This is a genomic window from Eubacterium callanderi, assembly GCF_900142645.1.
Classification (GTDB): Bacteria; Bacillota; Clostridia; order Eubacteriales; family Eubacteriaceae; genus Eubacterium; species Eubacterium callanderi.
Genome location: NZ_FRBP01000011.1, coordinates 57,672 through 172,540, shown reverse-complemented (window position 1 = coordinate 172,540; position 114,869 = coordinate 57,672). Strand labels below are relative to the sequence as shown.

113 protein-coding genes, 1 tRNA gene and 2 pseudogenes (2 of these 116 cut by a window edge) are annotated in these 114,869 nt (G+C 48.0%); 18 read left to right on the top strand and 98 right to left on the bottom strand.

What is annotated here, in order from left to right; translation table 11 throughout:
* The 6 genes from BUC22_RS15835 to BUC22_RS15810 form a co-directional block, all read right to left on the bottom strand.
* A protein-coding gene (locus BUC22_RS15835) for an ABC transporter ATP-binding protein (RefSeq protein WP_073383224.1) crosses the window boundary here: on the bottom strand, positions 1–41 show its beginning. The gene continues 1,693 nt to the left of window position 1, outside the view; the window shows 41 of its 1,734 coding nt (coding positions 1–41); its start codon is at positions 39–41; its stop codon lies off the left edge, out of view.
* A gap of 3 nt (positions 42–44) precedes the next feature.
* Entirely contained in the window at positions 45–1,859 is a 1,815-nt protein-coding gene (locus tag BUC22_RS15830) for an ABC transporter ATP-binding protein (protein WP_025491683.1), read from the bottom strand.
* A 2-nt stretch (positions 1,860–1,861) separates the two neighbouring features.
* Positions 1,862–3,340 (bottom strand): ABC transporter ATP-binding protein, encoded by a 1,479-nt coding sequence (locus tag BUC22_RS15825; protein ID WP_025491684.1) that lies wholly within the window; start codon positions 3,338–3,340, stop codon positions 1,862–1,864.
* A gap of 10 nt (positions 3,341–3,350) precedes the next feature.
* On the bottom strand, positions 3,351–4,046 hold the full coding sequence (locus BUC22_RS15820) for an energy-coupling factor transporter transmembrane component T family protein (RefSeq protein WP_341465653.1): 696 nt from the start codon (positions 4,044–4,046) through the stop codon (positions 3,351–3,353).
* Positions 4,046–4,657 carry an MptD family putative ECF transporter S component gene (locus tag BUC22_RS15815; protein WP_003505039.1) on the bottom strand — a complete coding sequence of 204 codons (612 nt, stop codon included), beginning with the start codon at positions 4,655–4,657 and terminating at the stop codon, positions 4,046–4,048. The genes BUC22_RS15820 and BUC22_RS15815 overlap by 1 nt, the downstream gene beginning before the upstream one ends.
* 132 nt (positions 4,658–4,789) lie before the next feature.
* Positions 4,790–5,740: a helix-turn-helix domain-containing protein gene (locus BUC22_RS15810; RefSeq protein WP_073383221.1), complete on the bottom strand. Its 951-nt coding sequence runs from the start codon at positions 5,738–5,740 to the stop codon at positions 4,790–4,792.
* Between the two features lie 634 nt (positions 5,741–6,374).
* Here BUC22_RS15810 and BUC22_RS15805 point away from each other — a divergent pair.
* The 5 genes from BUC22_RS15805 to BUC22_RS15785 all read left to right on the top strand — a co-directional run bounded on the left by BUC22_RS15805 (position 6,375) and on the right by BUC22_RS15785 (position 9,671).
* Positions 6,375–6,704 carry a plasmid mobilization protein gene (locus tag BUC22_RS15805; protein ID WP_073383215.1) on the top strand — a complete coding sequence of 110 codons (330 nt, stop codon included), beginning with the start codon at positions 6,375–6,377 and terminating at the stop codon, positions 6,702–6,704.
* Complete coding sequence (locus tag BUC22_RS15800; protein ID WP_071699701.1) at positions 6,665–7,999, top strand: relaxase/mobilization nuclease domain-containing protein; 1,335 nt, start codon at positions 6,665–6,667, stop codon at positions 7,997–7,999. The genes BUC22_RS15805 and BUC22_RS15800 overlap by 40 nt, the downstream gene beginning before the upstream one ends.
* A complete protein-coding gene (locus tag BUC22_RS15795; RefSeq protein ID WP_073383212.1) occupies positions 7,996–8,349 on the top strand; it encodes a cysteine-rich VLP domain-containing protein in 354 nt (117 codons plus the stop codon). The genes BUC22_RS15800 and BUC22_RS15795 overlap by 4 nt, the downstream gene beginning before the upstream one ends.
* A 281-nt stretch (positions 8,350–8,630) precedes the next feature.
* Positions 8,631–9,269: a class I SAM-dependent methyltransferase gene (locus BUC22_RS15790; protein ID WP_003525492.1), complete on the top strand. Its 639-nt coding sequence runs from the start codon at positions 8,631–8,633 to the stop codon at positions 9,267–9,269.
* 69 nt (positions 9,270–9,338) lie between these two features.
* Positions 9,339–9,671 (top strand): DUF6050 family protein, encoded by a 333-nt coding sequence (locus tag BUC22_RS15785; protein WP_003525494.1) that lies wholly within the window; start codon positions 9,339–9,341, stop codon positions 9,669–9,671.
* A 372-nt stretch (positions 9,672–10,043) separates the two neighbouring features.
* On the opposite strand, the gene BUC22_RS15780 is transcribed toward BUC22_RS15785, so the two are convergent.
* From BUC22_RS15780 to BUC22_RS15750, 7 genes are all read right to left on the bottom strand, one after another.
* Positions 10,044–10,244 carry a transposon-transfer assisting family protein gene (locus BUC22_RS15780; RefSeq protein ID WP_073383210.1) on the bottom strand — a complete coding sequence of 67 codons (201 nt, stop codon included), beginning with the start codon at positions 10,242–10,244 and terminating at the stop codon, positions 10,044–10,046.
* A 3-nt stretch (positions 10,245–10,247) separates the two neighbouring features.
* Complete coding sequence (locus tag BUC22_RS15775; protein WP_242946567.1) at positions 10,248–14,810, bottom strand: LPD25 domain-containing protein; 4,563 nt, start codon at positions 14,808–14,810, stop codon at positions 10,248–10,250.
* Between the two features lie 332 nt (positions 14,811–15,142).
* Positions 15,143–15,709, bottom strand: a complete 567-nt coding sequence (locus BUC22_RS15770; protein ID WP_073383207.1) for a DUF3846 domain-containing protein — start codon at positions 15,707–15,709, stop codon at positions 15,143–15,145.
* A gap of 23 nt (positions 15,710–15,732) precedes the next feature.
* The gene (locus BUC22_RS15765; protein ID WP_073383204.1) at positions 15,733–16,311 is read right to left on the bottom strand and encodes a DUF3846 domain-containing protein; all 579 of its coding nucleotides are present in this window, start codon (positions 16,309–16,311) and stop codon (positions 15,733–15,735) included.
* A gap of 64 nt (positions 16,312–16,375) precedes the next feature.
* Positions 16,376–16,915 carry a DUF6664 family protein gene (locus BUC22_RS15760; RefSeq protein WP_073383202.1) on the bottom strand — a complete coding sequence of 180 codons (540 nt, stop codon included), beginning with the start codon at positions 16,913–16,915 and terminating at the stop codon, positions 16,376–16,378.
* Between the two features lie 257 nt (positions 16,916–17,172).
* Entirely contained in the window at positions 17,173–23,382 is a 6,210-nt protein-coding gene (locus BUC22_RS15755) for an Eco57I restriction-modification methylase domain-containing protein (RefSeq protein ID WP_073383199.1), read from the bottom strand.
* The gene (locus BUC22_RS15750) at positions 23,310–23,660 is read right to left on the bottom strand and encodes a TnpV protein (protein ID WP_083591160.1); all 351 of its coding nucleotides are present in this window, start codon (positions 23,658–23,660) and stop codon (positions 23,310–23,312) included. Before BUC22_RS15750 ends, BUC22_RS15755 begins: the two co-directional genes overlap by 73 nt.
* A gap of 88 nt (positions 23,661–23,748) precedes the next feature.
* Between BUC22_RS15750 and BUC22_RS15745 the strand changes: the two genes are divergently transcribed.
* Positions 23,749–24,429 carry a hypothetical protein gene (locus BUC22_RS15745; protein ID WP_073383197.1) on the top strand — a complete coding sequence of 227 codons (681 nt, stop codon included), beginning with the start codon at positions 23,749–23,751 and terminating at the stop codon, positions 24,427–24,429.
* 91 nt (positions 24,430–24,520) lie between these two features.
* Here the strand turns inward: BUC22_RS15745 and BUC22_RS15740 are convergent, their stop codons facing one another.
* The 60 genes and pseudogenes from BUC22_RS15740 to BUC22_RS15445 form a co-directional block, all read right to left on the bottom strand.
* The gene (locus tag BUC22_RS15740; RefSeq protein WP_073383194.1) at positions 24,521–25,093 is read right to left on the bottom strand and encodes a YodL domain-containing protein; all 573 of its coding nucleotides are present in this window, start codon (positions 25,091–25,093) and stop codon (positions 24,521–24,523) included.
* Entirely contained in the window at positions 25,050–25,352 is a 303-nt protein-coding gene (locus BUC22_RS15735) for a hypothetical protein (protein WP_073383190.1), read from the bottom strand. The genes BUC22_RS15740 and BUC22_RS15735 overlap by 44 nt, the downstream gene beginning before the upstream one ends.
* 4 nt (positions 25,353–25,356) lie before the next feature.
* Positions 25,357–25,893 (bottom strand): hypothetical protein, encoded by a 537-nt coding sequence (locus tag BUC22_RS15730; protein ID WP_073383184.1) that lies wholly within the window; start codon positions 25,891–25,893, stop codon positions 25,357–25,359.
* Positions 25,894–25,925: 32 nt separating this feature from the next.
* Entirely contained in the window at positions 25,926–26,219 is a 294-nt protein-coding gene (locus tag BUC22_RS15725) for a hypothetical protein (RefSeq protein ID WP_073383181.1), read from the bottom strand.
* On the bottom strand, positions 26,219–26,830 hold the full coding sequence (locus BUC22_RS15720) for a hypothetical protein (RefSeq protein WP_073383178.1): 612 nt from the start codon (positions 26,828–26,830) through the stop codon (positions 26,219–26,221). The genes BUC22_RS15725 and BUC22_RS15720 overlap by 1 nt, the downstream gene beginning before the upstream one ends.
* On the bottom strand, positions 26,830–27,426 hold the full coding sequence (locus BUC22_RS15715; protein WP_073383176.1) for a hypothetical protein: 597 nt from the start codon (positions 27,424–27,426) through the stop codon (positions 26,830–26,832). Before BUC22_RS15715 ends, BUC22_RS15720 begins: the two co-directional genes overlap by 1 nt.
* A gap of 54 nt (positions 27,427–27,480) precedes the next feature.
* Complete coding sequence (locus BUC22_RS15710; RefSeq protein ID WP_073383173.1) at positions 27,481–28,404, bottom strand: ParB/RepB/Spo0J family partition protein; 924 nt, start codon at positions 28,402–28,404, stop codon at positions 27,481–27,483.
* Positions 28,358–29,185: a ParA family protein gene (locus BUC22_RS15705; RefSeq protein ID WP_073383171.1), complete on the bottom strand. Its 828-nt coding sequence runs from the start codon at positions 29,183–29,185 to the stop codon at positions 28,358–28,360. Before BUC22_RS15705 ends, BUC22_RS15710 begins: the two co-directional genes overlap by 47 nt.
* 91 nt (positions 29,186–29,276) lie before the next feature.
* A complete protein-coding gene (locus BUC22_RS15700) occupies positions 29,277–29,585 on the bottom strand; it encodes a hypothetical protein (protein ID WP_073383168.1) in 309 nt (102 codons plus the stop codon).
* A pseudogene (locus BUC22_RS15695) lies at positions 29,572–30,453 on the bottom strand (BRO-N domain-containing protein). Before BUC22_RS15695 ends, BUC22_RS15700 begins: the two are co-directional and overlap by 14 nt.
* Before the next feature lie 120 nt (positions 30,454–30,573).
* Positions 30,574–30,759, bottom strand: coding sequence for a virulence RhuM family protein (locus tag BUC22_RS15690; protein ID WP_238054489.1), 186 nt, complete (start codon positions 30,757–30,759; stop codon positions 30,574–30,576).
* Positions 30,760–31,041: 282 nt separating this feature from the next.
* Positions 31,042–31,413, bottom strand: coding sequence for an MmcQ/YjbR family DNA-binding protein (locus tag BUC22_RS15685; RefSeq protein ID WP_073383163.1), 372 nt, complete (start codon positions 31,411–31,413; stop codon positions 31,042–31,044).
* 29 nt (positions 31,414–31,442) lie between these two features.
* Positions 31,443–32,171 (bottom strand): DUF3786 domain-containing protein, encoded by a 729-nt coding sequence (locus BUC22_RS15680; protein ID WP_073383161.1) that lies wholly within the window; start codon positions 32,169–32,171, stop codon positions 31,443–31,445.
* Positions 32,152–32,517, bottom strand: a complete 366-nt coding sequence (locus BUC22_RS21560; RefSeq protein ID WP_073383158.1) for a hypothetical protein — start codon at positions 32,515–32,517, stop codon at positions 32,152–32,154. Before BUC22_RS21560 ends, BUC22_RS15680 begins: the two co-directional genes overlap by 20 nt.
* 1 nt (position 32,518) lies before the next feature.
* On the bottom strand, positions 32,519–33,331 hold the full coding sequence (locus BUC22_RS15670; protein ID WP_073383156.1) for a class C sortase: 813 nt from the start codon (positions 33,329–33,331) through the stop codon (positions 32,519–32,521).
* Positions 33,332–33,350: 19 nt separating this feature from the next.
* Positions 33,351–34,859 (bottom strand): SpaH/EbpB family LPXTG-anchored major pilin, encoded by a 1,509-nt coding sequence (locus tag BUC22_RS15665; protein WP_073383153.1) that lies wholly within the window; start codon positions 34,857–34,859, stop codon positions 33,351–33,353.
* Complete coding sequence (locus BUC22_RS15660) at positions 34,843–36,879, bottom strand: LPXTG cell wall anchor domain-containing protein (protein ID WP_073383151.1); 2,037 nt, start codon at positions 36,877–36,879, stop codon at positions 34,843–34,845. The genes BUC22_RS15665 and BUC22_RS15660 overlap by 17 nt, the downstream gene beginning before the upstream one ends.
* A 223-nt stretch (positions 36,880–37,102) precedes the next feature.
* Positions 37,103–38,125, bottom strand: coding sequence for a DUF3991 and TOPRIM domain-containing protein (locus BUC22_RS15655; protein WP_073383148.1), 1,023 nt, complete (start codon positions 38,123–38,125; stop codon positions 37,103–37,105).
* A 300-nt stretch (positions 38,126–38,425) separates the two neighbouring features.
* Entirely contained in the window at positions 38,426–38,740 is a 315-nt protein-coding gene (locus BUC22_RS22340) for a hypothetical protein (protein WP_242946566.1), read from the bottom strand.
* Between the two features lie 182 nt (positions 38,741–38,922).
* Entirely contained in the window at positions 38,923–39,159 is a 237-nt protein-coding gene (locus tag BUC22_RS15645; RefSeq protein WP_013380853.1) for a DUF2922 domain-containing protein, read from the bottom strand.
* Between the two features lie 217 nt (positions 39,160–39,376).
* Positions 39,377–39,604, bottom strand: coding sequence for a DUF1659 domain-containing protein (locus tag BUC22_RS15640; protein ID WP_013380854.1), 228 nt, complete (start codon positions 39,602–39,604; stop codon positions 39,377–39,379).
* A gap of 108 nt (positions 39,605–39,712) precedes the next feature.
* Complete coding sequence (locus tag BUC22_RS15635; RefSeq protein WP_158308590.1) at positions 39,713–40,315, bottom strand: RNA polymerase sigma factor; 603 nt, start codon at positions 40,313–40,315, stop codon at positions 39,713–39,715.
* Positions 40,316–40,328: 13 nt separating this feature from the next.
* Positions 40,329–40,538, bottom strand: coding sequence for a hypothetical protein (locus BUC22_RS21550; RefSeq protein ID WP_013380856.1), 210 nt, complete (start codon positions 40,536–40,538; stop codon positions 40,329–40,331).
* Between the two features lie 9 nt (positions 40,539–40,547).
* Positions 40,548–41,111 (bottom strand): hypothetical protein, encoded by a 564-nt coding sequence (locus BUC22_RS15625; protein WP_013380857.1) that lies wholly within the window; start codon positions 41,109–41,111, stop codon positions 40,548–40,550.
* A complete protein-coding gene (locus BUC22_RS15620) occupies positions 41,112–42,035 on the bottom strand; it encodes a phage antirepressor KilAC domain-containing protein (protein WP_013380858.1) in 924 nt (307 codons plus the stop codon).
* A gap of 8 nt (positions 42,036–42,043) precedes the next feature.
* Positions 42,044–42,703, bottom strand: coding sequence for a hypothetical protein (locus tag BUC22_RS15615; RefSeq protein WP_013380859.1), 660 nt, complete (start codon positions 42,701–42,703; stop codon positions 42,044–42,046).
* A gap of 128 nt (positions 42,704–42,831) precedes the next feature.
* On the bottom strand, positions 42,832–43,674 hold the full coding sequence (locus tag BUC22_RS15610) for a hypothetical protein (protein ID WP_013380860.1): 843 nt from the start codon (positions 43,672–43,674) through the stop codon (positions 42,832–42,834).
* A gap of 114 nt (positions 43,675–43,788) precedes the next feature.
* The gene (locus BUC22_RS15605; RefSeq protein ID WP_013380861.1) at positions 43,789–44,913 is read right to left on the bottom strand and encodes a DegT/DnrJ/EryC1/StrS family aminotransferase; all 1,125 of its coding nucleotides are present in this window, start codon (positions 44,911–44,913) and stop codon (positions 43,789–43,791) included.
* Between the two features lie 3 nt (positions 44,914–44,916).
* Positions 44,917–45,486: an acyltransferase gene (locus BUC22_RS15600; RefSeq protein WP_013380862.1), complete on the bottom strand. Its 570-nt coding sequence runs from the start codon at positions 45,484–45,486 to the stop codon at positions 44,917–44,919.
* The gene (locus BUC22_RS15595) at positions 45,486–46,568 is read right to left on the bottom strand and encodes a Gfo/Idh/MocA family protein (protein WP_013380863.1); all 1,083 of its coding nucleotides are present in this window, start codon (positions 46,566–46,568) and stop codon (positions 45,486–45,488) included. Before BUC22_RS15595 ends, BUC22_RS15600 begins: the two co-directional genes overlap by 1 nt.
* On the bottom strand, positions 46,565–47,656 hold the full coding sequence (wecB, locus tag BUC22_RS15590; protein WP_013380864.1) for a non-hydrolyzing UDP-N-acetylglucosamine 2-epimerase: 1,092 nt from the start codon (positions 47,654–47,656) through the stop codon (positions 46,565–46,567). The genes BUC22_RS15595 and wecB overlap by 4 nt, the downstream gene beginning before the upstream one ends.
* A 30-nt stretch (positions 47,657–47,686) precedes the next feature.
* Positions 47,687–49,000, bottom strand: a complete 1,314-nt coding sequence (locus tag BUC22_RS15585; RefSeq protein WP_073383145.1) for a nucleotide sugar dehydrogenase — start codon at positions 48,998–49,000, stop codon at positions 47,687–47,689.
* Between the two features lie 8 nt (positions 49,001–49,008).
* A pseudogene (locus tag BUC22_RS22645) lies at positions 49,009–49,173 on the bottom strand (DapH/DapD/GlmU-related protein); the annotation flags it as partial.
* A gap of 325 nt (positions 49,174–49,498) precedes the next feature.
* Positions 49,499–50,929: a lipopolysaccharide biosynthesis protein gene (locus BUC22_RS15575; protein WP_013380868.1), complete on the bottom strand. Its 1,431-nt coding sequence runs from the start codon at positions 50,927–50,929 to the stop codon at positions 49,499–49,501.
* Between the two features lie 13 nt (positions 50,930–50,942).
* Complete coding sequence (locus BUC22_RS15570) at positions 50,943–52,157, bottom strand: O-antigen ligase family protein (RefSeq protein WP_081474225.1); 1,215 nt, start codon at positions 52,155–52,157, stop codon at positions 50,943–50,945.
* A complete protein-coding gene (locus tag BUC22_RS15565; protein ID WP_013380871.1) occupies positions 52,147–53,253 on the bottom strand; it encodes a glycosyltransferase in 1,107 nt (368 codons plus the stop codon). The genes BUC22_RS15570 and BUC22_RS15565 overlap by 11 nt, the downstream gene beginning before the upstream one ends.
* Positions 53,253–54,485: a glycosyltransferase family 4 protein gene (locus BUC22_RS15560; protein ID WP_013380872.1), complete on the bottom strand. Its 1,233-nt coding sequence runs from the start codon at positions 54,483–54,485 to the stop codon at positions 53,253–53,255. The genes BUC22_RS15565 and BUC22_RS15560 overlap by 1 nt, the downstream gene beginning before the upstream one ends.
* 6 nt (positions 54,486–54,491) lie before the next feature.
* Entirely contained in the window at positions 54,492–55,550 is a 1,059-nt protein-coding gene (locus BUC22_RS15555) for a lipid II:glycine glycyltransferase FemX (RefSeq protein ID WP_013380873.1), read from the bottom strand.
* Position 55,551: 1 nt separating this feature from the next.
* A complete protein-coding gene (locus BUC22_RS15550) occupies positions 55,552–56,622 on the bottom strand; it encodes an aspartate aminotransferase family protein (RefSeq protein WP_013380874.1) in 1,071 nt (356 codons plus the stop codon).
* Positions 56,623–56,626: 4 nt separating this feature from the next.
* Positions 56,627–57,625, bottom strand: a complete 999-nt coding sequence (locus tag BUC22_RS15545) for an NAD-dependent epimerase/dehydratase family protein (protein ID WP_013380875.1) — start codon at positions 57,623–57,625, stop codon at positions 56,627–56,629.
* Between the two features lie 20 nt (positions 57,626–57,645).
* Positions 57,646–58,338, bottom strand: a complete 693-nt coding sequence (locus BUC22_RS15540) for a sugar transferase (protein WP_013380876.1) — start codon at positions 58,336–58,338, stop codon at positions 57,646–57,648.
* Positions 58,339–58,446: 108 nt separating this feature from the next.
* Positions 58,447–59,583 carry a DegT/DnrJ/EryC1/StrS family aminotransferase gene (locus BUC22_RS15535; RefSeq protein WP_013380877.1) on the bottom strand — a complete coding sequence of 379 codons (1,137 nt, stop codon included), beginning with the start codon at positions 59,581–59,583 and terminating at the stop codon, positions 58,447–58,449.
* A gap of 271 nt (positions 59,584–59,854) precedes the next feature.
* Positions 59,855–60,979 (bottom strand): GTPase family protein, encoded by a 1,125-nt coding sequence (locus BUC22_RS15530; RefSeq protein ID WP_013380878.1) that lies wholly within the window; start codon positions 60,977–60,979, stop codon positions 59,855–59,857.
* Entirely contained in the window at positions 60,963–62,105 is a 1,143-nt protein-coding gene (locus tag BUC22_RS15525; RefSeq protein WP_013380879.1) for a YcjF family protein, read from the bottom strand. The genes BUC22_RS15530 and BUC22_RS15525 overlap by 17 nt, the downstream gene beginning before the upstream one ends.
* A gap of 150 nt (positions 62,106–62,255) precedes the next feature.
* Positions 62,256–63,224 (bottom strand): serine O-acetyltransferase, encoded by a 969-nt coding sequence (locus BUC22_RS15520; protein WP_013380880.1) that lies wholly within the window; start codon positions 63,222–63,224, stop codon positions 62,256–62,258.
* 92 nt (positions 63,225–63,316) lie between these two features.
* Positions 63,317–64,084 carry an ABC transporter ATP-binding protein gene (locus BUC22_RS15515; RefSeq protein WP_013380881.1) on the bottom strand — a complete coding sequence of 256 codons (768 nt, stop codon included), beginning with the start codon at positions 64,082–64,084 and terminating at the stop codon, positions 63,317–63,319.
* Complete coding sequence (locus BUC22_RS15510) at positions 64,062–64,910, bottom strand: ABC transporter ATP-binding protein (RefSeq protein ID WP_013380882.1); 849 nt, start codon at positions 64,908–64,910, stop codon at positions 64,062–64,064. The genes BUC22_RS15515 and BUC22_RS15510 overlap by 23 nt, the downstream gene beginning before the upstream one ends.
* Positions 64,907–65,791 carry a nickel/cobalt ABC transporter permease gene (opp1C, locus tag BUC22_RS15505; RefSeq protein ID WP_013380883.1) on the bottom strand — a complete coding sequence of 295 codons (885 nt, stop codon included), beginning with the start codon at positions 65,789–65,791 and terminating at the stop codon, positions 64,907–64,909. Before opp1C ends, BUC22_RS15510 begins: the two co-directional genes overlap by 4 nt.
* 1 nt (position 65,792) lies before the next feature.
* On the bottom strand, positions 65,793–66,722 hold the full coding sequence (gene opp1B, locus BUC22_RS15500; protein ID WP_013380884.1) for a nickel/cobalt ABC transporter permease: 930 nt from the start codon (positions 66,720–66,722) through the stop codon (positions 65,793–65,795).
* A gap of 172 nt (positions 66,723–66,894) precedes the next feature.
* A complete protein-coding gene (nikA, locus tag BUC22_RS15495) occupies positions 66,895–68,499 on the bottom strand; it encodes a nickel ABC transporter substrate-binding protein (protein WP_013380885.1) in 1,605 nt (534 codons plus the stop codon).
* Positions 68,500–68,609: 110 nt separating this feature from the next.
* On the bottom strand, positions 68,610–69,368 hold the full coding sequence (locus BUC22_RS15490) for a class I SAM-dependent methyltransferase (protein WP_013380886.1): 759 nt from the start codon (positions 69,366–69,368) through the stop codon (positions 68,610–68,612).
* Between the two features lie 198 nt (positions 69,369–69,566).
* Positions 69,567–70,067 (bottom strand): HD domain-containing protein, encoded by a 501-nt coding sequence (locus BUC22_RS15485; protein WP_013380887.1) that lies wholly within the window; start codon positions 70,065–70,067, stop codon positions 69,567–69,569.
* A gap of 100 nt (positions 70,068–70,167) precedes the next feature.
* Positions 70,168–70,467: a helix-turn-helix domain-containing protein gene (locus BUC22_RS15480; protein WP_013380888.1), complete on the bottom strand. Its 300-nt coding sequence runs from the start codon at positions 70,465–70,467 to the stop codon at positions 70,168–70,170.
* Between the two features lie 985 nt (positions 70,468–71,452).
* Positions 71,453–72,973 carry a sensor histidine kinase gene (locus BUC22_RS15475; protein WP_227162876.1) on the bottom strand — a complete coding sequence of 507 codons (1,521 nt, stop codon included), beginning with the start codon at positions 72,971–72,973 and terminating at the stop codon, positions 71,453–71,455.
* The gene (locus BUC22_RS15470) at positions 72,957–73,652 is read right to left on the bottom strand and encodes a response regulator transcription factor (protein ID WP_013380891.1); all 696 of its coding nucleotides are present in this window, start codon (positions 73,650–73,652) and stop codon (positions 72,957–72,959) included. Before BUC22_RS15470 ends, BUC22_RS15475 begins: the two co-directional genes overlap by 17 nt.
* A gap of 290 nt (positions 73,653–73,942) precedes the next feature.
* On the bottom strand, positions 73,943–75,331 hold the full coding sequence (locus BUC22_RS15465) for a sensor histidine kinase (RefSeq protein WP_013380892.1): 1,389 nt from the start codon (positions 75,329–75,331) through the stop codon (positions 73,943–73,945).
* Positions 75,322–75,981, bottom strand: a complete 660-nt coding sequence (locus BUC22_RS15460; protein WP_013380893.1) for a response regulator transcription factor — start codon at positions 75,979–75,981, stop codon at positions 75,322–75,324. The genes BUC22_RS15465 and BUC22_RS15460 overlap by 10 nt, the downstream gene beginning before the upstream one ends.
* 71 nt (positions 75,982–76,052) lie before the next feature.
* The gene (locus BUC22_RS15455; RefSeq protein WP_013380894.1) at positions 76,053–76,823 is read right to left on the bottom strand and encodes a lantibiotic immunity ABC transporter MutG family permease subunit; all 771 of its coding nucleotides are present in this window, start codon (positions 76,821–76,823) and stop codon (positions 76,053–76,055) included.
* Positions 76,824–77,582, bottom strand: a complete 759-nt coding sequence (locus BUC22_RS15450) for a lantibiotic immunity ABC transporter MutE/EpiE family permease subunit (protein WP_013380895.1) — start codon at positions 77,580–77,582, stop codon at positions 76,824–76,826.
* Complete coding sequence (locus tag BUC22_RS15445) at positions 77,576–78,298, bottom strand: lantibiotic protection ABC transporter ATP-binding protein (RefSeq protein WP_013380896.1); 723 nt, start codon at positions 78,296–78,298, stop codon at positions 77,576–77,578. The genes BUC22_RS15450 and BUC22_RS15445 overlap by 7 nt, the downstream gene beginning before the upstream one ends.
* A 127-nt stretch (positions 78,299–78,425) precedes the next feature.
* Here BUC22_RS15445 and BUC22_RS15440 point away from each other — a divergent pair, with 127 nt between their 5' ends.
* Positions 78,426–79,580 carry a M20 metallopeptidase family protein gene (locus BUC22_RS15440; RefSeq protein WP_013380897.1) on the top strand — a complete coding sequence of 385 codons (1,155 nt, stop codon included), beginning with the start codon at positions 78,426–78,428 and terminating at the stop codon, positions 79,578–79,580.
* 55 nt (positions 79,581–79,635) lie between these two features.
* The gene (locus BUC22_RS15435) at positions 79,636–81,252 is read left to right on the top strand and encodes a putative polysaccharide biosynthesis protein (RefSeq protein ID WP_013380898.1); all 1,617 of its coding nucleotides are present in this window, start codon (positions 79,636–79,638) and stop codon (positions 81,250–81,252) included.
* A gap of 44 nt (positions 81,253–81,296) precedes the next feature.
* Here BUC22_RS15435 and BUC22_RS15430 read toward each other — a convergent pair whose 3' ends face one another.
* Entirely contained in the window at positions 81,297–81,878 is a 582-nt protein-coding gene (locus BUC22_RS15430; RefSeq protein ID WP_013380899.1) for a sugar O-acetyltransferase, read from the bottom strand.
* A gap of 131 nt (positions 81,879–82,009) precedes the next feature.
* On the opposite strand from BUC22_RS15430, the gene BUC22_RS15425 reads away from it, so the two are divergent.
* Both BUC22_RS15425 and BUC22_RS15420 read left to right on the top strand, forming a co-directional pair.
* Positions 82,010–82,498 carry a GNAT family N-acetyltransferase gene (locus BUC22_RS15425; RefSeq protein WP_013380900.1) on the top strand — a complete coding sequence of 163 codons (489 nt, stop codon included), beginning with the start codon at positions 82,010–82,012 and terminating at the stop codon, positions 82,496–82,498.
* Between the two features lie 119 nt (positions 82,499–82,617).
* A complete protein-coding gene (locus BUC22_RS15420; protein WP_013380901.1) occupies positions 82,618–84,075 on the top strand; it encodes a helicase HerA-like domain-containing protein in 1,458 nt (485 codons plus the stop codon).
* Positions 84,076–84,119: 44 nt separating this feature from the next.
* Here BUC22_RS15420 and BUC22_RS15415 read toward each other — a convergent pair whose 3' ends face one another.
* Entirely contained in the window at positions 84,120–84,347 is a 228-nt protein-coding gene (locus BUC22_RS15415) for a hypothetical protein (protein ID WP_013380902.1), read from the bottom strand.
* Between the two features lie 194 nt (positions 84,348–84,541).
* Positions 84,542–86,377 (bottom strand): ATP-dependent zinc metalloprotease FtsH, encoded by a 1,836-nt coding sequence (gene ftsH / locus BUC22_RS15410; protein WP_013380903.1) that lies wholly within the window; start codon positions 86,375–86,377, stop codon positions 84,542–84,544.
* Positions 86,378–86,566: 189 nt separating this feature from the next.
* Here ftsH and BUC22_RS15405 point away from each other — a divergent pair, with 189 nt between their 5' ends.
* A complete protein-coding gene (locus BUC22_RS15405; RefSeq protein WP_013380904.1) occupies positions 86,567–87,160 on the top strand; it encodes a TetR/AcrR family transcriptional regulator in 594 nt (197 codons plus the stop codon).
* A 248-nt stretch (positions 87,161–87,408) separates the two neighbouring features.
* Here BUC22_RS15405 and BUC22_RS15400 read toward each other — a convergent pair whose 3' ends face one another.
* The 7 genes from BUC22_RS15400 to BUC22_RS15370 all read right to left on the bottom strand — a co-directional run bounded on the left by BUC22_RS15400 (position 87,409) and on the right by BUC22_RS15370 (position 93,937).
* Positions 87,409–87,828, bottom strand: coding sequence for a NifB/NifX family molybdenum-iron cluster-binding protein (locus tag BUC22_RS15400; RefSeq protein ID WP_013380905.1), 420 nt, complete (start codon positions 87,826–87,828; stop codon positions 87,409–87,411).
* A gap of 3 nt (positions 87,829–87,831) precedes the next feature.
* Positions 87,832–88,233: a DUF134 domain-containing protein gene (locus BUC22_RS15395; protein WP_013380906.1), complete on the bottom strand. Its 402-nt coding sequence runs from the start codon at positions 88,231–88,233 to the stop codon at positions 87,832–87,834.
* An 82-nt stretch (positions 88,234–88,315) separates the two neighbouring features.
* Positions 88,316–89,842, bottom strand: a complete 1,527-nt coding sequence (locus tag BUC22_RS15390) for a DUF4153 domain-containing protein (RefSeq protein ID WP_013380907.1) — start codon at positions 89,840–89,842, stop codon at positions 88,316–88,318.
* A gap of 187 nt (positions 89,843–90,029) precedes the next feature.
* Positions 90,030–90,257, bottom strand: a complete 228-nt coding sequence (locus BUC22_RS15385) for a helix-turn-helix domain-containing protein (protein ID WP_013380908.1) — start codon at positions 90,255–90,257, stop codon at positions 90,030–90,032.
* Positions 90,258–90,268: 11 nt separating this feature from the next.
* Complete coding sequence (locus tag BUC22_RS15380) at positions 90,269–90,721, bottom strand: DUF2975 domain-containing protein (RefSeq protein ID WP_013380909.1); 453 nt, start codon at positions 90,719–90,721, stop codon at positions 90,269–90,271.
* Positions 90,722–90,780: 59 nt separating this feature from the next.
* Positions 90,781–91,785 carry a DUF3089 domain-containing protein gene (locus BUC22_RS15375; protein ID WP_013380910.1) on the bottom strand — a complete coding sequence of 335 codons (1,005 nt, stop codon included), beginning with the start codon at positions 91,783–91,785 and terminating at the stop codon, positions 90,781–90,783.
* Between the two features lie 76 nt (positions 91,786–91,861).
* Positions 91,862–93,937 carry a PTS sugar transporter subunit IIC/EAL domain-containing protein gene (locus BUC22_RS15370; RefSeq protein ID WP_013380911.1) on the bottom strand — a complete coding sequence of 692 codons (2,076 nt, stop codon included), beginning with the start codon at positions 93,935–93,937 and terminating at the stop codon, positions 91,862–91,864.
* 176 nt (positions 93,938–94,113) lie between these two features.
* Between BUC22_RS15370 and BUC22_RS15365 the strand changes: the two genes are divergently transcribed.
* Positions 94,114–94,356, top strand: a complete 243-nt coding sequence (locus tag BUC22_RS15365; protein ID WP_013380912.1) for a helix-turn-helix domain-containing protein — start codon at positions 94,114–94,116, stop codon at positions 94,354–94,356.
* A 32-nt stretch (positions 94,357–94,388) separates the two neighbouring features.
* Here the strand turns inward: BUC22_RS15365 and BUC22_RS15360 are convergent, their stop codons facing one another.
* The 4 genes from BUC22_RS15360 to BUC22_RS15345 all read right to left on the bottom strand — a co-directional run bounded on the left by BUC22_RS15360 (position 94,389) and on the right by BUC22_RS15345 (position 99,749).
* Complete coding sequence (locus BUC22_RS15360; protein ID WP_073383140.1) at positions 94,389–97,418, bottom strand: bifunctional diguanylate cyclase/phosphodiesterase; 3,030 nt, start codon at positions 97,416–97,418, stop codon at positions 94,389–94,391.
* An 18-nt stretch (positions 97,419–97,436) separates the two neighbouring features.
* Positions 97,437–98,876: an extracellular solute-binding protein gene (locus tag BUC22_RS15355; RefSeq protein ID WP_013380916.1), complete on the bottom strand. Its 1,440-nt coding sequence runs from the start codon at positions 98,874–98,876 to the stop codon at positions 97,437–97,439.
* 163 nt (positions 98,877–99,039) lie between these two features.
* Positions 99,040–99,116, bottom strand: a tRNA-Arg gene (locus tag BUC22_RS15350).
* Between the two features lie 183 nt (positions 99,117–99,299).
* Positions 99,300–99,749, bottom strand: a complete 450-nt coding sequence (locus tag BUC22_RS15345) for an OsmC family protein (protein ID WP_013380918.1) — start codon at positions 99,747–99,749, stop codon at positions 99,300–99,302.
* A gap of 138 nt (positions 99,750–99,887) precedes the next feature.
* Here BUC22_RS15345 and BUC22_RS15340 point away from each other — a divergent pair, with 138 nt between their 5' ends.
* Positions 99,888–100,544 (top strand): Crp/Fnr family transcriptional regulator, encoded by a 657-nt coding sequence (locus tag BUC22_RS15340; protein WP_013380919.1) that lies wholly within the window; start codon positions 99,888–99,890, stop codon positions 100,542–100,544.
* 86 nt (positions 100,545–100,630) lie between these two features.
* Here the strand turns inward: BUC22_RS15340 and BUC22_RS15335 are convergent, their stop codons facing one another.
* From BUC22_RS15335 to BUC22_RS15315, 5 genes are all read right to left on the bottom strand, one after another.
* A complete protein-coding gene (locus BUC22_RS15335; RefSeq protein ID WP_013380920.1) occupies positions 100,631–101,584 on the bottom strand; it encodes an SPFH domain-containing protein in 954 nt (317 codons plus the stop codon).
* An 11-nt stretch (positions 101,585–101,595) separates the two neighbouring features.
* On the bottom strand, positions 101,596–102,045 hold the full coding sequence (locus BUC22_RS15330; RefSeq protein ID WP_013380921.1) for an NfeD family protein: 450 nt from the start codon (positions 102,043–102,045) through the stop codon (positions 101,596–101,598).
* 113 nt (positions 102,046–102,158) lie between these two features.
* Complete coding sequence (locus tag BUC22_RS15325) at positions 102,159–103,322, bottom strand: CdaR family transcriptional regulator (RefSeq protein ID WP_013380922.1); 1,164 nt, start codon at positions 103,320–103,322, stop codon at positions 102,159–102,161.
* Positions 103,323–103,327: 5 nt separating this feature from the next.
* Complete coding sequence (locus BUC22_RS15320; protein ID WP_041690260.1) at positions 103,328–104,467, bottom strand: glycerate kinase; 1,140 nt, start codon at positions 104,465–104,467, stop codon at positions 103,328–103,330.
* Between the two features lie 75 nt (positions 104,468–104,542).
* Entirely contained in the window at positions 104,543–105,352 is an 810-nt protein-coding gene (locus BUC22_RS15315; protein ID WP_013380924.1) for an alpha/beta fold hydrolase, read from the bottom strand.
* Positions 105,353–105,567: 215 nt separating this feature from the next.
* Here BUC22_RS15315 and BUC22_RS15310 point away from each other — a divergent pair, with 215 nt between their 5' ends.
* Positions 105,568–106,029, top strand: a complete 462-nt coding sequence (locus BUC22_RS15310; RefSeq protein WP_013380925.1) for a hypothetical protein — start codon at positions 105,568–105,570, stop codon at positions 106,027–106,029.
* A gap of 794 nt (positions 106,030–106,823) precedes the next feature.
* Here the strand turns inward: BUC22_RS15310 and thiI are convergent.
* From thiI to BUC22_RS15290, 4 genes are all read right to left on the bottom strand, one after another.
* Complete coding sequence (gene thiI / locus BUC22_RS15305) at positions 106,824–107,981, bottom strand: tRNA uracil 4-sulfurtransferase ThiI (RefSeq protein ID WP_013380927.1); 1,158 nt, start codon at positions 107,979–107,981, stop codon at positions 106,824–106,826.
* A gap of 17 nt (positions 107,982–107,998) precedes the next feature.
* Positions 107,999–109,165: a cysteine desulfurase family protein gene (locus BUC22_RS15300; RefSeq protein ID WP_013380928.1), complete on the bottom strand. Its 1,167-nt coding sequence runs from the start codon at positions 109,163–109,165 to the stop codon at positions 107,999–108,001.
* Between the two features lie 130 nt (positions 109,166–109,295).
* Positions 109,296–109,838 (bottom strand): dCTP deaminase, encoded by a 543-nt coding sequence (gene dcd, locus BUC22_RS15295; protein WP_013380930.1) that lies wholly within the window; start codon positions 109,836–109,838, stop codon positions 109,296–109,298.
* 29 nt (positions 109,839–109,867) lie between these two features.
* Entirely contained in the window at positions 109,868–110,257 is a 390-nt protein-coding gene (locus BUC22_RS15290) for an ASCH domain-containing protein (RefSeq protein ID WP_013380931.1), read from the bottom strand.
* Positions 110,258–110,552: 295 nt separating this feature from the next.
* On the opposite strand from BUC22_RS15290, the gene BUC22_RS15285 reads away from it, so the two are divergent.
* Both BUC22_RS15285 and BUC22_RS15280 read left to right on the top strand, forming a co-directional pair.
* On the top strand, positions 110,553–111,146 hold the full coding sequence (locus BUC22_RS15285; protein ID WP_013380933.1) for an XRE family transcriptional regulator: 594 nt from the start codon (positions 110,553–110,555) through the stop codon (positions 111,144–111,146).
* A 123-nt stretch (positions 111,147–111,269) separates the two neighbouring features.
* Complete coding sequence (locus tag BUC22_RS15280) at positions 111,270–112,058, top strand: 4Fe-4S binding protein (protein WP_013380934.1); 789 nt, start codon at positions 111,270–111,272, stop codon at positions 112,056–112,058.
* A 25-nt stretch (positions 112,059–112,083) separates the two neighbouring features.
* Here BUC22_RS15280 and BUC22_RS15275 read toward each other — a convergent pair whose 3' ends face one another.
* On the bottom strand, positions 112,084–112,623 hold the full coding sequence (locus BUC22_RS15275) for a hypothetical protein (RefSeq protein ID WP_013380935.1): 540 nt from the start codon (positions 112,621–112,623) through the stop codon (positions 112,084–112,086).
* 251 nt (positions 112,624–112,874) lie between these two features.
* On the opposite strand from BUC22_RS15275, the gene BUC22_RS15270 reads away from it, so the two are divergent.
* Both BUC22_RS15270 and BUC22_RS15265 read left to right on the top strand, forming a co-directional pair.
* Complete coding sequence (locus BUC22_RS15270; protein WP_013380937.1) at positions 112,875–113,552, top strand: LiaF transmembrane domain-containing protein; 678 nt, start codon at positions 112,875–112,877, stop codon at positions 113,550–113,552.
* Complete coding sequence (locus BUC22_RS15265; protein ID WP_013380938.1) at positions 113,549–114,394, top strand: DUF4097 family beta strand repeat-containing protein; 846 nt, start codon at positions 113,549–113,551, stop codon at positions 114,392–114,394. The genes BUC22_RS15270 and BUC22_RS15265 overlap by 4 nt, the downstream gene beginning before the upstream one ends.
* Before the next feature lie 52 nt (positions 114,395–114,446).
* On the opposite strand, the gene BUC22_RS15260 is transcribed toward BUC22_RS15265, so the two are convergent.
* Positions 114,447–114,869, bottom strand: partial view of an ABC-F family ATP-binding cassette domain-containing protein gene (locus BUC22_RS15260; protein ID WP_013380939.1) — the end only. 1,176 nt of this gene lie beyond the right edge of the window; the window shows 423 of its 1,599 coding nt (coding positions 1,177–1,599); its start codon lies beyond the right edge, outside the window; it ends in the stop codon at positions 114,447–114,449.

The following is a 114,869-nucleotide window of genomic DNA, read 5'->3' as shown; positions in this document are numbered from 1 at the left end:
CCTTTCTCCGACAGCATTAGCTTTTCTTTCAGCTTACTCATAGATCACACCGCCTTTCCTGTGCCAATTTTCCAGTTGATCGACTCCGTATAGCTGCTCCACATCTGCGCGTATTTTCCGTCCTTCTTCAGCAGCTCGTCATGGGTGCCGGATTCAATCAGGCATCCCTTTTCCATGACAAGTATCTGGTCAGCATTACGAATCGTGGACAGGCGATGGGCGATCATTACAACTGTTTTATTTTGGATCAGCTTTTCAAAGGCTTTTTGAATCAGGTACTCGTTCTCCGGGTCACTGAACGCAGTAGCCTCGTCCAGAACGATGATGGGCGCGTCTTTTACGATAGCCCTTGCAATGGCAATCCGCTGACGCTCACCACCGGAGAGATGGACGCCGGTACTGCCGATCACAGTCTGATAACCGTTTGGAAGCTGCTCAATAAAATCATGGCATCTTGCAGCCTTTGCCGCCGCAATCACCTGTTCTTCCGTTGCATCTGGATTTCCCATACGGATGTTATCCAGGATGCTCTGTTTGAACAGGAACGTATCCTGAAATACGAAGCTGACCTTATCCATCAGCGCATCCAGAGGAATATCCCGAATGTCAACGCCGCCGATCTGAATACTTCCGTCCGTCACATCATAAAACCGGGAGATTAGGCTGGCGATGGTACTTTTACCGCCACCGGAGGGGCCGACAATGGCTGTCACCTTGCCCTGATCCGCAAAGAAAGAAACATGAGACAGGGCCTTGACCTGGGAATCGGCTTCGTAGGAAAAGCTGACATCCCGGAAAGCAATCCCATAGTTTTCGATTGCTTGCGCCGTACTCTTTTCGGGCAGGGCCGGGATACGCAGGATTTCATCCATACGCTCCACGCTGCCGTCAATCTGCGTAAAGGACTCAGAGATATACATGATTTTATTCAGGACACCGGAAATCGCATGGACAATAATCAGGTAGAAAATAAATGTCAGCGAATACTCCCTGAAATCCGTAGTGTGCATCCCGATCAGAATGCCCACCGGAATCAAAAGCAGATAAATATTGTTGATGATCGTGGTAAAAGCAGGCATACAGTTCTGCCAGCCCAATGCGTACTCCAACACAAAAGAGGTATAGTCTGTAATGGATTTGCCCAACCGCTTAAAGGAATCGGCGGTCTGATTAAATGCTTTGATCTCCGACATACCACGTACATATTCCACAGAAGCGCTGTTCATGTTCTCCTGGGCGGTCTGAAAACGGTGCATTTTTTCCTTTGCTTCTCCGTTGAAGCCCGCAAACTGCACGATAAAGGCCAGAACAATACCGACCAGACAAACCACGCCATACCGCCAGTCAATTCCAAGAAGAATGATAACCAGAACAAGCGGCGCGACCAAAGAGGCCACAAAGTCCGGGAGCTGGTGAGCGATGAATTTCTCAACACTTTCAATGTTTTCATCCATGATCTTTCTCATTTTGCCGCTGCCCAGGGTCAGATGATACCCAAGGGGAATCTGCATGATGTGGTCGGCAAAGGCCACCTTCAATTCATAAAGCGTTCCAAACGCCGCAACGTGGGAACACAACAGGGCAAAAAAGTAAAATACGATGTTCCCCAAAATTCCAGCCAGGGCCAGCCATCCCCAGGTCGAGATTGCGGAAACATTCAAGAGCGACATATCCGGGTAAACAAACAGGATTTCCCGAATGATGTAGTAGATTGATAAGTACGGAACAAAAGAACAGATCGCAGCCAGCGCCGCCAAAAACCCTGCCAGGAACACCAGCCCTTTATGGCCGGAAGCCAGTTCCAGGCAGCGTGCCAGTCCGGTTTTCGCTTTCGGCTGCTTCTTGTTTTGCTGTGCCATTTCTAACCCTCCTTTTTGTCATATCCAATTTTGTCTAAGAGAAGCTCTGCGCCTCTGATTTGAAAATCATCGGTAATGCAGCCGTTCTCCAGGCGTATTGCCCGCTCACAGCAGGCAAGCGCACACTCCGCGTCATGGGTAATGACGATAATGGTGCGCCCCATTTTCGCCAGCTTGCGGATCATCCGGCTGACATTCCGCATATTCGTACCGTCCAGCCCGCTTGTCGGTTCATCCAGTACGATAATCGGCGCTTCGTGCATTAGAGCCACGCCAAGAGCCAGCCGCTGCTTTTGCCCTCCTGACAGCGTAGAGGGATGCTGTTTGATGAATGGCGTCAGTTCCAGGGCCTCCAGGATTTCTTCCGCCGCTTGTTTCCGCTCCGGGTTGACTTCTGCACCGGTAGTCAGTTCGTCAAGCAAATCCTCACCGAATAGCTGACTGTCTAAATCCTGGGGAATATACCAGACCTTTCCCAAGCGGCCTTTCGGTCTACAATGCTTTCCGAATAAAACGACTTCGCCGGATTTCTCTTTCAAAAGCCCTGCCAAGATTCGCCCTATGGTGCTTTTGCCCGTCCCGTTTGGGCCGATCAGGGCTATCGCTTCTCCCTTATGGCATTGAAAGTCAATATCCTTAGATACAATCGTTTCACCAAAAGAGTGGTTCAGTTTTTTCACTTCCAGAACAACCTCACTGGTTGCCGCAGACGGGATTTCCGTCTGCTCAATCTGATGCAGGTTAGGAGTGCGAAGCCCCAGCGCCTGGATTTCCTTATTAGTCAGAGCTTTCATCTGCTGTGCAGTAAATTCCCGCACAATTTTCCCTTTCTGGACACACAGGAAACGGTCTGTCAGATCCATCAGATAATAAAGCCGGTGTTCCGCTATAATGATGGTTTTTCCCTTCTTCTTCAAATCGTGAATAATATCTGCAAAGCGGTAGGTAGATGCAATATCCAGATTGGCAGACGGTTCATCCATGACATAGATTTCAGGATCAATCGCCTCTGCGGATGCAATCGCAACCTTCTGACGCATTCCATAGGACAGGCTGTGCAGGCTGTGATCCAAAATATCCTGAATCTTGATGTTCGCCGCTGCCCGGTGAACATGGTTCTGAATTTCCTCATGGGAATAACCGTAGTTCTCACAGCCAAAAGCAATCTCGCCTGCGACCTCATTGGCAAAAAACTGGCTCCTCGGGTCTTGAAATACATTTCCTGCGATTTTGCCGCGTTCCCAGGAAGGAATCTCTTTCAGCAGTTTTCCATCCACAAAAACCTCACCGCTTAATTCTCCCTCGTAAAAGTAGGGGATCAGGCCGTTAATTACTCTTGTCAAAGAGCTTTTCCCACTTCCCGATGGGCCGGTCATAACAATGACCTCCCCGGCGGCAATGTCTAATGATATATGTTCCAGTTGATTTCCGTTCCCGCCATAGGAAAAGGTCAGGTCACGGATCATAATTTCTTTTCCCATTCCATTCCTCCTATAAAAGACAGCAGCACACGGCAGCTCCCACGCTGACAACAATCAAAACGCAATCCAGCACAGCGATCCGGCTGACATAGTAGCTTTCTTTCTTGTAGGGGCTTTCAATTCCCCTGACTATGGCAGAAGCTGCTAACTCGTCCGCGATCTTTAAGGAGCGGAACACCATCGGAACAATGGCGTATTCCAACGTGTCCATTGGATGCCTCAAAACATTGCCGACCGATTTTAAGAAGCCACGAATTTTCATGGCTTCCCTGACTTCTCCAAATTCATGCAGCACAGTCGGCGCAAAGCGGAGCATGACGATCAATACAAGCATGATATGGGTAGAAATCGGCATTCTTCTCAAGCTGGCCGTTAATTTGCCAGAGGGGATTTTAGCCAGAAGATAGGCAGGCATAGCCGGAAGCAAAAGTTTGTAAACCATGCTGAGCAACAGTGGAGATGGGACACTGATTTTATATTTCATTTCAATCAGTAGCCATACAAGTGCAACCATATAAATTGAAAAGCACCCAATCGCCTGACGAAACAAACTAAACCAGCACAGGATCAAACAAATCCAAAGGGTAAAAATTCCATGTCCTAAAAAACTTGTTGTAAGGAAAGTAACAAGACAAGCGCACAGCGTCAGGAAAAGAACTGTGCGCCCGTCAATTCGATCAATCCGTCTGCTTTTTGATACGGCCATCATCCTACAATGCCTGCCTTTTGGAAATGCTTTCTGAGCAGACGCTGGCCAAACAACGTGCCGAGGATTGCAAGAACCGCAGTAATAACAACGCCCAAAAGCATCAGCGCAGGAGACGTTACCATAGAGAGCTGCATATTTAAAGTGTTGGCATCAAAACCACTGTTTGCAGCCATTTCCTGATAACTGTCCCAGGACCACCACAACGGTACGGCACAACCTACAAAATTACCGATTGAGTTGACCATCCAGCCAATTCGGTTACGAACCGCACTTTGGTATGTATTCTTGCCAACCATGCACAGTTCGGCAACGAGAGCTACAATCAAAAAATAGGGAATCAAGAACATATAACCCATAACTCCTTGAATCACCCCATAAACCGCAGCCCATGCAAACAACAGTCCGTGTTTGTTGACGCGGTTTGCTGCAACCAGATAAAAGATTGCGCCGATAAATGCATCAATTCCGGCAGAGCCGTACAAATATACTACCGGAAAAGGCAATGTAACCATACCAATTATCATTGCAATAGCAAAATTGATGACCATCATTGCGGCAATCGTCATAATATCGCGAATGCCAAACTTTTTCTTCACCGTTTGTTCCATCTTTGAAACCTCCTTAAAATAAAATGACAGCGTAGTTAGCAATAACTAACTACGCTGTCATTCTACACCGGTTTGCAGTCTCTAACTACTCCAAAGGGAAAAGTAAATCAAGAAAACAGCCCAAAAGTTAAATCACTTTTTTGCTTTACGGTAATCCTTTGGAAGCATTCCAAACACTTCTTGAAAGGCTCGCGCAAATTTACTAATATTTGAATATCCAAGTTCACCGGCTATTTGCGTGATTGATTGATCTGTTTCCTGCAAATAAACAGCCGCAAGATTCATTTTATACTTTTTGATATGTGCATAGGGCGTATCGCCATAAATCTGTTTGAAAATAGCTTGAAATGTGACCTTGCTCATTGGCTCCTTTCGCAAAAGTTCTTCTATGGATATTTTTTTGTCGAGGTTTTCTATGAGCTGTTGGCGGATGCGTTTGATGATTTCAATTTGTTCTTTGGCATAATACGTTGCCTCATACTGATCTTCAATCCGCAGCTGTTTGATATGGTAAAATAGTTCCAATAATTTGATCCGGAAGTAATTTCTCCCTTCAATACCTTTTGCCGCGTACAATTCATCGAAGATATGTAACAGACGCTGAGGCGTTCGACATAAAAACCACTTTTTTTCTAATTCCAGTTCTCGTCCCAGATTTAGAACATCAATGTTGTAGTACGAAAAAATCTGTTGCGTTTCCGCATCGACAGAATCCTTATCAATCACACAGCTTAGTCCTACGCTATATCCAAAGGGAAAAGAATAGGCCGCAGGAATATTAGCAAGAGCATTGATACATAATTCTCCTTCTTTCATATGAAAAACCTTATTATTCCTTAGTTCAAATTCAACGCGCCCCTTTTGGTAATGACGAATTTCAATGATATTTTTATTTGGAATGGGTTCACGGAAGGTGTCTGTACAATTAAAGTCCATAAAGATCAAATCAATACCAAGGAACAGCGCATAATCATATAGAACCCCTATTCCATTGCACTTGTATTCAACTTTCGTGTAATCATTGCACACCTCAGCGAATGTCGCACCTTCACCATACCATTCTAAGCCATGATGTTGGATCATCAGAATAGCCCTCCTTTTGGTTAGCTGCTTCTAACTATAATATGCCATTTGAAGGAAGCAGTCAAGATAAAGCCAAAGTAAGACTTGCAGATAACAGTATTGGTAGAGGAAGCGAAGACGCTTTGTCCGTTGCTGCACGGGCAAATTATGTTATTGTTTCTTGATGAGGGCAGGCAGCCTGGAGCCGTTCAAAAGCCTCTGTGCTAATAAACTCTGAAAACAACGCTATATGCAGACCATGAAGCCTGATCAGATATAAGAGTAATGTCAACACAATATAGAACAAACCGAAAGAGCCTAGGAACTGAAAATTTTTCTCTTAACCAACAGATAGAGGAAGGCACACAAAGTGAATATCATTTTTCACAGTTTATCAGCACAATTATTGACCAGTACACAAAATAATATTCTCTATTCTGTGTGTTGTGGAGGCCACAAAAAGGCCTCTTATTTTTTTGCAAATTTTTCTTTCCAAAGCGCTATTTTGCGGGTAGTTTGAAAGCTTTTCAGAGTATTAGGAGTGGAGGAAAAGAAAAACAGCAAGCATAGGGAGTGTGGCTACACTCCCGGCAAACGGCTTCCCGTTTGTATCTTGGGGAAGTCCCCAAACCCCTGAATGAAGGAAGGTAAGAAAATGGCAAACCGAAAACGGAAGTTTGTGCTGCGCGTCCCCGTGACGCCGGAGGAAAGGGCGCTCATTCAAGCGAAGATGGCCCAGCTTGGCACAAGGAACTTTTCTGCCTACGCCCGGAAAGTGCTGATCGACGGCTATATCGTCCACATGGACACCAGCGACATCCGGGCGCAGACCGCAGAGCTGCAAAAAATCGGCGTCAACGTCAACCAGATTGCAAGGCGTATCAACAGTACCGGGGCTGTGTACGAGCAGGACGTGGAGGACATCAAGGGGGCGCTGGCACAGATATGGCAGTTACAAAGATACATCCTATCAAGTCAACGCTGAGAAAAGCGCTGGACTACATCGAGAACCCGGACAAGACCGATGAAAAGCTGTTCGTTTCTTCCTATGGCTGTTCCTATGAAACGGCGGATATTGAGTTTCAAATGCTGTTAGATCAGGCGCTCAAGAAAGGCAACAATCTGGCTCACCACCTGATACAAGCTTTTGAGCCGGGCGAAACCACGCCGGAGCAGGCCCACGAGATCGGGCGGCAGCTTGCCGATGAAGTGCTTGGCGGGAAATATCCCTATGTGATAACCACCCACATAGACAAGGGCCATCTGCATAACCACATCATTTTCTGCGCGGTGGATATGGCAAACCAGCGCAAGTATATTTCCAACCGCCAGAGCTATGCCTATATCCGGCGCACCAATGACCGGCTGTGCAGGGAACACGGCCTGTCCGTGGTGATGCCGGGCAAGGACAAGGGAAAGAGCTATGCCGAATGGGACGCCCAGCGCAAGGGCAAGAGCTGGAAAGCAAAGCTGAAAACCGCCATTGACGCGGCCATCCCGCAGGCCAGAGATTTTGACAGTTTCCTGCGGCTCATGGAGGCGCAGGGCTACGAGATGAAACGCGGGAAATTCATTTCATTCCGCTCCCCCGGACAGGAACGCTTTACCCGCTGCAAAACCTTGGGGGTGGACTACACCGAAGAAGCCATTACCCGGCGTATCAAGGGGCTGGCTGTGGACAGAGGGCCGAAGCGTAAAGTGGAACAGGGAATTTCCTTGCGTATTGAGATTGAAAACAATATCAAGGCGCAGCAATCGGCGGGCTATGCGCGGTGGGCGAAGCTCTACAACTTGAAGCAGGCCGCCAAAGCCTTAAACTTCCTGACGGAACACCAGATTGAGAGCTACGAGGGCTTGGAAAGCAGGCTGGACGAGATCAGCACAGCCAACGACGAAGCCGCCGCTGCCCTGAAAGCAGTGGAGCGCCGCCTTGGAGAAATGGCTCTGCTGATAAAGCAGATTTCCACCTACAAGCAGACCAGGCCCGTGGCGCTGGAATACCACAGGGCCAAAGACAAGGCCGCGTTCCGGCGAGAGCATGAGAGCCAGCTTATTTTGTATGAAGCTGCGGCGAGGGCGCTCAAAGAGGCCGGGATGAAGAAGCTCCCCAATCTGTATGCGCTCAAAGCCGAGTATAAAAAGCTGGACGGAGAACGGGAACGGCTGTCAGAACAGTATAACGAGGTAAAGAAAGAGCTGAAAGAATACGGCATTATCAAGCAGAATGTGGACAGCATTTTGCGGGTGACGCCGGGAAAGGAGCAGATACAGGAGCTATGAACATACCGAGAATGAATTACCGCCAGTACCTCAAGGCCCGGCGGCTCACGCATGAGTGTTGTAATTACTGTGACGGAAACTGCCTCCTGCTGGACGATGGCGAGGAATGTGTCTGTGTGCAGAGCATTTCCTATTCCGTGCTGTGCCGATGGTTTCAGGCTGCCGTCCTCCCGCTGGACGCGACACTTTATGCCGAACTGATGGAGCGAAGCCAAGCGCGGCGTTGCCGGGAATGCGGGGCACTGTTTTCTCCCAGACGTCCAAACTGCCTCTACTGTCCAGACTGTGCCAAGAAACGCAAGCGCCAGAGCAAGAAGCTGTGGGCAAGGAAACACCGGGAGCATGCGTAGAAAAAGTAATGGGAAAAGGCCCTGAAATATCAGGGCTTTTTCCTTTGGTCAGAGGGGTGGGTACTATGTTACTACCTTTTCTCCTGGAAGCGGCATTTACTTTTTCTACAAGGTGATACCGATATCCCGCTCTCATTTCTGCGTTGCCATTCTGTTTCTTTTTCCTATGGCTTTCCCCACAATCATATATCCTTGAAAAATCAGTAGATTTTTCGATGGAGTTTCTATATAATAAAATCAGTTAGTTAATGCGAACTTAGTAAGAGCAAGGAGGTTATTCCATGGGGATTCTCAAACAGTTTTTTAACAACACCCGAAAGCCGAACGGTTGGATGGGGAAATTGATGGTCAACGGTATGAATCAAGGGCATGCCGCTGTTTCCGATTGGGGCCTTTCCTATTTTCCAGATGTACCGGGGGCAGCTCATTCTATGCTGGCGGATTTCGGATGTGGTGGAGGACGCAATACCGCAGAACTTTTAAAACGGTTTCCGGAGGCAAGAGTGACAGCCCTGGATTATTCCAAGGTCGCTTGCGACAAAACAAAGCAATTCAATCGGAATGAGGTGCAGGCTGGGAGATGTAACGTTGTGCAGGGGGATGTGTCCCGCCTTCCCTTTGAAGCGGCGACATTTGATGTGATCACTGCCTTTGAAACGGTCTATTTCTGGCCGGGGCCAGTGGAGAGCTTTCAAGAAGTCTGGCGGGTACTGAAACCGGGTGGCACATTTATGATTGTGAATGAATCGGATGGTAGGAACACAAAAGACGAAAAATGGGCTGGTATCATCGATGGAATGCGTATTTTTACGCAGGAGCGGTTGACACAATACTTAAAAGATGCAGGCTTTTCCCAGATAGCCGCACATGTAAATCGGAAACAACACTGGATTTGTCTCCTGGCGGAGAAAGCACGGTAAGAGGAATCGCCGATTCAAAATTCGGATTTATAGAGATTTCTTACTTACAACATAGGATGGAGGGATAGAATGACACGCGGAGAGATTTGGAAAGATTTTTTGAAACATACTGTTTTGACCTTGGTAATCGCACTGTTTCTGTTTTTGATCTTCAAGTCTGTTTTTACCAAAAACGGCGAAACGGAATATTTTTATGTCTGGCTCTGTTGCGGGATTCCCTTTGGGATTCGGAGGATGTTTGTCTGGCTGGTTCCCCATGGATATGACTTAGGCGGTTCGGTTGGTATTATTGCGGTGAACTTTATAATAGGCGGCCTGATCGGCGGGGTCATCCTGACCTGGCGTCTGGTGGTTGCTGTATGGTATATTCCTCTTACCATTTACCGATTGCTCACAAATTGAGTTGGATTTCTGGTTGAGTTCTAAAATGTCAGGGAATACGTAGAAAAAGCAACGGGGAAAAGCCCTGAAATATGGGGGATTTTTTCTTAGTCGGGAGTATATCTGCGTGTTATTATCATTCCCCCCGGAATCAGAGGTTACTTTTTCTACAAATGGCAGCGTAGCTTCTTTCTCCTTGTTTGCCTGATTCTGCCGCAGCCTGTATATCGGGAAGGTTGAAACGAAAGAGCAGCCAAAGCGAATAATCCCTGCACTGCTGCAAACGGTCACGTTTGATGTATCAAAACGGGATGGATTGGTATGACACGCGAAAAAAAGCGCCGGACGCAAGGGCTATATAGCCCCCGCGCCCGGCGCTTTTGCCTGCTTGGGTTATTCGCCTGTGAAATAGAACCGCTGCGCCTCAAAGGCGGCGTCGCTCATGGCGTCCAGCTTATCGGCGGTCTGGCAGGCCAGCGCCGCCATTTCCTTGTCCATGTCCGGCAAAGCTGCCCGGAGATTTGCCGCCGTCCTGCGGCGGTCGGCGTTGTGGTACAGACAGATCAGGTTTTCTTCTTCCACGGTGAAATACATTCCTCATACCTCCATTTCTTTTGATTTTTCCCGCGCCGGGGGCTTCTTTTTCTGTTCCTCCTTGGCGGCGGCAAGCTGCGCCCGGATGGACGGTTTCTTTTGTTTCTGCGTCGTCTTTCGGGTCTGCTTGGGCTTTTTGGCCTCCGCCTTGGCTGCCTCGGCCACATCCAAAAGGGAAATCTGTTCCCCGGCTTTCGCCCTTGCTTCCAGTTCCTCCATGGACGGGGCGTTGTTCATCATGCCGTCAATCATGTTGTAGTTCTGCTCGGTGGACATTTCCGCCGTCTTGATATGGCTTTCTGGCTGGGTGGGGATGGCAAAGGCCTTTGTGCCGTTTGCCATAATAAGATACCTGCCGTCCTCCGACTGGTGGTGGAATCCATACCCGGCGGCCTCCATCTGTTCCCGGCTCCTGTCGGTCAGATAGAAACGGCCCCTCGGCGTCTGGATTTGTTCGCCGGTCATGCACTCGTCCGGCGTGAGCTGCTTTTCCGGCTGGGCGAAGAACTCCGGCACCTGCCGGTAATCGGCCCCCTCGTCCACATAGTAGGCGGTCTGTTTCCCATCCTGCCGGAACACCACAATATCTCCCGTAGAGAGGGAATGTCCCTTGTAATCGGAGGGATGTTCTATGTTGAAGCGGCGGTAAATCTCGTCCAGTGTGGTGTCTTTGTCCAGCGGCGCGGTGTAGACAAGCTGGTAATTCTTCCTGTCCACCGAAAGCCCATCCGCCTGCAAGTCCTCATAGGAACGGTAGCGGAAGTCGCGCCCCTCTGGGCCGGGCGGCACTTGGTAGATGGAAAAGTTGGGCTGCGCCGGGGCCTCATAGTCGGAGGCAATATATTCCTCCATCGTCAGCCCGGCAGCGGCGGCCTCCTGTTCCAGCTCTGCCTCGATCTGTTTTTTGTAGTCCTGCAAGCTCTGGTCGAAGTCGGCAAGCTGCGGCGGCTCCGGCAAATGGTACTGGCCCTGATTGAGAAGCGGGCGGCACTCTTTTACATAGTCCAAAACCGCGTTGAAATAAGCGGTCTGTTCCGGCGTCAGGGTTTCCACGGATCGCAGCGGACGCCGGGCCTCCTGCTCCATAGCGGCCAGATTGCAATGCAGCTCCATATACGGGACGAACTCATGCAGAAGCATATCCCGCTGGGCCTTGTCCGCCTCCCATGCCTCCGGCCCCTCATGGTGCAGCACATGGTTTTTCCAGCTTTCATCCTGCGCGTAGTATTCATGGTAGCCCCGGATATGCTGGATCAGGGAACCGTCCCCGTCGCCAAAGTCCTGCCGCCCCTCGTAGTTGTCCGGCTGGCCCTGCATGGTAAAGTCAATGCGGAACTTGGTCTTGTCGTACCAATGGCCCGTATAGCCCGGTTGCTCCCGTTCATGGCGTCTGGCGCTGTCCAGCTCCTTGAAAACGGCCTCGGCTTCATGCAGCGGCATTTGCTGGCCGTCTTTCAGATGGGGGCTTTCACTCCAAAGGATCGTGACAACCGGCTCCGCTGCCGGATTCTGCGCGATCTGCCGCTGGGCGTTAGCAACGGCAATCTCACTTTCGATCTCGCTTTTCACAAAGGAATCCATCTGGCCCTTTTGTAGTTCATAGCCCTGTTCACACAGGCGGTTGATAAGCCCGATCACCTTGTCGTTATCGCCCACGGCCTCGGCATAGGCCACGATCAACTGCCGTTCCTCGCTGCCCAGACGCGGGGCGTTTTTCTCCGCCAGCTCAATCAGGGCGGCTGCCCGGTCAGCCGGGGACGCCTCCGGCATGAACGGCTTTCCATTCAAAAGGCCGTCGATCCCGTTCCACGCCTGCGGCTGGGGAATGGCGTTGGTCTGTTCAGCAGCTTCCAGAAAATCATCCAGCCTGTCGCCGGTCAGGGGTTCCATTGTCCCAGCCGGTAACTCATGGATGGCAAGGATTTCTTTTCCGGCTTCCGCAAGGGATAGGTCGAGATTGTCAAGCTGGCCTCCGTCCAGTTCTTTGTAGTCGGGGCCGTACAGTGTGTAATCGTATCCGGTTTCCGATGTCTGGATATACAGATATTCGCCGCTTTCCAGACGGTAGGCGGCCTCCTGCGGGGCTTCTGCCTGTTCCAGCGTTCCATCCCCGGCAATGGTAAAGCCCTGCGCCTGCGCCGCCTCCTTGGTTCCCTGCGACACTTCGCCGGTGGATTTCAAATCCGCGTCAATGAGGGTTTGCAGCATGGCCTTTACGCTGGCGGTCATTTCCTGCTGTTGCTTGGGGGACAGCTTGGAAAATACGCTGTCCGGGTCTGGTTGCTCGGCGGCCTGTTCCAGCGGTGCGGCCTGCGGCTGTTCCTGCTGGGCCTGCCGCTGTTGCTGAAGCTGGGCAAGGTGGCCGTCAATGGTGGTAATCAACTCATGGGCGGTGGCCCGGATGGTTTCAAGGGAGGCTTTCAGCTCTTTCAAGTCCTTGCCTGAACTCCAACCGGCCACATAGCCAAAGGAATAGTCGGAGGTGTCCAGCCCGTAGTGCTGGCAGACGGCATAGGCCACGCTTTCGGCCTGCACCTCGCGGGTGCGGCTGTCGGGGCGGTCGGCCTGCTCTATGGCCGTGGCTTCCGGGTCGATGGCGTGGAGCTTGGAATGGGCGATCTCATGGATGGCCGTCTTTAGGGTCTGTAATTCGCTCATGCCCTCCTGAATGGCGATCCGCTTTTCCGTCAGGTGGTAGTAGCCGTGGGAACCGCCCGGAATGTCCTCAAAACCAATGGGAACCGGGGAGGTCTGTTCCAGCGCCTTGAAAAATTCCCCGTAGCGTTCCACGCTGCCGGTCAGTTCTTCCACGCCGATAGAGGGCAGCGGTTCCCCCTCGGTCTGGCTCACATCAAAGACGGAAACGATTTTAAAGGCCGGAACCTGTATTTCCTGTACTTCGGTAACAGGCTTTCCGTCCTTACCCATCACCGGCCTGCCCTGTGCGTCCAGCTTTTGCACTTCCTTTTTCGCCTTGAACGGGGCCGGGGCCAGTATCTTGATGGCCTTTTCGCCTTTCTTTACATTGCGGTGAAAATCGTCCCTCCACTTGTTGTAGCCCGCCACAAGCTGTCCGCCCTGCATGGCGATCAGGAGGGTGTTGTTGAAGCTGTAACTGTGGAACTTGGACATGGTGGTGAGATAGGCTTTGTAGCGTTCACTCTCGAAAAGCTCCTGTATGCCGGTTTCCAGCCGGTCGGTGATCTCTTTCATGCGCTCGGCGCTGTTCTGGCCGTTTAAGAGAATGGGGGTGACAGGCTGCGGGGCCTTTGTAGGCGCTGCCGCCTCCGGCTGCACCTTGCTTTCCTCCCGCAGAATTTCCGGCGCGGGATAGGCCATCACCCGGTATTCCTCCGGCACTGGCTGGCCCTCATGGACGCGCTGCCATTCGTCGCTGGTTCGCAGGATATAGCCGTAATCGGTAAAGGTTCCCTGTTCCTCGCTGGCGATAAAACTTCCCAGCCGGTCGGTGTCAATGGCCGGTTTCCACGGGTCGGGAACGACAAACAGCCCGGAATCATTCAGGTAATATTCCCCCAGACTGCGGTTGTCCTTGGCGTTGATTAAGACAAAACAATCGGTGTTTTCGGCGTAGTCCAAAAGCTGCCCGATGGTCTGCATTTTTGCCGGGGACTGCATGGCGGCGTTCAGCTCCGTAAGCTCCACGGCGTCCAGCCTTTGAAGCTGGGTAGCAAGGAAGTTCAGTTCGTCCACGCTGGCGGCCTTGATTAAATCCTCCGGCAGTTCCAGCAGTTTTCCCTCCGGGGCAGAAAAGCCGCCAATGAACAAGTCCTGCTGGTTGTCGGCGGTAATGTGGATTTCCTTTAGGGCTTCCTGTACCTGTTCGGCGGTAGTCGGCAGGGAAAGCCAGTACCCATGCGGCCCGCCGGTCTGCGCTTCGGCGCGGTTATCAAGAAAAATGGAAAATACTTCGTTCACGGGTTCCCTCCTTTCCGGGGTGGCTGCGGTCTGCTGCGGCTGCGCGGTTTCTTCCTGCGCGGGAAGCTCTGCGGCTTTTGCCGGTTCCTCTCCCTCGATGGTGTAGCCGGGGAGCAGGCAGCCGTTGACCTTGAAATAGTCGGCGTATTCCTTGGGGATGACCGGGGAAATTTCGGTAAAGTAATGTTCATGGGCTTTGATCCGGCCATTCAGGTACTTGTCCAGTTCTTCCCGGCTGGCAAAGACTTTCCGATCCTGTCCGGCGATCTTGGCCTGCCGGTAGCTGCCCGGCGCGTTAGTGCGGAGGCTCCAGCGGAGTGTCCACGAGTAGGGGACGGATTTTTGGGCGGCGCTGTCATACCGGGTGTTCTCGGAAATGGAGTAATCCATCTGGTAGACCATGTTGCTGCGGATATGGCGGTATTCGTCCGGGGCCTCCCACTGGTTTGCGGTATGGGTAACGGGAAGCGTCCGGGCATATTCAAGGGCTTTGTCCAGAAACAGGGTTCTTCCGGCCTGTTCCTCCCATGCGGCGGCCTGTTCTTTCAGGCGGTCAAACACTTCCTGTTCTGCGGCGGCGCTTTCCGCCCGCAGGGAAAGAAGCTCCACAAGGGGTAGCTTTACCATTTAGGAAAGATCGGCCTTGCCGCTTTCAAAGTAAATCCGGCGCTCGATCCGCATAGTGCTGGCCGGTTCTAAATCGTCATGGTCGTAGGAGCTGTAAGACATTTGGGGTTCACATCCTTTCTATGGTGGTGATCTGATACAAGGGGTTTGGGGATTCCCCAAAGAGAAAATCCCCGGCCCGGCAAGTGCGCCGGGTCAGGTATTTTGCCGGGAGTGTGGCTACACTCCCTATGCTTGCTAAGACCGACTCACGGGGCCCCTGATTCCCTTGATAAACACGCTTTTTCAATGGTTCTTTTTTTAAAAAAAGATTGTATTTTTCATAAAACACTTCATCGCACATGTGCTTTTGGCTTGGTTTTAATGGTGATGACTGAAAATTCATCACCGTTTTTGACAAATTTTTCAGGATATTGGAAGCGCTCCTGGTATTTTTTGATCTGTTCCGGCGTCAAACTTTCATAGTACCCCTTATCCCAGGGTGCATGAAAAATCAGAAAATCGCCGGTGATAACCGTCTGTAAATCATGGTCTTCGCCATAGAGCGCGCGGTTTAAAGGTTGGTTGGTTCCCCGGCTCATCATTGCCACGTTTTCCTCAAGCGGACGTGCCCTCCGGTACTCTCTTAGCAGCCTTCGCATCGTTTCGGAATCCTTGATCACAGTTCGGACCTCGGGCGGTTTTCCTACCGGCACATAGAGATAGGTGATTTTCTCGCGCTGTTTTGGGCTTGGCTCGGCTTCGATGGTGACATGGTCAAAGTCCATTTCATCCAGATGCAAGTGCCCCCGTTGGCACCATCTTTCTTTGATCGCTTCACGGGCCAGCTCGGCGCTTTCCGCCTCCACTTCGATTTCCCGCTGACGTGTTTCACAGATCGTGACAACATATTTTTTCATGAATTCTCCTCCTTCATTTGGGATTAACGCACGTTATCCCGTTTCTTTTTCGGGCTTTTTTGATCCTTGGGTGACGTTCGCATTTCACTGGGCCTTTCAAATCTTTGGGTGTATTTCCTGACCTGTTCCGGGGTCAGGCTTTCAAAATACTGGCCGTTCTCTGATAGGTTACAAAGAAAAAAATCGCCATAGGCTGTCTGTCGGTAATGGCCTTTTTCATCATAGATCATCCGATTCATCTCTGTTTTATCAAACTGTTTTCTTCTGATCCAGATGATGACCGTGGGGATTTCCAAGGGATAAATTTCCACAAATCCACCCATCATTCGGTTGATAGCGCGCATGCTGTTTTCAACGGTTTGGGGCTTTGGCGGCTTCCCGTTCGGCACCATCAAAACGGTGATTTCTTTGGGTTCCTGAATTTCATAAAACGCGTCGGGGTTTAATTCGGCTTCAAAGTCTAAGTCTTTATAATCGGTAAAAGAACACTCCCCGCGGTTAAACATTGCTTCTGCCATCTCCTCAGCGGCTTCTTTGTCCTCTTCCTCAACCGTCACAACGGCGCAAGCGAGCTCGGTGACGGTGACATCATATTTTGGCATGTTTCTGCCTCCTTTTTTACTAAAAAAGCCAACAGGCAAAAGCGCTGCTGGCAGTATTTATCTTCTAAGAGGTTTTCTCCATGCGTGTCATGTACTTCAGGCAGTCGACATGGCCTCGGAAATAAAGTGCCTCCTGTACCATCTCATCTATCCGATCTTCCAAAAATAAATAGTGCTGAATCTGATGAAGTTCGTCACTCGTCAGGGTAACGGTGTCTTCATCTGAAAATAATTTTGCGAGTGCACGGTCGTCCATCATCGTGTCATGTTCTTCTTTTATGTTCTGGTATTCGCTGCTATTTTTTGCCAATTTGCGAATGGTATCGAGGTAAATGGCCGTTAACGGCGATTGTCCCGGAAAGAAATCTGCATCGAATGCGTCATCTTCTTCTAGATCATCTTCATTCGATGTCTCAAAATCCGAGGCCGTTTCGGCGCTGTAAAGACTCGATTCTTCGTAGGGATCCTGAAGCTTTTCAAGCTCGGCTTCGCTGGTTTTCAGTGTCTCCTCTGGATTTTCTGTGGGGTTTGGCATAATGGTAAAGTCCATCACAATATCACAATTGCTCAGTCCTTCTATGAGTTGTTTTAAAATATTTTCCATTTTGGGGTCTCCTTTTCTACTTTGATTGGGTAATAAAATTTTAATTTTACATGCGTTTTTCCGTCGTTATCCTGTTAATTCTGCGTGATAACCAGTCAATTTTGCGATTTCATTCATAAAAATCCAAGGGCATCACCTCCTTTCCGGGAAATAAAAAAGCAGCATTTCACCTTGAAACACCGCTTGCCATAACATCCTAATTTTTTATATTCGCTACAATTTTATAAAATCCAGCATTAACAAAATGATTTCTGGACTTAACGCGTTCTTTCCTTGGTTTTCACTGTCTGTATTTCACCTTCTTCAGGCTCGGAGTCAACGAGCGCAATATCCTTACTATCCGCGGACAGCAGCGCATTGAGTTCAAACAATCGGGCGGATTTTTCCTTGAGCTCCTGCTCCCGTGTAAAGGGCTTCGCCACCTCGATTTTCGCCTTTGCGAGCTGTGTCTTTGTGTTTTCCAGGGTTTCTTTTTTCATGAGAAGTGTTGTCTCAATCCCTTTAATGGCGTTGTTGATCCTTGCGATATTTCCCTCGGGGTTGGCGCCCAGGGTAGCGGAATGCTTTATTTTATCGCCTATTTTTACCTTAAATTCCTGAGAAAAGGCATTGTAGTGCAGGGTCATGGGCCATTCTAAATAGGTGCCAATGGGCACGGGGGCGGTGTCTTTGATCCCCCGGCAAATCTGGATCAGGGCTTCACCGGCCTTTACTTTATCCGTATAGATTGCCTGACCGACACGCATGGTGAAGGTCTCTTTGTCAAGGGGCCCCTGAGCATTTACATGGGCAGCATCCTTTTCCAGCTGCTCAATGGTTTCCTCAAGCTGCGCAATCTCTTTTGGATATTCCTTACTGATCCGATCCTCCAAGCGGTATTTCTGACCGAGGTAGCTCTGCTTCAGGGTCTGGAGCTTAGAGACTTCAATGTCCAGATCCATCTTCTCCTTGATCAGCGGGTTGCCCGTTGCCAGGGCTTTGATTTCAGCAAAGGACAGGGCAACGTCATCCACATCCTCCATGGTCCTGGCTGGGGATTTACCAGTCATTATCTGGGAGATGTAGCGCTGTTTATTCTCGAGGAGCTGAAACATGTAGGCGTCAAAGGTCCCCTTGGTAATGTAGCGGACAATCTGTACGGTGGGGTTTTGGTTCCCCTGTCTAATGGAACGCCCGCCGCGCTGCTCCAGGTCCCGGGGCCGCCAGGGAATATCCAGATCGTGGGAGGCAATAATCAAATCCTGCACATTGGTTCCGGCCCCCATTTTGGCCGTGCTGCCCAGCTCAATGCGGATGGCGCCAGTCCGCACCTTGGCAAACATGGCCTTCTTTTTGGCTTCGGTATCGGCTTCGTGGATGTAGGCCACTTCCACATCGGGCACGCCTTTTTTGATGAGTTTTGTCTTGATGTCGTCATAAACGTTGAATTCACTGTCCTTTTTCGGGGTCGAAAGGTCGCAAAAAATGAGCTGGGTTAACCGTTTTTCTTCATTTTCCTTCCACAGGTTGTAGGTTTCCTGAACCAGTGCGTTGACCTTGCTGCCGGGATCGTCGGGCAGCATGGGGTTTAAGAGCCGCTGGTCCAGGGCCAGCTTTCGGCCGTCGTTTGTGATGCACAGCATGTTATCCTCGCTGGGGTCTACCTGCCGGTTACGCACCTTTTGGGCCCGTTCCACCAGGCTTTCAAGCATTTCTTTCTGAAATTCGCTGGGCTCGGTTTCAATGACACGGTACTCGGCCTTAGGTACTGGAAGCGCCAGCATGTCCGCGGTCTGGATGTCGGCCACCTCTCTGAAAAGGGTCATGAGCTCCGGCAGGTTATGGAAGCGCGCGAAGCGGGTTTTCATGCGGTAAGTGCTGCCTTCGGGTGCCAGCTCCAGGGCGGTAATGGTCTCTCCGAAGGTGCTCGCCCAGGCGTCGAACATGGTCAGTTTCAGTCTTGTGAGGGTACTGTACTCCAGGTAACGCATGAGGGTAAACATCTCAACCATGCTGTTGGAAATGGGGGTGCCGGTGGCAAAGATGACGCCTTTTCCGCCGGTCAGCTCGTCCATGTAGCGGGTTTTTAAGAACATGTCCGTGGACTTCTGGGCTTCGGTCTGGCTGATGCCGCCGACGTTGCGCATTTTGCTGTAGGCAAAAAGGTTTTTAAATTCGTCGGCTTCATCCACAAAGAGCCGGTCTACGCCCAGCTCCTCAAAGGTAATGACATCGTCTTTGTCCTTTTGCCGCATCAGGGTCTGAATCTTTTTTTCAATGTTTTTCCGGCTGCTCTCAAGCTGTTTAACGGTCATGCGCTCTCCCTGCTGATACTTGAGTTCCTCAAGATAGCCGAGGATCTCATCGACCTGGGCCTGGTAATAGGCGATCTGCCGCGCATTGCTCAGAGGAATTTTCTCGAACTGGGAGTGGGCAATCAAAACCCCGTCCCAATCCCCGGTGGCGATTTTGGCGCAAAAATGCCGCCGGTTCTGGCGTTCAAAATCTCTTTTGGTTGTGACTAAGAGATTCGCAGACGGATAAAGCTGCAGCCATTCAGAGGCAAACTGCCCGACGATATGGTTGGGCACCACAAACATGCTTTTCCGGCAGAGGCCCAGGCGTTTTTGCTCCATGGCGGCCGCAATCATGGTGAAGGTTTTGCCGCTGCCCACCACGTGGGCCAGCAGGGTATTGCCGCCGTAAATGGTCCGGGCAACACCATTGACCTGATGGGGTCTCAGGGTGTACTCGGGATTCATGCCGTAGAATTTCAGGTGTGAGCCGTCATAGGTTCTCAGCCTTGTGGCGTTGAAGTTTTCGTTATAATATTTGGTTAAGCGGTCCCTCCGCCCGGCATCGGACCAGATCCAGTCCTGAAAGGCCTGCTTCATCTGCTCCTGCTTTTCAAGGGCCAGGGTGGTTTCCTTCTGATTGAGCACGGGTTTTTGGTTGCCGTTGTCATCCAGCACGTAGTCATAAACCTTGGCGTCCTTTAAGTTGAGGGTGGTTTCCAGAATCTCATAGGCGTTTTTCCGGGTTGTCCCAAAGGTTTCATGGACCAGCACACTCTCCCGGTCCAGCTTCTTTCCCTCAATGCGCCATTCCAGGTTGTGGGGAAACTGTCGGATTTTTATTTTACGCTGGTAGTAGTCGGAGGTCTCAAAGGTCTCAAAAGCAAAGTCCTGGATATCCTCCTGGGGAATCCAGGTGGTGCCTAAGCGCACCGCAATTTCGGACGCGTCCAGGTCCTGGGGCTGAACTTTTTCAAGGGCTTCAACATTGACACTGAACTCTGGATAGGTGGCAGCGGCAAGCTTTGCGACCGAGAGCTTTTGGCGGACATTACCGCTCAGGTATTCGTCGGCGGTCTGCCAGCCTTCCGTCCAATTCCCGGAAAAGTCAAAGGGCCCGCTCTCCGGGGTTTTGAAAATAACGTTTCTCAGGCTTTCAACCATCTCGCGAAAGGGTGTCTCATCGAGTGGGATCAAAGGGCCTTCCGTTTCGATTTGGGGGTCAAGCAGCCCAGGCTCCTGCTCCGGTGTGTAGAGCAATCCGGCCATGTAGAGCAAATCGACCTTCGCGCGCTCAGATAAGGACACGGCCAGGGCTTCCGCTGCGGTATCGACGTGAGTGATCTCAACGCGTGGCAGAATGGTGCGCTTGGTGAACATATCCGCCTTGCGGATGAACGCTCCCATAGGATCTAATATTTCCAGTGAACAGAGCAGCGGATAGCTGTGGTCATCCCGGAAGACAAGCCGGTTGGCCTGGGCATTGAGGCTGCCATAATGCTTCACATAGGCGTCATAAACCTGATTCAGGCGCATTTGCTCAAGTGTGATGTCCTGATCCGGGTAGTCCTCCATCTGCAGGTCAATGAGCTTTCGGGTGATTTCTCGCAGGTCGATCATGCCCCGGATACGGTTTTCCGCGGTCTTGTTGATGGTGATCCGGCGCATCTGGCTGTTTTCACGGTAGTAGATTTTGTTGTTTTTAAGGGTAAAAGAGAAGTTTCGGACGGAAAAGTCTGCCGGAATGGTCTCGGTTTCTTCCCCCTCCATGTCCTCCTCGGGGCCAAAATCGTATTCGAAAATATCGGGTGGCAGGCGGCGGATGGCTTCGCTGAGCTGGTCGGCCAGACGTTCACCTTCCAGGGCTTTACACCTTGTTTCAGGACCAAAGGGGCCGCTTTCAACCACCATTTTCCCTAAAATCATTTCAGGATAGTCTACGAAGTAGTCGTTCATCTCAATGCCCGCATCGTCCATATTCAAAACTGTCCAGGCTGGCAGTTCTTCTTTCTCCGGGGTTAAAAAATCGCGGCGTTTCAGAAAAAGAATATCCGCGGTCACACGGGTACCGGCATTGGCGGTAAAGGTGTTGTCCGGCAGGCGGATCGCGCCCACGAGCTCTGCGCGTCTTGCGAGGTATTCCCGCACGGACGAATTTTGCTTGTCCAGGGTGCCCTTGGAGGTGATAAAGGCCACGATGCCGCCGGGCCTTACCGTATCCAATGCCTTGGCAAAAAAGTAATCATGGATTAAAAAGTTTTCCCGATAGTATTGGGCGTCGTTCACTTTGAACTGTCCATAGGGGACGTTGCCGACGGCGACGTCAAAGAAGCCGTCAGGGGGCTTGAAATCCTCAAAACCGCTGTTCACAATGCTGCTGCCCGGATAAAGCTGCTTCGCAATGCCGGCGGTAAGGGGGTCCAGTTCAACACCATAGAGCTGAGTACCTGCCATGCTTTCAGGGAGAAGGCCGAAGAAATGGCCAGTCCCGCAGGCCGGGTCCAGGAGATTCCCCTGACGAAAGCCCATGCGCTCAAGGGCCTGGTACATGGCCTTGATGACCACCGGCGGTGTGTAAAAAGCCGTCAGGGTGGAGGCTCTGGCGGCTTTGTATTCTGCTTCGGTGAGAAGAGCTTTCAGTTGTTGGTATTCCGTGTGCCAGCTGTCTTTGGCAGAGTCGAACGCATCGGGAAGGCTACCCCAGCCAACATATCCTGCAAGAACAGACTGTTCTTCCGGGATGGCCAGACGCCCTTCAGCTTCGCACTGCTTCAGGGTCTTGATGGCAGCGATGTTGGCTTTGAATTTCTCTTTTGGGCCGCCGGTTCCAAGGGTATCCTCGGTGATACGGTATTGATGTTGTTCCAGAGAGCCGGTAAGGATGGCTTCATCCGGGGCTGGCTCGCTGGAGTCTTCATAATTGGCGCTTTCCTGTGCTGAACTTTTTTCATCAGTCCGATGCGCTTCAGGCCGTGTGGGCTGTTTATCAAGGTAGCGGTTAACAAAGGAAAGCGGTTCCCTGCGGAAAATCGGGAAACCAGTGCTCTGATTAAACGTAATATCCTGTAAAGATACTTCATTAAGTTCCTGATCAACGGCATCAACACGATACTTCCGGTCATCAATCTCGAGTTCCATCCCAACCGTAACGGCCTCGGCTGGCTTTTCAGCTTTGGTTCTCTCCAGATATGCCCGTTTTTCACTCGCCGCTTGGTTTTCGATGCGTTTAATCATTGCCTCCGGCAGATCATCCCGATAGAATGTAATCTGTCCTTCTGGAGAAATATGTGCGATGGTCTGGTAATCCCCGTGTTCTTCCACCAGGCTATTCCAGACGGTTACCCCATTTCCAAGCAGGCCATAACCAAGCTTGTAGCCGGGTGTGTCCTCGGGCATCTCGGGTAATAGTGGCTGGGGGCTTTTTTCTTTTGTATCCGACTCAGGCATATCTTCAGCCCTTTTTCCGGTCAGAGTGTCTTCCGTTTCTTTGTCCGGGGCCTGTTTTAACGGTGTGGGTTGCAGAATATGGGATGGTGTTTCCTTACGCCATTGCTCAAAAACCTCCCGGTCGAAAGTTTCTGTTAAAAGCGGATAGGCACTTTTTTGCAGTTCCACCTGTTGATCGTCCATGTGGAGGATGCGGTATGCGGTTGTCTCTAAGGTGATGGCATCGCCCGCCTTGAGCTCAGATTCCTGCGCCAACAAAAAAGCAGAGGGGGTTTTCTCCTCTGCTTTTCCATCTAAAAGACGCTGCTGCTCCAAGGCACTTGGGATGGGGCGGTAATCGTCTGTGAAACGGCCCTGGCGGATCATCCGGTCAAGGCTGTCGGCAACAGATTGCCAGCTCACACGGCTTTCGGCTGTTCGGGTTTCAGACGTACCGCTCCAAAAATGCAGGGCGTCTTCCGTGGCTTCATAAAAGACGGACGTGCCATTTTTTAAGGTCACCTTTGTCACTTCTTTGTTGAAAATGCGATGCAGGTAGCGGGCACGGCGCTCAGGTTCGGTCTGCTTTTCAAAAACCGCCTGAATCGTTTTTTTCGGGTCCCGCAGATGCGGGGTTGTGATCAGGATTTCTTCAAGGATCTCCTGGGACGGTATCGGTACAGGTGTTTCTTGATTTAATTGTAAATCAGTTCCCGGAGAATCTGTTCTTCCACGCTCCTCTGGATGTTGTTCACTAGTCCGGTCCATTTCATCGGATTGTTGGCTTTCAGGGTTTCGCTCACGCCCTCGGTTTCCATCATCTGGCGGGTGATCTGGGCCATCCGTCTGTCCGCGGTTTCCTGTATCTCGGTTAAGTGGGCGTTGAGTTTCCCCTGGGTGAGCAGGTTCAGGTACAGGCCGTAATGGTGTTTCATCAGATAGGTCTTTCTCAGGCTCGCGTACCTGCCCTGGGGCATTGGTATTTCCTTTGGCACGGTCAGGTCCGGCAGCAGGTAATCGCCCTGTTGGCTGTAAGTGATGTTCATTTTCAGCACTCCTTTCATTGAATGGTTGTTTCTCTTGTTTCTCATTGTAGGCTGATTTTTCAAGTTTTGCAAACATACCTGGATCATTTTGTTCCTCCCGTTGCAGTCTGCGGACGGTTTTGGCAATGGCTCCGAGGGCTGTGGCCGTGATTTCACAGGTGGCACTGCCGATGATGTTAATGGTCTGGGGTGTGTTAAAGGCGGTGATCTCCCTGAAGTCATCGGCTTCAAAGAGTGCCTTTGTCTCCAGTCCGCAGCGCAGCATGAGCATGTAGGTCATGCTGTTGACCATCAGATCCCGCAGGCGTTTGCTCAGGTTCTGATCGTCCAGACCATCGAGGTAGCTGCCTGCGGTACTCTGTTTGAGATCCTCCAGATAGTCGGTCAGATTGTCTTCACCGGCGTTGACACTGACGCTGTTGATGGCTTGCATCAGGTTTTCTCGGGCTTCGAGCTTTCCAAAGGTGTCCTCAAGGGTTTCAATGATGGCCGTGTGATGGATCTCCTGGACCTGCCAGAGAGGAACGGGCCGGACGCGGCTTTTATTCCAGCCCTCTTTGGTATCGGAAAGGTCAAAATAGTGTTTCAGGTGGAGGTGATCGCTTTGCTTGTCAAAGACGGCGATCCCTTTGCTGCCCGGCTTCACCCAGCGTCCAAAGCGCCGATTCCAGCGCTCCGTGGTGAGTACCGCGGTCACATCGGGGCGCTGGGCATGGACCAGGAGCTGCTCATCGAAGGGCAGGCGAAAGTTGGTGCTGGCGGTTTTTAAAAAAGCCATCCAGTTTTCTGGGCGGACAGTGACCTCCTGGAGCGTGGCGTTATAAAGCGTGACAACGCTTTGGTATTTTATGGCCATGGACTTACTTTACAGGCCGCTTAAGGAACTGCGGCACTTCTGGGAAACCTTCGGCATCCACGTAAAAAGCCTGAACTTTTTCTTCCCGATGGGTGACAAGAATATCGTCCATGCACAAAGGGTGCATCTTATCCTGGAATGGCCGGTCGTTCCGATTGTGAAATTTGTACAGGTCGAGCAGTTCGGTCACCGGCGCTAACATCCCTTGGTAGCACAAAACATAATCTTCCCGTTTAAACCGGGTAAGGAATTGATTAAGGGGTCCAAAGCCATAATCGGTGTTCTGCCGGTCTGGAATCTGGTAGACTTCGTAATAGTCCAGCACATCGGAAGGCCCAGGGTTTTCGGGCCGATAGCGGTTCCCCAAGCGGGCCATTTTTTTGGCAAACTCAATGGGGTGCCAGATGGTATCCTGTAGCTTAAAATGTCTGAGGTCAACGAAGTAACAGGGATAAGTCACCGGGCAGCCGGTCATTGGGACAATGATAATACGCTCACCGTCTGGGATTTCAAACAGATCCAAGGCGTGGATATCAACAAACGAGATCATTTGGGGGATTGGTTTGGGTTTCTTCATTGTTTTCATCTCCTTCTAACGCAGTATCCTGCGATGATACGTCCTTTCGTTCAGGATCTGGTCCGGATGCTAAAAAGGTCACCACGCGATTCGCCTTTACGCTTTTAATGAGTCCATTCAGCACAGCCATATCGTTTTTGTTCACAATTTCAAGCGCAATGATATCGTCGAGGGTCATCCCGGCAATGGCTTTTTCGGTGTCATATCCGGCGTCAATCAGGCGTGTTAAAATCCGGAGTCCTCTTGTGTTCTTTGCCATAGTTTCACCTCGAGAATTCTTTGTGTTTGTTCTTTTTAATTCGGCCGTTTTCATCGTAGTAATCTGGCCGGGCATTGGGTGCGTCCCAGCCACAGATTGATCCCGCATTCATTGCTGCAATCTGGGCCTTTGTGATACCAGCCGCTTCGTTCAATTGTTTTGCTAAGTTTTTATTCTTTTCTGGATCAGATGTCGAATTGCCGCATTCAGAGTACCCTGGCTCAAATCGTTTGATCATCACGAGCTCACCTGTTTCCAAAAGTGTACTGTAGCACTTTTCAGGCAACTCACTTTCATCCTCTGCCATTTTCGCAGACTCTTTCTTGTAGTCAAGCGCCTCCATCACCCGTGTGCACAAATCGCTGATGGCTTTGTCCTGATCATTAAAATAGTGTCCACAATAATAGTAATCATCCTGGCCGCATTTCCAGGTGACAAAGGGCTGCGGGGCCTTTGGATTGAAGCCCAAAACAAAGGCATTATCCGGATCGACCTGTATGCGGTCTGTGATCATATAGCCTTGATTGATTTCGTCTTTCACTGTTAAATTCTCCTTTTTTCTTTTGTAACACGTTATTTTTCCATATCTTCGATCAGAATAAAGTTGCCGCTCAGGTCATACCGGTTAGGGTCCGCGGCTGGCCGCTCCCAGCCTAAAAGCATTCCGCCGAGCATGGCTTCTTTCTGCGCCTTGGTGATGCCCATCACCGTATTACATCGCTCTGCGAGCAGTCGGTTCATCGCTCGGTCGGGGGTGGAGCGATCGGTTCTTTCATAGGTCAGCGCGCCTCTCTTGATCCGAACAATCTCACCCGTTGAAAACAGTGTGGTATAGCAAAAATCGGGCAGTTCTATTTTTTCTTTCATCAGCGGGCTTCTCCTTTTCGGTTTTTTTCTTTCTTTTGTCTTTGTTTGATGTGCTCGAGGTCTTGCTTTGCCCATTCTGGCAGGCATTCAGGTTTCACGATACCCTGGATGTCAGAACGTTCAAAGCGGGTATTCTCCTGGCTGTAGAGCTTTTTGACGAAGACGGCATTCCCCCGGGCATTGCCATGGGCTCCAAAACCGCCGGTCACATAGCCCAGCTGGTACACCGCGTACTGGCACTCTGGCCGCAATACTTCCGGCTTGATGGCGATGACCTTTCCGTTCAGATCCTGGGAAAAGTCATGCGGGTAGCACATCTCCGGGGTGATGACCTCCAAAGGGACTTTGATCTGTTTTAACGTTTCCCGGGCTTTTTCGATTTGTCCTTTTACCCGCGTGGTAAACACGTCCATCATGTCCAGATAGGAGCCGGTTTCAATTTCTGAATAGCTTGCGTAAAAGAGGATGATCTGACGAAAAGCGCACAGGTACCGATGCGGCCCATAATCGCCGGACTTTTCACCAAAAACGACGGTCTTATTTCCGATACACAGTTCTTGGGTGATCGCATAATCCCCACACTTCATGCTTTCATTGTTTTCCGCATTCATCAGCGCGCTGCTCCTTTCCTGATGCTTTCTTTTTTCCGGAATTTCTTAATCGCTTTCTGAGCCCATTCTGGCAGGTACTTCATGTTGACAAGCCCTTGGATCTCACTTCTTTCAAACTGGGCCTCTCTGCCGTCGTACACGTTCTTTACAATAATGGCCTTTTCTTTGGGATTGGCTTTTGCTCCAGAACCACCGGTGACATAGCAGATTTGTTCATTGGCGCGCTGGTATTCGGGCCTGAATACCTCCGCTTTAATGACCACAAACTTCCCGAGGATACTTTTTGTGTGATCATCCAGACGACAACACTCTGCCGGAATGGGCGCGTTGGGTTCACCAATCTTCTTCTCCGCTTCCCGGAGTGTCTTGATTTCTCTTTGAATCCGTTTGGTATAGTACTCCAGCATTTCCAGATAGTCACCGGTCTCGATATCTTCATAGCCTTTGTCCAGATGATCGAGATCATCCTGGGCACACAGATAGCGTTTATCCGGGCACTCGGCTTGCTTCTCTCCGAGAATCATCTCCTGGCTGCCGATGGTCATTGAATGGATGATGCGGTAACCGTGAACGGTTCGTTTATCTTCTCCTATCATAGCTAGCTCCTTTTCTTTTGTAACGGGAAAAGCGGCATTTCTGCCGCTTTAGAACTACCTTGCCGATTGCTTCTGCCGTTCGCGCTTTTGGTACAACTCCAAGGCTTTCACAATGGTTTCTTCGATTTTTTTCTCAGGCGTGCCTTTTGGAAAAAATTTGCTGATCCGCTCTTTGGGGATTTTGATTTTCTCCACTTGATTGGGCTTTTCTTCCTGTAAAATGGAGAGAATGACCGCTTCGCTCAGCTTATTCTCCTGGGAAAACTGCTTAATTTTCGTTGCCTGGGCCAATGATGGCGTGCAGTCCTCATACTGCATAGCGTCCAAAAGCTGTTCCTGTTCATCTTTGCCTAAATATGAGAGTTCAACAGCTGGACGGAACGCGATTTTATTTTCATCAACGAGGTCTAAAAGTGGCTCGATGAGTTCGGTTAGGCGAATGTAACGATGTATTTGTCTGGCACTATCAGGCATCTCTATACTTAATTCATTGACACTTATCGACTTCTCGCCCATTGGGCGAGAAGTTTTCTTACCTTGATGTTTCATTGCATCAAGTTTCATTTTATAAGCGAATGCTCTCTCTGATGGAAGTATCTTTTCCCGTTGTAGATTACTATCCACCATAATGATTGTGGCTTCATCATCTGTAAGATTGCGGACAATACACGGGATTTCTTTCATCCCGGCTAACCGGCTTGCGCATTTTCTCCGGTGCCCGGCCACCATCTCATAGCTGCCATTTGCTTTCTGCCGAACCAGCGCAGGCACCAATACGCCGTACTCCCTGATGCTCTCGGCCATTTCCATCATGGCTTCATCCTCCTTAATTTTGAATGGATGGTTTGGAAAATCCTCAATCTGATCAAGTGGGATCTCCTGTACCTTTTCCCGGTTCGCGTCCAGCCGTTCTTCTTCGGTGGTAAACAGCTCATCGACACTGGGCAGCTCGAGCTTGAGTTCTTTGTTTTTCGGCATTGACTAGCACCTCCTTTGTGAATGCTTCGTAGGCTTTTGCCACCTTGCTGCCTTTGGCGTGGGTATAAATACTCTTTCCCTCCGCGCTGGTTTCAGCGGCGGCGATGGCAAAGGGGATGACGTTTCGGTAAATTTTCAGGGCACTGCCGTACTGTTCCCGGATCGTTTCAGCCACGGTTTTGGTCATGTTGGTGCGGACATCGGCCATAGTTAAAATAACGCCTTCAATAGCCAAGGCTGGATTGATCTGGCGCTGGACTTTTCCGATGGTCTTGATGAGCTGGGTCATGCCCTTTGCCGGTAAGTAGTGGGCCTGAACGGGAATAATGACGCTGTCAGCAACAGCCAGGGCGTTGATGGTAATCATTCCCAGGCTGGGCATGGTGTCAATCAGAATATAATCATAATCTTTTTTATAATTCTGAACGATGCGTTTTAAAATGTACTCTCGGCTCATGGCGGTAACCAGTGTCATTTCCATGGCTGAAAGCTCTAAGTCGGCTGGAATGAGATCAATGCCTTCTGGATGGTGTAAAATGCCTTCCCGGGTATGGATGGGTTCATCCAGAATCGCTTCTTTCATCAGTGTCGCCATTGTAATATCGAGCTTCTCCGTATCGCGCCAACCAAGTGAGGTGGTTAAATCCCCTTGTGGGTCTGTATCCAGGGTAAGCACCTTTTTTCCCTGATTGGCAAGGCCAATGCCAAGGTTGACCGTCACGTTCGACTTACCGACGCCTCCTTTTTGATTGCAGATTGCAATCGTCTTTGCTTCTTTCATTTGTCTATCCTTTCTTAATACTAGAAAAACCGCTCAATCAATGATGAGCGGTTTGCCGTTGAAATAAAAAAGGAATACATTTGGTGTATTCCTAATCTGTTTCTTTCAATATTCTGTTTTGTTCATTTTCCATGCGCTTTTCAAATTTACTTTTCTGTTTCAGGTAATACTTCTGGACTTCTCCATAAGGTATCCAGATATCCGCAGCTTCAATTTTATCATAAGCCGCATTGACAATCTCCCGTTTGTCCGGTGGCCGATTCAGGGTTTGATACTGCACCCGGTAGGCTTCATAAAGCCAGGCATTGATCTTTTCAATCTGTTTTTGTTTTAAATGGCCGATGCGCTTATCGGTTCGGAGCAACTGACCATCAATCTTCTGATGGTTATTTCTTGACACCGGCTTCCTCCTGGTCGGTTTCTTCCACGTCTGGTAAAGCGTTCACTACTTCACTGAGTACTTGTGTAAAATCAACAGCATTTTTAGAAGTGATCACCGGTCTTCCACTGCTGGCTTCAATGGCCTTTCGGGCATCCCCGGCAATGGCGCCGCCTTCTTTGGCGACTTGACGGTTTTTTTCAAAATCTTCGGGTGCTTTAGCTTTGGATAACTCTGTGGTTGTGGCTTCGGCCAACATGTTTAAAACCAGTTCAAGGGTACTCATGTTGTCTCTGAGGTTTTCTTTTTTCAAGCCTTTGAAGTTTTTATACTGTCTGGTACGCATCCCGGACCAGGCTTTTGTAATCTCATCGGTCAAAATAGCGTACTCCATGCCTTTCTTTACACCGCGGTTATCCCACTCATCCGTTAACTCTTTTCGGACTTGTATGGCCTGCAACCGCTAATTGATCCATTCCCGGCTATAGCCTTTTTTAAGGTAGGTTTCAAGGGCTCGGTCAATGGTCAGCTCGGGATCGATGGTCTCTTCAATCCGCTCGCTTCCTACACGCGCCAGCCAGGCTTTAAAGGGTTCTGCTTTTGGGGATGGAATGGACTGAATGATGCGCAGTAGCTGCCCGGTATCCGCAACATCGGTCTGTCGCATTTTTCCATCGTTGGCTTTCATTTTCAACTGTACGATATTTTCGTACAGTTGAATCGCCCCTTCTGATTTCAGCTTTCTTTTTAAATCACTCCAATAACGTCTGGGATTTTCGACCTCTGTTAAAACAGCGATGACATCAATAATTGAGAAGTACCACTCTTCTTTTTCTTCATCCCATGCAGTGCGGATTGTACTGTGCTCAAATAGCTGTATGTTTTCCATGTTTCCCCCTTTAAATTTTATTTCCGGACGAAGATTTTACAAATAATATTTGCTCGTCATCGAATATCGTGTGCGCTTTATTTCTTCTTATCAATCGTGTACACCACGTTGTGACTTTATTCAGTATCCTACAGAAATAATGACATCAAAACTGTAAAAATCTATGGGTTTATCTGAATTTGCAATGTGCATATTTTGCACATTGCCCGCTTCTGGAAATTCACCTTCTAAAAAAACATTTTTGATATGCCTTGAAATGACACTTTGGTCGCATTGGAAAAGCTCTGCCATCTGTGCTTTTGACAACCACACCGTATCCTTATCGAAGGTATCATCAACTTTTATACTACCCTCTTTGGTTGTATAAATTTGTAATGGTGAATGCTGATTGATTAATAATTCTCCACGTAAAACAAACTGCTAAATAAAAACTAAAAACATTCAATCTCAAAGATTTTGCTATCTTATTCATTTTTTAACTTTTTGGTCATACGCGCTTCTCCCATGGAGATGAATTACTCTTGTAGCCATATCTGCAATGCGCTAAATCTGATAAAATGAGTATTCTCCCTTTGTGAGTCCATAATTCTATTTCTTTTTATTTTTTGATGCGGTTAATTCAAAGCTTTGATCGAGTAACCATTTTAATTGATCGTCCTTGATACTGCCATCCAAAGCCAATGTCACCCAGTTTTCCTTGTTCATATGATATGCGGGATAGACTCCCTTTTCATTTCTGAGCGTACTGATAAGTAGTGGATCGCACTTGACGTTTAGCACATCAATCATCTCATGACTGGGCAAACCGAGCTTGCTTTTGGGAATGTCCATAATAAGGGCAAACCATTTTTGATTGTTCTTATGTCTGAACACAGCATAATTGGGATACTTCTTCCATGGATTTTCTTCATGCGCGTTGTATTGTTCTGTTATGAACTGTATTAACCACTTCCTGTCCATTGCCATTCTCCTTTTCAAATGGTATTTACCTACTGTTTAGACATCTGTTTTTCCATCATTTCACGAATGCGGCGAATGAGAACATGATTCGCAAACCACACGGTTTCATAGTGCATAAAAGACAGGACATTTGCATCCCAGAAAAATTGAATTTCTGGAGCAAATTCATCATCTGAGTTCCAGAAACAAAATAAAAGCTTCAATCCACAAAACACGGGAATTTGTGCCGCCAAATCACCGCTGTCAACAATCACTCCTCCCAGTTTCTGCAGTGCATCACGCAGCAAAGTCTCCTGATGGTCAAACATTTTAATTTCCTGGTAGAAAAAGCCTGAATTAGCAACGGGGACTGTGCTGTGTATTTTCGAAATACTTTGCATATTCTCAAACTGTCCAGACGGCACGGCACCTGGCTTCGACCAGCACAGAAGATCATAGATCGTCATTGCTTCATTGTAATCTGCTTCTCTGAACCCATCAATATCCATATGGCTACATTCTACAAAGCCGGTTTTTCGGGCAATTCGACAAATTCCACCCATAAAGTCGATCATCAAATACCTTTCATTGGCATCTATTTTAAAGCGCTTTATCATTTCATCTTGGTCATATTTCAAAAATTCTCCCTGCATTTGCCGCTTCATTTTTTCATAATTCGACGTCATTTCATTCTCACCTATAACTTCTATTTTTGCTATACCTAAATTATACCGTTTTCCCTTGAGGACAACAACTGATTTATTCACGCTTAAGATCATATGCCCTCTCCCGCGCATGCTCTCTCCCAACCCAATGATAATAATGCTGGTAAACCAAAACACCCACACCATGCAAGGAAAAAAGCAACATCAGCACAAGACAAGATAAGATTAGAATCAACAGCAGGGGCAGATGGTTTTTGATGGCTAGCCCTACCGGCAGGGCGATAAATCCTGTAAAGAGCGTGATCAGCTGCATCGCTAAGGCTGGTGGGTAGCACCTTTTGGTCCTTTTCCATTGTAGATAGATACGAACAATCAAAAGACACGTTCCCATACAGATCATCAAAACCAATGCAGTAACTTCAATCAAATGTTGAAACAGCACTTGAAACCATGCTTCCATTTTACTTTCTCCTCCTCTTTATTTTTACATACCAGATCAACACAGCCACTGCTTCCAGGGTTATAAAAGAAAGGATCAATCCTCTTATCGGGAATGGTTTTGCATCTTCTGTCTGCGGCGTTGCTGGAGCGTCTATAATCCGTTTTCCTCTGACCAGCAGCCGGTGGCTGTTGATCTGGTACGGCGTGCAGGTCAGCAGGGTTACAAAATCTTGTCCTTCAACGGGTTTCAGTGCTTCGGTCTGATCGGGTGTGACCACTAAAATCTGATCCACCTCATAGGTTAAAGTCTTATCGAGGACGTGCAGATAAAAGCAATCCCCCATGACCAGCTGATCTAAATCGGTGAACAGTTTCGCTCCCGCGTAGCCCCGGTGTCCGGTCAGCACGGCGTGTGTCCCGGTGCCGCCAACAGGCAGAGACGTGTTTTTCAGATGCCCTGCGCCTTTTGAGAGTACGGATTCAGATGTGCCGTGATAGATGGGGAGATTCATTTTTATTTTTGGTATCTCGAGTGTCCCCATAACCCCATCAACATTTAGAATCTCTGCATAATCCATGGCGTTATCTTGTGCATCCTCAGAAAAAGGATCTCCGATGATCGGATTAATAAGCTTTTCATTGTAGTTAATGGCTTTTTGATATTCTTCATCCATCCGCTGTTGGTTCATCACCTCTGTACTCATTTGATAATCCTGAATCACCTGTCCCTGTTTTTGGGAAGCCAGAAGATAAACCATATCCGGATAAAGGATGCAGCCAGCCCCCGCACTGATCAGAACAACGATCAGCAGCAGCATTGCTTTGTTTCTCATTTCCAGCTTCCCCTTTCGCCTATTTATCCTTTGTGTTTCGCTTGCTCCGGATGAAAAGAATGCTCATCCCGGCTGCCATGAGAATCAATGCCGCGCCCATATAAAGAGGTGTTAAACTGCCTGTGCCGCCTGTGTAGGGGAGGTCATAATGCTTGATGTTTTCCACAACGATCTTGTTGGCTTCGGCATGGCTGTTTGAATTGACGGTCACCTTTTCAGGGTATTTCAGTAGATTGTAGGGCTTCCCTTCATTGTCAATTGGGGCCTGTGTCTCAACGATCCAGTAGTTGGTGCTGTCCCCGTAATAAGCATCCTGCCCTTTCTGCCCATAGGCAAGGCCCCAGAAATGGGCAATGCCGCTTGCGTCCGTGGTCACTTCCCAGTCAATCGCGTTATTGGCAGGGTCTTTGACGGCGTTGATGTTCTTTTTCGCATCGGCTTCGGTTCGGTAAATTTTAAATTTTGCGCCTTGAAGCTTAAGGGTATGATCCTCAGAATCGACCTTCAGCAGATTGACGCCGCCGGTGTGGACCTCGGGCTTTTCCTCGACAGACTGCGGTTCAAAAATGATGTCCAGGTTGTTGGTATAGTGGATGGTTGCGCCGTTTGGGATGGGCTTGCCCAGACTGCCCTCAGCATTTTTGTTGACCAGTGTATTGAACTCAATATTCAGTGTCGCGGATATATCTTCCTTGTTTGGCAAAGATTTAGCCGCTGTTTTTTTGCCGGTATCTGTCAAAGAAACGGTCAGTATCCGGCTGTTGGCGGTGCTTGGCTCGGTGACCGTGTAGCAATCCGGTGTCATGAGGACTCGATTTTTGCTGGTATCGACGCGATAAACTTTAACGCTTCCCAGCACATAGTCAAGCCGGGTATCAATGGTATCCGTAACCGTATAGTTCTTGCACGTTGCCACGTCGTCCGGAAGCGTTGTCTCAATAATCCATTTCACGCTCTCAGAGATATCCGCTGTATCATGTTTGTTTTCCAGTTCAGTGACAAACTTGTCGATGCCCGGGCCGGGTTTGATCTGATTTTTGGGGAATACGTGGACGTTGTAAATCCAGCCATCCCCCGTTGGGTTGGTGAGGGGGACGGACACCAGACACGGGTCGGCCTTTTCGGCCACTGCCGGGTTGGTCTGTTCTTCAATGCGGTACACGCCCATGGGGAGATTGTCGTTGCCTTGAATTGTGACTGATCCATCGGCTCCGGTGGTGATGGTCTGGATGTTCCAGGTGGTATCCACCTTTGTGTTGTCGGTATCCTGCATTTTCGTAACTTTGAATTGGATACCCGGCAAAGGGATCGCATCGGCAGGACCTTGATCGGTCTGCTGCCCGCTCCCCTCGATGGTGGCTTTCGTGATGTCCTCCATCCGGTATTTGTGAATGGTCAGGCTCCGTGCTGCACTGGTATCCGGTGATCCGGTAGCGGCAAAAGCGGGGCCGCAGCTTGTGCATAAAACGGCAATGCTTAAGGCAAGGCCGCTGATTTTCTTGAACAATGGGTTATTTTTCAGATTCATTTTCTTCTTTCCTTTCTATTTTTCCGCTGCTTTCTTTTGGATTTCTGTGGTTTCTCTTTTTCAGAACAAGGGCTAAAATACCCGCCGCAAGGAATAAAACAATCCCGGCCAGCATCAGTACAGCGCGGTGATCACCGTTTCCGCCTGTAAAGGGCAACTTGTCATTTTTCTGATTATCAACTTTCAGAACACCGCTGTCTTTAACAAATGCCGGGGCCGTTCCTTTGACGGCGATCTTCACGATTTCATCTCCTTCGGGATCAATGGTCACACGCCACTGCCCCATGGGCTTGGCGTATCCGGGAACGGTCTTGGTTTCCACCAGCTGGTATTCTCCAGCATAGAGATTGCCAAAGTCGATTTTCCCGTCTGTACCGCTGATCCGGGTGCCGATAACGGTCTGCCAGCAGGATTTGATCTTGTCATCCTGTAGGTTGTTATGCGTATGCTTTTCATCACAGCCATACAGCACAAAGGTCACGCCCTTAAGGGGATTTTTGGTTTCGGCATCCCGCTTAATAAACTGGAAGGGGACTTTCTTCGGCTCGTTTGCCATGGAGACGGTCACCACACCCCGGATGCCGTCAACCGTGAAGGGCAATTTTGACGGATTCAGCTCATAGCCCTTTGGCGCGGCAATTTCTTTAAAGTAGTAGTCTCCAAAGACTAAATCCGTCACGTTCCACTGACCGTTTTCATCGGTCACGCCCTGTTTCAGAAGGTTGTCCTTGGTGTCATACAGACCAAAGATGGCTCCGGCGAGCTTTTCTTTGGTACGGTTGTCGGTCTTTTGCAGCTGGGCATCCCCGGTGGCACCGGTGAAGTTTGCACGGAAGCTGCCGCTTAATGGGCTTTGACCGACAGCAAGGGAAACAAAAAGTCTCTGGGTATCGGGCACGTCCGGGGCGTAAATGACGCAGGCATCCGGATTTCCGGCATCACTGCTGTGGCGTTTAACGGTTGCTGGCGTAATGGTTGCGGAGACCTCGCCCTGATAGCTGCCGTCTGCATACAGCATAAAGTCATCATCGTCATAGATGGTCATGGAGCCGGTATAATCCCCATAGGTCTGACCGGATGTGTTGCGGGCTATGGCGTGTACACCACTAGGCAAAGTGACGGTATAGTTTCCATGATCAGCAATATCGCTGCAGTACGTCTGAAACCATCCGGTTTCCTGCCGCTTGGTACTCGCGTTCCAGACCGCTTCCTCCCGTTCTGGAACAATGCTCCAGCTGGCATCCCAGTTATTGGGATTTTGGTAACTGAGGGTATTCACAAGGTTGGCAACGGTGGGGTCGGTCATATAGTAATCGGTATATGCGCCGATGCCTGCAATGACACGGATGGCTGCCCAGGTCTGAACATAGTATTCCCCGCTGTTTCCATCGTGATAGCCGTGCCACATGACGTTCCGGATACGCCAGCTCTGCACGTTCCAGCTTTCCCGGTTGTAGGTGACCAGACCATTGGGGCCGACAACTTCTGAGGGAATGTTGAGTGACGGATCGGCACAGTAGGCGATCTGATCCACGCCGTTATCGGATATTCGGATAATGGGTGTCGTGGTGGTAATAATGTCCGTTCCATCGGGGCTGGCAAAGTCTGAACTGTAGATGACCCCATCATCCCAGCCCGCGGCACGCTGAAATTTTTTGTTGTAGGGTTCATCCCCAAAGCTTCGGCTTGCCAATGTCCTGAGACTGGTGGAACAGCTTACCGTTCCGCCTGTGCTTGTCTCGCCTAAAATGTAGTTGCCGGAAGCATCCCTCTTTCCGGTATCCTCGGTGGGCGGAATGCCATTCGCTTCAAGCACCTCCGCTTCCTCCGGCGTCAAGGGTATTGGTGTCCCCTCGGGCTCTTTTTGACCTTCTGCTTTTTCCACGACAGCTTCGTTATGTACCGGACGCTCACTTTGTTCTTCGGTTTTTACCGCATTTTCCGATGTGAAACCTGCGCAGTAGAACAGCAGCATCAGGGTCATCAAAACAACGGTCACTTTTTTAAGTTTTAGGCGCATTGAATTTCTTCCCCCTTCTTAAATTTGTGTTTCACTTTTTAACCTCCTGAATGTGTATTATCTATGTAAACCGCCTAAGGCGTTTGTTGTTGCACTATTGGGATCGGCTGGCCTCAACACTGAAAAGGCAAAAATGGAGCCGGGATGCCTGATTTTCACAGGCGAGTTTTTTGCCTCAGGATATAAAAAGCAGCCCTCAATGCTTTTGATTGAAAGCTGCTGGTCAACGGCACAAGGCCTTTCGATTCTTTTTTAGCTTGTCTTTTCCCTGCCTTTCGGCCATTTGTTTCAGGTCATCATTCCAGTCTTTGAGGTCTGGAAGGTGCTTGTAAAAATGATCGCCTTCCTGAAAACGCTCTGGGAAAGCTTCCCTGATTATGGCTTTTGCTCTTTCCATATACTTCTCAGATGGGATGATACCCATGGCGTTGCGCGCATCATTGTCCACGCAGAATACGATCTGATCGATCTCAGGATGTGCCCGCAGATAGGTCAGAAGTGGTTCGTACTTGTGGCCATTCGTCGCGATAAAATGATCCTGGATATTGTAGAGATACAAAGGATTTTGAAGATTTTTAATGGTCATGTAGGACATGAGGTCAATGCAGGCTTCAAAGATCAAAAGGCGGTGATTGCTGCCTTCTTTGGTAAAGCCATACCGCTCATCGCTTCCCGGCACAATGAACTTAAAGGGATCCTTTCCTTTGCGGTCATAAGTGCCGCGCAGAAAGGCAGAAACGGGTTTCCCTTGTTCATTGAGGCTTAAAAAGACGCAGTTATTGTGCCCATCCATATAGAGCTTCTTCTGCTCAATAAAATACTGAACGATAGGCTGGCTGATCTTTCGAGTTTTAATCAGGTAGGCAAAGAGGTTCCGATAGGGCTTCTTTTTTTCAGGAATCACAAACGAAACGGGTGCTTCTTTTTCTTTTGTAACCGGCATAGCCGCTATTGGGCCCGCTGGTTTCCTGAATTGTTCAGATGTGCCATAACGGCCATAATCCAGAAGCCGCTGCACGGCGTCCTTCCAGCTGATATCATGAAGCCAGGTGACAAACTGAACAATCCCGCCACCGACACTGCTGTAATGGTAGTACCATTCTCTGCCATTGAGACTCAGTTCAAGACTATCGATCCCTTTGACCAAAACATGCTTTGGCCGGTAATCCAGTTCAAGGCCTACCGCTTGGGCATAATCGAGGATACTGATTTGATTGGCGAATGTGATATGATCATTACGATACATTTTTTGCTCCTTTCCAATAAAAAAAGCAGATTAACTCTCTGAATAAAAAGCTAATCTGCCAACTTTATTTCATGATTTAATTTTTAATGTACAACATCTTTTTAAACGTCCATCTGTTTTTATTTGTGAAATATCTTATCATAAACTGGTTCATTATCCATCAAGTAGCATGGGACTTTTCTAACATTTTTCTAACAAATGGATAAAGAACACCTAATATACGTATTTCGCATGTTAGCAGTATTTTGTCTTCAAACCCTTCTCAAAGCCTTTATTTATACGGGTTTAGGTAACATTGTATCATCTTGTTTGATACTTGATGATTTCTATGTCGATGTCACAGCGGTACTCCTCCATGGCAAAATGGGCAGTGGCCATGAGTACTGGTGTTTCAGCCTCTGGCACTTCCTCCGCGGGCAGCGGCGCGTCCTCCGGCACCCCGGCTGGTGCTTCCGGCTCAGCGGGCAGCTCCTGCTCTGGCTCCCCCACTGCCTGCTCCGCCGTCGGCACAGGCTCCTCCGCCCTAAGGCTCAGACCTATGAGAAAGACGCAGGAAACGAGGAGGAGGACTGAGAGGATTAATCTTTGACTGATGGTTTTATAAATGTTTTTCATGGTTTCTCCCTTCTTAATCAGGTGGAAAGTGGAAGTTTCTGGTACAAATGTGCTTTTCACATTTGTCTAAAGCGGCCTGCGACCGAGTTCATCATCATTTTGGCGAACGCCAAAAAGTTCTTTAACCTTCCACCTTCCACTTTCAACCTTCCACATAAAAAAGGGGCCTTTCGCCCCCTTTTTTAAGCTGTTTCCTCAATGACCACCTCGGTTTTGGTGGTGTCGACCTTCACCGCGCTTACCACCTTGGCCAGCGCAAACCCGTCGGGTTCAAAGGCGCCCTGGTCCACAATGGCCTGGGCCCCTGTCTTGATCTCGGCATCGGTGATCCCCTCTCTGTAATCCGGGATGGTGATTTTGTGCGGGTTTCCGTCTGTCCGCTGGAACGTGATGGTTAAATCTTTGCTGGTTGTTGGCATTTTTGTAGTCTCCTTCTTATTTTTAATTTTGTGGTTCTGGTTTACCTGTATTCTTTTTAGTGGATAGTTGATAATTGATAGTGGATAGTTTATGAACAAATTGCCAAAGGCAATTTGATTTAGAATCAAACCGGCAAAGCTGGTTTGCACCACAACTATCCACTATTCACTATCCACTATCAACTCATGAAAAGGGGGCTTCCGCCCCTTTTTCCCATTACGCTACTTCAATTAACTCCTCGGCCGTCACCTTCACCTGTTTCTCCCGGATGGGCTCCTGCATGCCGGCGATGGCTTTGGCGGTGGCTACAAAGGCGTCGTCGGTCACGCTCTCCTTGATGTCGCCGTAGGTTTTTGAGGATTTGACGATCTTCCCCTCTCTTTCGCCGTGGTTGACGGTGATCTTCATCCCGATGGACTCGGTGTTTTTCTGAATGGTTGCCATTTTTCTTACCTCCTGTATTTGCGTTTTGGCATCGCTGCCTTACACTAATACAATCCGGTTTTGGCTCGAATTTTAACCCCCCTCTTTATAAAAATTTTTTAACACCGGTCATAAATGCCGTTTCAGAGCTGCCAGAGCCCGTTTATGGGTCTGGGTGATGGCGGCTGGGCTCACCCCCTTCTGGGCTGCCAGCTCTGAGAGGGTTCCTTTTTCAAGATACTGATAACGCAGCACCTCCCGCTGCCCGGGTGAAAGCTTCCTGTAGGCGCGCAGGAGTGCCTTTTGCTGCTCTGCCGCCACGCAGGCTCCCTCGACATCGGCCTTTTCATCCAGGATCAGCTCAGCCAGGGCCACGGCGCCATCGGCGCCCTCCACCGGCCTATCCAGGGACAGGGTCCCGGCAAGCGACGCGCTGAAGCGCCCCTCCCGCCTTTTTAAAAAATAGTGGACCAGCCGCCCTTGCATAAAGGTCTGGAAGTAGATCCTGGCGTCCAGGGCAAAATCCCGTACCCCCTCGATAAACACCGCGCAGGCCTCCTGGTACGCGTCCTCGAGCTCCTCCCGGTTGTAGACATAGTGGCTGACCACTGACCAGAGCATGGGTTTAAAAGCCATCAGCAGCGCTTCCACGGCTGTCTTGTCTCCCTGCTGGCCGCGTTTAACCAAAGCGTCCAAAGCGGTGTAATCCACTGTCTTTTTATTTTTCTGCAAATAAAGCCCCCTCTCAAAATAAAACATCCTCCTCCCGGAGCTCTCGCAGCTCCAGAACAATTTCCGGAAAGCGGTCCTCCACCTGGGCCGCAAATTCCTGAAACTGGGTCTCGGCATCCTCCGGGTCTCGGGCCCAGAGCGTCAGCCCTGCCCGGCAGTCTGCGCGGGCGTAATAGGGGCGGCGCGTTTTTACCACTGGCCTGCCCCTGCCATATCGGTTCATTCTTTCACCTCATTCCTCGTAAAGCTTAAAAATATCGGTTCCAAACACGCTGTTCACATTGCGCTTCATGGCTTCCATGGCTGCCTCCGGACTGGGGGCTACACCGCCGTCAGGAATACGATTGTATAGAGACGCATGCTTATTGTTTAAAGCATTGTTTATAAACAGTCCGCCTGTGTGTCCGTTCTGGGTACTGGTTTGTGTCCACACCTGTGTCGGCTGCTTTTGTTTCTCGAGCTGTGCCCACCCTGGCGCAAGGCTCTTGTCAAAGGGGATCATGCGGTACCAGCCTGCCCGGTTGCCGGTGTCCTTTTCATAGGTCACCCGTCCGGCCTCAATGAGCTTGCTTCTCTGTCGCATGACCTTGCGCCGGTCATCAAGGCCAAGACGGGCCATGACGACAGAGTTGGGCGCCTTGAAGGCTACAGGCCAGTGCCAGACGCCGGACACATCGGGCAGGGCGCTTTTGTTGTTAAAATACATGAGCAGATGCCAGTAGGCCTGAAGCAGCCCGGGCATGGGATGGGTCGAAAGCCAGTGGTAAAAGGCCAGAAGCTCGGTCAGGTAATTCAATCACACCTGCCCGGTCTGGGCCGGCGCCTGGTACCTGCAGGGATGGACAGCCACCTCTCCCAGACGGGCCTTTTCGTGGAAAAGCCTTAAAAGCTCGGCCTGGCCGCTGCCGGTCACCAGCACCATGGTCTCGAGCACTGAAACACCGCCCAGGATGCGGCGCTTCTCCTTTACCTTAAACCAGCCTCTGGCCATGCACCAGGCATAGGGCGTGTTAAAGCTGCTGGGCTGGGAGCAGAGGTAACCCCATCGGCGCAGCAGGCGGTACAGGTTGTTCCGGCCAAGGGGACAGTCATTATCCTCGTTTAAAAAGCCCGCATTGGCCAGCATTTTGGCCGTGTCGCCCATGGAGCAGGCATTCTCAGCGCCGCCGATGGTGTCGTAAAATTCGATTTTGGGCTGGGCCTCGGTCAGCTCGTCCAGCAGGGCGCAGCTGTGGGCTTTCTCCTTTCTCAGCGCCTCAAACAGCGCGTCTCTGGCCGCGTCGTCGGTCTCGGCCTGCGCCAGCACTTCGGGCTCCATATAGGCCCCGTAGCGCTGGATGGAGGGCAGCACCACCCGCTTCACAAAATCGCCCAGACGTCTGGCATCCTCCATTTTGCTGCCGAAGATGAGCCCGTAAAGGCCCGGCTCATTGATGACCCACATTTTCTGGCTGCGCCCAGCGCCATCGACGACCGTCCGTTTCGTACGGTCGCCGGGAGCCACGTGGCGCATGATGGCGTGGGAGGCGTTGCGGTACTCCAGAATATCCGCCGCGTCCTTGCCCACAAAGCCCACATCCCGCCGGGTGACGGGGTTTCCGAAGGCATCGTGGATGGCCTCGCCCAGCTTGTCATAAACCGGCCATTCAATCACCAGTGTGCGCAGATTGGTAACGCCGTCAAATTTAAAGACGCGCTTGAGTAAATAATCTTTTTTCATCACAGGGCCTACCATTCATAATCCAGTTTCACATCGACGCCGACCCGCAGGGCCTGATTTCCCTCGAGCAGCCTTTTGATATTGACGCCGACGAACATCAGCTCCTCACTGAGCTTCCAGCGCAGCCGCGGGTCCACGGCTGTCTCCAGCAGCAGGGCGCGCTCCAGCCCCAGATAGTCCAGAAAAAAAACATCGCGGCAGCCCTCGACGCAGGTGTCATCGGGTATCTGGAGCCGCACAGGCTTCAGCAGCTTAAAATAGCGTTTCAGGAAGCCGAAGAACTTAATCCCCATCAGCGCCGCCAGCCCTTCACAGCTGAAAAGCGCCTGGTTCTTACCTTTCAGGATACACTCAAGCTCACCGATCTCTTTGTGGCGCCAGATAAAAAGCCGTTCCTTCACGTTGTCTTCATCCACATCGCTGTAGTGCAGCGCCCAGGAAAAGCAGCCCGTATCGCCCCGGTAGTTCATGCACAGGCCCTCATGGTTCTCGAGGGTGGCGGTGAACAGACAGCCCCCGTCCTCACCCATGTCTCTGTAAAAGCATTTCGGGCACATGCACTGCTCCCGGCTTACCTTTTGCACCGTTTTCTGATTTTGGCCGCAGGAAACCAGAGCCTCCCATGTCGATTTTTTGGAAAAACCCTTTTGTACCGATTGTTCTTTCATCAAATCAGTACCTCCTCATTGATTATTAACGCCGCGGTTGTTAACACTGACGTTGGGATTATTATATTCCCGTTTTAACCCTGAAACCATCTACTTCGCGTTGGATTTGCTTTTGTTGGGATCATTTTTTACCAACAGGGGTCTCCGTTTTCATCCGAGCATAACCGGCGCAGCCGGCTGTACCAGTTTTTGACCGGCTCTGCCTCGTCTGGGTGCCGCACCAGCTCCCTTACCCAAACCACCATCCGCGCAAGCCTTGTTAACAAACGGTCCTTCCGGCTGGGCTTCTCACCTCTGCGCAGCCGAAGACGGATATCCAATGGGATCACCCGCTCCGATAGAGGCCCGGACAGCCTGGCCTCGGCTTGGCCGGCCATTTTCCTGAAATCCCGTTTGACGGCCACTGCCCGCTCCTCGCTGAAATAGACCTCCACCTCCCGATACCGCTGCTCAAAACCCTCGCAGATCAGGGCTTCATAGACCTCTGACGCATACTGACACCCCTTGACCATCTCCTCCGGCAGAATCCGGTGGCAGTACTGGGCGTTAAAGGCCTCGTCCAGGGCCCGCCGCTCCTGACAGTCCGGGCACAGCAGCACCGGCACCAGAAAGATACGGATGTGATCCATGAGGTCGATGAGCATCCGGATGGCAAACCCGTTTTTATTCAGCCGCTTCCCGCATTTTTCGGGCTCATCAGTCTCTCCAGACGTATGAGGACGTTTCCAATCCAGCCCAGACTTTTTTGCTCCCAGCACATCCGATGCCCAGTCAATGGTGTTCTCACAAAAAAATTCCTCCAAGAGCCTGGTCTTGCAGACCTCCGGCGAGTATCCAAACCGTTCCTTAATCTCTGCGAGCAGCGCCTTCAAAACCCTGCTCCTCGTTTTCTCAAAAGCTGTGCCAAAATCCTCATTCTCCTCAATCAAAACCTCCAGCTCAAACGTGCCAGGCTCTGCGCACTTCGACATAAAATCCTCCTTGCCGCTGATTTAAAGTAATAAAAAAACCGGCACGCGAAGCTTTTACGCTTCGCGTACCGGTTGATTGGGATGTGTCCCGGAAACCATGTTAAGTTGTGGGGATTACAATGATTTTTTTATTTGGGAAACAACTGTGCCTGCACTTTCTTCTGTCAGGTAAGGATGCATGGGCAGGGCCAGCACCCGCTTACAGAGCGATTCAGTCACTGGACAGCTGCCTTTTGTAAAGGGCACGTCCTCAAAAGCAGTCTGCTCATGCATGGGCTTGGGATAATAGACCATGGTCGGAATCCCCTGGGCTTTTAGCGCTGCCTGTAAGGCGTCCCGCTGGTCCACCTCTGGCAGTGTGATGGTGTACTGGGCCCAGCTGGATGAAAAACCTTCTGGAACAGCCGGAGTTTTGACCCTGCCGCCCAAGGCCTCGGTGTACTGTGCCGCCACAGCGTTCACCGCCTCCAGCTCCGTATCGGCAAAGGCTCTGAGCTTGACCTGAAGGATGGCGGCCTGGAGGGTGTCCAGCCGGGAGTTGACCCCGATGCGCACGTTGTCGTACTTAAAGCTGCCCTTGCCATGAATCTTGTAGGACTGGATGAGGGCCGCCAACTCTGCGTCGTCAGTAAAGACAGCGCCGCCGTCGCCGTAGCAGCCTAAAGGCTTGGCCGGGAAAAAGGAGGTGGTGGCCGCGTCGCCAAAGCTGCAGGTCCGTCTGCCGTTAATGGCCCCACCAAAGCCCTGGGCGCCGTCCTCCAGCACCTTGAGGCCATATTCATCCGCGATGGCCTGTATCCTGGGATAATCGGCCGGCAGGCCAAAAAGATCCACTGCGATGATCACTTTTGGCTTAAGCCTGCCTTCCTTGAGCACAGCCTTAATGGCCTCCTCCAGCCTTTCGGGGTCCAGGTTGAAGGTGTCCGCGTCCACGTCCACAAACACGGGCACCGCGCCCTGGTGGGCAACGACCTCGCCGGAGGCAAAAAAGGTGAAATCCGGCACGAACACCGCGTCACCCGGGCCGATGCCCCAGGCCATGAGCACCAAGGATAACGCGTCGGTGCCGTTGCCGCAGGTTTCGCAGTGTTTCACGCCCACGTAACTGGCCAGCTGCTCCTCCAGCTCGGTGACGGGGGCGCCGGAGATGAAATTCGTGTTGTCAAGCACCGTTTGGATGGCGGCGTCGATGTCTTTTTTCAGGTGGTGGTATTGGGTTTTCAGGTCTCTGAATTGCATGGGTTACCTCTGTTTCTCACTTAATCCGTTTTCGTTCTCTATATAGCTACGTCCGCATTTTGGACAGATAAAATTTTTGTCTAAAACCGCACCACATTCGCAGACCCAGCCGACCTGCCGGGCCGGAACGCCTGCCATCAGGGCGTGATCGGGCACATCACGGGTGACGACTGCCCCTGCGGCGATGAGGGCATAACGGCCAATGGTGTGGCCGCAGACAATGGTGGCGTTGGCGCCGATGGTGGCGCCTTTTCGGACAAGTGTTCTTTTATATCCGGCGCTTCCCTTGGGGTACTCGGCCCGGGGCGTCTGGTCGTTGGTAAACACCATGGAGGGGCCGCAGAATACGGCGTCTTCCAACTCCACACCCCCGTAGATGGAGACATTGTTCTGCACCTTGACGCCATTGCCAATTTTGACCCGGTTTGAAACATTGACGTTCTGGCCAAAGGAGCAGTTTTCCCCAATGATGGCGCCACTTTGGATGTGGCAGAAATGCCAGATTTTTGTCCTCTTGCCAATGGTGACCTCATCATCAATATAACTGCTCTCATGTACAAAGTAATCGGCCATCAGCGTTCAAACCTTCCTGTAAAATCGGTGCTGGCACAGGCATCCAGAGGCAGCTTCACAGGCTTGCCCTCTGCCGCGGACTGGTAGATGGCCAGCACCAGCTCCAGGGCGTTTTTGCCGGCCTGGGCATCCACATAGGGGGCCCGGTCCTGCTCGATGGCTTCCATCACATCCCGGTACAGGCTGGTGTGCCCGTTGCCGTAGACATTGCTGGTCGCTTCATGAAAGCCGTTGTTTTCAGTGCTTTCATGATCATCAGCGTCGGCCAGATCCCAGACGTCAATGGCGTTGGTGGACTTGCCGCCAAGCTTCACGGTGCCCTTTTCTCCAAAGAGGTACAGGGTCTCTTCCAGATTCTGGGGGTAAACGTTGGTGGTGCCTTCGACGGTTGCCACGGCACCATTTTTAAACTGGACCACGGCCATGCCCATGTCCTCTGCCTCCAGATAATCATGAAGCTGCTGCCTGGTCACGCCGTAAACCGTGTCGATGGCGTCCCCCATCATCCAGCGCAGCAGGTCGATGCCGTGAATGCACTGGTTCATCAGGCAGCCTCCGTCCTGGGCCCAGGTGCCGCGCCAGGGCGCCTGAGTGTAGTAGTCCTCATTTCGGTTCCAGCGCACATGGATGGACCCGTGGGAGATCCGGCCAAAGCGCCCTGCCTCTACCGCGCCCCGCATTTTCTGGACAGCGATGTTAAACCGGTTCTGATGGCAGGCGGATACTTTTACGTTGTTTTCTTCGGCCGCTTTAATGATAGCGTCAGCCCCGGCAATGCTCATGGCCATGGGCTTTTCGATGATCACGTGAATGCCGTGGCGGATGCAGTACAGGGCGATCTCCTCGTGCAGGCCGCTTTCAGTGGCAATGCCGATTAAGTCAAGGGCGTTCTCTTCGATCATTTTTTTATAATCCGTGTAACGCCGGATACTGGTGTCTTTTTCAAGGCTGTGCTTTGCCAGCAGGCTTTCCATGTGGTCCGGGATGACATCACAGACAGCCACAAGGGTCAGGTTGTTATTCATTACGGCTGTGATATGGTTGGTCGCGATGCGGCCACAGCCGATGAGTGCGTAGTTCATTTTTTTACATCCTCCAAAATTTTACAAATCTTATCCGCAGCATCGCCAATACCATAATGATTCGCTTTATTTTTAAAATCAATCTCTGTGTAATTTACTTTCTGAAAAATATCATCAGAATCTGGCTTTGCTAAAATATTGTGGTTTCCCTTTAAAGTCTCAACCCATTCGGTTTGGTCTCTCACCGTAATACAGGGGGTATCTAATATGTAAGCCTCTTTTTGCAACCCGCCGGAATCCGTCACCACTTTAATGGCATTTTTGGTAAAAAATAACATGTCCAGATAGCCCATTGGTTCGACAAATAAAATATTGGTGTACTTATTTTTACCAATTAATTCTTTGACGAGTCCCTTTGTTCTGGGATGAACAGGGAATAAAACTGGCGCATCCAAATTTTCAAAAGCATTTAAAATCGCTTCCACCTTTTGGGCAGTGTTTGTATTCTCTGCCCGGTGAATGGTTGCCAGATACCACTTTGACGCCGGATCGACACCGCCAAAGATTCCTATCTGCCGATTCCAAAAGTAATCATCACTGTAGTTTTCAAGATTTTTAGAATAGTATAAAACCGCATCACACATGACATCGCCCACATTACAGACGCCATTGACAATCCCTTCATCTTTCAAATGCCGTACTGCTGTATCGGTTGGGCAAAATAAAAGCTTGGAAACCCGGTCTGTAAGAATGCGATTTTGTTCCTCAGGCATCGCCATATTAAAAGAGCGCAGCCCCGCCTCGACATGGATAATTGGAATTAATATTTTAGACGCTGCAATGGCTCCTGCCAAGGTAGAATTCGTATCGCCATAGACCATTAAATAATCTGGTCTTTCTTTTAGCAGTATTTCTTCGACTCCGACCATCATTTCTGCGGTCTGTTTCGCATGAGAGCCTGAACCAACCCCTAAATTATAATCAGGCTGCGGAATCGAAAGCTCTTTAAAAAAGACTTCAGACATATTCGCATCATAATGCTGTCCTGTATGTACCAAAATTTCTTTATGATTCTCTCTAAGTTTGCGTGATACCGCCGCCGCTTTAATGAACTGAGGTCTTGCGCCAACTACTGTTACAATTTTCATATTTTATCCTTTTATATTAAAACTCATCTACTATAACAACTCAATATTATTGCGCACTACCACATTTTTCATCGCATTTTTTGTGTCAAAAATGGCTTTGGCATTCTGCTGAATCATATCATAATCAACCTTTGTGTGCGACGCTGTCACGACAATTAAGTCGTATCCTTTGATAATTTCAGGGTTGATCTTTTCAATTCCCTTGTGAATTCTCCCTTTATAATTATATTCTGGGATAAAAGGATCGTAAAAATCAATCTGCGCCCCCACTTTTTCAAAGTTTTCAATGACTTTTAACGCCGGGCTCTCCCGGTAGTCGTCAATGTCCTGTTTATAGGCCACACCGAGCGCGAGGACCTTCGCGCCGTTTAGGGCTTTTTTATCTCTGTTTAAAATGCGCGAAGCGCGGTCAATGCAGTATTCTGGCATCCGGTCATTGATCATCATGGAGCTTTCAATCATGGAGGTGTGGAAACCGTACTCCCGAGCCTTCCACGACAAATAATAGGGATTAAGCGGGATGCAATGGCCGCCTAAGCCGGGGCCAGGATAAAAGGCCTGGAAGCCATAAGGCTTTGTCTTGGCCGCGTCAACCACTTCCCAGATATTAATCTTCATGCGGTCACATAAAATGGCCAGTTCATTGATTAAACCAATATTGACATTCCGGTAAGTATTTTCCAATATTTTTTCCATCTCAGCAATGGCTGGTGAGGATACCTCATAGACATCGCCGTCCAGTACTGTCCGGTACATGGCCGCAATGACCTCGGTGGCGTCCTTGCCAATACCTCCAACCACCTTAGGCGTGTTTTTTGTTTTATAAATAGCATTGCCGGGGTCCACCCGTTCCGGTGAAAAGCCTAAATAAAAGTCCTCGCCGCATTTTAAGCCTGAACCCTGTTCGAGGATTGGTTTGATTAATTCTTCTGTGGTTCCCGGATAGGTTGTGGATTCAAGCACCACCATGGTTCCCTTTTTCATGTATTTAGCAACCTCTTCGGTTGATGATTTGACATAGCTGATATCGGGCTGCTGGTATGCATCCAACGGCGTTGGCACACAGATCGCGATAAAGTCCGCATCTTTGATGAAAGAAAAGTCTGTTGTTGCAGAGAGCATTCCAGTATTGACTAATTCTTTTAAGTCATCGTCGATGACATCACCGATGTAGTTGTGGCCTTCATTGACCATTTTAACTTTTTCTTCCTGAACGTCGAAACCGATGGTTTTAAAGCCGGCTTTGGCTTTCTCTACGGCTAAAGGGAGGCCTACGTAGCCTAGGCCAATGACTGCGACATTGACTTTTCTTTTTTTAATTTTATCTAATACATTACTTTCCATTTTCAAACTCTTTCTTTTATTTTTTTAGCTGGAACACCACCCCATACTTCGTAGGGTGGTATATCTTTCGTAACAACTGCTCCAGCAGCTACAACAGCTCCTCTGCCGATTGTCACACCTGACATTATTTGCGCTCCATATCCTATCCAGACATCATCACCAATGATAATATCTCTTTCCGTATGACCTTGGAATTTAATTAGTTTATTTTTATTTAAGTAGTTGTGCATATCTGTCCGTAAATGAACATTATAGGAAATCAAACAATTATCACCTATAACTATTTTTGAATTTTTTGAAGCAAAAACAAAGCCATTTCCGTTTATATAAGAATTATTCCCAATAAAAATATTTTCTGGATTTCCTATTCTATTTGAACCTGCTATATTAGTATTTTTTCCCTGTACTATTTTTTCTTGATAATAAGATGTCTTTAAGACTATTAAAGATACTTCAATTTTTGCGCAAATTTTACCTAAAAATGATTTTATATTCATATTACTTCTCCTTTTTAATCTTCAACAGAACATGTATTATATTCTGAATTTCACTTTTATATATTAGAATATGAATAATAATTAGCATAAACACACTAATATATCGTAGCCAAAATAAATCAATGAACACAAAATTACATATTGCTGCAAATGAAATAATTATAATAGCCGAAACTGTTTTTCTGTAATTTGTAATACATTTATAGTACTTTTCACCCAGAACTGATTTTAATACAAGCATAATAATTGCTGATGAAGCTGCACCCATCGCCGCACCGTTAATTCCAAGTTTAGGCATCAACAAAATACTAATCACAAAATTAGTGAGTGTGTTTACAAAGAAAGTAATCATATTTAGATAAGTCTTTTGCGCAATGTTAATGCCTAAACCCGTTGTCTCTGCAATTGTGTAACAAATTGGTGTTATTAATAAAAATGGAAAAAAAGCTTTTCCCGCTTTAAAATCATTTCCAACAAAGAAAAAAATAATATCATCAAATAAAATAACACATAAACCAAATAAGACAATTAATCCTGTTATAATATTATGCACTTTTTGTATCTTGCTTTTCTCTGTTTTATAATTTTCATATGCAAAAGCTGCCCAATAAGTATTAAAACCACTTTGAATTAACTGTACAATACTTGCCAAATTTGCAGTATTTGAGTATACCCCGATAGCTGAATAGCTTATAAAGTTTTTGAGTAAAAGTTGTGGCAGTGAATTATTTAGCCACGACAAAAGGGATACCGGTATCAATGGAAGACCAAACACCAGCATTTTTTTTGATATGGTTCGATTTATTTTAAATGGGGTATAAAAAACAGTCTTTCTTTGAAAGAAACAAAACACTACCATCAATACTAAAAATCCTGTTGACATTGTGATTATTGCGAATTGATAGTCTGCATTTATAAGACCCATGAATCCGTAAAGTAATTTACTCACAAAAACAACTAAAACAGATTGTACCGTGTATAGAACTGTGTTTTGCTCCATTCTATATACTAAACCGGAAAATCTCAAAAATACATTACTGATTAATGATATTGAAAAACATACTGAAATAACAAATGATGCTTCTCCTACAATTAAAGCACTCACATTTTTATAAAAAAATAGTATAAGGAAAGCCGCAAGCACCGCTAACCCCATACTAAAAGCCAAACACACTTGAAATAGCTGCTGTTTATTACAATGATCTGGCGGCTCATAGTAGTATCTGACAAAGGCTTGATCCATTCCCATATATACAATCATATAACATAAAGATAGCGAAACCGTAAATAAATTAATTTTACCTACAGCTTCTGTTGAATAAACCCGTGTAATTAAAGGTATTGCTATAAAACCAATGGCACAATTTATCCAAGTAGACATTGAAAATCCAGCTAACTTTTTAATAAAGCTTTCTGCCGTTATTGTTCCCATATTATTCCCTTATTTACGTAAAATTATTTTTAGCATATCTATTGGCTAATCGATTTTTTATACTATTTTTTTTCATCAGTCCTATCGATATAATCAACCATAAACATATAGCTAAATTAACTGCGTTTCCAATCAAAGTTAGTTCAAAAGAAGCTATTATCATACTACCTATAAGGTAGCAAGCTGATAAACGTACGATATTATTATTTAGGCATTCATAAAATTCCATCCAAACACTATGTAAATACAAAATAAATAATATCAATGCAATGATACCGCCCTGTAACAATATATATATATATATATTATGTGCAGATGCAGTCCATCTTCCTTCCAGCAAAATATTATTGTCCATTCCATGACCTATTATAGGCGATTTATAAAAACCGTTTATACCAATTTCCCATACAATATTTCTTCCAGAAAAGAAGTTTGCATGCGTATATTGATATGAAATCTGATTTATTTTAATTCCTAATTCAGAATATTGTATCACTACGTAAATAAACGGCATTATAATTAAAAAAAATGCAATACTATAAAATAAAAATGAGTATGTTCTCTTATTTATCTTCACTTTAAAAAGCAAAATTTCCAAAACCACAATCATTATCAAAGCCAGTGCTGATCCGCGCTCCCCAATAAAAAACAATATCATCGTAAACGCGATTCCAACAAAAATTTTAAAAGATTCTTTTTTACATAAAATCATAAAAAAATACGGCACACAAAAAAGAGCTTTGTAAAAAGTGAAGTTAAAAATATCTTTATAAGGATTGATTGCCACATCACCCTTAGTCACAATTATTGTCATTACTGGTATCAGCAATACACAAAAAAGTATTTTATTAAAGAACACAATCTTTTTTATATTTTCACTATTAATCTCAAATTGAGAATACAGACTGACCAACAATAACAAAATACTTTGAAGGCACCACATATAAATAGCTTTAGACGTTGGTGTTATAATAACTGTAAATAAAGTATAAGCCATAAAAAGAAAATAGTTAATCCAAATTTTTGTTATTTTGATCTTTGTTGATCGGATAATAACTTCATAAATAGCAAAAAGGAAACAAAATATCATCGCTCCCATGCCGATCATTTTTAGCAAAGTATTATTAAAAAGGTACAGCCAATTCAAAAGCATAATAAACGCCAATATGCTACCATTTATAAAAGTTGCTTTTTCGTTTTTTGTATACAAAAGTTCTCTATCCATCATTTACCCTGTTATAAATCTCTATCATATGTATGACGTTATTTTCCCAATTATATCTTTCTTCAACCCTTTTTCTACCAGCCAAACCATATCCTTTTCCCATATCTGGTAAAGTTATCACATGATAAAGACCATTACATATATCTGCCGGGCTTTCTCGTTTAACAATTAGCCCAGTTTGACTATGCACCATTACTTCCTTGAAACCATCCACATCCGTTGCGACAACAGGTAATTCCATCGCCATCGCCTCTACAACTGAAACACCAAAGCTCTCGCTGTCAAAAATACTAGTACAGCAAAAAATATCAAAACAACTTAAAGTCTCAGGCACTAAAACATGTGGTATTTTACCTTTCAGAAAAACTCTGTTTTTTAAATCTGACTTTCTAATAAGTTTTTCAATCTCACTTCTCTGTTCACCTTCACCATAAATATGCACCTCTATTTTATCGGCCAATTCGTTTCGTTTTTCTTTTTTCAGTTTATCTAGCAAGAGACGTGTTGCTTTTATTAAATCATCAATGCCATACTTTTGGGACAATGTTTTTATATTTCCTACAATAATTTTATTTTTTCTTTTTTTATTAAATCGTTTAGGGCTAAAAATTTCTAAATCAATGCCAAATGGTGTAATAAAGATTTCCTTTTGGGGATTATCTAAAATCCGACGAACTTGATTCGCCATACAATTACTTGTTGATGCTAACTTATCAGCATATTCTAAGTTTCTACATACCAACTGCATTTTTGTTTTGCTTTGGTATGGAAACTCATAAACATCACTGCCCCATACATTTAGTAAAAGAGGTTTCAACTTTGATACTCTTGCTAACGTTCCATATCCGCTAGCGTAGTGTGCATTTATTACATCAGGTACAATCTTTTTGTATATTTTTTTCAATGAAAAAGCATTTAGATAATAACCTTTATTCCCGCTAAATGGTAACGGATATAATTTCACACAATCGTCTATTTTTTCTTTGGGATCATGCCCTTTTAGATATACTAAGTGAATTTCGAGTCCTCTTTGTGCTAATGAATTAACCCAACGAATTGTATGCACACTTGAAGCTGCGGCAAGAAACATTATCTTCATTATTCCTCTCCTTCAATTACCCGAATTAACTTATTAGTCAAATTTTTAAAATCATATTCTTCTGCTGCTCGTTGTGCATTTCTACATAATTTTTGATACTCCTGACTGCTTAAATTCTTTATTTCAAGGATCGCTTCAGCATATTCATTTATAGTATTAAAGTCTTTAGCAATCCCACATTTATATTTTGTAATAACACAATATTTATGTGTTAAACTCGCACAAATCGGCTTTCCACTTGCCAAATATTCAAAAAATTTATTTTGACTTGTACCATATCGAAAAATATCTGTTTTAATATAATTTAGAATATTTAGATTACTTTGAGATAACACATAAGGTATATATTTTTTCTCAATTTTTCCCTTGAACTTTACATTATTGATATTATTTTTATAGCAGTACTCCTCTAGATAACGCTTATCAGGCCCATCGCCATATATTAAAAATAAAAGATGCTCTTCATCTTTAAGAATTTCTGCTACTTTGATCAATCTATCCAATCCATTTGCTTGTCGTATTGAACCTGCATAAATTACTTTGAATATTTTTTTATTGTCAAGATCTTCATCGTCTATTTTGCATTCTCGAATATTAGTTTTAAATTCTTCAAGATCCACTCCATTATTTATGTAATAAATTTTATCTAAATTAATACTGTTGCTCCATCCTTGATCAATAACATAGTCTTTTCCACCTTCCATAGTAAAGACAATATTTTGAGCTTTTTTATATAACCATTTTTCACCTGTATACATCAATTTAACAAGAAAGGAATCTTTACTCAGCATCCCCAATGAAACAAAAGTTTTAGGCCATAGATCTCTTATTTCTACAATGTTTTTACATTGATATTTTTTTGACAGTTTAATCGCCGCCAAACAGGCCAAAGGATGCACAGAGGATCCAATAATAACGTCTGGTTTTTCAAAGTTATCGGCAATTTTTGAAACCCCTTTATAGTAATCAACCATATTCTTGATTCGTTCTTTTCCATTGCCTTTATATTGCCTTGTTTTTATATACACAAACGGTATGTCTTCCTCTATGTATTTGATATATTTTTTATCATCCTTTATAAGATTAATGCTCGAATTATGCTGGGCGCTAGATGCAAAAATTGTCACTTTATATCCGGCTTGTTTTAAATATTTTGCGAAATTAAAATGCCTCAAACCTGTACAAATGGAGGGTGGCCCTGCGTAATGATTAAAAATCCAAATGTTTTTCATTTATATTTAACCCCTGTATTTAGGAAAATAGTCATCTTCTTTATCTTCTGATTTTTGTGACATCTCAACAAATTCCATATATGCTTCTTTATCAAAAACTTTCTTACCAATCGAAAATTCCGCCTCTGAATGTCGGTTAAAAGCACTTTTAAATTTATACAAATTATCCTCTTTACACCCAAGGCCACCGCCTAAATGCAACGTTTTAAACCCATTTTCTGCCCCCCAACAGGCTACTTCATAAAGCAACAAATTTGTCGGAGCATACTTTAAATAGGCTTGTTTTGAAGCAGACAAATGGTAATGCATTTGCTGATTACAAAACATAACAATCGACATGGCAATAATCTCGTCTTCAAGTTGTGCATAAAATATTAAGCTGTTGTCTTTTAAATCATTAAGAATACTTTCATAAAAATCGACTTTAAAATAATAGTAATCCTCCGCCTGATCTTTATCCATTGTCTGGTTGTATATCTGGATAAAATCTTTAAACAGTTCCCGATTACGACCCCAATATATTTTCACACCTGATTTTTGTGCTTTCCGAATGACATTTCGATTTTTACTAGTAATGTTTTTCCATATTAATTCCTGATCGCTTAAGTCCATTAGTATTGTTTTTCCGAGTTCAATAACTTCATACATTTCCGTCAGCAACTTGGCATTTTCTAAGACTGGATGAAAACGGACAAACTCACAAACAATACTATGTTTAAGACAATATTCATAATAGATACGATTTAGTGTTTCTATGTTTTCTTTTGTCTGTGTCCCTTCAACTTGAAAGCCACCATAACCATAAGGGGTTGTGAAATCATAATATGTGTCAACGGGAATTTGATTGACCAAGTTAGGCGAGCGGCCAATATCTCGTTTCATGGTCACATTCATTGCTTTAAAGTCATGATCATGATAAAAGATAAGAATAGGTTCCCCATCTCCATGGATTTGAAAGGCTTTTACATAATCAATGAGATAATAAACGTCATGATTTTTAAATGATTTGACAATTTTATTCCATTCTTCTGCTTGATCGCTTGTGATGATTTCTAATTGACTCATTTTATTTCCTTTCAAAAAATTGTATGATCGCATTGACAATTGATGTCATATCTTCTATCTCATATCGTTGGTCGCACACTAAGCTGAGTGTATTTTTATAAAGTGCTTCTGTTCCCACATTTAGCTTGTGCATTGGTGAGATTGGCCAGTGGATCGGGCAATAAATATTCTGCTGGATTAAAAATGCTCTCAGTGGATCTCTCTGATGTTTTTTTACAATAATCGGGACGAACACGGGGCAAGTATCCTGTTTTACTGCTTTGTAAAGCAATTCAATATCTTTACAAAATCTCAATTTTTCACAGAGAAAAGCTGCATTTTCTTGCCGATTCTTTTTAATTTTTGCAATATCTAAATGCTCGATTTGTTCTTGTATTTCCTGACCACAGCCGTAGCCGCGATAATCTTTGTCTAACATTTGCTCGGCTTCATCGAATAAAGTTAAAAAGGCTTTTTTTTCGATGGGTTCGCCTTCAATGTATCGACGTTTTAATCGATAGGCGGCTTCCCGCTTTTCAATATATGCTTTGTTGGAATCTGTCTTTGATGCTGGAGCATAAAGTGTCTCATTTGACCATACCAGCGCACCGCCGGGCAGCCCTGTCCATTTGCGCAGACTTGCAAAAACATAATCGGCTTCTGTATGAAATGCTTTAGCTGTGAATAAGGAGTGCGTGGCATCCTCAACGATTAGTTTTCCCTGTTGTTTTATTTTTCTTATAAAATCATCCAGCTGTTCATCAACGAATCCAAAGTATTGAATGGTATAAAAAAGATCACATTCTACGTTGGGATCCACTTTTATCATCAATTTGTTTTCTTTGATAAGAACCTCATAGAAGATTACTTCGATATCATTATCTAAAAAAGGCTGGATCATGCTGTGACAGCAATAGGACGGAAGGTATGCTTTTCTTATGGGCTTCTTTGCTTTTATATTTTTTATTAGAAAATCCAAAGCTGTTCGACCGGATAAAAAGAAGCGTTGGTTTCTTTTAAAAGCATTGAATAAATGCTGTTTCTCTGCTGTCTGTTCGACGGTCCAAAATTCACTGCCAATTTCCTTTTTCATATTTTTAATCTTGTTTTCTTAGTTCCATAAAGCGATTAAGTTTCATTTCTTTTTTGTAATCTTCAAACAGTTTTTTACAGTCATACTCGGGCGCGTAACCTAACTCCTCTTTTGCGTTCTCGATATCCATCAAAAAGCCACCGCCATTGGATACTTCTGGATGATAAATAATTTCAGATGGTTTATCTTTAGGAGAGAACACGTCAATAATCGTTTCACATTGCTCCTGTAATGTAACTGGAATGCCTGTCCCTACATTATAGAGTCCTTCATCCCGATCGATGTTTATCGCTTTACACATCATCTGCGCGCAATCATAAACATGGACCATATCTTTTGCATAATTTGGATCTCCCCATATTTCTATTGGTTTACTTTCCATTGCGTTATTTATGGTTTTATATAGGGGACGCATTGTTTTTACACCATTTGGGAAATAGTACTGATAAGGGCTGTATCCATAAATTGTCGGAAATCTAAAAATAAACTTTTTAATACCGTACTCCTGATGATAATGTTCAATTAACTCAATGGCTGTATTTTTCGAAATGACATAAACAGCATGATCTCCTTTGTAGCTAAAATTTTTGGGCATATCCGGTTTTAATATCATGCCTTCTTCAGCGTATAATGAAATATCAAAAACAGTCGTACTAAATAAAATTCTATCCACATTGTTTTTACGACAATATTCTAAAACATTGTACGTGCCCATAATATTTGTATCTAAATAAGCTTTAGCATTATAAGTATTCATATATGAAGGAATCACGGCTGCCAGCATAATAACTGCATAAATATCATCCTTTGGAAGTTTGTCAAAATCACTTGATTTTGTAACATCCACATCAAAATATTTCACGCCAAACTGCTCAAAAACATTTGTCTTTCTTCTCCCAGAAGCAATAATTTCAAAATCTGAATCCTTAAAAAATTCAGCTGCATATTTGGTAAAATAAGATCCTACATTGCCTGAAGCACCAAAAATAATTATTTTTTTCATAAAAATTCCTCTTTTCTCGATTACTGTAATTTATCATTAAGCTCTCTTTGTCTAACGATATGAAATGCTTCCGGTTTCTCTTCTCCTTGCCCGATATCACTGTGGGAAAAGACAACGCGAACTGTTTTTAAAAGTATTTTTAAATCTTTAATAAAGGTTACATTTTCCACATACTGTGTGTCATAATAAAATTTTTCTTTCCATGATAATCCATTTCTTCCGTTAACTTGCGCTAAACCTGTTAACCCAGGCCGTACGTTATGCCTTTTCTTTTCATTTTCATTATAATAAGGCAAATAAATTGTGACTAAAGGCCGCGGCCCAACAAAACTCATATCGCCTTTAAAGATATTAAACAGCTCTGGTAATTCATCTAAACTCATTGCTCGCATTTTCTTTCCGAATGGTGTTATACGGTTTTCATCTTTTGAGATATTCACCTGTTCTTTCTTTTGAGATGCAATTCTTTTTAAACGCTCCTCATCTGTCAAATTATTTCCTTTGCTATCTTTTGCATCCAGCATCGTTCTAAACTTATACATGGTAAAAATCTTTTCATCTTTGCCGGGCCTCTTTTGCTTAAAGATAACTGGGCTTCCCAGCTTCTTTTTAACCAAAATGGCGGTGACGCCCATCACAGGTGACAGCACGATAATCGCTGCGCCGGACAGGGTGATGTCAAGTATGCGTTTGACGTATTTCTGATAGATCATTTTGAACCTCTGTATTTCATCGGAACAATACCCACTTCGACTTGTCCATAAGTAGACAAGCCTCGGGGGCAGACCCCGAAGGCGTCGTTCCTTACATAGCCATTGTTGCTAAAAAAATGAATTGATAATATTGATAATGCGCTGTTGGTCTGCCTCGGTCATTTTGGTATCGCTCGGCAGGCAGACGCCTCTGTTAAAGATATCTTCCGCAATGCTCTGTTCATTCTCTGGGTCGCAATGGCTGAAGAAATCAAAGGCTTTGAAGTAAGGCTGCAGGTGCATGGGCTTCCAGACTGGCCGGGATTCGATGTTTTCTTTTTCCAAAGCCTGCATAATATTGAGTGGCTTGACTACACTGTTTTCTTTTAAGGTCATACAGCTTAACCAGCAATTGGGCTTGCCTTTGTCGGAAACGGGCATCATTTCAATATCCTTTATTTCTTTAAATGCTTCTTGATAGGCCTCAAAGATTTGCTTTTTCTTCGCGACTCTTTCTTCCAGCACTTTTAACTGTCCCCTTCCGATACCGGCAACGATGTTGCTCATGCGGTAGTTGTAGCCCAGTTCTTTGTGCTCGTAGTGGCGTTCATTTTCTCTGGACTGGGTGGACCAGAAACGGGTTTTCTGAATGAGCGCTTCGTCATTACCGAGGAGCATGCCGCCGCCGGAGGTGGTGATGATTTTGTTGCCGTTAAAGGACAAAACAGACAGATCGCCAAGAGTGCCGCATTTCTGGCCTTGGTAAGTCGCGCCTAAGGCTTCGGCGGCATCTTCCAGTATTGGGGTGTGGTGTGCTTTACAGAGGGCTGACAGCTTTTCATAATCGGCAGCCTGGCCGTATAAATCCACAATGATCACAGCTTTGGGATTAGGATATTGTTCATAAGCTTTTTCTAAAGCTGCTGGGCTCATATTCCAGGTTTCGGGTTCGCTGTCGATAAAAACAGGCTTTGCGCCCAGGTAGATAATGGGGTTGGCGCTGGCTGAAAAGGTCAGGCTGGAGCAGAAGACCACGTCGCCTTCTCCTACCCCCAGTGCTTTTAAGCCGAGATGCAGGGCGGCTGTCCCAGCAGACAGGGCGGCGCCTGTCTTAACACCTACATAGGCTGCCATTTCTTTTTCAAACTGGTTGACATTTTTACCCAGGGGGGCGATCCAGTTGGTGTCAAAGGCTTCCTGTATGTATTTCATTTCCTCGCCGCCCATGTGGGGGGAGGCAAGGTATATCTTTTCGGGCTTATCCATTTTTCTTTCCTTTTACGTTTTATATTAAAACTCATCTAAATCCAACATCTAAAAAAATCAGAGCCCTCTCGCTCTTCTTTTTCTTACAAAACATCGGCTTTTTCAATATCGAAACCTATTATAACATTTGCTCCTATGAATTGCACGTAAAATTTTGAAATAATTAAAAAAATTTATTTAAATTCGATTTATAATGGTTATTTTCTAATAATTTGGGTATGTCACCCATCTCTGACGACCGTACGAAACGTACGGTCGTCATTCAGACTCTCTATTCTGGGCTCTGCACAATTTGATGATACTCGCGCAGTTCGGTTTTCATTTTACTCGTATTTTCCTTTAGCATCTGGTACAGCTGTTCCCTGTATTTGGCCAGGCCTTTTCTGTAGAACTGGGCGAAGGCATCATGTTTTGCGGTTCTTTTTTCTTTTTTAAAGAGGCCTTCAAAAAACTGGCCGATATTTTCCCCTGCGGCCTGGAGGGCATCGGTGAGGTGCAGCCTCATTCTCAGGGCTTCCAGAGGTTTTCTGGGTCTTTTAACAAAGCCAACAGGATTTTGCTCGAGGTGGCCGCAAAACTTCCAGTAATAGCGGTAGGCTTCGGAGATCAGGGTATCGTAGGACTGTTCGATATCGCTCTGCGCTTCCTCGGCGTAGGCGGTAAAGAGGCGGTTTCGTTCCTTCTCCTTGCGGGCGCTGATACCGCCGGGCTTTCTGAGGTCGGTATCAATACGGTAGCAGCAGCGGGTATACCAGGTCTCGATGATCTCTCTGCCCTCTTCCTCAAAAATATGGGGGATCTTCTGGCTGATGGCGCTCAGCAGGCCGGCCTTGATCCGGCTGATGATGGCTTCCCGGCCATAGGCCTGGGTCTTTTTCCCAGTGAGCAGGGTTTTGGACTGGCTGTTGACTGGGAGGATATCCTCCTCGGGCACATGGCCGCTCTGGGCGATGGTCTGGAGCATGGTCATGAGGTTATCCGGATCTCCGGCCACATCGGCGTGGGTCAGGGCTACGATGACCTGGTTGCCGCCCTGGCGGAGGCTATCGATGATCTCGAGGTCGAAGTCCTCTACCCGGGCGGCTTTGGCCGAAATGCAGTAAATGATGGTATGAAACCACTCGGTGATCTCTGCCACATCATGGGCTTTAAGGGTATCGTTTATGAGCTGCTTCCAGTCTCTGGCCTTATCAGCCTCCAGACCCCAGGAATCGTACAGGTGCAGGGTAAAGTCCGGGGACAGGGTCACAGCCTCCTCGTAGATGCCCATGCCAGTAACGGGCCGCCCCGCTCCGGTAGCGTAGACGTTTCTGCCAAAAATATAGTTGAACAGGGAGGTCTTCCCGGACCCTGTTTTACCGAGGATGAGCACATTGGCGTCAAGTGTCTTTTCCATTTTTATGCTCCTTCAGCCAGCTTTCCACAAAGCCGGAAAGGATGGCGCTGTCAAAGAATTCCGAATAGGACTGAGGCTTGCTGCCCTCAAACACGGCTTTTGAGTAGTTGGCGCAGCTCTGGGACAAACCCGCGCCGATGGCGGCGGTAAAGGTGGAGGCAACAACGGTGTTCACGGCAATGCCAGCCGCGGTACCCACGCCGGGGATCATCTTGAGCACCCCAGCGGTCAGGCTCTGGGCCAGCATGCGCCCTGCCTGGGTCACCACCAGGCTGCCCACAAAGGAGATGAGATCCTCGGAGATTTTATCCAGCCCATAGGTTCTTAAAATATGCATGGCCATGGATACCTGTATGGGTTCTAAAAGCACCGCGTCTGAAAACGGAATGGGGGTCGCGGCCACACCTGCCGCCGCGGTGGTATAAATGGGGATGATCTTTTTTGTGACCAGTGCCTGCTTTTTCTGCACATAGCCGGCCAGTGAGCCGATGAAGCCTTCCTTTAAAGAGTCGTCCAGCACAGCCTCGGCCCAGTCGACCAGGGCGTCCCACTGCACATAGGGCGCCAGCGCCTCCTGTACGGCTCTGTCCGCGTGTGCGCTGGTGGCAAAGCAGGGGGCGCCGCAGCCTTCGGAGACAGCCCTCAGCAGCTCCTGGTATTCGTCATAATCAACGCAGTCCAGCTGGGTCAGCACTACGGCGGTAGGGATATTTTTTTCCTGCAGGGTCTGCACCACAGAGAGATCCATATCGGTCACCCGTTTATTGGCAGCGGAGATACAGTACCAGGCCTCGTGGATCTGCCCGGCCAGGGCGCCCTCCCGGCGTTCCCCAATCCATTTTTCCACATTGTCCCGATAGGCGGAGATTTTTTCCTCGCCGATCTCGTAGCCCTCGGTGTCAAAAAGATTGACGCTGATGTCCTTACTGCTGTATTCGGTAATACCTCTGGTCAGCGGTCTTCCTGTGCCGGTGGTGGCCACATTTTTGCCAAAAACCCAGTTGACCACCGAGCTTTTACCCGCTCCGGTGGCCCCGCAGATCAGGATATTGGGCTTGCGGATGCCGGCCGCCACCTTTTCCAGCTCTCTCTGAAAATCAAAATTTTTTACTTTAATGTCGCTCATGGTTCCGCCTCTTTTCTGATGGTTGATCCTATAGCTTCATTATACCCTTTTATTCTTTGTTCTTCTACCACAAAAAAACGATGGATCAGCGATCCACCGTTTCAGAGTGTAAACAAATGCTATCATTTTCAATTTTCCATTGAATTTCTCTTAATTTGCCCAGTCAAAGTTTTCCTCAACCTCCTGGGGCTCGCCGCCCTCCACCTGGAGCTCTGGGTTTTTCACGCTGACCTTTGAGCCTGCCGGGACAGACTGAGTGATAAAGCAGTTCCCGCCGATGATGGAATCATGCCCGATGACGGTCTCGCCGCCCAGGATAGACACATTGGAATAGATGGTCACATTGTCCTCAATGGTTGGGTGGCGCTTATGCCCGCGCAGATTCTGGCCGCCGCGGGTTGAGAGAGCCCCCAGGGTAACGCCCTGGTACAGCTTGACATAATCACCGATAATGGTGGTCTCGCCGATGACAATACCGGTGCCGTGGTCCATAAAAAAGTATTTTCCGATGGTGGCGCCCGGGTTGATGTCAATGCCGGTGCGGCTGTGGGCGTATTCGGTCATCATTCTCGGTATAATCGGCACGCCCAGCTGATAGAGCTCATGGGCGACACGGAAGACCATCATGGCAAACACGCCGGGATAGGAGAAGATAATCTGATCCTTATCCGCTGCCGCGGGGTCGCCGTCATAGGCGGCCTGCACGTCCTGGGCCATGTGGATTCTTATCTTTGGCAGGGTCTTCATAAAGGCGCAGCTGATCTGCGCGGCCTCGTCGGCCACGGCCTGCACCTGGTATTTTTCAGAATTTTCATACTTGCGCATGAGACAGAGGCGGATCTGCTTGTGCAGTTTTTCCTCAATCCGCATTAAGATATCCCCGATATAGTATTGGATGGTACAGTTAAAGAGCTCCCGGCTGCCGTAATGCCTTGGGTAAAACAGCTCTCTTATATCACATAAAATGCCAATGATTTCGTTTCTGTTTGGCAGCGCTGTGGAGGTATAGGTGGTGTAGGCGTCATCCTCATGATAGCTCTCCACCATTTCCTGTGTCAGCGGCGTAATACATTGATTAAATTCTCTGCTCACTGGTTCTTCCTGCTTTCCTGATTTCATACTTGTTCTATCAATTAAATATGTGATTAATATTGTACCGCTTTTGTATGAAAACGTCAATGGCTGGCCGGTTAAAATCCCCTTCTATTTCCCTATACTTCAAAGGGGATTACGGATTCCAGCAGTTTTCTGGCATAGGGGTTCTGTACCTGGGCCAGCTCGCCGCTCATGCGTTCCTCCACAATGCGCCCTTTATATAGGAAGACAATTTTATTACAAAGGTGGGCAACTGCCTGCAGATCATGGGCCACAAACAGATAGGTCATGTTCATCTCAACACGCAGCGCGTGCAGCAGGGTCATGATCTGGGCCTGAACCGACACGTCCAGTGAGCTGATGGCCTCGTCCAGAACGATGAAGCGCGGGTTCGTGGCAATGGCCCGGGCGATGCACACCCGCTGGAGCTGGCCGCCGGACAGCTCGTGAGGATAGCGGTCTTTAAAGGCCGCGGGCAGGCCTACTTTTTTAAGTAAAGTGTCAATCTGATGCCCCTCCGGCCGGATACCAAGGGCCAGCAGCGGCTCCGCAATGGCCTCTCGCACAGTAAACTGCGCATTGACCGAGGAGGTATAGTCCTGGAAGACAACGCTCATTTTGCCCCGGTTCTGCGCAAGCCATGTCTTAACGGGCTTACCCTCGATAAAAATGCCGCCGCTGCCTTTATCGGCCTTTTCGAGCCCCAGTATCAGGCGGGAGAGCGTGCTCTTGCCGCTGCCGCTCTCCCCGATCAGGCCCACGCACAGGCCCTCCTCGATGTTAAAGCTCACACCCTCCAGCACCTTGAGGCGGCCGCCGCTAAAGCCCTCGCCCACCTTCAGATAGCTCTTGTGCACCTCTTTAATTTCTACCAGGTTCTTCATAGCGCGCCTCCTTTTTCATGGCTTTTTTAAAGGAATCCGTGATCATGAGCCGGGTGTCGATCAGATACCGGGTGTAGGCGTTCCGAGGGTTCCTGAACACTTCCTCTGCCCTTCCAGCCTCCACGCCGCAGCCCTTTTCCATGACAAACAGATCGTCACACAGGCGCTGGACCACGCCCAAATCGTGGGAGATAAAGATGAGGGCTGTGCCGGTCTCCTGCCGCAGCAGCTCAAAGGCCTCCACCACCTGCCGCTGGTTCACAGCATCCAGGGCTGTGGTCGGCTCATCGGCAATAATGATGGCTGGCTTCATGGCCAGGGCGATGGCGATCATACAGCGCTGAAGCATACCGCCGGATAACTGGTGCGGGTACTTCCTGACCACCTGCTCCGGTTCCCGGATATTTAACGCGGCCAGCACCTCAGGCGCCATGGCCTTCGCGGCCTTTTTATCCATTTCCAGATTCTGCACAAAGGTCTCGGCCATCTGGCTGCCCACACGCGCCAGGGGATCAAAGGCAGTCATGGCGTCCTGGAGGATCATACAGACCGCCTGTCCCCGGATGTGTCTCAGCCGGCTCTCCTCCAGCCCGATGAGCTCTGTCTCACAGCCGTTTTGCGTAAACAGGGCGGATCCGGTGGTTTTAAGCCAGGGGTTTAAAAGGTTCAGCACTGCCTTCGCAGTCATGGATTTGCCACTGCCGCTCTCGCCCACAATGCCAAGGCAGCTGTTCTCTCTCAGCGCAAAGCTCAGCTTGTTCACAATGACCTCTCCGTTACGCACATCGGTGACACTCAGATCCTTTACCCGCAGCAGATCACTCATGACACCACCGCCTTTTTGCGCGCGAAAATGGATCTGCGCTTACGCTTAAAGCCTTTATCCAGCTTTGGATTCATGGCCTCCTCAATGCCGTCGCCTAAAAAGTTAAAGGCTGCCACCACCAGAAAAATGGCGATCCCTGGCGCCAGCATCTGGCCGGGATTGGTGGTCATGACATTTTTGGCCTCGTTCAGCATCATGCCCCATTCCGCGGTGGGCGGCTGAACCCCAAGGCCCAGAAAGGACAGGGCGGATATGTTTAAGATAATGGCCCCGGTATCCAGCGTTGCCAGCACGACGATCTCGCCGAAGGCACCCTTAATCAGATGCTTTCTGATAATATAACCCGTGCTGCACCCTGCCACCCGGGCAAACCGGATGTCATTTTTATCCATAAAGCGGATCACAATGCCCCGGATCATGCGCACATACCAGGCCCACTTGGCAATGATGGTGGCAATGACAATGTTAAAGATACCTGTGCCCAGAACCCCCACAATGGCCAGGATCATCACCTCGCTGGGAAAGGACAGCATCACGTCGCAGACACGCATGACCACCTCGTCCACAAGCCCTCTGAAATAGCCTGCGATCACACCCAGCACCAGCCCAATGCCAATGGTGCACAGCATGGTGACAATGGATAAAAGCACGGTAATCCGGCCGCCGTACAAGATACGCGAGAGGGTATCCCGGCCCAGCTGGTCGGTTCCGAACCAGTGTGCCAGGGACGGCCCCTGAAATTTCATGATGATATTCTGAGCTGTCGGGTCATAAGGCGCAATGACCGGGGCCAAGGCTGCGGCCAGAATAACCAGCAGCAGGAACAGGGCGCTGGCAACAGCCAGCCGGTCGGCCTTAAAGCGTTTGAAAAATCCGGTCATATTATACCTCCTGCCGCATTCGCGGGTCCATGAGCGTGGTAATCATATCCACAGCAAAATTGCTGAGGACAAAAAGCACTGCCATGATCAGCACATAGGCCTGAATCACCGGGAAGTCCCGGTTGAAAATGGCGGTCACGCAGAGCCTGCCCATGCCCGGCCAGGCAAAAATGTTCTCAATGACCACTGTGCCCGCGATCAGCTTGGGGATGGACATGCCCAGCGCCGTGAGCGCAGTGTGCAGGGAGTTCCTGAGCACATGGCGGGTGATGGTGCCCTGGCTGAGGCCCCGGGCCCGCAGGTAGAGCACATAATTCCCACCCTGGTTTTTAATCATATTATTGCGCAGCAGCCTCGCATAGGTGGCAATATACCCAAGCGACAGGGTCACTGCCGGCAGGATGACCGAGCCCGGCGCGGTCATACCGCTGGTAGGCAGCAGTCTGAGCTTAACGGCAAAGAGCCACATGAGCAGGATACCTGCCCAAAAGGCCGGCATGGCTGTACCGATAAAGATCACCCCCCGGATCATCCGGTCACCGATACTGTCTCTGTAAAGGGCGCAGAGCACCCCGGCCCCTACCGAGACCACCAGTATGATGACCAGGGAGACAAAGGCCAGGTACAGTGTTGGCGGCAGTGCCTTTGCGATCTCAGCGCCCACAGGCTTGTTATTCGCATAGCTGTTGCCAAAGTCACCCTGAAGGGCATTCCCCACCCAATGGAAATAGCGGGTCAAAAAAGGCTCATCCAGGCCAAGTTTTTCCCGCATATCCGCGATATTCTGTTCCGTTGGCACCACCTCATTGACCCGAAGCGCCACCTCGGCAGGGTCACTGGGGCTTAAGTTAATGAGGATAAATGCAAAGAAGGAGATCCCGATAAGAATCGGGATCATCCAGAGGATTCTTTTGATAATGTAGTTTTTCATTGGAAACCTTTTTTAGAATTGTAATCTTGATCCGAAGGGGAAATTTTTCAATTTTCCAAAGGAGCACAGATTCTTCAGAAATTTCTTATCCTTTCAGGATATTTCTTCATCATCTGCGTTTGCTTCGTTACCGCTCACCCGCTAACGCTCCCTGTTCGCTGCCAATTCCTCTTCAGGAATTGGACTCAGCTTCAAAGTACATCTTCTCAAAGGGAATCTCGTACTGAGAATCGTTGAACGTTACCCCCTGCAGGCCCTTAATCCCAACAGCCTTAGTCTTGGAGTAGGAGATGGGCACATAGACACACTGGTCATTGATGTAGGTCAGTATTTCTTTGTACATACCCGCCCGGGCATTGTCATCTGCCTCGATCATAATCTTAGTGATGGTATCGTCAAGCCACTGCTTCCTCTCAAGACCCGTCTGCGCCTGGTAATCGCCGTGTGCCGGAATTCTCCAGGAGGAGACATAGGACTGGGGATCGTATGGTGTTCCCCAGGACAGGGAGTACTGGAGATCAAAATCGCCGGACTTCTGGCGGTCTAAAAAGGCCTGCTTTTCCTCTGCCAGAATATTCATCTTAATCCCGACAGCTGCCAGATCAGCCTGGATGGATTCTGCGATGGTTCCCTCCTGGGCATTCTGAGAATTGTAGGAAAAGGTCACCTCGCATTTTTTGCCGTCCTTCTCACGCACCCCGTCTGAGTCCATGGCCCATCCCGCCTCGTCCAGAAGCTTTCCGGCTTTGTCCGGGTCGTAGGAATAGGTTTTTAGATCAATGTCACAGTAAGGGACGGTCTTCGCCATCAGTGTATCGGCCTGGTCCTCAGAGCCATTTAAGATGCCCTCGATGATGTTCTGCTTGTTAATGGCCATCTCAAAAGCCTCACGCACCTTCAGATCACTGGTGACCGGCGCCTTGCTGTTCATCAGAATCGCTCTCGAGGCTACCGGTTCACTGAGGTAGGTCACATATGCGCCCTCTGATTCCAGCTTTTTAAAGGAATCCAGATCAATCTGGTCGCCGTCGGCACCGAAAAGCAGGTCGACCTCGCCGTTTTGCAGGGCCAGCAGAATGGTCTGAGGATCGGGCATTACCTTCCAGTTAATCTTGGATACCTTGGCCTTGTCACCCCAGTAGTGATCGTTGCGGGTAAAGGTGGCGTACTGGTTATCCTCATGCTCTGCGAGAACCCACGGACCAGTTCCGGCATAACCGCTGACGCCGTCCTTGGTATTCCCATCCACAAAGCATTTGGGAGAGATGAAACGGAAGGGCCGTGTCAGGCCCAGCTCGACCAGTGTCGGGTAATAGGGATGAGCCAGCACCAGCTTGAAGGTGTTGTCGTCCACAACCACGGTATCTGCGATTTCGTTGACCATATCCAGCCAGGCATGGCGCTCCTTGTTGCTGATAATGGCATCAAAATTCTGTTTGACCGCCTGGGCGTTAAAGGGCTCGCCGTCCGTAAAGGTCACGCCCTTTCTTAAATGAAAGGTATACGTAAGCCCGTCATCCGAGATATCCCAGCTTTCTGCCAGGGCAGGCTTTACCTCGCCGCCTTCATTCTTTGTCAGCCCTTCAAACACCATGTTCTGGGCAGACATCTCCCCTGAGTACAGGTGTGGGTTGATGTCCCTTATATCCTTGGTGCAGGCGTAGTTGATCTCATCCTTCCCGGACACATCTGTGCCGCCTGTGCTGCCGCAGCCAGCCAGAAGGCCGGTGCACATGACTGCTGCCACGAACAGCGCCGCGATTTTTTTAAGCTTCATTTTCTTCTCCTTATGGGTTTCAGTGTTTTAAACAAACACGCCTCTGCCACTTCACAGACTCTGTAAAATGGTAAAGGCGTATCCATAACAATTTGATATTATGCGCGGCCTTACTTGGTCGCTGCGATCATGAACATGGGGGTAGAGGCATAGTTTACCTGTTCCTCATCATCCCAGACACGGTCTCCCATATCCTGTTCGATCATAACTTTTTTAAAGCCGATGTTCAACAGAACCGCAGCGTCCCACTGTGGGCGCATGGTACGGCTCAGCGGTAAATTTCTGGCAATCTCTTCCATGGCAGTGGTGTCTGTGCATACATAGTGGTCGTTGTAGCCCTGGGCCTGAGAGTTATTGCGGTCCTCAAAGTATTCCCGGCGCTTGTCCTCATCATAGAGATGCAGATACCAGTTCGCGTCAAAATTTAACATTCTGCCGCCTGGCGCCAGCACGCGGTGCCACTCTCCATAGGCTTCATCTGGTCTTTCCAGGTTCCAGGTCAGGTTTCGGGTTACGATCAGATCAAAGGTGTTATCTTCAAAATCCAGCGTGTGGGCGTCCATGCGTCTGAAATCAATGGCGCTCTTATAAATGCCGGCGTTCTTTTTAGCTTTATACAGCATGGCGTCGGTGTAATCCACAGCGGTAACATCATAGCCGCAGGAGGCCATGGTGATCGCAAAAAATCCCGGGCCGGTGCCGATGTCCAGCACCTTCAGTTTTCTGCCAATCACGTCTGGCTTATAGCTGTTGATCAGGTCTCTCCATACATCCATTTTATAGCTGTTCAGCTCAGCCTCGTTTACCTCAGAATAGCCGTCTGCCCGGCCTTCCCAATAATTCTCGACTCTCTCTAAAATATTCTCCATTTTTAACGTCCCCTTTTAATTATTATCACACTGCTTGTTCATTACAAAAAATAAAGCCACGAAGAACCAAAGCGGTCTGCAAACCGCAAAATAAGCCTTCATGACTTTGTATATACAGGTATTAACTTGTGAATATTTTCTCATATTTGACGGTCGTTGTCAATGGATTTTTAGATTTTTACTTTAAAAAAATGGACGCTATTTAAGCATTCTTTCCAGATGTCCCAGCGCTTCCAGAAAGTCAGCCTCAAAGCAAGTATCTTTAAAAAAAGGAACATACCAGCGCACACTCTCGTCGTAGTACTTTTTGCGAAAGGCCTGGCTCGAATCCGCGGTTGTTCTCAGGTTATGAATCCTGTCCGCACACTTTACATCCTTTGCCATGGCGTTGCGGTCAATCCCGCCAAGGTAGTCTGCCATGTCATAAGGCTTGGGCTTGGTCAGCAGGATCACAGCGTCCAGCACCTCCCTGTCACTGCGCTTTAAAATCTCTTCCTGGGTGGTGTCCGTATCCTCCAGCAGGTCATGAAAAAGAGCCGTGAGTAACGTATTATCATTGTAGCCCCGCTCCTGTAGATAAGCTGCCACCGCCACAGGGTGGGTGATAAACGGGATACCGCCCCAGCGCAGCTGGCCCGCGTGTTTATCTGAAGCAAAGTCCAAAGCATCCTTTAAACGTGAATCGGTAATCTGAAACATAGTGCGCCTCCTTTTTAACATTATATCCTTTTTTGCATAAAATTACTATTGCCCGTAAAGCCCTTTTCAATTTAAAAGAGGCAAAGCCATCGCCTTACCCCTAATTGTTTTTATTGTTTAAATGATTGAATTCTGCGATCAGGCTGTTAATGATATGAATCTGATCATCTGTTAAAAAGTCAAGATTAAAAACGCGCTCATCGGACAAGCCCAAAAGAAAATCGGTCGAAGTATTTAAAGTCACGGCTATTTTTCGCAGCACATCGACCGACGGATACTTTGCAGAGGTCTCATAGGCCGAAACACTCCCCTTGGTAATCCCCAGCTTATCTGCCAGCTGCTGCTGCGTATATCCTTTTTCCTGTCTGAGTTGTCTGAGCTTTGATCCGAAATATACCATTTGCTTTTCTCCATCGCGTTTTTAATAACAATACCATTTGCTTGTATTCTAATAATAAACTAATATACCCTGAGTTGACTTTTTACCCGATGAGTGTTATTATTAGTATCATCATTAAAGGTATTATGAAGAAAATTAGTTAATGTCAATTGATGAACAATAAAGTTCACTATCTATGAGGCAGTTCCTTTCTCTGCCCACAGTGAAATCAGGCGGAAGCACTTCTCTCTTGGTATCCAAAACTGCTCCACACCATTTACTCGCTTCCGCCTAATAATAAATATAAAAAGTGCCGGTTGGAAGCCTCCAGCCAGCACTTTTTTAGAATACATCAAAGCTTTTCTTAAGAATTTTCAGTTCATCCCTCACCGTTTCTGCTATTTGGGCCACGCCGCAGTCATTTCTCTTATTCTCTAAAGAAATTTATCCTGGCAGGCTAATCCTTTCCACCCCTCCCGACCTGTATTTCATTCACGAACGTACGAAACGGACGGCCGTGACGAAGTAGAGGCTGCGGCGCAGCGAAGAACCAGCAATGGATTTTCTGGATGCCCCAAATCGCGGTACTCTTACCTCACAGCTTCGATGGTCTGCGCAACTCTGTACCAAATTGTTTGGTCATGGGACCATAGGCTCAGTTCAGTAAAGTGCCGCGCTCTGCGGCGGGACAGGTAGAAAATCCATTACTTCCTCAAAGAATTGACAAGCTGATATACAGCTCTGTTAAACTTGATAAAATTTATATTGCTCTCCAGCTCTTAGGCGCTGCACCACAAAACCACCATTTGCAGAGGAGCCGAAGGATATTCTCCCCCGTGGCGCGAGCAGGGTACTTTACCGAACTGAGCCTGCGGTCTCATTGAGAAAGAAGGTTGTACATTTTTCGCAGACCGCCGAAACTGTGAGGTAAGAGTACCCTGATTGCGTCGCATCACTGGAATATCCTTCGACGGGTTTTAGCTGCACTTTTTCACGACCGTCCGTTTCATACGGTCGCAGTCTCTCTGCCGGGCAGCTCCAGGGTCACGGTTGTGCCCTGGCCTTCCTCGCTTGTGACCGTCAGGCCAATGCCGTGGCGCTCGGCAATCTCTTTGGCGATGGGCAGCCCCAGACCGGTTCCCTCGGCATTTTCCTCGGACAGGGTTTTATAAAAGCGCTCAAAAATATGCTTCTGCTCCTCCGCGCTGATGCCGCAGCCGTGGTCTGAGATGGTGAGGATATTCTCAGACAGGCGCATTTCAATCTGCCCGCCCCCTGGTGAAAATTTGATGGCGTTGCTCATGGCGATCATCAGCAGCTGTCTCAGCCGCAGGTAATCACCCTGCATAAAGTAAAGGCCTGTATCCATCTCTGTGGTGACAGTCAGTTCCTTTTCCTTTGCCATATTCTGGGCACTGCGCCGCACCTCACTGATGATATCACAGAGATTCACCCGCTCCAGGTTCAGCCGAAACTCGGCATTCTGAAGTCTGGACAGGTCCAGCAGGTCATTGACCAGCCGTTTAAGGGCCAGACTTTCCGCGTACATTTCCTGATGATAGGCGGCCACCTGATCCGGGTCTGTCACCACGCCGCCGGCCAGAGCCTCTAAGGAGCCGCAGAGCACGGTCACCGGGGTCTTAAGCTCATGGGAGATATTTGAGAAAAAGGTCTGCTGCATTTTCTGGAACCGCTCATGCTCCTCGCTGGAAAGCTTGAGCTGATGGCTCAGGGTATCCAGCGAACCGGCCAGCTGCCCGATCTCATCCTGGCGCTCAATATGGCTGGCGGCGGTATAGTCGCCCCCGGCCAGCCGCCCGGCCATTACCTGCATTTCTTTCATAGGCTTTGTAAAGCTGCGGGCCAGCAGCACCGCAAATCCAATCCCGATCACCAGCGCCACACACAGGCTGATGGCCAGGGTTCTAAAGCCCTCGTTGGCCGCGCTTTCAATGCCCTCCACCGGCGAGTGGAGCAGCACCACGGCCTGTATATTGCCCGAGCTGTCCCGGACCGGCGCACCCACTGTCAGCGTTGGGGTATTTAACAGGCCCGAGAAACCCTCGCTCGCAGTGACCTGCCCGCCAAAGGCCTGATCCACCACGGTTTCGGCGTCGGCCGGCAGATCGGCGTAGTTATAGGTAGATGCCGGGGCCTGATGGCCTTCGTGGGTGGTGGGGGTTACCAGGTTGTGGTCGGAGTCCACGACCCACACATCTGCCATGGCAATATCATCCAGAAAACGGATGTAGGCTGCGTAGCCCAGCCCATTACCGCCCCCGCTTCCTGTCCCGCTGCCGCGGTTTCCCTCGCCATGCTTCCCACCTCCGCTGCCCTCGGCGGATATAAAGGTGCCAAAGGTATTCGCTATGGCCGCGGCCCGGTCCTCCAGCTGCTTCTGGGTCAGAGTGATATTCTGCTTTTTAAACAGCAGAAAAAACACCGAGCCTGCCACCAGCGCAAAGGCCAGAAGGGCCAGTGAGAAATAGAGCCCCAGCTTAAAAGCAATGCTACACTTCCTCATCATTCACCTCGAAACGGTAACCCACACCCCAGATCGTCGCGATGCTCCACCCGGGGTGGTCCCGCTTGTCCAGCTTGGCCCGCAGTCGCCGGATATGGGAATCGACGGTGCGGTTATCACCGTAATAGTCATAACCCCAGACAGCGTCCAGCAGGTTATCCCGGGAAAAGACCTTCTGCCGGTTGGCGGCAAGGGTCCAGAGCAGCTCTGTCTCCTTTTTAGTCAGTGGTATCGCTTCACCGTCCACAGTCGTCGTATAGGTGTCCAGGTCAATGGTCAGGCCCCTGTAGCTGAAAAACTGGAGTCTGGCCCCGCCGTCCCGGGACAGTCGCCGTAAAATGGCCCGCACCCGCGCCATAACCTCTCCGCCGGAAAAGGGCTTGACAATATAGTCATCCGCCCCGATGTCCAGCCCCATGATCTTCTCAAAGTCCTCGCCCCGGGCTGTTATCATGATGATCGGAACGGCTGATTCCTCGCGTATTTGTCTGCAAACCTCAAAGCCGTCAAGCTTTGGCATCATCACATCCAGCAGAATAACCGCCGGAGCTTCCCGCCTGTAGGCGGCGAGGGCTTCCTCACCGTCATAGGCGACAACAGGCTCAAAGCCCTCCTTGCGCGCGTAGGCAGTGAGCACTGCTGTGATCTGCCTGTTATCATCCGCGATCAGCATTTTTTCCATATTTTTTACCTCGCATAAATTTCCTTACGCCTATTATACCCCAGAAGTATGACAAAAGGATGACGAAATTAAAAGAGGTTTGATGAATATTGACATAAAGCAATAAAGCGTTAAAGAGAGGCGTGTTAAATTGAAAATTGAGAATGGAAAATGGAAAATTCAGGAACCCTTTTTCTGCGAAAAAGCGATTAGGGCAGCGGCCTGTGGCCGCTGTTCAACTCAAAATGCGAAAGCATTTTGTTCCTGTAATTCTCCATTCTCCATTCTGCATTCTCCATTAAAACTGCCTCTCACTCGACTTCGCCTGTACCTTCCAATTCGATCACCACCCGGCCATGCCCTGTCCGGGGATCATTTTCCAGGCACAGGCTGCCGCCATGCTGCCTGATAATGCTGTCTGTAATGTAAAGCCCCATACCATAGTGTTTTTGGGCGCTCCTGCTTTTGTCGCCCATGTAAAATTTACGGGCTGCGTTTTTGAGCGCGTCTGCGCTGAACCCTGGCCCGCCGTCTGTGATGGTTATGGAGATCACACTGCCGTTTCCCTCGGCCTTGAGGCTGAGAGTGCCGCCCTCTGGTGTATAGTCGGCGCCGTTGGCGATGATGTTCATCACCGCCCGGTTCAGCAGTCCGCTGTCGCCGGTAAAGGCTTCCGGCAGGCGCTCAGTGTCAAAGCACAGGCGAATCTGCCTCCCGGCAGTGTAGCCCTCGGCCTGTTTTTTTATCTGCTCCATAAAGGCCATGGCCGGAATGGCCTCTGGGTTCAGGTTCCAGGCTGCCCTGTCCTGTGACACCTCCATCAAAAGGCGTGTGTACTCCTCAATGACCTCTGCGTTATCGTGGATATAGCGGACACACTCGGCCTGCTCCCCATTCAGGTTGTCCTCTGTGAGCAGCTCGCTGTTTCCTTTTATAATGGTCAGCGGCGTCTTGATATCATGGGCCAGGGCACTGATCTGCTCTTGCTTTTCCTGCTCCTCACGCCACTGTTTCTGAAGGGATTCCTTCAGGGCAAGGCGCATATCATCCATGGAGCTAAGCACCTGGTTAAACTCCCATATACCAGATGGGCCGGCCCTGTATTCCAGATCCTGATTCCGAATGGCATTTGTGGCCTCCATAAGCGGGGCCAGCTCGTTCTTCAGGCGTTTGCTGAATGCTCTGGTACCTAAAAAAACCACCAGAATATAGAGCGCCGCCGCTGTGATGATAACCGCATTCATCAGCCACTCCGGGGAGGGAAGCTTCTGGTTTAGGGCCTCGTCCTTATAGGAGGCCTTGATATAGTACTGAAGGACACAAACCCCATCATTTCGGGGAATCTGGTAATAAAACCGATCGCCAAAGAGGTTCTGGCCTCTCTGGGCATACTCCCGGGCCTCTGCCAGCATTTTCTGATCCATATCGGTATCAAGCACCTGACCATCGTGGCCAATTAGCGCATATCGGCTCCCCTCCGGGACAAGTGACGCATCAAAAGGCTCTGCGGCCTGGATGGCCTCCTTCTGATCCCTGATCGCGTTCTCCACAGTATTGGCCGGGACGAACTGATCCGATGTGATAATCTCGGCAAAAGCGCCGGCCGCCAGCACAAAAAACACCACAAAGGATAAGACGAGCAGACAGGCATAGGTCAGAATAATCCGGCTGATCTTTTTAGGGTGCTCTCTCATTGCCATTTATACCCAATCCCCCAGACGGTCTCGATGGGGGCACAGCCATAAACACTCAGCTTTGCCCGGATATTTTTGACATGCTCCGCGATGGCAGAGCTGTCTCCCTCGCCCTCATAGCCGTACACCGCCTCGTAAATCTGCTCCTTGGAAAAGACCTGGCCATGGCTTCTGGCCAGAAATTCACAGATGGCATACTCGCTTTTGGTCAGAGATACCTTCTGCTCTCCGATTATCATCTCATGGGCGCCGAGGTTAAACCTTATGCCGTCCAGGCTCAGTACGCTTCGCTTCTCACGCTTTTCACGCCGCAGATGGGCTGCCACCCTGGCCCTCAGCTCGCCGTTGCCAAAGGGCTTTGTGATGTAATCATCACCGCCGATCCCCAGACCGTACATAATATCCTTTTCCATGGTTTTGGCTGTCAGAAAAAGGATGGGGCAGTCCACATTTTCCCGAATCTTCCGGCAGAGGGTAAAGCCATCGGTTCCAGGCATCATCACATCCAAAAGGATGAGATCAAAGGCTTCCAGTCCGTTCATGGAAAGCGCCGCCGGGTCCGACAGGGTTCTCACCTGATGACCATCCTTTTCCAGCACACGCTTCACCAGATTTAAAATGCCTTTTTCATCATCGACTGCCAATATTCTTGCCATGGTATCCCTCCTGTTTTTTCCATATTTCTACCACCAGTATAGCCTTTTGTGCCCCGGCGCACAAGGATTAATTATTCGCTGGCGCTTCTCCCCTCCCAACGCTTAAACCAGAGCAGGCAGAGCACAAAAAGAAACAATGTGGCGCAGCCGGCAGCCCGCCAGCCCAAGGTGGTTTCGTTCTGGATAAACGCGATTCCTTCCACCGCCGGGGCTGTCAGGGCTTTTATAACCGCCATGTCGCAGAAGCGCACGCCCCAGCCCCAGGGAATAAAATACCAGATTCCTTCCCCGAGACCTGTCAGCATCAGTGCCGCTACCAGCGAACCGGCAACCCCCACAGAAATCGACGCGCCTTTGCCAAAGCGAAGGCTGATCCAGAGGTGGAGTAAATATAAAAATAAATTGGAAGCAAACAGAGCGCCTGCCAGCTTCAGATAGAGCAGTGCCAGCACAGCCTGCTGGCCCGGCAGCAGGGCAAAGCCTGCTCCGTAAAGGCCGACAGACGCCACCAGCGCGCCAAGTCCCAGAACAGCGAGGAAGGCAAACTTGCTCAAAAACGGCACCAGCCTGCACGGCAGCACGCCGAGCATGTTCTGGAAACCACCGGCCTGCTCCTCCTGGGAGGCGGCCATGCCGCAGACAATCCCGATAAGCATCGGAAAAGCCAGGGCCAGCGCCTCGAAATAGAAGGTCACCAAAACCTCAGTGCTCCATGCCGACAGGGCGCTGTAAAAAAGAAACAGGCCTACCCCCACAAGGGGGATGATCAGGTGCAGCCACAACAGGGGCGTGTGTTTTATTTTAAGGGTTTCGGCCTTTAGAGACCTGAAAAAGCTTTTCATTTATGCAGCCTCCTTTTTGCTGAACCAGCGCACGCAGAGAAGTGTCAGGGCTGCGCACAGCGCCAGAGACAGCACGACCGCCACTGGGACCACGCTCATGTCAAGCAGAGGACTTCCGGGCTCCACCAGCAGGTTATTCGGCCTGATGCCCAGTACCGGACACATCGCCCTGGAGGTCCAGGAGTATGGCATCATAAACCAAAAGCCCTGCTCCGCCAGCAGGACACCGCCGACGGTCCCCACACCGACATTGAGCAGCACTGCCCCCAAAAAGCCAAGCTTTTTAGCGAGTATAAAGCAAAGGGGAATTTCCCACACACTGGTCAGAAAGACCACCGCCATCCCCAATATCATGGGTAAAATAGTGTCTGAAAGCGGCAGGGTTGTCCCCTGCCAGACAAAACCTTTGATGCCTGTGCCCAGAATAATCCCCAGAAGCACCACGCCGCAGGACATCAGAGCATAAAAAGCGGCGACGCCCATTTTAGCCAGCCAGGAAGCCCTGAGATCGACAGGTACGGTGTACAGGTTCTGGTATTTAAGCTTTTTATTCCCGTCCTTCTGGTTGGAGAGCGCCGCGAACAGTGCGATACAACCCGGGTAGATCAGCGTATACCACCAGTTAAAGGCATTGATCTGATAGTAGCCAAAACCAAAGGTAAAACTCAGAAGTATGAGCCCCAGGGGCCCCAGAAAAATCAGCTTGCGGCTGAAAGTGCGTTTGAATTTCAAATTTTCTGCCTTCATCAGATTTAGCATGATATGTCTCCCCCCTCCTGCGCGCGGCTGTTTTTAACGACCTGCATAAACAGAGCCTCCAGGTTCTCACCTTTATGAATTTTTGACTGGTAGCCCAGCACGCCGTCGCTGATAATGCCGATATCATCAGCCATGAGCTCAACCTCTGAAAGGATATGGCTCGACAGTATCACCGTGATCCCATGCTTTGGAAAGGAACGGATCAGCTCACGCAGCTCCTGGATTCCGATGGGGTCCAGACCATTGGTCGGCTCATCCAGAATCAACAGCTTCGGGTTTCCCAGCAGCGCCAGGGCAATCCCCAGCCGCTGTTTCATCCCCATGGAAAACTGCCCGGCGCGCTTGCTGCCTGTGTTCTTGAGGTCAACAAGTTTCAGCACCTGCCCGATCCGCTTCTCAGGAAGCCCCAGCAGGGTTGTGCGGACCTTCAGGTTCTCCTCAGCCGTCAGATTGTCGTAAAGGGGCGGCCATTCGATCAGGACACCCATGTTTTCAAGATCCTTTCTGGACCAGCTGTGCCCGTTAAAAATGATCTCTCCAGCGGTGGGGCGCAGCATACCGGTCATCATCTTAAGCGTGGTGGACTTGCCCGCCCCATTGGGGCCCAGAAGGCCGTAAATCGTATTTTTTCTTACCCTGAGGTTTAGTTTTTTGACAGCCTCTGTTTTCTTAAAGCTCTTGCTCAGAGCCCGTGTTTCCAACAAATATTCAGTCATGTTATCGCTCCTTACTTCTTTTGATGGCTCTAGTATATAAGGCAATTTTCAGGATTTTATAAGGATTTTGAAAATTTTATGGTATAATTGAAAAAACATCTTTTTAACCCATCATCGGAGGATTTTAATGACTCAAATTAAAACTGAAATCCACGCGCTGCTGCCGGAAATCATCCTGCTGAGGCGGCAGCTCCACCAGAATCCTGAGCTGAGCCTTGAGGAATACCAGACCGCGGACTGCATCGAGGCCCACCTGGACGCCCTGTCCATCCCTCACCGCCGTGTCGCGCCCACCGGTGTGGTCGCTGACCTCATCGTCAATCCAGATTACCCCACCACTGCCATCCGGGCCGAAATCGACGCGCTGCCCATTGCCGATGAAAAAGCAGTGCCTTACGCCTCCCGGACGCCGGGCGTATCCCACGCCTGCGGCCATGACGGGATCACTGCCCTTACCCTGGGGCTGGCCCGGCTTTTAAGCGCGCACAGGGACGCGCTGTCCACCAATATCCGTTTTCTTTTTGAGCCAGCCGAGGAAACCGGCCGCGGCGCCAGACTGCTGATTGACGGCGGGGCGCTGGAATCGCCAAAGCCTGATCAGCTCATCATCTTTCATTTCGCCAATTCTGAGCCCTTTGGCATGGAAATACAGCGGGAGGCCTCCACGGCCACGGTCGCGGGTCTCAAAATCGAGGTTACTGGCTCCTCAGGCCACTGGGCCGAGTCCTCTCTGGGCAACAGCGCGGTCAGCGCGGCTGCCTCATTGTTATGCGCTATTGAGGGGCTCAACGCCACAGCCGTCACTCAGAAACCTTTCATTATCGGCTTTGGAACCATCAGCGGCGGCGTCAAATCCAACGTTATTCCTGACACCTGCGCCATGGAGGGGACCCTGCGCGCTTTTACAGAATCAGACTTCGATCTCCTGTTCTCATCCATCCGGCGTATGGCTGAAAACACCGAAAAGCGCACCGGCACCCAGATCCGCGTCAGCCTGTCCCACAGGACGCCTGCTGTCATCAACGATCCCCGCCTTATCCAAAAGGGCTGTGACGCGGGCAGAGCGGTCTTTGGCGGCCGCTGTGTCCTCTCCGGTTCACCTTTTCTGGTCGGCGACAATGCAGGCTGGTATTTTAAGGATATCCCAGGCCTGCGCATTGTCTTCTTTGCCGCCCAGGACACTGCGCCCAATTATCCTATCCACCACCCCAAGTTTGACTTTAACGAGGGCATCTTCGGCCCGGCACTGGAAATGCTCTACAGAATGCTTCTCTCACTTTAGACGACCGTCCGTTTCGTACGGTCGTGACACACACTAACCAAGGAGAATATAATATATGCGTAAAACAGAAAAAAGCTGGGTTAAGGGCGCGGCCATTCTCGCCGCTGCCGGTATCTTTGTAAGACTGATCGGCATCCTTTTCCGTATTCCCATCAGCAACCTGGTGGGCAGCTACGGCAATGGCATTTTCTCAAATGTCTTCAGTATTTACAGCCTCCTGCTGATGGTATCCACCGTCGGCTTTCCGGTGGCTGTATCCAAAATGATTTCAGAAAATGTGGCCATCGGAGACTTCAGGGCTGTCACCAATGTTTTCAAGGTCTCCCTGCTCACCCTCTTTGTCCTGGGCGGGCTTTCCAGCCTTTTCCTGTTTTTTGGGGCCAGCTGGCTCATCGGGGTGACCAACTGGCCGTCTGAAAGTATCTATGCCATTCAGGGCATTGCCTTCTCCCCGCTGATCGTGGCGGTCTGTTCTGTCTACCGGGGCTACTTTCAGGGTTTTCAGAATATGCTGCCCACGGCCATCTCCCAGGTAATCGAGCAGGTTGTCCGCATTGTGCTGGGCGTCTTTTTATGCTGGTACTGTGTGGTCATGCTGCAAAACGTCAGCCTTGGCGTTGGCGGTGCTTATTTGGGAACCACCATCAGCAGTCTGGCGGCCTGCCTGCTTTTAATCGTCTGGCATTTTTATTTTACCCGAAAGCACAAAACACTGCTGCTCAAAACCAGCCGCAAGACTCCCCTGTCCCGCAAAAGGATTTTGAAACGCCTGGTGCTCATCGCTGTTCCGGTTACCCTGACCTCTGCCATGATTACCTTTTTCTCCTTTGTCGACGCCATGATGTATGTTGACCGGCTGGCGCTTGCCGGGTTCGATTCCTACACAGCCACAGCCCTCATGGGGGACTTCTCCTATGCCGATACCTTTGTCAACATCCCTTTGAGCATCAGCGCCACCTTCGCTGCGGCCATGATCCCCGCCATCTCGGAATCCTTTGCCCTCAAAGATCAGGCCGGGATCAACGAGCGCATCAATACCGCTATCCGGCTGGTTGTGCTGGTGGCCCTGCCCTGCTGTATCGGCCTGTCTGTGCTCTCAGACGGTATCTTCACGCTGATCTTCCCCGGCTCCGAGCACGGCGCAGCCATCATGGAGGTCTATGCCTTCGCGACCATTTTTATCATGCTGTCCAATACCTTCCAGAGTATTTTGCAGTCCATTGACCGCTTTATCATCCCGCTCATTGCGCTGTTAGGAGCCTCTGTGGTGCGCATTGGCTGCAGCTATGTGTTCATGGCTATCCCCGCGCTCAATATCTACGGGGTTGTCCTGAGCACAATGCTGACCTTTATCTTTTTAATGATCGTCAATTTTCTGTTTATCCGCCGCTACACCCACGTTCGCCTGAGCTATATAAACACCATGATCAAACCTTTTATCGCCTCGGCCATCATGGGCATGTCGGCTCTTGGCTGCTACAATTTTCTGCTGCCCCGTACCGGCAATACGATTTCGGTCCTTGCCGCCATTGTTGTGGCTGCGGTCATCTACTTCTTTTTGATCATTTTCTTCGGTATCCTCAGCGAGGATGAGCTGGAGCTGCTGCCGGGCAAACGGTTTTTACTGCCCCTGGTCAAAAAAATACAAAAGCTGTCGCCAAAAGCGTCGTAATGCAGGCATTAAAAAAGCGCGTTCCATACAGGAGCGCGCTTTTTTTAGCGTTCTGCCATCATTCTGTCCGCATCTGTTATCTCACGGAGCACCCTCGCCGGGTTGCCGGCTGCCACCACATTATCCGGTATATCCCTTGTCACCACAGAGCCAGAACCAATCACGACATTGCTGCCAATGGTTACTCCCGGGTTGATGGTGGTATTGCCGCCGATCCACACGTTGTCCCCGATGGTCACAGGGCTGCCGCCCTCCTGAAGCGTATTGCGTTCTTCACTGACCACTGGATGCCAGGCCGTAAAAATACAGACGCGGGGCGCCATAAAGCAGTTATCCCCAATGGTAATCGGGCAGACATCCAGGAAAACAGCGTCAAAATTGACGTACAGGTTATCTCCGGCGGTGATGTTATAACCGTAATCACACTTAAAGCTCGGCTGAACCATGGGGTTTTTGCCAAGTTGTCCAAAGAGCTGCCCGATGAGCATCTGGCGGTGCAGCGGCTCGTATTCTGTGGTTAAATTAAAAAGGCGGCAGAGCTCATGGGCTTTCATCCGCTCCGCAGTCAGCTCCGGTGTCTCGGCACAGTAGAGCTGCCCGGCCAGCATTTTTTCTTTTTCGGTCATCATTTCCTCACCATATCTTTATTTGTTATGATAAATTATAACAAATAAATCTACTTTGGCCTAGCCCCTTGCTCTCTGAATGACAAAGGTGTATACTTATCTCAGCATTGATTAAGTGAGGTAAATTTTGTATGAACATACGTATCCGGCAAGCCAGGCCTGAGGATCTGCCCTCAATCGCTGCCCTGGAAGCGGCCTGTTTTCCGGCTGCCGAAGCAGCGGATTCCGCCGCCTTTGAACAACGCATCAAAACCTTTCCCGAAAGCTTTTTTGTTGCGGAGGTCGAGGGACAGATCGTCGGCATGATTAACGGCTGCGTCACCGATGACGAAACCATTTCAGACATCCTTTTCGAGGACAGCTCCCGCCACCACCCTGATGGCCGTTACCAGAGCATTTTTGGCCTGGACGTCCTGCCCGACTGGCAGCACAAGGGCATTGCGACCATCTTAATGACCTATTTAATTCATAAAGCCATGGATTCCGGAAGAGAGGGCCTGATCCTGACCTGTAAGGAAAGGCTGATCTCGTTTTACGAAAGCTTCGGGTATCAGAATCTTGGCGTTTCGGCCTCGACTCACGGCGGCGCTGTCTGGTATGATATGCTTCTGGCCTTTTAACAGTCCCACGGGGGCTGTTTTTTATTTTTTCCAAATTCGTCCTGTTTTTACCATTTTCAACACCGCTGTACTTTCTGCCTCTAGTATAATTAAGATAGATTATTTATGGAGGAAAGCACATGTATACTGACAATAAAATCTGGATTGCAAAAGGTGAACAGCCTGTTTATCTCCTGCCCAAAATGGCCAACCGGCACGGCCTGGTGGCCGGAGCCACCGGTACTGGCAAAACCATTACCCTGAAGGTGTTAGCCGAATCATTCAGCGATCTTGGTGTCCCGGTCTTTCTGGCAGACGTAAAGGGAGACCTCTCCGGCACCTGCGAGCCCGGAACCGACAGTGAGGATATGCAAAAGCGCATTGAAAAATTCGGTCTGGGGGATCAATTCGGTTATAAGCCGTACCCGGTTCGTTTCTGGGACCTGCTCGGCAAGCAGGGGCACCCCATCCGCACCACCATTTCTCAGATGGGGCCTCTGCTGCTCTCGCGTCTCCTCAACCTCAACGATACCCAGTCTGGCATCCTGAACATTGTGTTCAGGGTAGCCGACGCGAAAAACCTGCTGCTCATTGACATTAAGGACCTCAAGGCCATGCTCCAGTATGTGGGCAACAACGCCAAAGACCTGAAAATGGAATACGGCAACATCTCCTCCCAGAGCGTCGGCGCCATTCTGCGCGCCATCCTGTCCCTGGAAGACCAGGGCGCCGACCAGTTTTTCGGCGAGCCCGCTTTAGACATCATGGACTGGATTCAAACCGACGAAAACGGCCTGGGTACCATCAATATTCTGGACTGCGTCGAGCTCATCCAGACCCCTGCCCTCTACTCCACCTTCCTGCTCTGGCTCATGTCCGACCTCTTTGAGGTGCTACCCGAAGCAGGCGACCTGGATGCACCCAAGATGGTCTTTTTCTTTGACGAAGCCCATCTGCTTTTCAACGGCGCGCCCAAGGTACTCCTCGAAAAAATCGAACAGGTCGTGCGGCTGATCCGCTCAAAGGGTGTTGGCATCTACTTCATCTCACAAAGCCCCACAGACATGCCGGACAGCATCCTCTCACAGCTTGGCAACCGCATCCAGCACGCGCTCCGGGCCTACTCCCCCTCCGAACAAAAAGCCATCAAAACCGCGGCCGAAACCTTCCGCCCCAACCCGGCTTTTAAAACCGATGAGGCCATCACCGACCTGGGCACCGGCGAAGCCCTGATATCCTGCCTGGATGAGGAGGGCCGCCCTACGGTGGTTGAGCGCTGCTTTATCCTTCCGCCGCAGAGCCACATGGGTCCCGCCGCCCCAGATAGCCGGAACGCCCTGATCGAGCAGAGCCCCTTTAACGCCAAATACAGGGACACCATCGACCGCGAATCCGCCTATGAGGATCTCCAGCAGCAGGCCGAAGCCGCAGCCCAGGAAGCCGCTCCGGCCGAGGCAGAAAAGAAGCCGGCCAAAGAAGCCGCGCCCAGACACCAGAAGTCCTCTTTTGAAAAGGCTGCAGACAGCGCGCTGTCCACCATTGGACGCGAGGTTGGAAAAAGCCTGGTACGCGGGCTCTTCGACGTCCTTAAACGCTGATAAAAAACAAAACCAACGGTGCTGTACGCCGTTGGTTTTTTAGTTTAGAATAAATGCTTAATAGAGTTAAAAAGGTCTGACGGGCTTTTGATTTCACCCAGATCCACATTATCCTTGATATGATTGATAAAGCCTGCAATCTGTTCATCCGGCAGATCCACGCCCAAAACGGATTCGGCTGTTTTAACGGGATCTTCCTTAAACTCATTGGCCAGATCCGGGTCTGACTTAATACGTTCCATCGCATCGCTGAATTTTTCCTGAATACTCATCTGATTCCTCCTGAAAATTTAATTATTCTTCTTTATTCTACTATATCACAATACCGCATAATCTTCGATTACAATAACCGTATTAAAGAGGTCTTTTCGGTAAAATCTCACAAGCATCGACAGAAGCCCTTTTACTATTTCAAAAAATGACAAAAGGACGACCGCCCGTTTCGGACGGTCATCCTTTTTTTGCCTTAACGGTTCAGAATCTCCATAAATTCCTCTCCTGTGATGGTTTCTTTTTCGAGCAGATAACGGGCCAGCTCGTGGAGCTTTTCCTGATTATCCTTTAGGATACCAATGGCCTTCTCATGGGCGCTGCCGATAATATCCATGACCTCCCGGTCTACCCGGGCCGCAGTCTCGGCAGAGCAGGCCAGCGAGGTGTCGCCGCCGAGATATGGATTGTCCACTGTTTCCAGGGCCACCATTCCAAAATCCTTACTCATACCAAAGCGGGTAACCATAGCCCTCGCCAGACGCGTAGCCTGCTCAATGTCATTGGACGCGCCAGAAGTCACCGAATTAAAGATAATTTCCTCAGCGGCCCTGCCGCCTGTAAAGGTCGTAATCTTATTGTAGATCTCATCCCGGCTCATCAGGTTGTGCTCACCCTCATCCACCTGCATGGTGTAGCCCAGGGCTCCGGAGGTACGCGGAATAATGGTAATCTTGTGTACCGGCGCCGAATCGGTCTGCTTTGCCGCCACCAGGGCGTGCCCCACCTCATGGTAAGCCACGATTTCCTTTTCCTTGGGGGATATGGCCGCATTCTTGCGCTGGTAGCCTGCAATAACGACCTCAACACTTTCCTCAAGGTCGTTCTGCTTAACCTTATTGCGGCCGCAGCGCACTGCACGTAATGCCGCCTCGTTGATGATATTGGCCAGATCCGCGCCGGAGGCTCCGGCAGTGGCCCGGGCAATGGCATTATAGTCAATGTTCCCATCCATCTTGACATCCTGAGAATGAACCTTCAGAATCGCTTCACGGCCATTGAGATCGGGCAGCTCAACCGGGATACGCCGGTCGAAACGGCCCGGGCGCAGCAGCGCCTGGTCAAGGGTTTCCGGACGGTTGGTCGCTGCCAGGATAACAACCCCTTTTTTTCCGTCAAAGCCATCCATCTCCGACAGCAGCTGGTTAAGGGTCTGCTCACGCTCGTCGTTCCCGGTAAAGCCCTTGCTGTCACGCTTCTTGCCAATGGTGTCAATCTCGTCAATAAAGACAATACACGGCGCCTTATCGGTGGCCTGCTTAAACAGGTCACGAACCTTGGCCGCGCCCATACCAACAAACATTTCCACAAATTCAGAGCCCGAGATCGAGAAAAACGGGACCTTAGCCTCACCCGCGACGGCCCTTGCCAGAAGGGTTTTACCGGTTCCCGGAGGGCCCACAAGCAGAGCGCCCTTTGGCAGGTTTGCGCCGATGTCGGCATATTTTTTAGGATTGTGCAGAAAATCGACAATCTCTGTCAGGGCCTCCTTGGCCTCATCCTGGCCGGCCACATCCTTAAAGGTTTTGCCCGTTTCCGCCTCGACGTATATTTTAGCGTTGCTCTTGCCAAAGGTCATGGCATTGCCGCCCATTTTCTTCTGAAGCCTGTTGCCCATGAGCTGCCCGATTCCAAAGATCAGCAGGAAGGGAAGAATCCAGGTGAGCAGGAAGCTGATAATGGGGGATGTCCTCTGCTGTGCAATCTGGGTAAAGGAAATTTTGCCCTGGTCATTGCTGCCCTTGGCGGCAGACAAACGGTTGACCAGGTCCGGATCATCCATTTTACCGGTGCTGTAAATCGTCTCCTTACCGCTGCCGTCCTTTGTCTTATACACAATTTCATCGTTATTTATTTCAACCGCATCGATGGTTCCACTGTCGATGGCTGATAAAAAGGTTCCGTAATCAACCTCGGTTACCTGTTCCTTCATCAGCGATGGGAATACCAGCGCGTTAAGAAGCATGATGATCACCAGTCCGATCAGATAATAAAATATAAGGGGTTTCCTGTGGGGGTTTTTCTGTTCCATTTTTTCTCCTTCGATTTTTTTTGAACACTCCACTAAAATTAAACAAATGTTGATTTTTGTACGTTGGTTGTATTATAATAAAGGAAACCACTTCTTTCAATAAACAATACATCGACTTTTGTACAAAATTGAACATTTAGCATAAATTTGTTTGATTTTATAAAATTCAACTTAAAAGGAGCTTAATCCATGGGAAGTAAAGCGGAATACCGCAGCGCCATTCGTTCGCGCAAGCTCATAAAAACAGCTTTTATGGAGCTGGCTGCTGAAAAAGAAATTTCAAAAATCACGGTAAAGGATATTGCAGACAGAGCAGACATCAACCGGGGTACTTTTTACGCCCATTACCGTGACGTTTACGATGTCCTCGAGCAGATTGAGGACGAGGCCATCGAGAACCTCAGCCATTTCCTCGACAATCTAAATAATTCGGTTGAAAATATCGGTGACATGATGCACCCCATCGACTGTTATCTGAACAAGGATATCAAGCTCAGCCAGAGGCTTCTCAACTCCAGAGAATCTGAGATGTTTTTTAAAAAGCTTCACAAAGTCTTTAAGGAAAAGCTTTTATCCAATGAAGGCTATACAAAAATATTTGAGGGCGATCCCCTGTCCCAGGATATCTGCACCACTTTTATCACCTATGGCTGCGCCGGCGTCCTCCAAAACTGCATGCAGCACCGGGAACTCTATTCGCCGGAAACTGTCAATCAGGCTCTGAACCAGTTTATCGAGGGCGGCATCCTGGCCTTCGGCCAAAATAAAAAGACGATGGATTAATGCCCATCGTCTCAGGCTGTAGACAAAGTCAAAATGTCAAGACAAAGTTAAAGCAAAATGCGATTTTGTAGTTGATGGTTGATAGTTATTGAACCCTTTTCTTCGAAAAAGCGAATAAAAAGCTGGTCGCAGGCCATATCCGATCAATTCTGCCTGCGGCAGATTTGCACCTGAACTATCCACTTTCAACTTTCAACTGAATCGTCCTCTCTTTAACGCTCTGCCTGTTTGTGATAACATTTGTTTAATTAGTGATGATGTCCGCAGCTATGTCCATGCTGGCCGCAGCCGCCGTTTTCATGATGGTGCCCGCAGCTTTCGCCGTGGGCGTGGTCATGGTGATCACAGTGGACATTGGGGTTGTAGTCCAGCGTGCCGTTCATATAGGCCAGAACAGCCTGATCTGCGCTGCCGGCTACGCCGCCTTTAAACAGGATGCCGGCATCCATCAGGGCATTCTGGGCTCCGCCGCCGATACCGCCGCAGATTAACAGGTCAACGGACTCATCCTTTAAAAAGCCTGCCAGGCTCCCGTGTCCAACACCGTTGGTGTCCACGACCTGCGAGGCCAGAATCTGGTCTGCGTTGACATCATAAATCTTAAACTGGCTGGTATGCCCAAAATGCTGAAATACATGTCCATCTTCATAAGTAACTGCAATTCTCAATTGTTATACCTCATTCCTCTTTTTCGGTTTTTTAGGACAGCGTCCCTTTTCCTGATGACAGCCACATTGTCTTTTGCCGCATTGCCGCATTCTGCAGCCGCATTCCCGGTCGGTACAGATATCATAGCTTCCGCCCTCTATTTTAAGCGTCGCGCCTGTAATCAGGTGCTCCGCCAGTTTTGACCGGGCGCTGTTATAAATGCGCTGGGCCGTCGTGCGAGCCACTGCCATCTGTTCTGCACACTCTTCCTGGTTAAGGCCAACATGGTCAATGAGCCGGACGGTCTCGTATTCCTCCAGCGTCATCACCACTGGCTCAGCCTGCTTTTTGCACGCGTCTGCGCAGACAAATATTTTTCCCTCAGGCAGTCCGCATATCCGCCTGCGTTTCGTTGGCCTTGGCATATCTATTCCTCCCTCAGTGGTTCATCTGTCTTTATTATACCGTTATTATGGGCATATGTCAATAATCTTTTAAATCAGCCCTTTATTCCGCGGCCTTCCAATCCATTTTCCAAAGCGCAGACGCCCTCTCGTATTCCAGGTTATAGCCATAAAAACGCGCTTCTGCCAGATAGGAGGCGTACTCAGCGTGATGATAGTCCTCGATGCGCTCTCTGGCCCCAGCATTCTCTGTCTGCTCATAAAAGGCCTTCATCGGCTCAATCGCCGCGGGGCCGCAGGCCGCCAGAGTATCCATGTCCAGCTCCTCAAGCTGGCCCTTACCGTAAGCCGAAAGATTGTAGACAGCGATCATCCGGTCCATATTCGCATAGCTGAGCACCACCACCATGGCCGCCGCCACCGCCGCGCAGGTCTTCATAACCGCAAAGGCCTTAAACTGGCGTATGATCAGCAGGATAAAGAACAGAGCCAGCAGGAGCATAAACCAGCTGGTAAAAACCCGGAGCTGTGTCATGCCAAACCGTCCAATGTACAAAAACATCTTGCTGAGCGCAGTCGTGATGAGCAGCAGGGTGAGGATTGAAAGCGTCACATTCAGGCACTTGAGCAGTATTCGGACCGTTTTTTGAGCCTCTCTTAAAAAGAGCTGTCCTGCCCCCATTACAAAGAGGTTGATGACTGAAACCTGGCACAGCTCAAAGAAACCGCGTCTGGCATACTCGGCTGCGGTTATGCCCCCGCCCGGCAGGCTCCCCCAAAAGGCCGAGAAATAGTAACCTCCCTGGGCGGCAAAGAACATAAAATAGACCAGGCATAAAAGGCCCAGAACCGTACAACCTGTAACCGCTGGCAGCTTTTTCAGCTTTTGCTTCTGTGCTTCCAGGCTCACAGCGTCAAACACCGTCTTTTCTTTTTTGCACGCGCCATAAAACAGACCAAAGAAATAAGCTGAAAGAACAAACGCCAATGCAATCCTCAAAACCTCCAGCAGCATTTGAGGCACATTAAAAAACAAACGCCCGATCATTGCCTGGAAGGCCGCGTCGGCCTCAACCAACAGATAAAGCACCACCAGGAAAACCGGTATGCCAAGGACAAGCCCCAGCAAAACAGCCTTCAGGGCATGGCCTGTACTGCTTCCGCTGCCCATTTTTTTAAAGGTATGCCATTCCCTTGTATAGTTAAAGAGCGGCAATGCCAGAAACCCATTAAAAAGATCCGAAAGGAAAAAGCTCCCCCTACCAATTCTTGCACCCGCGGCACACAGCACCCAATAGGCCAGCGCGGCGAAAAGGACAGGGAGCATCAACACGTTCAGGCGCTGGTTCACAAAAAGCGTATAGCTCCCTCCCAGAGCCAGTGCCATCACAAGCCAATAAAGGCTTTCCCCTGTAAGGGCGAGACCCTTTTTATGAAAATAAAAGCCGCCTGCCAAAGCAAACACCCCTGTAAACAGCGTTACGGTCATTCCCAGAAATCCATAGTGGCCTGGAATAAAGCAGCGTACAAAAACATAAGCCGTGAACAGCGACATTACCGCCAAAAGTTTTTCGTCAACAGACGCCTGCTGCGTTTCCTGACTTTTCAGATAAATTGTATTCTCTTTCACTGTAAATCCTCCTGTGCAGAAGCTGCATGCACGCTTTGAGCTCTTAATTTCTCAAAACACTTCTTACATTGAGGACAGTATAACACGTTATTTTCTGTTTTTCAAGTGATTTTTATTGTTTTTCGATAATTATCAATTGATAAACACAAAAAAAAGGACGACCGTCTGTTTCGGACGGTCGTCCTTTTTAATCACTGCTATCCGGGGCTTCATCGGGTATATATTCCAGAATATCACCCGGTTGGCAATCCAGCGCCCTGCACAGGGCATAAAGCGTTGTAAAGCGTACTGCCTTGGCTTTATTGTTTTTAAGAATCGACAGATTAGCAGGGGTTATTCCAATTTTTTCTGCCAGTGTACCAGCTGACATTTTACGCTTTGCCATCATGACATCAATATTAACAACAATGGGCATCCCGGTCCCCCCTAAATCGTGTAGTCATTCTCATCTTTTAAGACCACAGCCAGCTGAACCACGTTTTTTACCACCCGCAGGATTAACCCGATAAAGGCTGCCGCCACAGCGAGTAAAAGCCAGGGAAGATAGTAAAGCCCGGAAATCAGACAGACCAGTCCAGCCGCAATACAGCACCAGGAGATCACCCTGAGGTGCCGGACATTTTCAGCGTTAAAAATCTGATCCAGCCCAATGTTGTTCAAAAGCCGGTACAAATGGTACAAAAGCAGTGCCGCCGGTACGCAGCAGGCGTAAATTGTCATTAAAAAACAGGCATAAAAAGTTTCCAGCCCCAGCTCTGAGTAAAAGGCCAAAAGGCTTCTTAACCAAAAGGGCGCGCTGACGCCAAAGCCTATGAGCAAAGCCATAAAAAGCTTTACGCACAGCTTGGATAAAGCCAGGCTTTTTGTTTCATTCCACATAGCAGAACCTCCTCTTTATCCATAAGATACCATATTTTTTATTGCGCAGCAAGACCTTCTTATTGTTTTTCAATAAACCTCTGAACTCTAAGCACGGCATTCTCCCGAATACAGAGCCAAAAAAGACTATAATCATATAAATGCAGGTTTTGATGCCTTTTCATTTTCTCCGGCGCTGTATCCGGCAAATCCACCAGCAGTACCCCGGTTCTGGGCTCAATGGTGGCTGCCATGCCCTGAGGCATCACATGGGTACAGTCTTCAATCCCATATTCCTTTTTCCCCAGTGATATTTTAAAGATGGTATCGTTCCAGATAAAGGGATTAACACACAGGGAGTCTCCCCTTTCGGCTGGCAGGTCCTCCGGCACAGTGCCCCGCTGATAGCTTCTCCAGCCAAGATAACCGCCGGTCATCTCCGGCGTATTGGCAAAGGGAAGCTGCCTGAAATGGTTATGAGGGATCTGAAAGCCCGGCAGATAGGCGCACACCAGTTGTCTCTGGAGACTGGTACCGTCAAAAAATTCTCTCAGCAGCCGAAGCCCGTGAAAGCTTCCCTGACTGTGTCCTGCGATGATCATTGGCCGGCCGTTGTTTTCATGCTCAAGATAATAGCTGAAGGCATTGCGAATATCGGAATAGGCCATATCAAAGGCGGCCTGAACCGCGTCTGAGGGCTTTAGAAAAAAGGTCTTGACATGGGCCTGTCGGTACCTCGGCGCAAAAACTCTGGCGCAGCGGTTAAACACACTGGCCTGCATCCGGATCGTCCCCCGGTCGGTAAAAGCGTTAAGGGCTGTATCGTCAGTGTCACTGTTCCAGGGCTCATCATTGGCCTGGGCCCTCATCCGGTTCATCTCGGTCCTGTCCAGCATAATGCTACAGCGCCCATGCCGCTGGCATAGATAAGTGGTCGGATGGATAAAAAAAACATCCGCTGTTTTATTAAAGTCTTCCTCGGATAGAAACGAGGGGACAAGGTCACTGGGAGAGGGCTTATGGGGAGAAGCCGCCCAGTTTTTCAATTGTCTGTAATCTGGTGCTTTAATACTGCTCAGTTTCATTGATTCTTTCTCCTTGCTGTCACAACAATTGTACCCATTTTAAAAGGCCGGTAACCGCTCAGCTACCGGCGGCATTTCAATCGGTTTTCTGCACAAAAAGCCTCAGCGCGTCAATGGGGATGGCCGGGCTGTACAGGTAGCCCTGATAATTTCTGCACCCCAGCGCCAGCAGCGCGTCTCGCTGCTCGGCGGTCTCCACGAACTCAGCCAGCACCTCAAATTTAAGAGAATGCGACAGGTAGATGATCGAGGAAATAATATCACTGCTGCGCTTATTGCTCATCAGCTGCTTGACGAGCGAGCCATCGAGCTTAACGATATCAAACTGGTTATTCTGCAGATACATCAGCGAGCTGTGCCCCATTCCGAAGTCATCCATAATCAATGGCATCCCCATCTCATGAAGCGCCATCAGCCGGTCCGTCATTGTCTGCGAACTGGACAGTGCCATCTGCTCCGTCAGTTCAAGGCCCAGCTGCCAAGGCCCAAAGCTATGGCGATCCAGCAGGGCTTTCATCTGCTCATAAATTTTGGGATTATCAAGCTGGCTCGCGGTCAGATTGACGGAAATCATAAACTGGTCATCAACCAGGGGCCGGAGCCCTTCCAAATCGTCGCAGGCCGTCTCTGTAATGATCCGGCCAAGCTCTTCAAGCAAGCCTGCTTCCTCAGCCAGGGCGATAACCAGCGGCGGGTAAAGAAATCCTGCCACAGGGTGCTTCCATCTGAGCAGTGCCTCTGCGCCGATCACCCTGCCCTCCGCGTTAACCTGGGGCTGATAATAAAGGTTGATACTGCGATTTCGGATATCCCGCCGCAGCTCACTGACAAGGCCCTTGGCCACTGTCGACAGTCTGCCTGTGCGTCTCAATAAAACCGGCTTTTCTCCGCTTTCCTCTGCTCTTCTGACCACATCGCTGAGCTCCTCAATCCGACGCGTCAGGGTTTTGAGCTGCTGCTTCTGGGACAGCTGCACAAAGGGCAGGTATATCAAAGTCCCCACCGCCAGATTCAGAAGCTGGAGCAGACTCCCGGCAATGGAGCCAGTGGCCGCGTAACCGCTCAGAAAAATCGGGCTTGTCCACTCCACCGTGCTCGTGATCATTGGCACCAGGCCAAAATAAAAAGCACCATAGCTGATAAGCGTCAGCACCAGCGGCGTCAGGATAAAGGGAATAAAATAAACAGGATTAAAGACCACAGGGACGCCAAAAAGGATCAGCTCATTCATATTAAACAAAACCGGAAAGGTCGCGATGGCCGAAAGCTCCCGCACGCTTTTACGCCGTTCTCCGATAAAGATGGCAACTACCAGGCACAGCAGCGCGCCACAGCCGCCAAAAAAGATAAACGTGTCAAAAAAGGTCTTGGTCGCAATCCATGGGCCTTGGCTAAAAAAGGTTTTTGCGACGTCATCCAGCATATTGGCCCCGTGCACGCCAAAGAACCACAAAAAGTGCATAATAAACACAAAGAAAAGTGCACTGCCCAGTCCCCTTCCCAAATGCTGAAAAAGCCCAAAAAGATAATTGGATACCAGCATCTGAAAATTGGGGATGCCAAAAACCATGACCATCAGATTATTTAAAAGGGCAAACAGAAAAATAATCATCCCACCCGGCACCAGTGCTGCCAGAGCCTGGTTAAAATGATTGTCCGCCCCTTCCGAATAAGATTTAAAGGTGTTTAAAAAAAGTATGGATAATTTGTCATAAAGCAGGCAGGTCACAATCGAGACTACCACCGCATTAAAAAGCCAGGTGCTCTGAAATATCTCAAAGGTAAATCCACTCTCAATATTGTAGGCAAAGGCTATATAAGCGCAGAGGCTGATGAGCGGAAGAAGCCCCAGATTTTCCGTACTTGTCTGCTTTTCAAAGCTCAGGCTGATTGTCAGCAGCAGGATGAGTGAGATAATACCAAGGGTCGCGTCGTTAATCAGCAGCAGCATATTCAAGAAAAAGCCATTCAAAAAGGTCTCTAAAAAAGCCTTGTAAGCCGGTATCGGCAGGCTTTTAAGCAGCAACGCAAAGGACCCGGCCATAATCCACGGTATTGCCAGGATCATTCCGTCACGTACAGCGGTCAGTATGCGGTTTTCCTCAAGTTTGCTGAATAATTTTTCGATGCCGCCGCTCAGAAGTTTTTTCACAACATTTTCTCTCTTTCATTCCTATTTCCTCTATTCTATACTATTCCAGACATTTTTAAAAGCGAAAAGAAACGCTTTTCACAAATATCTGTATTTTTCATAAATTAATTATTGAATTTTTAAGAAATATCCGTTATAATATATTCATAAATTAATTTTTGAAAGGAGTCATTCTCATGGACCCATATGAACAGATTCGGCTGCTGGAGGATCAGCTCCAGACAAAAAAAGATTATATCTCCAAGCTCGAGGCTCAGCTTGAGGCGCAGAACAGCCGTGGTGCCGGAAGAAAGCGCAAGCTGAACAGTAAGGATATTGAATTGATTAAGAGCTACCGCGCAAAGGGCTGTACCTACGCAGAAATTGCGGAAAACTTTGGTCTGAGTGTCGGTTCAGTCTATAATTACTGCAACCATTAAAAAAACCCGGATATTCATTCCGGGTTTTCTTTTTATACTTCGTTTCTAACTTCTGCGTTTAGCCGCAAAATTTCTGCCACCTGTTCATCCGTCAGCTTCTGTGGCTGTATATCTGGCCTGCCCAGATAAAAGCCCTGGACATAATCCACGCCAAAACGGATCAGCGCATGCAGTTCATTGACGGTTTCCACCCCTTCAGCAATAATCTTGATTTTTCTTTCCTTGAAATAGGTTACCAGGTTTTGCAACAGCTTTTGCCGGTTAATATCTTCATCAATATTCTGAACAATCGACATATCAATCTTTACATAATCGGGCGTCATAAAAAGCAGATTTGCGTCGCTGTTATAGCCTGTTCCAAAATCATCCAGGGCCAAGCCTGCTCCCCAGTTTCGGATATAACGCTGTTTTTTGCGTGTGAAGCTTTCGTTTGTCCGCTCTTCCTCTGTCAGCTCGACAACAACCTGCCCCAGAATGGGCTGGTAAAGCTGTTCCAGCTCTTCCATCTCATCGCTGGAGAGCAGTTGGTTTGAAATGGAGTTAATGAACATCCGCGCACCGCCAAAGGCTTCCTGATTTTCTTTGAGTGCTTTCAGGCTGTTAAACCAGGTCAGCCACTCAATCTGGTGAAGCTTGGACTGTGACTTGGCAAGCGCCAGAATTTCCATTGGGGTCTTCAAGGTTGAGAGTCTGGAGCGCATAAGCGCCTCATAGCCGATGATCTGCCCGTCACGTATATCAACGATGGGCTGGAAGTGGTAATCGACCAGATTTCCATCAATAAATTTATTCAGTTCTTCTTTGTTTTCAAGAAGATAGGCGTTTTCGCTGTAGCTCTTGGAATCAAACTCGCAGAACTCACCCTTTACAGAATTTTTTATCTGGTACATGGCAAAATCAGCGTATTTTAAAAGCGCCTCATAGGAGCATGAATCATCCGGATACCAGGCTACGCCACCGGAAGCCCGTATTTTAAGGTCAGGGTCATTCAACAGCGGGAAAGCTGTGTTCAAAAGCCTCTGCCGTATCTCCGATATAATCGGGCGTATCTGATCCTTGCTGTCATAGCCATAAATCAGAGCATAAAATTCATCGCCGGATATTCTCGCAAAAATCGCGTTGGGAGAAGCAAACTGCTTAAGTATATTCGCTGTACTGCGTATGTATTCATCCCCAAAATCATGGCCGTAGGTATCGTTGATGTATTTCAGGTTATCCAGGTCAAGCATAAGAACCGCCGCCGTTTTCAGTCTTTCAGGTGTCCCAAAACGCTCGTTCAGCGCAGCGTAGAAGGCCCTCCGGTTTAACAGGTTAGTCAGAATATCATAGTCGCGTTCATGCTCTATTTTCAGCCGTTCCAGTGTTTCAATGGTCACATCCCGGATAACGCCAAGAATGTTCACATCATCCTCTACCAGCTTGATTTCGATCCATTTGCTCTGCTTGTTCTGATCCATAATTTCAATAACCGTCACATTTGTCTGAGGGTCAAAATCCTGATTCAGAATTTTAAGGCCAAGCATAATGGATTCAAAGTTTTCTTTGTTCAGACCATCAGCCGTTTCTTTCACATGGCTCAAATTCAGCATCTTGAAAAAGCTGTCTGTGCAGTAGACCTCTTCTGTTACCTTATTAATCTCAAAAGCGGCGATCGGTATCCCCGCAATGGCGATGATACGCGAGAGCTTGGAAGCAGAACTGGCCACATCCTGACTCAGTGTCTCGATAGCTCCGGCCAGCTCATCTATCTCAGTAATGTTTGTTTTATCGAGATTTACCGGCATTCTGGGATTACTCTTTTTAACCTGCTGCACCAAAGTTGTAATGGGCTTGGTAAAATGGATACCAGCGAGCAGAATGCCAATCAGCCCAATGGCAAATGAAATAACCAATGCGATCATAACCATCCGCATAACCATATCCGAAAAGGCAAACAGGTTTTTATTGGTGGTCACACCGACAAGGGCCCACTTATCTCCCGAAAAAGGCGTATTGCTGTTGTACAGGTTCAGGTATTGAACCGCGCCGAGCGCGTCCTCTGTGATTCGCTCATTCTTTTTTATCCCATAGATATTTTTATAATAGGGATCATCTTCAAAGGTTGTGTGGTCGGCATTTCCGGCAAGGCGTTTATAGGCTGTCCCCGTAGTTACCACATTTTGGAAGCTTCCATCCTGATTAGCATCCACCGCCAGCAGGTAGGAGGCGTTCTTATTGGAATCCAGCTCGGTGTTTGGGAGGATCTTCTGGAGATAGTCTGTTGAGACTTCAACACCCAGCACACCGTAGATCGTCCCGTTATCTGTTCTCAGCGGCACCGAATAGGTAATCACATCGCTTTCGTCTGAATTCAGTTTAAAAGGACGGCTCCAGTAGGCAAGGTCCGAATAGGCGAGATCAGGGTTCTCCGCAGCGGCCTTAAGCGGCTTGTAATAAAAAGCCGACGCGTCAGGGTCATCTCCCGAGAAGTTCAGCAGCGGCGCCCAGCCAGTTGCCATGGTCACATTCGTGGCCTTTGTGACATCGACTGGTGCCCGCTCCAGTGAAAGGTCTGAATTGTCCACAACGTCATTCCCCGGGTCTGAATCCCGGATGTACAGGGAGGTCTTCTGTACAGACTGCCCCGGCTCCAGCTCATAATTTGTGTCATTGCCTGTCAAAACAATAAAAGCACCTGTCACAAAATTTTTTCGGAGCAGATAAATCAGATTTCGGGTATTTGAAGAAATGATGGCTTCGGGCAGTGCCGGGTTTGTAGCGATATCCTGCACCGAAGCATTTTTTTCCTTCAGCACACTTTCGACAGTGCTGTTGATGCTCTTAACCGACTCATCCACATTGGACCAGCGTTGAATCATTTCGTTCTCAAGGTAATTTTTCCGGTTAATGACTCTTTCGTTGAGGATGTCCAAAGCGTTGTTATTTAATTGTTCAATTGTTCCACCCCACAGGATGACAAAGGAAAACAGGATTGCCTGTATCACCATGACAATAATCATTGGAGTGAAAATTTTTCGGATAATGGACCGGTTACCCCAATCCAAAAATTTATGCTTTGCCATTGAACACCTCGTTGAGCATTATTTTTGAGTTTCTTCCAGTTCTTTTTTCAGTTTTTCATACCATTGATTGAAGTTTTCATCGGTATTATAGGCTGCAACAGCGGCTTCCTTAGCAGTACCGGAAGCAACGGCGGCTTTTACAGCTTCTGCATCAGCTATGGCTTTCTTTTTCATTGAAGCCTCGAGAATATTACGGGCATTCGTGCCGCCTTCAAAGGCCTTATTGGTGTAAAGCTCATTATTGTTAGTGATGTCCACAGCCACCGGAAGGGTTTTAGCAAGATTATCAGAAATGGCATTGCCGCCTGCTTCTTTCATTGCGGTCTCCAGCATTTCACGGGTATTCGCCTCTTTCTTTACAGGCAGATAGCCAGAAGTAATTGAAAAGTCAATGTTTCTTTTCGCCTCGGTCAGCCATTTCAGGAAAACAGTCGATGCATATTCTTTGCGTTCATCCGATTTAACGACGACCATACCGGCTCCTTGCTGTACCGCTACCTTTTCGCCGTCTTTAAATTCCGGCGCCTGCATTACTACTGTTTCGATCGGGTAGCTATCCGTATCGCTGACTGTTACCTTGGAAGGATAATAGGTTGCGCCTGAGGATGAGCCAACCAGCGCAACAATATCGCCGGTCTTGGCATCATCAGAAGCAAAACGTCCGTAAGAGGCAAAATACCCGTTAATAAAAGGTACATAATAGTTGTCCCAAAGCTTACGCATAACATTCTTATCCAGGTTAAAGGTTACCTCTCCGTTTTTAACCTCAAAAATTTCAACACCCAGCTGCTTAGAACCGATGATCATATAATTTGCCATGGCGTCACGGTTAAAGAATGCTTTACCACCAGACCAGTCATAATACTTTTTGGCTGTTTCTGTCAATCCCTCAATGGTATTTAAGCTGTCCAGTGATGCTCCAGTGGCAGAAGCAAATTTATCCCAGTCAGTCTTGTTGATCATCATGACTTCCATTGACTTGGCAAATGGGAAAATTTTTAAATTTTCTTCACTGTCAAAACGGCCCTCTTCGATATAGCTCGGAATGTACTCCTCAATTTCCTTTTTAGTCAGATAGTTGTCCAGAGAAGCAACCATTCCAAGCTTGTCAACCTGATAGGCCGTATCGGCATAACCGGCAAAAATATCCGGCACCTCATCCGCACCAACCTTTTTGTTGGCTGAAGCCAGCACCGCGTCGGTCAGCTCGTTAACGTTTCCTTTATTAAAAGCTTCGACAGTAATACCCTTTTCCATACCGACGGTATCATTAAACTCTGCTACCATTTCGTCAAAGGACTCTTTCTGTGGACCGTTGTAATAATGCCATACTTCTAGCGATACCGGATCATCAGGACTCAGCTTAACCTTAGTCGCCGGCGAGGAACTGCACCCCGTCAATGTAACCGATAAAACAAGCAGAACGGCAAATGATAAAATGCCAATTTTCTTTTTCATACTCTTCCCCCTTTTCATTTAAGTATATTATAATGATTATATACCATAACAGACAAATTAGCCAGCTTAAAATAAAGTTAAGCTATTAATAAAATTCATAGTATAATAAAAAAAGCCTGGTTTCTTTTTGTGAGAGACCAGACTTTGAAAAACACATATTATATGGTGCGCCCGATTGGATTCGAACCAACGGCACATGGCTTCGGAGACCATTGCTCTATCCACCTGAGCTACGGGCGCATTTGCTACTGGTCTATTATACTATAAAGAAATTAAAATGCAAATACATTTTTCAAAAAAACTCTTGGCAAATAGAAAACACGCAATTCTTATTATAAAACAAACCATTGTCATTATCGATCTTTTTACCAAATCAAACGTTTTTTTACCAAAATAAAAAAGCCAGCTTTCACTGGCCTTCCATTATTCCTGATGTATTACCACACCAGTCCTTATTAATTTTACCGGATTTTCCAGACAATCGCCTACCGGGCAGCGCGATTCAATGAAATCCGCCAGTTTTTCCGCTTTTTTCTGTGATGCGTCGGTTGTCATATGCATGGTAAAACGAACTTCAGAAAACCCATTTCGCACCTCTTTGTTCAGCCCCATAAAACCATCTGGATCGAGGTCACCCTCCAGCTCGACGTAAAAGTCCTTTAAATCAATGTGCATGGCTCCCGCAAAAGCATATGCGCAGATGGTCTGGCAGGCTCCCAGAGCGCTCAATACTGCTTCCACAGGATTTAATCCTTTGTTGGTCCCACCCAGATCTTCTGGTTCGTCCAATAAAATTTTGAAATTCCGTGCGGTTGTCTCAACCTGCAAACCTTCTGGTAACTTTTTTGCTGTTGCCTTAAATATTGTATTCATTGCAAACCTCCTCATTTTTTTCTATTATATCCTACTAAAGGCTGCGTGTCGGTGACAAAGTCACTGAAGCGCTTTATGGCTAAATTTAGAATAAACTGTTATAATGAATTTAATAAAATTAACAATCGGAGGTTCATCATGTCTGAATCTATTTCCTTTCTCCCGTTTTGGGATGCCCTGACCGATTCAGAAAAGGCCGCCATCAATCATAGCGTTTTTATCCAGAAATATGAAAAAGGAACTGTAATCCATCAATACAGCGGCAATTGTATCGGTCTCAATATTCTTCAAAAGGGACGCGCGCGCATTTTCATTACCTCGCCCGAAGGGGATGAAATTACTTTATGCCGCCTGCTCGAAGGCGAGGTCTGCATCCTCAGCGCTGCCTGCATGATCCATAATCTAAATTTTGATATTGATATCGCCTATGAGGAAGACACTGAAAGCTGTATCATCCCAAAGGATGTCTTTAAAGCCGTCAGCGATACAAACCCGAGTGTGAAGGATTTTACCCTCGGTATGGTCGCCAACAACTTTTCCATCATTATGGATCGCTTTAATCAGTTTGCCTTCTCCAGCATGCGAAACCGCTTATCCAACGCTCTTTTAGAGCACTACCGTCTGGAAAAAAGCAGGACGCTCCATTTAACGCATGATGCCTTGGCACGGGATTTAGGGACGGCCCGTGAGGTTGTAACTCGTCTGCTCAACCAGTTTCAATCCGAAGGGCTCGTTCGCCTCTCCCGAGGAGAAATTACGCTTCTGGATCCGGAATCCCTTTCTTTAAGCTCTTAAATATTTATTTATACTATTATTTTCGTATTTAAAAAGCCGGCATTTCTGCCGGCTTTTCTCTTTATTAACTGTTTTTTGCCTCTTTATTATTTTTGACGAGGCGCAATTTTAGTCTTACTGTCATCCTCTACCAGTGTTTTCAGAGAGGCGGCTAACCCCGCAAGGCCCTGTATCTCTGATGGAATAATGATCTTCGTCGCTTTCCCATCAGCTGCCTTTTCAAAAGCCTCCAGGCTTTTGATGGCGATTACCTCTTTAATCGGCTCAGCCTCGTTCATCATCTTAACCCCTTCAGCCGTTGCCTTCTGCACCTTAAGGATCGCTTCCGCTTCCCCTTCGGCACGGCGTATCTGAGCTTCCTTATCTGCCTCGGCTTCCAGAATCGCTGCTTCCTTTTGAGCCTGAGCCTGTAGAATGAGCGCTTCCTTTTCACCTTCTGCTACAAGTACCGCGCTTTTCTTTTCGCCCTCTGCCTGAAGAATTTTTTCACGCCGCTCACGCTCTGCTTTCATCTGGCGTTCCATAGCGTTTTGAATCTCGGTCGGCGGCATAATATTTTTCAGCTCGACGCGGTTAATTTTAATCCCCCACGGGTCGGTTGCCTCGTCCAAAATGATCCGCATCTGCGAATTGATGGTATCCCTGGAGGTCAGGGTCTGGTCCAGCTCGAGATCCCCAATAATATTACGAAGCGTTGTAGCCGTAAGATTTTCAATGGCCCGCATCGGGTGATCGACACCATACATATAAAACTTGGGATCTGTCACCTGCATGTAGATTACTGTATCGATCTGCATGGTAACATTATCCTTGGTGATAACCGGCTGCGGTGGAAAATCTGCCACGCTTTCCTTAAGGCTGATCCGCTTTGAAATTTTATCAATGATCGGAATCGCCATATGAAAGCCAGTTTCCCATGTGGCGTGATAAGCGCCTAAACGCTCAATGACATAAGCGTGTGCCTGTGGCACAATCCGGGTATTGAGTACCACCAGCACCACTACCACAATAATCAGGATCAATAGAAAAATAAAACCCATTTTGTCCTCCTTTAAAGTTTATATTTACGAACCATGGCTTTAACGCCCTCAATCCGCTCTACCAGTACTTCGGAACCGGCCGGCAGAATATCGTTATCCATTACGCTGCGGGCAGTCCATATCTTGCCATCTACCTCAATGCTTCCGGTGCCATGCAGATTATCAATCTCCTCCAGAACAATGGCTCTGAAACCAACGATCCGGTCCGCATTGGTTTTTGATTCCTTTGGCCTGATAAATCGTTTGATAAAAGGCCGGGTCAACAAAAGCAGAATAAGGGAGACACCGATAAAGAGACCTGTCTGCAGGCCAACTCCGCCGCCAGCCAGCGCGCAGATCAATGCCGCGCCCGAGCCAAAGCAAAACCAAATGGAAACCAGAGCGCCCACTGTTAAAATCTCTGCTATCAAAAAAACCGCGAGCAGTACGATCCACACTGTGACCATGCTGATACCCTCCATATTAACGCCTCCTTTCCCTTATGTTGAAACCATTATAACCTAATTTAAGCTGAATTAACAGCTTCTTTTAAAAGCTTTACATTTTCTTTATATTTTAGGAGGATTTTTGTTGTTTATTCTTTTATCTGGTCCAGATACCGGCAGATAATCAGCCACATTAGCAGCAAATCATTCATATTTCCTTTCGGGTCTATCTCCAGGCACTGGTCTACCTTCTTTTTTCTGAAAATAACCGTATTTTTGTGCAAAAACATTTCATTGGCTGTCTGCTCATACCGAAAGCCGTTTTCCAGAAGATGTTTCATGGTCAATACCGCGTCCATTACTCCCTTTCCAAAAGAATCTTCCAGCAATCTGATATAAGGGTCTAAAACCCTTTCCCGGGCCTCAGTCTCCATTTGATTATAAAAGCCCTCCGTTAAGCGCCGGTGGCTGAAAAACAATGCTGTATCCTGCGGCAGTGAAATACTGTGGTACATTGCCGCTGCATCCTCATAGGATTTCCGATACCCGTTGATCCCTGCGTGGTAGTCTCCGACAAAAAACCGAATGGCCTGCTGGTCATCCTTATCCAGATGCTCTAAAACATGCTCCTGATAATCCCTCAGTGTCTGTTCTATCCGCCAGGGCTCAGTTTGATCCAGCTTTTTAAAAACCAAAATATATCCGGCGGACATTACCACAGAAAGATCCTGCTTCGAGTGGCTTTTTGAACGCTTAATGCGGTCCAGAAGCCTTTCATAACCGCCTGTGTTTGGCCTGCCTTTGATGGAAATAATACAGGCTGCCCTTGGCAGCTCCATATCATAGCCCATCCGATGCCCCCAGCGCTTCATCTCCTCAGACGACATACCCGGACTGTCGCTGAGCAGCATTGTCACAAAAAGCTCCTTATCGTTTCGATGACGGTAAAACTGGTTCATGGATTCTTCCTGTTCGATGATCAGCTCTGCCGTCATTTTTACCAGCTTTCCAATGTTGCGGACTTCATCAGGCTTTCCCGTAATTCCCACAGCGCCCAGCACTTTGCCGTCTTTGCTGACAATGGGCATATTAATCCCCGCCTTTACTCCCTGCAGCTTGGCGGCATCCTCCTCGGTCACCTCATAAATGGCGCAGTCACGGATTGTCTGCATGGCTGTTTCGTGGAAGGTACCAATACGCTCAACGATCCCGCTGCCAATAATAATGGCGTTTTTGTTCATGACATTGATGTTATAGCCCAGGCTGTTCATTACCTCATCTGCAATCTTCTGAGCTGTTTTTGAATCCAGCATTGCTTTTATCCCCTTTGACTGAACGCCTCAACCAGCCTGAACAGATTTCGGGCTGCGTTTGACAAATTCTCCTCTGCATGGTCCATTTGCCATTCAAGCCCTTCGCCGCTCTTCCAGGTCGAGAAAGCAGCGGTCAGTCCTTTTCCGTACAACGGTTCGTAACCCTTCTCCAATGCTCCGGACAGGGCCACAACCGGTATTCCCTGAGCCGCGGCACGTCCAGAGACGCCGCACAACACCTTTCCCATTGCACTCTGCTCATCCGTTCTCCCTTCCCCGGTTACAACAAAATCTGCCCCCTGCAGATGGCGGTCAAATTTCAGGACATCCAGCACAATTTCAAGCCCTGGTCTCAGTTCTGCCCCCATAAACGCCACAAAGGGCAGGGCCAATCCTCCAGCCGCGCCAATCCCGGGCAATTCACGGTATTCCTGTCCCTTCTGTCTGGCTATAAGCCCTTCAAAATGGTTTAGCCCCATGTCTAACAGGCGGATCATTTCAGCATCCGCACCTTTTTGAGGACCATAGATTGCAGCAGAGCCCAACGGCCCGCATAGGGGATTAACCACATCGCAGGCAATGGTTATCTTTGTTTCCTGCCAGTGCCTGTCGACCGCTGAAAAATCAATGGTGGCTATTTTCTCCAGACCTTTTCCGGATAAGGGCACAGCATACCCCTCTTTATCCAGAAACCGTGCTCCCAGGGCCGCGGCTGCGCCGATGCCCCCGTCGGTTGTAGCACTGCCGCCAATCCCCAGAATAATTTCCCTGCACCCTCTTTTCAGTGCATCCCGCATCAATTCGCCAGTCCCATAGGTTGTCGTTTCCAGCGGATTTCTTTTTCCCTCTGGAACCAAGGGAAGACCTGATGCCGCAGCCATCTCAATCACTGCGGTGCCGCCTTCTAATATACCATATTGGGCTTCTGTTTTCTCGAATAAAGGCCCCTTTACCTCTGCGGTGATTTTTTCACCTCCCGTTACAGCCAGCAGACTGTCAACCATTCCTTCTCCACCGTCGGATACCGGAAGTTTTACAATCTCCACTGATTTAAAAATTTCTGCGGCTTCCCTGCCCACCACGCTGCAAAACGCTTCGGCGGACAGTGATCCTTTAAATGAATCTGGCGCTATGACAATTTTCATTTTATCCTCCTGAGAATTTTTCTTTAAAAGAAAAATAACATGGAAATTTTCTTCCATGTTATTTTATCAAAATTTTTATGCTTCCACAAATTCCAGCAAAGTCTGATTAAATTTATCCGGTTCTTCCCAGAAAAGCATATGGCCGGACTCTTCAAAAAATACGGTCTTCGCATTTGGAATCACTTCGCCGACATAGGCGCTTCCCTGCCAGTCAAAAACATTGCTGTGACGCGCCACGCACACCAGCGTAGGCATATCGATAAAAGGAAGGAAGTCGCGCCAGTCCAGATTGGTATGGTCACGCATCACTTCGATTCTTACATATGGCGGACATTTTGAGATTTCATCCGCAATAAACTTTACCTCTTCGTCTGACGGCGTATGGTGCAGGCAGGCGGTTGCCAGCCCCTCCGCGCTTTCTCTCGGGGCATATTTGATATCATAACAGGTACGAATAAACATTTCCACATCATAGCAGCCGTTCTGTCCCCAAACCCAGTCCGGACCGGTATACTGAAGCGGCGCCTGGTCGACACATACCAGCTTGCTGATACGATGTTTTCCAAAGAGCTCAATATAGCTCCACAGGATAGCCGCCCCCATGGACCATCCCAAAACCGTTACGTCCTCAACGTCCAGATGATCCAGAAGATTTTTTACGTCCATTGCATAGCGTGAAATACGGTGGCTATGCATGACTTTTTCAGATTCTCCGTGTCCTCTATAGTCGAGAAGAATCACCTGACATTTTTCTGCCAGCACATCGCTGTTCTTTTTAAAGAATTGCGTGGTACAGGTCCAGCCCGGAATCATCAGAACCGGTTTTCCTTCACCCTTAACCTCATAATAAAGCTCAACATTATCATTTGTTTTAAATGTTGCCATTTGCATACCTCCTGTTAACTTTCCATATTAGTTATTGTTATTGTAAACCTTTTTCATGCGCAATACAAGAGGGTTCAAGCACAGAAAAACCTTTCTTCCATTGTACAATAATACAATCACGCTCTTTTTAGACATCAAAAAATAGTTCTTCTGTTCCGTTCTTCTGTGTTATAATACTACAATAATATATTTGTTATAACCTGGAGGTATAGACAATGGGCGTATACAATGGCACCGGTTACTTTATCAGCTCAGAGGACCTGAACCGGATAAAAATTTCTGAAATAGAGGCGCAGTATCCAAAGGTTCGTGATATTTTTTTAAAGGAAAACAAAACTTCATTTCCACCAGAGGAAGACTCTTTCCTCAGACTGCTGCAGGCCAGTGGTCTAGCGACAGACGAGACGATTATCCAATATGGTGATTCCGTTTACTTTACAGGGATTTTTAAAAAACACCTTGACGAAGACGATATTAAACCAGAAACCGGAGATTATGAGATGGTTAAAAAGCTTTTAAATGAGGACGGCTATGATTATGCTGTCAGCAATGAAACAGAGCTGACGCCTTCTCTTGAGACCCTCAATGTCATTCTCAGGGAGCTCGGGTTGATCAGCAGTCATGATATCCTTGAAACCTACTGGTTTCTAATGCCCTATACCGGAGACCGCCCGTAAAAAAAGCAGGAAACTTTAGGGGAAAGTTTCCTGCTTTTTTTGAAAGATTATTTAATAAGGGGGTTTGAGGAGATCAAACTAATTTATAATCTAAGGGGAGGATTATTTAGTTTAATATGTAATTCGTTCTATATCTTTATTTATCAAATATTGGAGGGAGATTGTAAGATTATTTAGAAGCTTTTAAAGCCTTTTCCATCATTTCTTTTAATGGGTTATAGTACATCATTTCTTTTCACCTCTTTCAAGCTTAGTTATATTTCAGATGATAATCTTAGGGGAAAATTATCATTTTCTGATCTTTAAATACATTTACCCAGTTTTAATTACTTAACACTTTTTAATGCTTTTTCTCTTAATTCTTTTAACGGATTATAGTAATACATTTTTATTCCTTCTTTCCTGTCTTGGGCTGTTCCCTTAACTTGATTATATTTTAAATCCTAGAGCATACTCTAGGTCAAGCTTTTCTATGTTTAATTTTACATTGATTTTCAACAAAATGTAAATTACATTTTGTTGAAAATCAATTGTTTCGTTTACAACGGCTGGTTCTCAATGTTTCAACATCAAGCTTTTTCCGTTTTTTGTATACAATTATATGAGAATCGTTCTTTTTTATATTTAAGATTTTCTTAAGCTTCTTTCTTTTATGAAGAAAATTCTATTTTTTTAAACGAAAACAATAGAGTAAACTCTATCTTTTGATTGATAAAATCACGTTATAAGCACCTTTCCCACTCTAAAAAAGGCGGGAAAACCGATTTGGCTTTCCTGCCTTTTAAATGTTTTTATTAAACTCTTATAATTTCCGCATCCTCAATTGCTTTTTCAATCATAGGACCTGCAATTTCTTCCATTGGCCTTTCTGATTTAACAACGGCTTCCAGCTTGGGTTTCGTTTCTGGATGCTTGGGAACAAAAATCGTACAGCAGTCCTCATAGGGTAAAATAGAGGTTTCAAAGGTGCCGATTCTTTCCGCAATAGCCACAATTTCCTGCTTATCCATTCCAATCAGAGGCCTGAATACTGGAAGGTCTACAACTGCGTTGGTAGCTCCCAGACCTTCCTGCGTCTGGCTGGCTACCTGCCCGAGGCTTTCTCCTGTGGTCAGAGACATGGCCCCGTTACGTCTGGCAATCTCCTGGGCGATCCGCATCATGTACCGGCGGATAATAATGGTTGTCTGACGTTCTGGGCACACCTCAACAATTTTTGTCTGGATCTCTGTAAAAGGAACAACATACAAAGTGACCTTACCACAGTAACCCGACACAATCTTTGCCAGATCAATGACTTTATCCTTGGCGCGGTCACTGGTGAAAGGAAAGCTGTGGAAATAAACTCCGATCAGCTCCACGCCCCTTTTCGCCATCATATAGCCCGCAACAGGGCTGTCAATTCCGCCGGAGAGCAGCAAAGCCGTCTTGCCGCTGCAACCTACAGGGAGGCCGCCATTGCATTGAATAAATTTATGATAAATATAGGTCTCTTCCCGGACCTCAACCCATAAGTTCATGTCTGGAGTGTGCATATCGACCTTAATGTCCGGAATATTGCGGAGCACGACTGCACCCAGGCGCCGCCCCAGCTCCGGTGACTGAATGGGGAAACGCTTATCCCCACGCTTGGCGGTAATACGGAAGGTTTTAAAATCCGTCGCTTTGGCCTGCTCCAGCGTGGCCTTCTCGATGACATCAATATCGCTTTCCACCACAATGGCCGGACTGACCGATACAATCCCAAAGACCTTTGTCACGGCTTCCAGTGCACCTTCCAGATCTTCCTCGGAAAGATCCACAATAATGCGCCCCTGTATTTTCTGAACTTTTACACTCTCAAACCGCTTCAGAGTATTGCGGATATTTTTTACCAATAAATCTATAAAGTAATTTCGGTTCAGGCCCTTCAGGCTGATCTCACCGTATCTTACTAAGATGACATGTTTCATCAATTCATTCCTCTCTTTTATCTTTTTCGGCGCAGAAGCTTACGCAGCTGGCGCACTGCCTTTTCGATGGCCTCTGCGGCCTCCAGCACTTCCTCTTCGGTCGTCATCATGGAAAAGCTGACACGGATGGTTCCTTCCTTGTATTCCTCGGGAAGGCCAATGGCCTTTAAAACATACTGCTTTTCCTTTTTATGTGACGAACAGGCCGAGCCGGTCGAAACATAAATATGCTGTGCCTCCAGGCTGTGGAGCAGCACTTCGCCCCTGACGCCTTTAAAGGACAGACTCAAAACATAAGGGCAGCCATTTTCAGGCCCATTCACCCGCATGTCCTCAATATTTTTCTTGAGGCAGTTTATCATCTCACTCCGTATAGCACGCATTTTCTCCAGCTGGCCGGAACCGCAAGCCTGCTGTACTTCAACTGCCTTGCCAAGCCCCATGATTCCTGGAACATTCTCTGTACCGGAGCGGAGGTTATTCTCCTGGCCGCCTCCGATAATCAGCGGTTTGATCCTTACGCCTTTTCTGATATAGATCGCCCCAATTCCCTTAGGCCCGCATATTTTGTGCCCGCATAGGGTCAATGCGTCAATCTTACAGGCTTTTACATCGACAGGCAGTTTCATAAAACCCTGGACATAATCGGTATGGAAAAGACAGCTCGGATTGCATTTTTTAATAAGTTCCCCAATGGCCGCCAGATCCTGCGCTGTCCCGGTTTCATTGTTAACCCCCATAATACTGACAAGCACAGTGTGGTCATTAATACTTTTTTCCAGCTCGTTCATATCGATAAAGCCATCATGATTCACACTCAGATATACCACATCCATGCCGTGGTCCTCATAGAATTTAAAGACTTCCAGAACAGAAGGGTGCTCAATTTGAGTTGCTATAATCCTTATGTTCTCAACACGCTGGTTCTCAACGATACCTTTAATGATCGTATTATTGCCCTCTGTTCCCCCAGACGTAAAATAAATCTCCTCTGGCTTACAGTGGATGGCGCAGGCAATGCGGCCACGCACATCCTTAATCGCTCTTTCGACCACAATTCCCCGGTCATATAAAGAGGATGGATTTCCATACTCCTCTGTAAGGTAGCGCATCATTTCTTTCGCAACTTCCGGATGGGGACGCGTGGTTGCGGAATTGTCCAAATATATTTCGTTCACTCTCATCACCTGATCTCAATTTCAATTTCCCAAGTCTGCTCTCTATTATACCCTACCGGCAGCCGCCGCTCAAGAAATACCATAAAAAAACCGGACGAATTGTCCGATTTAAATTTCCATAACAATTTTTGCGTTATTACTGTGCCTTCAGCTCTTTATCTAAAAAAATACGGCTGCCCACGGCATTGCGCTGGCCCTGGTACTTTCCGGCATAAGGATTAAGCGCTTCCTCATCCATCTGGGCAAATACCAGCTGGCAGATACGGCGTCCTGCCGTAAGCTTAATGGGAAGACGATTGGCATTGTAAAGCTCCAGGGTGATTTCACCTTCAAAGCCAGGGTCAACCCACCCTGCGTTCTGGATAAACAGGCCCATGCGGCCGATAGAGCTTCTTCCCTCCACAAAAGCCGTCAAATCACAGGGGAGCTTGATGTACTCCATGGTCGTGGCCAGCAGAAAGGAATTCGAAGGGATAATAATGGAGTCACTCTCAAACTGGACATACTGGATCTCGTCCGTCATGGACATTGCCTCAAACTTATTTTCATCCAGTTTCAAAAAGTTGCGGCCAAGACGAATATCTACCGAGGCTGGCTGCACCTGTCCCTTCTCCAGAGGATCAATAATCAGCTCACCGCTGTCTAAATATTTATAAATGCTTTTATCTGATAAAATCATTGGTACCACCTAACGTATTTTTGATTATTTTAACATGCCCCGCTCTGCTTTTCAATCTGTTTCACTAAATTATCGTCTAAATTCCAAAAGCCTTGATACCCTCGCAGTAAAATTGGCTTTTCAAAGCAAACGGGATGTTTCAGCTTCCATGCATAGCGCCCATCAGAAAAATCGCCCCGCTTTATTTCATCTTTTGAGAGAGAATTTCTCAAAATCTCCACCGGGCAGCAATCGGTTATTTCAACAGTTCCAATAATTGCACCTAACGCCATTCCTTCCTCATATTCTGAATTTTTAATTTTAGCCGCATGGATCGCAACCCTGCCGCGTATTTTGGTAGGCCAGGAACGGGTTTCATACTGCTTTATCCCCAAAACAACATAGTTTGCCCAGGGTTGATGTATACTGATTGCCTTCAATGTTTTTCCCTCTTTTTCTATAAACTATTTCTTATTATGAACCATTCTCCGCATTTTTTCAACTGAACAGGTCAACCACTTCTTTATAACCATTAAGAATTGTGGAACTGTTTTCATATAATTAAAAAATAAATACAATTTAACGTTTTTATACTAAACATTTTTAATTGAATTTAAAATGTTTTGAATTTATTATTTACTTTTCTTTCATTTACTTATAAGATAATATTATCTTTGATTAACTGGAGCACTAATCAAAGCAATAAAAAAATGTTAAGAGAGAGAGATTGGAAGAATGAACAAGTACAGACAACTCAGAAAAGAACGCAACTTGTCCCAGGCAAATCTTGCCGAAAGATTGGGTGTTTCACAGACTGCTGTCAGCCAGTGGGAAACGGATAAAAATTATCCGGATATTAACACGATTAAACAGTTGGCAGATATTTATTCTGTCACAACGGATTACCTGCTTGGCGTAGACTCAAGTCGTCTGAAAAAGGATAATGAAATCGTTGTTTACACCCGTGTACCTGCAGGTGTAGAATGGGCAAATATTGAAGAACGCGCTGGTTATGAAGAATTGGGCGTTAAAATGCTGGAAAACGGCAAAACTTATGTTGGTTTCAAAGTTTCTGATGATGAAATGGCGCCGGTTTTCTTAAAAGATGACGTTCTGATCATCGAAGTCCGTGATAACTGCGAAGATGGCGAAATTGCGCTGGTACAGGTAAGCGGTTATGATGCAGAAATCAAATATGTTTTCATGCAGCCGAACGGCGTTCTGGTACAGCCTTTAGTACCTTCTAAACGCGGCGATTTTTATGCAAATACCAGCAAAGAAAAAGCCCGTATTCTCGGCGTTGTCCGTCAGGTAAGACGCAGTCTTTAATTTAGCTGTAAATCCTTCTGGTTTGATCAAACCAGAAGGATTTTTTAATGCCCGCCCCTTTCTTGACAGGAGGCGTTTTAAGGCGTATGCTTAATAATAAAACCTAAAATCAGGGAGGTATTTATGAAAGATATTGATCTCGTTTATTTCAGTCCCACAGGAAATACCCGTAAAACGCTCCAGACCATCGCCGCCGGAGCCCAAACCCAGGTAATCGAGCATGACAGAACCTATCCGCAGGGCCGCAGAGAGAAGCTTCACTTCACAAAAGACAGCTTTGTGATTCTTGGATGTCCTGTCTACGCTGGACGTATCCCGCAAAAGCCGGAAAATATTTTTGAAGGCATTGAAGGGGACGACACACCCGTTGTCCTGGTTGTGACTTATGGAAACCGCGAGTATGACGACGCTTTACTGGAACTGAAGAACCTTGCCATCGAAAATGGCTTTATCCCAGTAGCTGCCGCCGCTTTTCTGGCAGTTCATTCCTACAGCGACAAGCTGGCCGGCGGGCGCCCGGATGAAAACGACCTTAAAATCATGGGGGATTTTGGCCGTACCATCCGCGGAAATTACCTGCGAAAAAACGATTATAAGGGAACACTTATCGTAAAGGGGAACTACCCATATAAAGACGGTATGAACTACACCCCTCTGGCGCCGGAAGTTTCAGAGGACTGTACCCAATGCGGTGAGTGTGTCTCTGTCTGTCCGGTCGCCGCCATTAATCCAGATGACCCGACTGAAACCGACCCGGATCTCTGCATCCGCTGCTGCGCTTGCGTAAGAATCTGCCCGGTCGAAGCCCGGAAGTTTACAGCGCCGCCATTTTTGGCGACTGTCCAATTCCTTGAAGGCAATTTCGCAGGGATTTACAAAAAACCCGAAATCTTCTATATCACTGAGGACTAAAAAACCGGCTTAAGCCGGTTTTTTATTAATTTTCTTTGTTGCCTTTTTCTGCAAAGCTGTCTAAAAGCTTCTCTAAGATCTGCACGGCATCATTATCTGGGTTTTCTTCGATCAGTTTCTCGACACTCTGTCCGATATAATATTCCAGATCATCCTGGGTAACGTTGAAATCTTCATCCCTCGCAATCTCCGCGAGCTTCCCAAAAAGACGATGGCGTCTTTCTTCCAGACGTTCTTCTTTTGATTTGCCGTCAAATACGACACCTTCAACAAACTCGTCCCATTTGCTCGCTATCTTTTCACCAAGACCTTCCTTTTTAGGCGCTGGATTCGCCTCTTTTTCGGCCTCCTCCTGCTGTTTGTCATCAATATGAATGATTTCTTCCAAAATATCATCCTCCGGATTATCCGGAATGGTTGTCAACGGTGTATAACTCTCGGTCATCAATGCCGGGTCCATAAACATGTAACTGCCTGTTTCCAGAAGCTTTTCATTATATTTTTCCAGAGCCTCGCGATTGTCTTTAATGTAAGTAATAAACTTTTTAACTTCCTGTAATGCCATGGTCTCATCTCCTTATTAAATCATATGGTCTTAACTATCTATTATAATATACCCAAAACCTTTAAATCATCAAGCAAAGTTTCTCTTTTTCTTTATAAATTAGGACTTCAAACCAGACCTCTGTTTTTATTAAGCTCTCCATCATGATTTTTATCATATCCATATTACATCTGTCACCACTTTTATATTTTGCTGTTAAAAGCTTTTAGAATCCGTTATAATGAAATCACTACAAAGCAAGGAGAATAAAAATGAGACATTCACTCGGCAATGCCCTTTGGGGGATTTTCTTTATAGCCCTTGGCGTCGGCTTTGGCGGACAGGTCATGGGATACTGGCATTTTTCATTATTTTTTAACGGCTGGTGGACTTTAGTCATTATTGTTCCCAGCATTATCAGCATTGTTCAAAACGGCTTTAGAACAGGCAATTGCATTGTACTTGCCATCGGCGTTTTATTACTGCTCGGCGAACAGGATTTTATCAGCGGACATTTAATTGGCGAGCTCATTTTTCCTTTGATTCTGGTGGTTATTGGCGTCAGCATTATCTTCCGGGGTAAAGGCAGCCGCCGTGCCCGTGAGGTTAAGCTTCTCACCCAGGGAGAAACGCAGGATTATACCGCTATCTTCGGCTCTCAGGAGCTGCGTTTTCCGGGAGAGTCTTTTAGAGGGGCAACACTGACCGCTGTATTTGGCGGCATTGAGCTTGACTTGAGGGACGCCCTCATCACAGAGGACATCACCATCACCACCACCAGCATCTTCGGCGGTATTGATATCAATGTGCCGCCTAATGTCCGGGTAGATGTCTCCAGTACCCCGATCTTTGGAGGCGTTTCTGATAAAACTCCCCGCCCCACTGATATAAACCCGCCCACCGTCTATCTTAATAGCGTCTGTATTTTTGGAGGAGTTGATATTTTATGAGAAGTACCAATAAAGTCGTAAAATACGTTGCTCTCGCCCTTGGGCTGATCCTGGCAATCTTTATCATATCTGTCATTGTTAAAACCACTCTGGGTATCTTCGGCGCTTTTGGGCATTTTGGTAAAAATGCCGCCAGCAGTTCCGTAACGAACAAAGAGTTTTCTCAGGAATTTAATGGCGTCACATCCCTTGACCTCGATTATTCCGCCGGATATTTAGAAATTCAAAAGGGGGATGTTTTTAGGATCGAAGGTTATAATCTTCCGAATAATTTTACCGTCGAGCAAAAAAATGACACGCTGAAAATTAAAGACAGCATTAAAGACCCGATAAACTTTTTAAACACCCTGTCGGATTCTCAGAAGCCGCATCTCACCGTGACCATCCCTGAGGGTACTGCTTTTAAAGAGGTAGATTTGGATTTTGGTGCGTCAGACACCCGTGTCGATACCCTTAAAACCGGACGCCTGAAGGTGGATATGGGCGTTGGACGCGTTGAGATGAAAAGCATCACCGCTGATAATGCCAAATTTAATAATGGTGCAGGGGAAGTTGTTCTCTCAGACATGAAGATCAATGACATGGATATGGAATGCGGCGTCGGCAAGGTATCCTTTGAGGGTTCCCTCACAGGAAAAAACAAAATTGAAGGCGGCGTCGGCGAGACAACCCTGGCCATCAATGGCAAAGCCTCTGACTTTGACATAAAAGGCGAGCCTGGAATTGGCGAGCTTACAGTAGACGGCTCACGCTATACGGAGGACCGTTTCAGAAATAGTGGCGCTCCCAACAGTTTGGATATAAGCGGCGGTGTCGGCTCATTGCGGATAACCTTTGAATAAAATAAAAAAGACACGAAAACCTGCTCGGTGATCCGTGTCTTTTCTTATTTAATTAGGCGTTCATCTGTTTTTTATATTCCAGGAATTCATCATAGCTTGATAATCGGTCAATAATACCGTCATCTGTCAGTTCTATGATCCGATTAGCCAGTGTCTGCATAAACTGGTGGTCATGGCTGGCAAAAAGAATAACCCCTTTAAAATCCATCAATCCGTTGTTGACGGCTGTAATGGACTCGAGGTCCAGATGGTTGGTCGGCTGGTCTACGACCAATACGTTAGAACCAAACATCATCATTCTGGACAGCATACAGCGTACCTTTTCCCCACCGGAGAGCACGCGCACCTCTTTATAGATATCATCCCCTGAAAAAAGCATACGCCCTAAAAAGCTTCTCAGATAAGTCTCTGTTTCCTCAGTGGTGAACTGCTTCAGCCACTCTGCTATATTAAGGGTGCAGCCATCAAAATACGA

Coding starts and splice junctions, on each gene's coding strand:
- BUC22_RS15760 (WP_073383202.1), bottom strand. CDS start 16,915: ATGGAAAATATTTTAAAACAACTCATAGAAGGACTGAGCAATTGTGAT.
- BUC22_RS15315 (WP_013380924.1), bottom strand. CDS start 105,352: ATGGCAACATTTAAAACAAATGATAATGTTGAGCTTTATTATGAGGTT.
- BUC22_RS15425 (WP_013380900.1), top strand. CDS start 82,010: ATGAACATACGTATCCGGCAAGCCAGGCCTGAGGATCTGCCCTCAATC.
- BUC22_RS15310 (WP_013380925.1), top strand. CDS start 105,568: ATGGGCGTATACAATGGCACCGGTTACTTTATCAGCTCAGAGGACCTG.
- BUC22_RS15660 (WP_073383151.1), bottom strand. CDS start 36,879: ATGCGCCTAAAACTTAAAAAAGTGACCGTTGTTTTGATGACCCTGATG.
- BUC22_RS15565 (WP_013380871.1), bottom strand. CDS start 53,253: ATGAAGATAATGTTTCTTGCCGCAGCTTCAAGTGTGCATACAATTCGT.
- BUC22_RS15825 (WP_025491684.1), bottom strand. CDS start 3,340: ATGGGAAAAGAAATTATGATCCGTGACCTGACCTTTTCCTATGGCGGG.
- thiI (WP_013380927.1), bottom strand. CDS start 107,981: ATGAAACATGTCATCTTAGTAAGATACGGTGAGATCAGCCTGAAGGGC.
- BUC22_RS15360 (WP_073383140.1), bottom strand. CDS start 97,418: ATGGCAAAGCATAAATTTTTGGATTGGGGTAACCGGTCCATTATCCGA.
- BUC22_RS15720 (WP_073383178.1), bottom strand. CDS start 26,830: ATGAATGCGGAAAACAATGAAAGCATGAAGTGTGGGGATTATGCGATC.
- BUC22_RS15405 (WP_013380904.1), top strand. CDS start 86,567: ATGGGAAGTAAAGCGGAATACCGCAGCGCCATTCGTTCGCGCAAGCTC.
- BUC22_RS15785 (WP_003525494.1), top strand. CDS start 9,339: ATGACACGCGGAGAGATTTGGAAAGATTTTTTGAAACATACTGTTTTG.
- BUC22_RS15465 (WP_013380892.1), bottom strand. CDS start 75,331: ATGGCAATGAGAGAGCACCCTAAAAAGATCAGCCGGATTATTCTGACC.
- BUC22_RS15265 (WP_013380938.1), top strand. CDS start 113,549: ATGAGAAGTACCAATAAAGTCGTAAAATACGTTGCTCTCGCCCTTGGG.
- BUC22_RS15335 (WP_013380920.1), bottom strand. CDS start 101,584: ATGGGTTTTATTTTTCTATTGATCCTGATTATTGTGGTAGTGGTGCTG.
- BUC22_RS15525 (WP_013380879.1), bottom strand. CDS start 62,105: ATGAGCGACATTAAAGTAAAAAATTTTGATTTTCAGAGAGAGCTGGAA.
- BUC22_RS15300 (WP_013380928.1), bottom strand. CDS start 109,165: ATGAGAGTGAACGAAATATATTTGGACAATTCCGCAACCACGCGTCCC.
- BUC22_RS15805 (WP_073383215.1), top strand. CDS start 6,375: ATGGCAAACCGAAAACGGAAGTTTGTGCTGCGCGTCCCCGTGACGCCG.
- BUC22_RS15530 (WP_013380878.1), bottom strand. CDS start 60,979: ATGGAAAAGACACTTGACGCCAATGTGCTCATCCTCGGTAAAACAGGG.
- BUC22_RS15540 (WP_013380876.1), bottom strand. CDS start 58,338: ATGATCTATCAGAAATACGTCAAACGCATACTTGACATCACCCTGTCC.
- BUC22_RS22340 (WP_242946566.1), bottom strand. CDS start 38,740: ATGAAAAACATTTATAAAACCATCAGTCAAAGATTAATCCTCTCAGTC.
- BUC22_RS15680 (WP_073383161.1), bottom strand. CDS start 32,171: ATGATCTTAAGCGTGAATAAATCAGTTGTTGTCCTCAAGGGAAAACGG.
- dcd (WP_013380930.1), bottom strand. CDS start 109,838: ATGATTTTATCAGATAAAAGCATTTATAAATATTTAGACAGCGGTGAG.
- BUC22_RS15765 (WP_073383204.1), bottom strand. CDS start 16,311: ATGCCAAAATATGATGTCACCGTCACCGAGCTCGCTTGCGCCGTTGTG.
- BUC22_RS15560 (WP_013380872.1), bottom strand. CDS start 54,485: ATGAAAAACATTTGGATTTTTAATCATTACGCAGGGCCACCCTCCATT.
- BUC22_RS15830 (WP_025491683.1), bottom strand. CDS start 1,859: ATGGCACAGCAAAACAAGAAGCAGCCGAAAGCGAAAACCGGACTGGCA.
- BUC22_RS15645 (WP_013380853.1), bottom strand. CDS start 39,159: ATGCCAACAACCAGCAAAGATTTAACCATCACGTTCCAGCGGACAGAC.
- BUC22_RS15710 (WP_073383173.1), bottom strand. CDS start 28,404: ATGCCGAAAAACAAAGAACTCAAGCTCGAGCTGCCCAGTGTCGATGAG.
- BUC22_RS21560 (WP_073383158.1), bottom strand. CDS start 32,517: ATGGAAGCATGGTTTCAAGTGCTGTTTCAACATTTGATTGAAGTTACT.
- BUC22_RS15280 (WP_013380934.1), top strand. CDS start 111,270: ATGAAAGATATTGATCTCGTTTATTTCAGTCCCACAGGAAATACCCGT.
- BUC22_RS15655 (WP_073383148.1), bottom strand. CDS start 38,125: ATGTATCGTAATGATCATATCACATTCGCCAATCAAATCAGTATCCTC.
- BUC22_RS15430 (WP_013380899.1), bottom strand. CDS start 81,878: ATGACCGAAAAAGAAAAAATGCTGGCCGGGCAGCTCTACTGTGCCGAG.
- BUC22_RS15615 (WP_013380859.1), bottom strand. CDS start 42,703: ATGAAAGAACAATCGGTACAAAAGGGTTTTTCCAAAAAATCGACATGG.
- BUC22_RS15740 (WP_073383194.1), bottom strand. CDS start 25,093: ATGAAGAAACCCAAACCAATCCCCCAAATGATCTCGTTTGTTGATATC.
- BUC22_RS15550 (WP_013380874.1), bottom strand. CDS start 56,622: ATGAAAAAGGAAATTGGCAGTGAATTTTGGACCGTCGAACAGACAGCA.
- wecB (WP_013380864.1), bottom strand. CDS start 47,656: ATGAAAATTGTAACAGTAGTTGGCGCAAGACCTCAGTTCATTAAAGCG.
- BUC22_RS15640 (WP_013380854.1), bottom strand. CDS start 39,604: ATGGCAACCATTCAGAAAAACACCGAGTCCATCGGGATGAAGATCACC.
- BUC22_RS15480 (WP_013380888.1), bottom strand. CDS start 70,467: ATGGTATATTTCGGATCAAAGCTCAGACAACTCAGACAGGAAAAAGGA.
- ftsH (WP_013380903.1), bottom strand. CDS start 86,377: ATGGAACAGAAAAACCCCCACAGGAAACCCCTTATATTTTATTATCTG.
- BUC22_RS15605 (WP_013380861.1), bottom strand. CDS start 44,913: ATGCAATTCAGAGACCTGAAAACCCAATACCACCACCTGAAAAAAGAC.
- BUC22_RS15670 (WP_073383156.1), bottom strand. CDS start 33,331: ATGAGAAACAAAGCAATGCTGCTGCTGATCGTTGTTCTGATCAGTGCG.
- BUC22_RS15735 (WP_073383190.1), bottom strand. CDS start 25,352: ATGGCAAAGAACACAAGAGGACTCCGGATTTTAACACGCCTGATTGAC.
- BUC22_RS15330 (WP_013380921.1), bottom strand. CDS start 102,045: ATGGAGGGTATCAGCATGGTCACAGTGTGGATCGTACTGCTCGCGGTT.
- BUC22_RS15420 (WP_013380901.1), top strand. CDS start 82,618: ATGTATACTGACAATAAAATCTGGATTGCAAAAGGTGAACAGCCTGTT.
- BUC22_RS15340 (WP_013380919.1), top strand. CDS start 99,888: ATGTCTGAATCTATTTCCTTTCTCCCGTTTTGGGATGCCCTGACCGAT.
- BUC22_RS15395 (WP_013380906.1), bottom strand. CDS start 88,233: ATGCCAAGGCCAACGAAACGCAGGCGGATATGCGGACTGCCTGAGGGA.
- BUC22_RS15510 (WP_013380882.1), bottom strand. CDS start 64,910: ATGAGTGATCTGCTGCGGGTAAAGGATCTGAGTGTCACCGATGTGCGT.
- BUC22_RS15345 (WP_013380918.1), bottom strand. CDS start 99,749: ATGAATACAATATTTAAGGCAACAGCAAAAAAGTTACCAGAAGGTTTG.
- BUC22_RS15620 (WP_013380858.1), bottom strand. CDS start 42,035: ATGAAAAAAGATTATTTACTCAAGCGCGTCTTTAAATTTGACGGCGTT.
- BUC22_RS15270 (WP_013380937.1), top strand. CDS start 112,875: ATGAGACATTCACTCGGCAATGCCCTTTGGGGGATTTTCTTTATAGCC.
- BUC22_RS15490 (WP_013380886.1), bottom strand. CDS start 69,368: ATGGAGAATATTTTAGAGAGAGTCGAGAATTATTGGGAAGGCCGGGCA.
- BUC22_RS15375 (WP_013380910.1), bottom strand. CDS start 91,785: ATGAAACTGAGCAGTATTAAAGCACCAGATTACAGACAATTGAAAAAC.
- BUC22_RS15475 (WP_227162876.1), bottom strand. CDS start 72,973: ATGATGAGGAAGTGTAGCATTGCTTTTAAGCTGGGGCTCTATTTCTCA.
- BUC22_RS15790 (WP_003525492.1), top strand. CDS start 8,631: ATGGGGATTCTCAAACAGTTTTTTAACAACACCCGAAAGCCGAACGGT.
- BUC22_RS15520 (WP_013380880.1), bottom strand. CDS start 63,224: ATGAAATCAGGAAAGCAGGAAGAACCAGTGAGCAGAGAATTTAATCAA.
- BUC22_RS15770 (WP_073383207.1), bottom strand. CDS start 15,709: ATGAAAAAATATGTTGTCACGATCTGTGAAACACGTCAGCGGGAAATC.
- opp1B (WP_013380884.1), bottom strand. CDS start 66,722: ATGAAAAACTACATTATCAAAAGAATCCTCTGGATGATCCCGATTCTT.
- BUC22_RS15815 (WP_003505039.1), bottom strand. CDS start 4,657: ATGGAACAAACGGTGAAGAAAAAGTTTGGCATTCGCGATATTATGACG.
- BUC22_RS15570 (WP_081474225.1), bottom strand. CDS start 52,157: ATGATGGATAGAGAACTTTTGTATACAAAAAACGAAAAAGCAACTTTT.
- BUC22_RS15715 (WP_073383176.1), bottom strand. CDS start 27,426: ATGATAGGAGAAGATAAACGAACCGTTCACGGTTACCGCATCATCCAT.
- BUC22_RS15685 (WP_073383163.1), bottom strand. CDS start 31,413: ATGGACAGGAAGTGGTTAATACAGTTCATAACAGAACAATACAACGCG.
- BUC22_RS15705 (WP_073383171.1), bottom strand. CDS start 29,185: ATGAAAGAAGCAAAGACGATTGCAATCTGCAATCAAAAAGGAGGCGTC.
- BUC22_RS15800 (WP_071699701.1), top strand. CDS start 6,665: ATGGCAGTTACAAAGATACATCCTATCAAGTCAACGCTGAGAAAAGCG.
- BUC22_RS15600 (WP_013380862.1), bottom strand. CDS start 45,486: ATGGCCGATTACTTTGTACATGAGAGCAGTTATATTGATGATGAGGTC.
- BUC22_RS15440 (WP_013380897.1), top strand. CDS start 78,426: ATGACTCAAATTAAAACTGAAATCCACGCGCTGCTGCCGGAAATCATC.
- BUC22_RS15725 (WP_073383181.1), bottom strand. CDS start 26,219: ATGAAAGAAAAAATAGAACTGCCCGATTTTTGCTATACCACACTGTTT.
- BUC22_RS15455 (WP_013380894.1), bottom strand. CDS start 76,823: ATGAAAAGCTTTTTCAGGTCTCTAAAGGCCGAAACCCTTAAAATAAAA.
- BUC22_RS15750 (WP_083591160.1), bottom strand. CDS start 23,660: ATGAACATCACTTACAGCCAACAGGGCGATTACCTGCTGCCGGACCTG.
- BUC22_RS15385 (WP_013380908.1), bottom strand. CDS start 90,257: ATGCCCATTGTTGTTAATATTGATGTCATGATGGCAAAGCGTAAAATG.
- BUC22_RS15450 (WP_013380895.1), bottom strand. CDS start 77,582: ATGCTAAATCTGATGAAGGCAGAAAATTTGAAATTCAAACGCACTTTC.
- BUC22_RS15775 (WP_242946567.1), bottom strand. CDS start 14,810: ATGGTAAAGCTACCCCTTGTGGAGCTTCTTTCCCTGCGGGCGGAAAGC.
- BUC22_RS15610 (WP_013380860.1), bottom strand. CDS start 43,674: ATGTCGAAGTGCGCAGAGCCTGGCACGTTTGAGCTGGAGGTTTTGATT.
- BUC22_RS15325 (WP_013380922.1), bottom strand. CDS start 103,322: ATGCTGGATTCAAAAACAGCTCAGAAGATTGCAGATGAGGTAATGAAC.
- nikA (WP_013380885.1), bottom strand. CDS start 68,499: ATGAAGCTTAAAAAAATCGCGGCGCTGTTCGTGGCAGCAGTCATGTGC.
- BUC22_RS21550 (WP_013380856.1), bottom strand. CDS start 40,538: ATGAACCGATATGGCAGGGGCAGGCCAGTGGTAAAAACGCGCCGCCCC.
- BUC22_RS15810 (WP_073383221.1), bottom strand. CDS start 5,740: ATGATCCAACATCATGGCTTAGAATGGTATGGTGAAGGTGCGACATTC.
- BUC22_RS15275 (WP_013380935.1), bottom strand. CDS start 112,623: ATGGCATTACAGGAAGTTAAAAAGTTTATTACTTACATTAAAGACAAT.
- BUC22_RS15285 (WP_013380933.1), top strand. CDS start 110,553: ATGAACAAGTACAGACAACTCAGAAAAGAACGCAACTTGTCCCAGGCA.
- BUC22_RS15485 (WP_013380887.1), bottom strand. CDS start 70,067: ATGTTTCAGATTACCGATTCACGTTTAAAGGATGCTTTGGACTTTGCT.
- BUC22_RS15535 (WP_013380877.1), bottom strand. CDS start 59,583: ATGGATAAGCCCGAAAAGATATACCTTGCCTCCCCCCACATGGGCGGC.
- BUC22_RS15515 (WP_013380881.1), bottom strand. CDS start 64,084: ATGAAGAACCTGGTAGAAATTAAAGAGGTGCACAAGAGCTATCTGAAG.
- opp1C (WP_013380883.1), bottom strand. CDS start 65,791: ATGACCGGATTTTTCAAACGCTTTAAGGCCGACCGGCTGGCTGTTGCC.
- BUC22_RS15415 (WP_013380902.1), bottom strand. CDS start 84,347: ATGAGTATTCAGGAAAAATTCAGCGATGCGATGGAACGTATTAAGTCA.
- BUC22_RS15585 (WP_073383145.1), bottom strand. CDS start 49,000: ATGGAAAGTAATGTATTAGATAAAATTAAAAAAAGAAAAGTCAATGTC.
- BUC22_RS15595 (WP_013380863.1), bottom strand. CDS start 46,568: ATGAACTACGCACTCATCGGCTGTGGCCGCATCGCGACCAACCATATC.
- BUC22_RS15755 (WP_073383199.1), bottom strand. CDS start 23,382: ATGGACCGGACTAGTGAACAACATCCAGAGGAGCGTGGAAGAACAGAT.
- BUC22_RS15820 (WP_341465653.1), bottom strand. CDS start 4,046: ATGGCCGTATCAAAAAGCAGACGGATTGATCGAATTGACGGGCGCACA.
- BUC22_RS15575 (WP_013380868.1), bottom strand. CDS start 50,929: ATGGGAACAATAACGGCAGAAAGCTTTATTAAAAAGTTAGCTGGATTT.
- BUC22_RS15365 (WP_013380912.1), top strand. CDS start 94,114: ATGGACCCATATGAACAGATTCGGCTGCTGGAGGATCAGCTCCAGACA.
- BUC22_RS15320 (WP_041690260.1), bottom strand. CDS start 104,467: ATGAAAATTGTCATAGCGCCAGATTCATTTAAAGGATCACTGTCCGCC.
- BUC22_RS15460 (WP_013380893.1), bottom strand. CDS start 75,981: ATGGCAAGAATATTGGCAGTCGATGATGAAAAAGGCATTTTAAATCTG.
- BUC22_RS15435 (WP_013380898.1), top strand. CDS start 79,636: ATGCGTAAAACAGAAAAAAGCTGGGTTAAGGGCGCGGCCATTCTCGCC.
- BUC22_RS15555 (WP_013380873.1), bottom strand. CDS start 55,550: ATGAGTCAATTAGAAATCATCACAAGCGATCAAGCAGAAGAATGGAAT.
- BUC22_RS15795 (WP_073383212.1), top strand. CDS start 7,996: ATGAACATACCGAGAATGAATTACCGCCAGTACCTCAAGGCCCGGCGG.
- BUC22_RS15780 (WP_073383210.1), bottom strand. CDS start 10,244: ATGTATTTCACCGTGGAAGAAGAAAACCTGATCTGTCTGTACCACAAC.
- BUC22_RS15470 (WP_013380891.1), bottom strand. CDS start 73,652: ATGGAAAAAATGCTGATCGCGGATGATAACAGGCAGATCACAGCAGTG.
- BUC22_RS15665 (WP_073383153.1), bottom strand. CDS start 34,859: ATGAATCTGAAAAATAACCCATTGTTCAAGAAAATCAGCGGCCTTGCC.
- BUC22_RS15545 (WP_013380875.1), bottom strand. CDS start 57,625: ATGAAAAAAATAATTATTTTTGGTGCTTCAGGCAATGTAGGATCTTAT.
- BUC22_RS15355 (WP_013380916.1), bottom strand. CDS start 98,876: ATGAAAAAGAAAATTGGCATTTTATCATTTGCCGTTCTGCTTGTTTTA.
- BUC22_RS15445 (WP_013380896.1), bottom strand. CDS start 78,298: ATGACTGAATATTTGTTGGAAACACGGGCTCTGAGCAAGAGCTTTAAG.
- BUC22_RS15380 (WP_013380909.1), bottom strand. CDS start 90,721: ATGTGGAATGAAACAAAAAGCCTGGCTTTATCCAAGCTGTGCGTAAAG.